At 75.3% G+C, this 86,605-nt stretch carries 80 protein-coding genes, 3 tRNA genes, 1 pseudogene and 1 riboswitch; of the genes and pseudogenes, 39 read left to right on the top strand and 45 right to left on the bottom strand.

Annotation, left to right across the window (positions count from 1 at the left end):
- Nucleotides 1–136: 136 nt before the first annotated feature.
- Nucleotides 137–505, bottom strand: coding sequence for a hypothetical protein (locus tag ACI79R_RS18630; protein ID WP_456575149.1), 369 nt, complete (start codon nt 503–505; stop codon nt 137–139).
- Between the two features lie 541 nt (nt 506–1,046).
- Here ACI79R_RS18630 and ACI79R_RS18625 point away from each other — a divergent pair.
- Genes ACI79R_RS18625 through ACI79R_RS18610 form a run of 4 tightly spaced genes read left to right on the top strand, consistent with a single transcriptional unit; the run spans nt 1,047 to nt 3,512 of the window.
- Nucleotides 1,047–1,613 carry a biotin transporter BioY gene (locus ACI79R_RS18625; RefSeq protein ID WP_456575148.1) on the top strand — a complete coding sequence of 189 codons (567 nt, stop codon included), beginning with the start codon at nt 1,047–1,049 and terminating at the stop codon, nt 1,611–1,613.
- 2 nt (nt 1,614–1,615) lie between these two features.
- Nucleotides 1,616–2,347 carry an energy-coupling factor ABC transporter ATP-binding protein gene (locus ACI79R_RS18620; protein ID WP_456575147.1) on the top strand — a complete coding sequence of 244 codons (732 nt, stop codon included), beginning with the start codon at nt 1,616–1,618 and terminating at the stop codon, nt 2,345–2,347.
- A complete protein-coding gene (locus ACI79R_RS18615) occupies nt 2,344–2,988 on the top strand; it encodes a CbiQ family ECF transporter T component (protein WP_456575146.1) in 645 nt (214 codons plus the stop codon). The genes ACI79R_RS18620 and ACI79R_RS18615 overlap by 4 nt, the downstream gene beginning before the upstream one ends.
- Entirely contained in the window at nt 2,985–3,512 is a 528-nt protein-coding gene (locus ACI79R_RS18610; protein WP_456575145.1) for an MOSC domain-containing protein, read from the top strand. The genes ACI79R_RS18615 and ACI79R_RS18610 overlap by 4 nt, the downstream gene beginning before the upstream one ends.
- Before the next feature lie 7 nt (nt 3,513–3,519).
- Here ACI79R_RS18610 and ACI79R_RS18605 read toward each other — a convergent pair whose 3' ends face one another.
- The 3 genes from ACI79R_RS18605 to ACI79R_RS18595 all read right to left on the bottom strand — a co-directional run bounded on the left by ACI79R_RS18605 (nt 3,520) and on the right by ACI79R_RS18595 (nt 6,167).
- On the bottom strand, nt 3,520–4,653 hold the full coding sequence (locus ACI79R_RS18605) for a thiolase family protein (protein ID WP_456575144.1): 1,134 nt from the start codon (nt 4,651–4,653) through the stop codon (nt 3,520–3,522).
- Nucleotides 4,650–5,648 (bottom strand): AMP-binding protein, encoded by a 999-nt coding sequence (locus ACI79R_RS18600; RefSeq protein WP_456575143.1) that lies wholly within the window; start codon nt 5,646–5,648, stop codon nt 4,650–4,652. Before ACI79R_RS18600 ends, ACI79R_RS18605 begins: the two co-directional genes overlap by 4 nt.
- A 102-nt stretch (nt 5,649–5,750) precedes the next feature.
- Nucleotides 5,751–6,167 (bottom strand): acyl-CoA thioesterase, encoded by a 417-nt coding sequence (locus tag ACI79R_RS18595; protein ID WP_456575142.1) that lies wholly within the window; start codon nt 6,165–6,167, stop codon nt 5,751–5,753.
- A gap of 71 nt (nt 6,168–6,238) precedes the next feature.
- Here ACI79R_RS18595 and ACI79R_RS18590 point away from each other — a divergent pair, with 71 nt between their 5' ends.
- Nucleotides 6,239–6,682 (top strand): protein-tyrosine phosphatase family protein, encoded by a 444-nt coding sequence (locus ACI79R_RS18590; protein WP_456575141.1) that lies wholly within the window; start codon nt 6,239–6,241, stop codon nt 6,680–6,682.
- A gap of 117 nt (nt 6,683–6,799) precedes the next feature.
- Here the strand turns inward: ACI79R_RS18590 and ettA are convergent, their stop codons facing one another.
- Entirely contained in the window at nt 6,800–8,470 is a 1,671-nt protein-coding gene (ettA, locus tag ACI79R_RS18585; RefSeq protein ID WP_456575140.1) for an energy-dependent translational throttle protein EttA, read from the bottom strand.
- Nucleotides 8,471–8,703: 233 nt separating this feature from the next.
- On the opposite strand from ettA, the gene ACI79R_RS18580 reads away from it, so the two are divergent.
- The 4 genes from ACI79R_RS18580 to ACI79R_RS18565 are packed head-to-tail and all read left to right on the top strand — an operon-like array spanning nt 8,704 to nt 13,635.
- A complete protein-coding gene (locus ACI79R_RS18580) occupies nt 8,704–10,674 on the top strand; it encodes an ATP-binding protein (protein WP_456575139.1) in 1,971 nt (656 codons plus the stop codon).
- Nucleotides 10,671–11,048 carry a response regulator gene (locus ACI79R_RS18575; RefSeq protein ID WP_456575138.1) on the top strand — a complete coding sequence of 126 codons (378 nt, stop codon included), beginning with the start codon at nt 10,671–10,673 and terminating at the stop codon, nt 11,046–11,048. Before ACI79R_RS18580 ends, ACI79R_RS18575 begins: the two co-directional genes overlap by 4 nt.
- Entirely contained in the window at nt 11,045–13,354 is a 2,310-nt protein-coding gene (locus ACI79R_RS18570; RefSeq protein ID WP_456575137.1) for a response regulator, read from the top strand. Before ACI79R_RS18575 ends, ACI79R_RS18570 begins: the two co-directional genes overlap by 4 nt.
- The gene (locus ACI79R_RS18565; RefSeq protein ID WP_456575136.1) at nt 13,351–13,635 is read left to right on the top strand and encodes an Hpt domain-containing protein; all 285 of its coding nucleotides are present in this window, start codon (nt 13,351–13,353) and stop codon (nt 13,633–13,635) included. The genes ACI79R_RS18570 and ACI79R_RS18565 overlap by 4 nt, the downstream gene beginning before the upstream one ends.
- Before the next feature lie 12 nt (nt 13,636–13,647).
- Here the strand turns inward: ACI79R_RS18565 and ACI79R_RS18560 are convergent, their stop codons facing one another.
- Nucleotides 13,648–15,102: a glycoside hydrolase family 30 protein gene (locus ACI79R_RS18560; RefSeq protein ID WP_456575135.1), complete on the bottom strand. Its 1,455-nt coding sequence runs from the start codon at nt 15,100–15,102 to the stop codon at nt 13,648–13,650.
- 172 nt (nt 15,103–15,274) lie between these two features.
- Nucleotides 15,275–15,793, bottom strand: a complete 519-nt coding sequence (gene ssb / locus ACI79R_RS18555; protein ID WP_456575134.1) for a single-stranded DNA-binding protein — start codon at nt 15,791–15,793, stop codon at nt 15,275–15,277.
- Nucleotides 15,794–15,969: 176 nt separating this feature from the next.
- On the opposite strand from ssb, the gene ACI79R_RS18550 reads away from it, so the two are divergent.
- Nucleotides 15,970–16,042, top strand: a tRNA-Arg gene (locus ACI79R_RS18550).
- A 12-nt stretch (nt 16,043–16,054) separates the two neighbouring features.
- Here the strand turns inward: ACI79R_RS18550 and ACI79R_RS18545 are convergent.
- Both ACI79R_RS18545 and ACI79R_RS18540 read right to left on the bottom strand, forming a co-directional pair.
- Nucleotides 16,055–16,786, bottom strand: coding sequence for a GntR family transcriptional regulator (locus tag ACI79R_RS18545; protein ID WP_456575133.1), 732 nt, complete (start codon nt 16,784–16,786; stop codon nt 16,055–16,057).
- The gene (locus ACI79R_RS18540; protein WP_456575132.1) at nt 16,749–17,276 is read right to left on the bottom strand and encodes a VOC family protein; all 528 of its coding nucleotides are present in this window, start codon (nt 17,274–17,276) and stop codon (nt 16,749–16,751) included. Before ACI79R_RS18540 ends, ACI79R_RS18545 begins: the two co-directional genes overlap by 38 nt.
- Nucleotides 17,277–17,477: 201 nt before the next feature.
- Between ACI79R_RS18540 and ACI79R_RS18535 the strand changes: the two genes are divergently transcribed.
- The 3 genes from ACI79R_RS18535 to ACI79R_RS18525 are packed head-to-tail and all read left to right on the top strand — an operon-like array spanning nt 17,478 to nt 21,527.
- A complete protein-coding gene (locus tag ACI79R_RS18535) occupies nt 17,478–19,664 on the top strand; it encodes an alpha-ketoacid dehydrogenase subunit alpha/beta (protein WP_456575131.1) in 2,187 nt (728 codons plus the stop codon).
- Nucleotides 19,664–20,962: a dihydrolipoamide acetyltransferase family protein gene (locus ACI79R_RS18530; RefSeq protein WP_456575130.1), complete on the top strand. Its 1,299-nt coding sequence runs from the start codon at nt 19,664–19,666 to the stop codon at nt 20,960–20,962. Before ACI79R_RS18535 ends, ACI79R_RS18530 begins: the two co-directional genes overlap by 1 nt.
- Nucleotides 20,963–21,005: 43 nt before the next feature.
- Complete coding sequence (locus ACI79R_RS18525) at nt 21,006–21,527, top strand: flavin reductase family protein (RefSeq protein WP_456575129.1); 522 nt, start codon at nt 21,006–21,008, stop codon at nt 21,525–21,527.
- 84 nt (nt 21,528–21,611) lie between these two features.
- Here ACI79R_RS18525 and ACI79R_RS18520 read toward each other — a convergent pair whose 3' ends face one another.
- From ACI79R_RS18520 to ACI79R_RS18510, 3 genes are all read right to left on the bottom strand, one after another.
- Nucleotides 21,612–21,998 carry a RidA family protein gene (locus tag ACI79R_RS18520; protein ID WP_456575128.1) on the bottom strand — a complete coding sequence of 129 codons (387 nt, stop codon included), beginning with the start codon at nt 21,996–21,998 and terminating at the stop codon, nt 21,612–21,614.
- Between the two features lie 160 nt (nt 21,999–22,158).
- Nucleotides 22,159–23,364, bottom strand: a complete 1,206-nt coding sequence (locus tag ACI79R_RS18515; protein ID WP_456575127.1) for an acyl-CoA dehydrogenase family protein — start codon at nt 23,362–23,364, stop codon at nt 22,159–22,161.
- A 104-nt stretch (nt 23,365–23,468) separates the two neighbouring features.
- Nucleotides 23,469–24,848, bottom strand: a complete 1,380-nt coding sequence (locus tag ACI79R_RS18510; RefSeq protein WP_456575126.1) for a M24 family metallopeptidase — start codon at nt 24,846–24,848, stop codon at nt 23,469–23,471.
- A 381-nt stretch (nt 24,849–25,229) separates the two neighbouring features.
- Between ACI79R_RS18510 and ACI79R_RS18505 the strand changes: the two genes are divergently transcribed.
- Nucleotides 25,230–26,132, top strand: a complete 903-nt coding sequence (locus ACI79R_RS18505) for an NAD(P)-dependent oxidoreductase (RefSeq protein WP_456575125.1) — start codon at nt 25,230–25,232, stop codon at nt 26,130–26,132.
- A gap of 58 nt (nt 26,133–26,190) precedes the next feature.
- On the opposite strand, the gene ACI79R_RS18500 is transcribed toward ACI79R_RS18505, so the two are convergent.
- Nucleotides 26,191–27,060, bottom strand: coding sequence for an MBL fold metallo-hydrolase (locus tag ACI79R_RS18500; protein ID WP_456575124.1), 870 nt, complete (start codon nt 27,058–27,060; stop codon nt 26,191–26,193).
- Between the two features lie 25 nt (nt 27,061–27,085).
- Entirely contained in the window at nt 27,086–27,943 is an 858-nt protein-coding gene (locus ACI79R_RS18495; protein ID WP_456575123.1) for an alpha/beta hydrolase, read from the bottom strand.
- A gap of 355 nt (nt 27,944–28,298) precedes the next feature.
- Here ACI79R_RS18495 and ACI79R_RS18490 point away from each other — a divergent pair, with 355 nt between their 5' ends.
- Entirely contained in the window at nt 28,299–28,946 is a 648-nt protein-coding gene (locus ACI79R_RS18490) for a DUF4333 domain-containing protein (protein ID WP_456575122.1), read from the top strand.
- A 9-nt stretch (nt 28,947–28,955) separates the two neighbouring features.
- Here ACI79R_RS18490 and ACI79R_RS18485 read toward each other — a convergent pair whose 3' ends face one another.
- Nucleotides 28,956–30,005, bottom strand: coding sequence for an LLM class flavin-dependent oxidoreductase (locus tag ACI79R_RS18485; RefSeq protein ID WP_456575121.1), 1,050 nt, complete (start codon nt 30,003–30,005; stop codon nt 28,956–28,958).
- 166 nt (nt 30,006–30,171) lie between these two features.
- Here ACI79R_RS18485 and ACI79R_RS18480 point away from each other — a divergent pair, with 166 nt between their 5' ends.
- Entirely contained in the window at nt 30,172–32,259 is a 2,088-nt protein-coding gene (locus ACI79R_RS18480; protein WP_456575120.1) for a putative bifunctional diguanylate cyclase/phosphodiesterase, read from the top strand.
- A 65-nt stretch (nt 32,260–32,324) separates the two neighbouring features.
- On the opposite strand, the gene ACI79R_RS18475 is transcribed toward ACI79R_RS18480, so the two are convergent.
- Together ACI79R_RS18475 and ACI79R_RS18470 are read right to left on the bottom strand one after the other, a co-directional pair.
- Complete coding sequence (locus ACI79R_RS18475; RefSeq protein WP_456575119.1) at nt 32,325–33,230, bottom strand: adenosine deaminase family protein; 906 nt, start codon at nt 33,228–33,230, stop codon at nt 32,325–32,327.
- A complete protein-coding gene (locus ACI79R_RS18470) occupies nt 33,227–33,991 on the bottom strand; it encodes a nucleoside phosphorylase (protein WP_456575118.1) in 765 nt (254 codons plus the stop codon). Before ACI79R_RS18470 ends, ACI79R_RS18475 begins: the two co-directional genes overlap by 4 nt.
- A gap of 153 nt (nt 33,992–34,144) precedes the next feature.
- Between ACI79R_RS18470 and ACI79R_RS18465 the strand changes: the two genes are divergently transcribed.
- The gene (locus ACI79R_RS18465; RefSeq protein ID WP_456575117.1) at nt 34,145–34,930 is read left to right on the top strand and encodes a transglutaminase-like domain-containing protein; all 786 of its coding nucleotides are present in this window, start codon (nt 34,145–34,147) and stop codon (nt 34,928–34,930) included.
- Nucleotides 34,931–34,933: 3 nt separating this feature from the next.
- On the opposite strand, the gene ACI79R_RS18460 is transcribed toward ACI79R_RS18465, so the two are convergent.
- Nucleotides 34,934–35,845, bottom strand: a complete 912-nt coding sequence (locus ACI79R_RS18460; protein ID WP_456575116.1) for an NAD(+)/NADH kinase — start codon at nt 35,843–35,845, stop codon at nt 34,934–34,936.
- A gap of 14 nt (nt 35,846–35,859) precedes the next feature.
- Nucleotides 35,860–37,287 (bottom strand): dihydrolipoyl dehydrogenase family protein, encoded by a 1,428-nt coding sequence (locus ACI79R_RS18455; protein WP_456575115.1) that lies wholly within the window; start codon nt 37,285–37,287, stop codon nt 35,860–35,862.
- Between the two features lie 35 nt (nt 37,288–37,322).
- Here ACI79R_RS18455 and ACI79R_RS18450 point away from each other — a divergent pair, with 35 nt between their 5' ends.
- The 3 genes from ACI79R_RS18450 to ACI79R_RS18440 are packed head-to-tail and all read left to right on the top strand — an operon-like array spanning nt 37,323 to nt 40,881.
- Nucleotides 37,323–37,853 carry a flavin reductase family protein gene (locus ACI79R_RS18450; protein WP_456575114.1) on the top strand — a complete coding sequence of 177 codons (531 nt, stop codon included), beginning with the start codon at nt 37,323–37,325 and terminating at the stop codon, nt 37,851–37,853.
- Between the two features lie 12 nt (nt 37,854–37,865).
- Nucleotides 37,866–40,466, top strand: a complete 2,601-nt coding sequence (locus tag ACI79R_RS18445; protein ID WP_456575113.1) for a bifunctional FO biosynthesis protein CofGH — start codon at nt 37,866–37,868, stop codon at nt 40,464–40,466.
- Nucleotide 40,467: 1 nt separating this feature from the next.
- The gene (locus ACI79R_RS18440) at nt 40,468–40,881 is read left to right on the top strand and encodes a hypothetical protein (RefSeq protein ID WP_456575112.1); all 414 of its coding nucleotides are present in this window, start codon (nt 40,468–40,470) and stop codon (nt 40,879–40,881) included.
- A 64-nt stretch (nt 40,882–40,945) separates the two neighbouring features.
- Here ACI79R_RS18440 and ACI79R_RS18435 read toward each other — a convergent pair whose 3' ends face one another.
- Nucleotides 40,946–41,437: an Rv0361 family membrane protein gene (locus ACI79R_RS18435; protein WP_456575111.1), complete on the bottom strand. Its 492-nt coding sequence runs from the start codon at nt 41,435–41,437 to the stop codon at nt 40,946–40,948.
- 109 nt (nt 41,438–41,546) lie between these two features.
- Nucleotides 41,547–43,391 carry a putative bifunctional diguanylate cyclase/phosphodiesterase gene (locus ACI79R_RS18430; RefSeq protein ID WP_456575110.1) on the bottom strand — a complete coding sequence of 615 codons (1,845 nt, stop codon included), beginning with the start codon at nt 43,389–43,391 and terminating at the stop codon, nt 41,547–41,549.
- A 127-nt stretch (nt 43,392–43,518) separates the two neighbouring features.
- Here ACI79R_RS18430 and ACI79R_RS18425 point away from each other — a divergent pair, with 127 nt between their 5' ends.
- Nucleotides 43,519–44,157 (top strand): haloacid dehalogenase-like hydrolase, encoded by a 639-nt coding sequence (locus ACI79R_RS18425; protein WP_456575109.1) that lies wholly within the window; start codon nt 43,519–43,521, stop codon nt 44,155–44,157.
- 19 nt (nt 44,158–44,176) lie between these two features.
- Complete coding sequence (locus ACI79R_RS18420) at nt 44,177–45,190, top strand: NADPH:quinone reductase (RefSeq protein ID WP_456575108.1); 1,014 nt, start codon at nt 44,177–44,179, stop codon at nt 45,188–45,190.
- 4 nt (nt 45,191–45,194) lie between these two features.
- Here ACI79R_RS18420 and ACI79R_RS18415 read toward each other — a convergent pair whose 3' ends face one another.
- The 5 genes from ACI79R_RS18415 to ACI79R_RS18395 all read right to left on the bottom strand — a co-directional run bounded on the left by ACI79R_RS18415 (nt 45,195) and on the right by ACI79R_RS18395 (nt 52,416).
- Complete coding sequence (locus ACI79R_RS18415; protein WP_456575107.1) at nt 45,195–45,839, bottom strand: hypothetical protein; 645 nt, start codon at nt 45,837–45,839, stop codon at nt 45,195–45,197.
- The gene (locus ACI79R_RS18410) at nt 45,820–47,412 is read right to left on the bottom strand and encodes a hypothetical protein (protein ID WP_456575106.1); all 1,593 of its coding nucleotides are present in this window, start codon (nt 47,410–47,412) and stop codon (nt 45,820–45,822) included. The genes ACI79R_RS18415 and ACI79R_RS18410 overlap by 20 nt, the downstream gene beginning before the upstream one ends.
- Nucleotides 47,413–47,633: 221 nt before the next feature.
- The gene (locus ACI79R_RS18405) at nt 47,634–48,797 is read right to left on the bottom strand and encodes an acyl-CoA dehydrogenase family protein (RefSeq protein ID WP_456575105.1); all 1,164 of its coding nucleotides are present in this window, start codon (nt 48,795–48,797) and stop codon (nt 47,634–47,636) included.
- Nucleotides 48,794–50,794: an acetyl/propionyl/methylcrotonyl-CoA carboxylase subunit alpha gene (locus tag ACI79R_RS18400; RefSeq protein WP_456575104.1), complete on the bottom strand. Its 2,001-nt coding sequence runs from the start codon at nt 50,792–50,794 to the stop codon at nt 48,794–48,796. The genes ACI79R_RS18405 and ACI79R_RS18400 overlap by 4 nt, the downstream gene beginning before the upstream one ends.
- Before the next feature lie 8 nt (nt 50,795–50,802).
- A complete protein-coding gene (locus ACI79R_RS18395; RefSeq protein ID WP_456575103.1) occupies nt 50,803–52,416 on the bottom strand; it encodes a carboxyl transferase domain-containing protein in 1,614 nt (537 codons plus the stop codon).
- Nucleotides 52,417–52,485: 69 nt separating this feature from the next.
- On the opposite strand from ACI79R_RS18395, the gene ACI79R_RS18390 reads away from it, so the two are divergent.
- A complete protein-coding gene (locus tag ACI79R_RS18390; RefSeq protein WP_456575102.1) occupies nt 52,486–53,085 on the top strand; it encodes an SACE_7040 family transcriptional regulator in 600 nt (199 codons plus the stop codon).
- A gap of 61 nt (nt 53,086–53,146) precedes the next feature.
- Here ACI79R_RS18390 and ACI79R_RS18385 read toward each other — a convergent pair whose 3' ends face one another.
- Entirely contained in the window at nt 53,147–55,024 is a 1,878-nt protein-coding gene (locus tag ACI79R_RS18385; protein WP_456575101.1) for a hypothetical protein, read from the bottom strand.
- A 139-nt stretch (nt 55,025–55,163) separates the two neighbouring features.
- A complete protein-coding gene (locus tag ACI79R_RS18380; RefSeq protein WP_456575100.1) occupies nt 55,164–56,393 on the bottom strand; it encodes a hypothetical protein in 1,230 nt (409 codons plus the stop codon).
- A 151-nt stretch (nt 56,394–56,544) separates the two neighbouring features.
- Between ACI79R_RS18380 and orn the strand changes: the two genes are divergently transcribed.
- Nucleotides 56,545–57,210, top strand: a complete 666-nt coding sequence (gene orn, locus ACI79R_RS18375) for an oligoribonuclease (RefSeq protein ID WP_456575099.1) — start codon at nt 56,545–56,547, stop codon at nt 57,208–57,210.
- A gap of 67 nt (nt 57,211–57,277) precedes the next feature.
- Nucleotides 57,278–57,350, top strand: a tRNA-His gene (locus ACI79R_RS18370).
- Here ACI79R_RS18370 and ACI79R_RS18365 read toward each other — a convergent pair.
- Nucleotides 57,342–60,353: an ATP-binding protein gene (locus ACI79R_RS18365; RefSeq protein ID WP_456575098.1), complete on the bottom strand. Its 3,012-nt coding sequence runs from the start codon at nt 60,351–60,353 to the stop codon at nt 57,342–57,344. The two genes, ACI79R_RS18370 and ACI79R_RS18365, sit on opposite strands and share 9 nt — an antisense overlap.
- 140 nt (nt 60,354–60,493) lie before the next feature.
- Between ACI79R_RS18365 and ACI79R_RS18360 the strand changes: the two genes are divergently transcribed.
- From ACI79R_RS18360 to ACI79R_RS18340, 5 genes are all read left to right on the top strand, one after another.
- Entirely contained in the window at nt 60,494–61,120 is a 627-nt protein-coding gene (locus ACI79R_RS18360) for an FMN-dependent NADH-azoreductase (protein ID WP_456575097.1), read from the top strand.
- Nucleotides 61,120–62,349, top strand: a complete 1,230-nt coding sequence (locus ACI79R_RS18355) for a PhzF family phenazine biosynthesis isomerase (protein WP_456575096.1) — start codon at nt 61,120–61,122, stop codon at nt 62,347–62,349. Before ACI79R_RS18360 ends, ACI79R_RS18355 begins: the two co-directional genes overlap by 1 nt.
- Nucleotides 62,346–63,230 carry a CPBP family intramembrane glutamic endopeptidase gene (locus ACI79R_RS18350; RefSeq protein WP_456575095.1) on the top strand — a complete coding sequence of 295 codons (885 nt, stop codon included), beginning with the start codon at nt 62,346–62,348 and terminating at the stop codon, nt 63,228–63,230. Before ACI79R_RS18355 ends, ACI79R_RS18350 begins: the two co-directional genes overlap by 4 nt.
- Nucleotides 63,231–63,238: 8 nt before the next feature.
- A riboswitch (guanidine-III (ykkC-III) riboswitch) is annotated at nt 63,239–63,305 on the top strand.
- Between the two features lie 11 nt (nt 63,306–63,316).
- Nucleotides 63,317–63,631, top strand: coding sequence for a DMT family transporter (locus ACI79R_RS18345; RefSeq protein ID WP_456575094.1), 315 nt, complete (start codon nt 63,317–63,319; stop codon nt 63,629–63,631).
- A 90-nt stretch (nt 63,632–63,721) separates the two neighbouring features.
- A complete protein-coding gene (locus ACI79R_RS18340; protein ID WP_456575093.1) occupies nt 63,722–63,967 on the top strand; it encodes a hypothetical protein in 246 nt (81 codons plus the stop codon).
- A 16-nt stretch (nt 63,968–63,983) separates the two neighbouring features.
- Here ACI79R_RS18340 and ACI79R_RS18335 read toward each other — a convergent pair whose 3' ends face one another.
- From ACI79R_RS18335 to ACI79R_RS18320, 4 genes are all read right to left on the bottom strand, one after another.
- Nucleotides 63,984–64,262, bottom strand: coding sequence for a ubiquitin-like small modifier protein 1 (locus ACI79R_RS18335; protein ID WP_456575092.1), 279 nt, complete (start codon nt 64,260–64,262; stop codon nt 63,984–63,986).
- Nucleotides 64,259–65,341: a WD40/YVTN/BNR-like repeat-containing protein gene (locus ACI79R_RS18330; protein WP_456575091.1), complete on the bottom strand. Its 1,083-nt coding sequence runs from the start codon at nt 65,339–65,341 to the stop codon at nt 64,259–64,261. Before ACI79R_RS18330 ends, ACI79R_RS18335 begins: the two co-directional genes overlap by 4 nt.
- 71 nt (nt 65,342–65,412) lie before the next feature.
- Nucleotides 65,413–65,808: a hypothetical protein gene (locus ACI79R_RS18325; protein WP_456575090.1), complete on the bottom strand. Its 396-nt coding sequence runs from the start codon at nt 65,806–65,808 to the stop codon at nt 65,413–65,415.
- A 77-nt stretch (nt 65,809–65,885) separates the two neighbouring features.
- Complete coding sequence (locus tag ACI79R_RS18320; RefSeq protein WP_456575089.1) at nt 65,886–67,055, bottom strand: L,D-transpeptidase; 1,170 nt, start codon at nt 67,053–67,055, stop codon at nt 65,886–65,888.
- A gap of 210 nt (nt 67,056–67,265) precedes the next feature.
- Between ACI79R_RS18320 and ACI79R_RS18315 the strand changes: the two genes are divergently transcribed.
- Nucleotides 67,266–67,338 (top strand) — tRNA-Lys (locus tag ACI79R_RS18315).
- A 507-nt stretch (nt 67,339–67,845) separates the two neighbouring features.
- On the opposite strand, the gene ACI79R_RS18310 is transcribed toward ACI79R_RS18315, so the two are convergent.
- On the bottom strand, nt 67,846–68,472 hold the full coding sequence (locus ACI79R_RS18310) for a hypothetical protein (protein ID WP_456575088.1): 627 nt from the start codon (nt 68,470–68,472) through the stop codon (nt 67,846–67,848).
- Between the two features lie 170 nt (nt 68,473–68,642).
- Here ACI79R_RS18310 and ACI79R_RS18305 point away from each other — a divergent pair.
- The 6 genes and pseudogenes from ACI79R_RS18305 to ACI79R_RS18280 form a co-directional block, all read left to right on the top strand.
- A pseudogene (locus ACI79R_RS18305) lies at nt 68,643–69,029 on the top strand (FAD-dependent oxidoreductase); the annotation flags it as partial.
- A gap of 38 nt (nt 69,030–69,067) precedes the next feature.
- Nucleotides 69,068–69,718, top strand: coding sequence for a hypothetical protein (locus ACI79R_RS18300; RefSeq protein ID WP_456575087.1), 651 nt, complete (start codon nt 69,068–69,070; stop codon nt 69,716–69,718).
- 17 nt (nt 69,719–69,735) lie between these two features.
- Nucleotides 69,736–70,269, top strand: coding sequence for a hypothetical protein (locus tag ACI79R_RS18295; RefSeq protein ID WP_456575086.1), 534 nt, complete (start codon nt 69,736–69,738; stop codon nt 70,267–70,269).
- Between the two features lie 120 nt (nt 70,270–70,389).
- On the top strand, nt 70,390–71,307 hold the full coding sequence (locus ACI79R_RS18290; protein ID WP_456575085.1) for an ABC transporter ATP-binding protein: 918 nt from the start codon (nt 70,390–70,392) through the stop codon (nt 71,305–71,307).
- Nucleotides 71,304–72,116 (top strand): ABC transporter permease, encoded by an 813-nt coding sequence (locus tag ACI79R_RS18285; RefSeq protein ID WP_456575084.1) that lies wholly within the window; start codon nt 71,304–71,306, stop codon nt 72,114–72,116. The genes ACI79R_RS18290 and ACI79R_RS18285 overlap by 4 nt, the downstream gene beginning before the upstream one ends.
- A gap of 30 nt (nt 72,117–72,146) precedes the next feature.
- Complete coding sequence (locus ACI79R_RS18280) at nt 72,147–72,497, top strand: hypothetical protein (RefSeq protein ID WP_456575083.1); 351 nt, start codon at nt 72,147–72,149, stop codon at nt 72,495–72,497.
- 14 nt (nt 72,498–72,511) lie between these two features.
- On the opposite strand, the gene ACI79R_RS18275 is transcribed toward ACI79R_RS18280, so the two are convergent.
- From ACI79R_RS18275 to ACI79R_RS18235, 9 genes are all read right to left on the bottom strand, one after another.
- A complete protein-coding gene (locus ACI79R_RS18275; protein ID WP_456575082.1) occupies nt 72,512–73,870 on the bottom strand; it encodes an 8-oxoguanine deaminase in 1,359 nt (452 codons plus the stop codon).
- Between the two features lie 104 nt (nt 73,871–73,974).
- Entirely contained in the window at nt 73,975–75,576 is a 1,602-nt protein-coding gene (locus tag ACI79R_RS18270; RefSeq protein ID WP_456575081.1) for a GMC family oxidoreductase, read from the bottom strand.
- Nucleotides 75,576–76,190, bottom strand: a complete 615-nt coding sequence (locus ACI79R_RS18265; protein WP_456575080.1) for a thiamine pyrophosphate-dependent enzyme — start codon at nt 76,188–76,190, stop codon at nt 75,576–75,578. Before ACI79R_RS18265 ends, ACI79R_RS18270 begins: the two co-directional genes overlap by 1 nt.
- On the bottom strand, nt 76,187–76,687 hold the full coding sequence (locus ACI79R_RS18260) for a thiamine pyrophosphate-binding protein (protein ID WP_456575079.1): 501 nt from the start codon (nt 76,685–76,687) through the stop codon (nt 76,187–76,189). The genes ACI79R_RS18265 and ACI79R_RS18260 overlap by 4 nt, the downstream gene beginning before the upstream one ends.
- A 37-nt stretch (nt 76,688–76,724) precedes the next feature.
- Nucleotides 76,725–78,092 carry an NtaA/DmoA family FMN-dependent monooxygenase gene (locus ACI79R_RS18255; protein ID WP_456575078.1) on the bottom strand — a complete coding sequence of 456 codons (1,368 nt, stop codon included), beginning with the start codon at nt 78,090–78,092 and terminating at the stop codon, nt 76,725–76,727.
- The gene (locus ACI79R_RS18250) at nt 78,093–79,607 is read right to left on the bottom strand and encodes an aldehyde dehydrogenase family protein (RefSeq protein WP_456575077.1); all 1,515 of its coding nucleotides are present in this window, start codon (nt 79,605–79,607) and stop codon (nt 78,093–78,095) included.
- Nucleotides 79,604–80,383 (bottom strand): ABC transporter ATP-binding protein, encoded by a 780-nt coding sequence (locus tag ACI79R_RS18245; protein ID WP_456575076.1) that lies wholly within the window; start codon nt 80,381–80,383, stop codon nt 79,604–79,606. The genes ACI79R_RS18250 and ACI79R_RS18245 overlap by 4 nt, the downstream gene beginning before the upstream one ends.
- The gene (locus tag ACI79R_RS18240; RefSeq protein WP_456575075.1) at nt 80,380–81,402 is read right to left on the bottom strand and encodes an ABC transporter substrate-binding protein; all 1,023 of its coding nucleotides are present in this window, start codon (nt 81,400–81,402) and stop codon (nt 80,380–80,382) included. The genes ACI79R_RS18245 and ACI79R_RS18240 overlap by 4 nt, the downstream gene beginning before the upstream one ends.
- A 68-nt stretch (nt 81,403–81,470) precedes the next feature.
- Nucleotides 81,471–83,102: an ABC transporter permease gene (locus tag ACI79R_RS18235; protein WP_456575074.1), complete on the bottom strand. Its 1,632-nt coding sequence runs from the start codon at nt 83,100–83,102 to the stop codon at nt 81,471–81,473.
- Between the two features lie 251 nt (nt 83,103–83,353).
- On the opposite strand from ACI79R_RS18235, the gene ACI79R_RS18230 reads away from it, so the two are divergent.
- Nucleotides 83,354–84,721: an amidohydrolase family protein gene (locus ACI79R_RS18230; protein ID WP_456575073.1), complete on the top strand. Its 1,368-nt coding sequence runs from the start codon at nt 83,354–83,356 to the stop codon at nt 84,719–84,721.
- Here ACI79R_RS18230 and ACI79R_RS18225 read toward each other — a convergent pair.
- Both ACI79R_RS18225 and ACI79R_RS18220 read right to left on the bottom strand, forming a co-directional pair.
- Nucleotides 84,702–85,250, bottom strand: coding sequence for a hypothetical protein (locus ACI79R_RS18225; RefSeq protein ID WP_456575072.1), 549 nt, complete (start codon nt 85,248–85,250; stop codon nt 84,702–84,704). The two genes, ACI79R_RS18230 and ACI79R_RS18225, sit on opposite strands and share 20 nt — an antisense overlap.
- A gap of 36 nt (nt 85,251–85,286) precedes the next feature.
- Entirely contained in the window at nt 85,287–85,877 is a 591-nt protein-coding gene (locus ACI79R_RS18220) for an MFS transporter (protein ID WP_456575071.1), read from the bottom strand.
- An 89-nt stretch (nt 85,878–85,966) separates the two neighbouring features.
- Here ACI79R_RS18220 and ACI79R_RS18215 point away from each other — a divergent pair.
- The coding region (locus tag ACI79R_RS18215) for a DUF488 domain-containing protein (protein ID WP_456575070.1) at nt 85,967–86,605 on the top strand (639 nt) is incomplete at its 3' end.

Raw genomic sequence — 86,605 nt, 5'->3', positions numbered from 1 at the left:
CCCCCCCCCCCCCCCCCCCCCCCCCCCCCCCCCCCCCCCCCCCCCCCCCCCCCCCCCCCCCCCCCCCCCCCCCCCCCCCCCCCCCCCCCCCCCCCCCCCCCCCCCCCCCCCCCCCGCTGGCTCGTCGGCGGTGCCGTCAGACGGAGACGGTGGCCGCGATCGAGCGCAACTTGTGCCGGGCCAGCGCCAGGTTGGCCGTCACGCGGTTGAGCACCAGGTAGATGAACAGGCCGGCGTTGCCCTGGCCCTTCAGCACGTTGATCAGGTGGTACTGGCCGGCGAGCGTGATGAGGATGTCCTCGACCTCGTCCTTGAGCTCGAGCTCGGAGATGGTGCGCAGCTTGGCGCGCACCACGTTGGAGTTGCCGGCCGCCGCGACGTTGAGATCGAAGCCTGGGGTGCCACCGGCCGCGAGGGCCATGCCGCTGTCGATGTCGACGATCGCGGCGCCGCTGGCGCCCTCGATCCCGAGGAGTTCGGCGATGACGTTGTCGAGCTGTGCCACGGGTGGAGCTCCGTTCCATTCCGAAGGGGGACGCAGCGGTGAGCTGCGCACCGGGCCGGGGGGCGACCCGGGTCGACCGGACGAGCCGGACGTCTGCGGGTGCACGTTCGTCCCGGGCGGCGACGGCGCCGCTCCGGCGTGCGGCACACCGGCCGGAGCGCGGTGCACGGGCGCCTCGTCGACGGCGGGAGGCGCGGGTACCCGTGGCGCTGGAGCCGCAGCGGCGGGCTGCTGCGCCCGCCCCTGCGGTGTCGCGTCCTGCGTCTCCGGGCGTTGCCGCCCCCACAGCGACGCCCACCACCCTGGTGCCATGTGCCTTGGTTCCGCCTTCGCCGAGAGGCTCAGGACCCCAGACAACAGGAGGTCTGCGGGACCCCGCAAACCGAAACCGGTATCCGCTGGTGAGCCCACCGTCACCGACGGCGACCGCGAGGACCGGCGCCCCGGCGGGGGCCGCGGGCCCGTCCGGTACCTTGCCGCGGGGGCCCGCCACGGCAGCTCGAGGGGTCGGCCCGCCACCGCAGCACCCGAGGAGCCGCACGTGAAGAGCCGGGACCTGGCCTACATCGCCCTGTTCGCCGCGATCATCGCGGTGCTGGGCCTGCTGCCGGCGGTCTATCCGCTGGGCTCCGCCGTGCCGATCACCGCGCAGACCCTCGGCGTCATGCTGGCCGGCTCGGTGCTCGGTGCCCGTCGCGGCGCCCTCGCGGTGCTGGTCTTCCTGGTCGTCGTCGCGGCCGGCCTGCCGGTGCTGTCCGGCGGGCGGGGCGGGCTGGTCTGGTTCGCCGGTGCCTCCGCCGGCTACCTGTACAGCTGGCCGGTCGCGGCCTTCGTCATCGGCTGGCTCACCCAGCTCACCTGGCGCCGGTTCAACCTGGCCTGGGCGATGGTCGCCAACCTGGTGGGCGGCGTCGCGGTGGTCTACGCGATCGGCATCCCCTTCGTCAGCGTCTACACCGACGCCTCGCTGACGGCGGCCGCCGCCTCCGCCGTCGCCTTCGTCCCCGGCGACCTCGTCAAGGCCGGGATCGCCTCGGTCGTCGCCGTCGCCGTGCGCAAGGCCTATCCCGTCATCGAGCTGCCCGCCCGGCGGCCGGCGGCCGGCTGACCGTGCGCTGGGGACGGCGCGCGGCCGACGTCGCGGCGGCCGGCGCCCTGCCGCGGACGGCGATCGAGCTGCGGGCCGTCTCCCACGACTACGGCGAGCGGCCGGTGCTGCGCGACGTGACCCTCACCCTCGCGGAGTCCCGGATCGGCGTGGTGGGGGCCAACGGTTCGGGCAAGAGCACCTTCGCGCGGCTGCTCAACGGTCTGGTGGTCCCCACCGCCGGCACGGTGCTGGTCGACGGCCTGGACACCCGCACCCGGCTGCGCGAGGTGCGCCGGCGGGTGGGCTTCGTGTTCCAGGACCCCGACGCCCAGATCGTGCACCCCACCGTCGCCGAGGACGTCGAATTCGGGCTGACCAACCTGGGGGTCCCGCCCGAGGAGCGGGCCCGCCGGGTCGAGGAGGTGCTCGACCGGTACGGGCTGGCCGGGCACCGGGACCACCCGGCGCACCTGCTCAGCGGTGGGCAGAAGCAGCTGCTGGCCATCGCGGGGGTGCTGGTCATGCGCCCCTCCCGGGTCGTCTTCGACGAGCCGACGACGCTGCTGGACCTCGGCAACACCCGCCGCGTCGCCCGGGTGATCGACGAGCTCGACCAGGACGTCGTCGTGGTCACCCACCACCTGGAGCTGCTGGCCGGCTTCGACCGGGTGCTGGTGTTCGAGGACGGCCGGGTGGCCGCCGACGGCTCCCCCGCGGACACCGTCCGCTGGTACGTGGACCGGATGTCGTGACCCTGTCGCTGTACGTGCCCGTGGCCAGCCCGGTGCACCGGGCCCCGGCGGGGCTGAAGCTCGCCCTGCTCGCGGCGCTGGCCGTCGCGCTGTTCGCCGTCGACCGGCTGGCGGTCGTCGCCGGCGCGCTGGTGGCGATCCTGCTCGTCGGGCTGCTCGCCGCCCGGCTGCCCGCACGGGCCGTGTGGACGCAGGTCCGGCCGGTCTGGCCGTGGCTGGTCGTCCTCCTGGCGTTCCACCTGCTGGTCACCGACTGGCGCACGGGGGCACTCGTGGCGCTCCGGCTGCTCACCCTGGTGGCAGCCGCCGCGGTGGTCACCACGACGACGCGGGTGACCGAGATCGTCGCCGTCGTGGAGACGCTGGCCAGGCCCCTGTCGGTGTTCGGGGTGCGGCCGGCGCGCATCGGCCTGGTGATCGCCATGACCTTGCGGTTCATCCCGCTGATCGCCGAGCGCGCCTCGCGGATCCGGGAGGCGCAGGCCGCCCGCGGCGCGTCCGGCATGCGCTGGGGCCTGCTCGTGCCGCTGCTGGTCCAGGTGCTGCGGCTGGCCAACACCCTCGGGGAGGCGCTGGACGCCCGCGGGGCGGACTCCCCCGCGCCCCCGCCGCGCCGCCGTGCCGGAGCACCGGCGTCGTGACCGGCACCGTGCTGGAGATCTGGTCGGCACCGGCCGCGGCGCACCCGATGCGCCGGTCGCCGGCCGGCCGGCTGCTCGCCGGGTCGGGGCTGGCCGGCGACCGCTACGCACTGGGCGGCGGCACGTGGGCCGAGTACCCGGACCTGGAGAAGCAGCTGACCCTGATCGACGCCGACGACGTCGCGGCGGTCGCCGCCGAGACCGGGACCGCACTGGCCCCCGGCGACACCCGCCGCAACCTGGTGACCCGGGGCATCGCCCTCCCGGACCTGGTCGGCCGGTGGTTCACCGTCGGCGATGCGCTGCTGTTCGGCATGAAGCGCTGCCCGCCGTGCACCCATCTCGAGCGCCTCACCGGCGCGCGGCTGGTCCGGGCGATGGCCCACCGCGGCGGGATCAACGCCGCGGTCCTCGCCGGTGCCGCGATCGCCGAGGGCGCCGCCGTCCGGCTGCTGGACGACGACGAGGCAGCCCGCCGCGGCGCGCCGACCGGCGCCGACCGGCCCGTGCCGCGCCGGGTCTGACCGCGGATCAGCAGGCCTGGACGACCATCGCCACGCCCTGGCCGCCGCCCGCCGCGATCGCCGCCAGGCCGTGGCGGCCGCCGTCCGCGCGGACCATCTGCGCGAACAGGCGGACCGCGAGCACGGCACCCGAGGCGCCCCAGGGATGGCCGAGGGCCAGCGCGCCACCCTGGCGGCACACCCGCTCGGGATCCAGGCCGAGCGCCGCGCAGCAGGCCAGCACCTGTCCCGCGAACGCCTCGTTGAACTCGATGACGTCCATGTCGTCGAGCGTGAGCCCGGCCCGGTCCAGGGCGGCCCGGGCCGCCGGGACGATGCCCAGCCCCGGCCGGTTGGGGTCGACGCCGGCGGTGGCGGTGGCGAGCACGCGCAGCCCCGGCACGCCCAGCCGCCGGTGCGTGGCGGCGTCGACCAGCGCGACGACCGCTGCGCCGTCGTTGACGCCGCAGGAGTTGCCGGCGGTCACCGTGCCGCCCGGGGTGAACGCCGGGCGCAGCCGCGCCAGCCGGTCGACCGTGAGCCCGTCGCGCGGGCGTTCGTCCCGGGCGACGCCGCCCACCGGCACGATCTCGGCCGCGAAGCCGCCGGACCGCTGGGTGGCCATCGCGCGGGCGTGCGACCGGGCGGCGTAGGCGTCCTGGTCGGCCCGCGTGATGCCGTGCTCGCGCGCGACGAGGTCGGCGGCCGGTCCCATGTCGGGGTCCCCCACGGCCGGCGGGGCGAACGGGGCACGCTCGTAGCGGACCGGTGGCGCCCCGTCCCGGGGTGGCCAGGAGCGCCACGGCGCGGTGGACGCGGACTCCACGCCACCGGCGAGGACCGTGCCCGTCTCGCTCCGCAGGGCCGTGGCGCCCAGGGCGATGGCGGCCAGGCCGCTCGCGCACTGCCGGTCGACGGTCAGGGCCGGGACCTGCACCGGCAGGCCCGCCTGCAGGGCGGCGACCCGGGCGACGTCCCCACCGGGGCCGGTGCAGTTGCCGAGGACCACCTCGCGCAGGTCCGCGCCCCCGTCCGGGAGACGCCCGGCGAGGTGGGCGAGGACGGCCGCGGCGAGGTCGGCGGCGGTGCAGCCCGCCAGTGACCTGCCGGCCGTGCCGATCGGAGTGCGGCCGGCGGCCACCACCACGGGCGCGTCGGTCACGGGGTGCCCGCCCGCTCGAGCGCTCCGCGGGCGGCCAGCGCGGCCACCGCCGCGCGGTCGACCTTGCCGGCCGGGGTCAGGGGGAACGCGCGCAGCGAGAACCACAGCCGGGGGCGCTGCGCGGCGGCCAGTTCGGTCCTGGCCGCGCGCCGGGCGCGGGGCACGGCAGCGGCGTCGGCCAGGACGGCCGCCACCACGGCGCCGAACCGCGGATGCGGGACGCCGACCACCAGGACGTCGGTGCCGGTGGCGGAGCGCAGCGTCCGCTCCACCTCGTCGGCCAGCACGGTGACACCACCGGTGACGACGGCGTCCGTGCCGCGACCGGCGACGGTGAGCAGCCCGCCGTCCAGCCGGCCGCGGTCGCCGACGGTGGCGAAGCCGTCCGCGGCCACGGTGAACGGCCCCTCCCCGTCGGCGTAGCCCCGGGAGAGGAAGGGCGAGCGGGCCCAGATGCGGCCGTCGCGGATGTCGACGGCGACGTCGGGGAACGGCCGGAGGTCCTCCTCGTGCGTGCCCCAGGCGACGAAGGAGAGCTCCGCCGCGCCGTAGTAGTGGGCCACCCGGGCGCCCGCCTCCTGCGCGCGCACGGCCAGGTCGCGGTGCAGCCGGTCACCGGCGACGACCACGGTGCGCCCGCGCAGGTCGGTGCCCGTCCGCAGTTCGCCGGTCAGCGCCGCGGGGGTGAGGTGCAGGTGGGTGGCCCGCTCCGGCGCATCCACCTGGGCGGCCCCCACGGACCGGGCGTGGACGGCGGCGAAGAGGTTCATCGTCGCCGCCGTCGGACCGGGCACCCAGACCCGTGCGGAGGAGTCGATGCCGGCCAGCGCCGACACGTGCGGGAAGGACTCGACCCAGGACGCCGCGGTCCGCACGACCACGCGGGGCCGCTCGGTGGTGCCGGAGGTCCGCAGGGCGATCGTCGCGCCGTCGTCCGCGGCGTCGAGGACCGCTGCCACGGGATCGGCGGCCGCCAGGACGTCCCTCGGGAGCACGGGGCGAGGGTACGGCGCGGGGCGGTAGCCCTCCCCGGAACCTCGTGCTCTGCCCACTCCGGTGGGCAGGGCACGAGGACCGGCCGGACCAGGTGTGCCGGCTCAGCCGGCGGCCGGCTCGTCGGCCCAGCGGGCGAGGAACTCCTTCTCGTCCTGGGTGAGCCGCCGCGGCCGGTTGATGGTGAAGTCGAAGGGCACGAGCAGAGTGCTGCCGGTGACCGCCAGCCGGCCGTGGTCGACCAGCTCGTAGTGGCAGGTGAACGCCGCCGCACGCACGCCGGAGACCCAGATGTGCACGTCGAGCGGGCGGGCGCTGTAGACGACCGGCTGCTTGTACTGGATGTCGTGGGCGGCGACGACCGTGCCGCGGCGCAGCCCGGTCCGCTCCTCCAGCGACGCGCGCTCGAAGAACAGGTCGACGCGGGCCATCTCGAAGTACTGCAGGAAGACGACGTTGTTGACGTGCCCGTAGGCGTCCATGTCCGACCAGCGCATGGGGACCTGCACGGTGTGCCTCACGGACCGACACCCTGCCGCACCGGCGCCGGTGCCGTCGACGCCGGGCGGGCGTGGCGTCCTACGGTTCCCCGGTGGAGTGCTGGGAGGAGCGCGCGCCGGGCGTGGTGCAACTGCCCTCGGGCCGCCGCGTGCGCGGCCGCGGGCTGCGCCGGCCGTTGCCCGCCGGCCCGCTGCCGTCCTTCGGCGTGTACCTGCTCGGCCGACCCCCGCCGGTGCTCGGCTGGGAGAGCCGCTGGGTGCGGTGGCCGGACTTCCGGCTGCCCGCCGACGCAGGCGACCTCCGCGCGGCGCTGGCCGAGGCGTGGGAGCGGTCGGCGACCGAGCGGGTCGAGGTGGCCTGCGGCGGCGGATCGGGTCGCACCGGGACGGCGCTGGCCTGCCTGGCCGTGCTCGACGGCGTGCCGCCCGGGGACGCCGTGGCCTTCGTCCGCCACGCCTACCGGCCCCGCGCGGTCGAGACCCGGCGGCAGGCGCGCTTCGTCGCGGACTTCCCTCCCCGCGGTACGGAGCCCTGAGACGCCGACGGCCGGCCGGAGCACGCGCTCCGGCCGGCCGGTCGTGAGGTGCTGGACCGGCCCCCTCGCAGGGTCCCGGCACGAGCGTGCGAGTGCCGGGGGCGAGGGGGTCCTTTCTCAGTCGCGGGTGAGCTTGCGGTAGGTCGCCCGGTGCGGGCGGGCCGCCTCGGGGCCGAGCCGCTCGACCTTGTTCTTCTCGTAGTCGCCGAAGTTGCCCTCGAACCAGAACCACCTGGACTCGCCCTCGTAGGCGAGGATGTGGGTGGCCACGCGGTCGAGGAACCACCGGTCGTGGCTGACCACGACGGCGCAGCCGGGGAACTCCTCGAGCGCGGCCTCCAGGCTGCTGAGGGTCTCGACGTCGAGGTCGTTGGTCGGCTCGTCGAGCAGCAGCAGGTTGCCGCCCTGCTTGAGGGTCAAGGCGAGGTTGAGCCGGTTGCGCTCACCGCCGGACAGCACGCCGGCCGGCTTCTGCTGGTCGGGGCCCTTGAACCCGAAGGCCGCGACGTAGGCCCGCGACGGCATCTCGACGTTGCCGACCTTGATGTGGTCCAGGCCGTCGGAGACGACCTCCCACAGGGTCTTCTTCGGGTCGATGCCGCTGCGGGTCTGCTCGACGTAGGAGATCTTGACCGTCTCGCCGACCTTGATCTCGCCGTCGTCCGGCTTCTCCTCGCCGACCAGCATCTTGAACAGCGTGGTCTTGCCGGCGCCGTTCGGGCCGACGACGCCGACGATGCCGTTGCGGGGCAGCGTGAAGGTCAGGTCGTCGATCAGCAGGCGGTCACCGAAGCCCTTGGTGAGGTCCCTGCTCTCGATGACCACGTTGCCCAGCCGCGGGCCCGGCGGGATCTGGATCTCCTCGAAGTCCAGCTTCCGGTACTTGTCGGCCTCGGCGGCCATCTCCTCGTAGCGGGCCAGCCGGGCCTTGCTCTTGGCCTGCCGGGCCTTGGCGCCCGAGCGGACCCACTCCAGCTCCTCCTTGAGGCGCTTCTGCCGCTTGGCGTCCTTGGCGCCCTCGACCTTGAGCCGGGCGGCCTTGGTCTCCAGGTAGGTGGAGTAGTTGCCCTCGTAGGGGTAGGCGCGGCCGCGGTCGAGCTCGAGGATCCACTGGGCCACGTTGTCGAGGAAGTACCGGTCGTGGGTGACGGCGACGACGGTGCCGGCGTACTTCTCCAGGTGCTGTTCCAGCCACGCCACGCTCTCGGCGTCGAGGTGGTTGGTGGGCTCGTCGAGCAGCAGCAGGTCGGGCGCCTCGAGCAGCAGCTTGCACAGCGCGACGCGGCGGCGCTCACCACCGGAGAGCACGGTGACGTCGGCGTCGCCGGGCGGGCAGCGCAGCGCGTCCATCGCCTGCTCGATGCGGGCGTCGAGCTCCCACCCGTCGGCGTTCTCGATGATCTCCATCAGCTCGCCCTGCTCGGCGAGCAGCGCGTCGAAGTCGGCGTCGGGCTCCCCCATCGCCGCGCTGACCTCCTCGAAGCGGGTCAGCGCGTCGCGCAGCGGCTTGACCGCCTCCTCAACGTTGCCGCGCACGTCGAGCTCCTCGTTCAGCGGCGGCTCCTGCAGCAGGATGCCCACCGACGCGCCCGGCGCGAGCATCACGTCGCCGTTCGACGGCTGCTGCAGGCCGGCCATGATCTGGAGGACGGTCGACTTGCCGGCGCCGTTCGGGCCGACGACGCCGATCTTGGCGCCGGGCAGGAACGACAGGGTGACGTCGTCCAGGATCACCTTGTCGCCGTGCGCCTTGCGCGCGCGGACCATGGTGTAGATGTACTGAGCCACTGGGCTTCGAAGGCCTTCCGTCGGGTTCGCGTGTGGGCGGCGGGGCCGGCCGGACCGGCCCCGCCCCCTGCGTTCTCCTCCCGATCCTCCCAGTCCGGGCCCGGTCGGTGGAGGACCGGCTCCCGGAGGGACGCGTCGGGGTGCACGAGCTGCAACGCACCGGCGGGGGCCGGTAGTCCACGGAGTCCGCTGCGGACCGGCCGGTCCGTTTCCGCGCCGGTAGCGTCGCTGGGATGTCGGGTCGTCCGGAGTCCGAGGCGGGCGCCGCGCGGGACCGGGCGCTGCGCGGGACCGGCGTGCTCGGAACCGTCCCGGAGGAGCGGTTCGACCGCATCGCCCGGCTGGCTGCGCGGCTGCTCGGCGTGCCCATGGCGATGGTCAACCTGGTCACCGGCCAGGACCAGTGGACCAAGGCCCGGCACGGCATCGAGGCCGATCGGACCCCCCTGGAGGACAGCATCTGCCGGCACTCGGTGGAGTCCGGCAGCCGGCTGGAGGTCTCCGACCTGACCGCCGACGAGCGGTTCCGCGACAACACCTTCGTCACCGCCGAACCGCGGGTGCGCTTCTACGCCGGTGAGCCCCTCGCCGCCGGAGGTGTCCCCGTCGGCACGCTGTGCGTCCTGGACACCCGGCCCCGGGAGCTCACCGAGGACCAGCGCGAGGTGCTGGCCGAGCTGGCCGCATGGGCCGAGGCGGAGCTCAACAACTCGACCCTCAACGACCTCGTCGCCCGCCTCCGCGACCGCGAGTACCGGTTCCGCCGCCTCCTCGACGCCGCCCCGGAGGGCGTCCTGATCGTCGACGGTGACGGCACCGTCCGCCCGGAGAACGCCGCCGCCTCGGCCATGTTCGGCCTCGCCGGCGACGGCGCCGCCGACCTCGGCCGGATCCTGCCCGGCAGTTCCCCGGACCGGCCCCCGTTCGCCCACCGCCGGCGTGACGACCGCACCGCCGTCACCCGCCTGCAGACGACCGGGCGTGCCACCGACGACCAGCGGTTCCCGGTGGAGATCACCGTCACCCGCCTGGAGGGCGCGGACGCCGACCAGTGGTTGCTCCTCACCCGGGACCTCCGCCCCGTGCAGGACGCCGAGAGCGGGCTCCGGCGGCAGGAACGGGTGACCGCCATGGTGCTGCGCTCGGCCGGCGACGGCATCGTGGGCAGTGACCGCGACGGCGTCGTCGTCTTCGCCAACCCCGCCGCCACCCGGATCCTGGGCTGCCGCGAGTCCGATCTGGTCGGCTCGTCGCTGCACGAGGTGGCGCACCACTCGTATCCGGACGGCAGCCCGTTCCCGGCCGCGGAGTGCCGGACCCACCGCGCCATCAGCCAGGCCGTCGCGGTGGAGGCGCGGCAGGACGTCTTCTGGCGCCGCGACGGCCGACCGGTGCCGGTCGAGATGAGCGTCGCGCCGATCCTGGACGGCGCCGAGCTGCTGGGCGCGGTCACCACGTTCCGCGACGTGTCCGACCGCCTGGAGGTCGAGCGTCTGAAGGATGAGTTCGTGGGCGTGGTGAGCCACGAGCTGCGGACCCCGCTGACCTCGATCACCGGCAGCCTGTCGCTGCTCGCGCACGGGGTCGCCGGCCCCCTGACGCCCGCGCAGGAGCCGCTGGTCGACATGGCGCGCCGCAACGCCGACCGCCTCACCACCCTGGTCAACGACATCCTCGACCTGGACCGGCTGGACGCCGGTCGCATGCCGCTGCGCCCGGTCCCCACCGACATGGCGGCGCTGGCCGGCCAGGTGGTGGCCGCGCTCCAGCCGGTCGCCCAGGTCGCGGGGGTGGACCTCACCGCCGAGGCGCCCGGGGACGGGACCACGACGGTCGAGGTCGACCCCGACCGCATGGCCCAGGTCCTGGCCAATCTCGTCGGCAACGCCGTGAAGTTCAGCCACCGCGGCGCACCGGTCACCGTGGCGGTCGAGCGCCGCGGCGGAGAGATCCGCACCGCCGTCCGCGACCGGGGCCCGGGCATCCCCGCCGACCAGCTGGAGTCCGTCTTCGAACGGTTCCGGCAGGTGGACGACCCCGCCGGGAACCGGTCGGGCTCCGGCCTCGGGCTGTCGATCGCCAAGGGCATCGCGGAGCGCAGCGGGGGGCGGATCGAGCTGACCAGCGAGGTGGGCAGGGGCAGCACCTTCACCGTCGTGCTGCCCGCGGCGCCTCCGGATCCGAGCGGAGGGGAGCAGACATGACGCGCACCGTCCTCGTGGTCGACGACGAGCCGGACATCCGCGAGCTGGCCCGGATGGCCCTGGAGCTGGTCGGCGAGCTGCACGTCGTGGTCGCGGAGTCCGGCGACGCGGCGACGCGGCTGGCCGAGGAGGTCCGCCCCGATGCCGTGCTGCTCGACGTCCAGATGCCGGGCATGGACGGCCCGGCGACCCTCGCCGCCCTGCGCTCCGGCGCAGCGGGCGCCGGCGTCCCGGTGGTCTTCCTGACCGCCAGCGTGCAGCGGAGCCAGCTCCGGGAGCTGGAGGAGCTCGACGTCGTCGCCGTGCTCGCCAAGCCGTTCGACCCGATGACCCTCCACCAGCAGCTCGGCGAGGTCCTGGGGTGGTCGTCGTGACCGCGCCCTCCGGCGGCGGCCGGACCGCCCTCGTGGTCGACGACGACGAGATGGTCACCGCGCTGGTCCGCGCCGGCCTCGAGGAGGCCGGCATGACGGTGGTCACCGCCGCGGACGGGCACGAGGCGCTGGCCCGGCTGGCCGAGGCCGTCCCCGACGTCATCGTCTCCGACGTCAACATGCCGGGGATGGACGGCTTCGCGCTGGTCAGCCGGCTGCGCGCCGAACCGGCCACCCGGCGGGTGCCGCTGCTGTTCCTCAGCTCCCGGACCGGCCGCGAGGACGTGCTGGCCGGGCTGCGGCTGGGCGCCGACGACTACGTCCGCAAGCCCTTCGACCTCGACGAGCTCGTGGGCCGGGTGCTGGCCAAGGTCGACCGGCCGCCGGTGCCGGTCGACGAGCTCGTCCGGGACGTACGCACCGGCGTGCTCAGCCCCGCCCGCACGCGGGAGGAGGTGGAGCGGGAGGCCGTGCGCGGGGGGCGGACGGCGCGCCCCGCCGCGGTGGCCGTCATCGAGATCGCCGAGCGCGACCTGCTGCGCAGCCGGTTCGGCGCCCGCGCCGACGACGAGCTGCTCCTCCAGGTCGTCGGCCGGCTGGCCCCCGACGCGGGACCGCTGGAGCAGGTGGGCCGGGACGACCGCGGCCGGCTGGTGCTCCTCCTCCCCGAGACCGACGAGGCCGCCACGGCCGCCCGCCTGGACCAGATCTCGGCCCGGCTGGCCGGCGACCGGCTGACCGTCGCCGGCGGGCGGGTGCAGGTGACCCCGGTCGTCGGATGGGCGCCCCTGGGACCGGGGACCGCCGACACGCTCCTCGGCCGGGCGACGCTGGCGGCGGAGGCGGCCTGGGCCCACCTCGACCTCCGGCCGGTGCGCTGGACCCCGGAGCTGGAGGCCACCGCGCCCCGGCCGGCCGGGTCCCGAGCCGGGGCCCTCACCCGGCTGCGGACCCGGCTGCGGACACCGGTGCAGGTGCTGGTGACCCTGCTCGTCGGCATCCTGGTGCCCTTCCTCGTGCACCTGGGGCTCTACCGGCTCGGGATCGACATCAGCGGGGTGACCTATCCCCTCGTGGTCGCGGCCCTGCTGATCACCGCGGCCTCGATCTGGGCGGAGGGCTTCCTCGCGCTGCGGCCGGAGCAGCCGCCCGACGAGCCCGCGTCGCCGTACCCGCCGGCGTCGGCCGTCATCGCCGCCTACCTCCCGAACGAGGCGGCGACCGTGGTGGAGACCGTGGAGGCGTTCCTGCGTCTGGACTACCCGGCCGACCTGCAGATCGTCCTGGCCTACAACACCCCCCGGCCACTCCCGGTGGAGGAGACGCTGGCGGAGCTGGCCCGGCGCGACCCCCGGTTCGTCCCGTTCAAGGTCGAGGGCTCGACCTCCAAGGCGCAGAACGTCAACGCCGCCCTGGCGGAGGTCACCGGGGAGTTCGTCGGCGTGTTCGATGCCGACCACCATCCCGACCCGGGCTCCTACCGGCGGGCGTGGCGGTGGCTGTCCTCGGGCTATGACGTGGTCCAGGGGCACTGCGTCATCCGGAACGGCGACGCGTCCTGGATGGCCCGCACCATCGCCGTCGAGTTCGAGTCCATCTACGCGGTGAGCCACCCCGGGCGCGCGCGGCTCCACCGCTTCGGGATCTTCGGTGGTTCCAACGGCTACTGGCGCACCGACCTGCTGCGCCGCATCCGCATGCACGGCTCGATGCTCACCGAGGACATCGACTCCAGCCTGCGCGTCGTCGAGGCCGGAGGGCGGATCGCCTCCGATCCCCACCTGGTGTCCCGGGAACTGGGACCCACCACCGTGACCGCCGTGTGGAACCAGCGGATGCGGTGGGCGCAGGGCTGGTTCCAGGTCTCGCTCAAGCATCTGCCGCTGGCCTGGCGGTCACGCGCGCTGTCGGTGCGGCAGAAGCTGGGGATGACGTTCCTCCTGGGCTGGCGGGAGGTCTATCCGTGGATCTCGCTGCAGATGTTCCCCGTGATCGGCTTCCTCGCCTGGCGGGAAGGCGGGCTGGACCGGCTGGACTGGCTGGTGCCGGTCTTCCTCCTCACGACGCTGTTCACCGCCTCGGTGGGCCCGGGGCAGACGGTCTTCGCCCGGCGGCTGGCCGCGCCGGAGATCCGCCGCCAGCGAGGCTGGTTCCTCCGGTACCTGCTGATCTCGTCGCTCTTCTACACGGAGTTCAAGAACGTGATCGCCCGCGTCGCGCAGATCAAGGAGTTCACCGGCGAGCGCGAGTGGAAGGTCACCCCGCGGGCCACACCGCAGGCGACGCCCAGCGAGCCGGCGCGGTGAGCGCCGATGCCGTGGCCCGGCTGTGGGCCCGGTTCCGTCCACTGGTCACCGAGCGCCTGTCGGTGATCCAGGACCACCTCGACGGCGACCCGGCGGTGAGCCGGGAGGCGGCGGTGCGCGCGGCGCACAACCTCGCGGGCTCGCTCGGGAGCTACGGCCGCCCCGAGGGCTCGGTGCTCGCGCGCCGGATCGAGGAGGCGCTCGGCGGAACGGGGGCGCCGGAGGACCCGGCGGGCCTCCAGGCGCTGGCGGCCCGGCTGCGGGCGGCCGTCGAGGACTGACCACCCTGCCGCTCACCAGGTGGCGGTGACCAGACCCCCGGCCGGGACCGGCAGGGACGCCGCCCGCCCGCCGGCCCGGACGACGACGTCCGCGTCGGCCGTGCCGTCGTTCAGCAGCAGGAGCACGTGGCCGCCGGCCGGGGTGAGGAAGGCGGCGGACTCGACGCCGGCGGCGGTACGTTCCGGTGTGCCCAGCCAGACCGAACCCGGGGGCAGGAACCGGCCGGCGTGCGCCAGCAGCCAGTACTCCACCGACCGTGCGACCGCACCCGTGGCCGGATCGACGGTCAGGACGCCCCGGCAGCCGGAGCAGCCGCCGTTGGCGGGCCCGCCGGAGGGATCGAGGGCCAGGTTCCACCACAGGACCGCCGACGACCGGTTGCGGAAGCCGCCGACGAGGACGTGCCGCGCCCCCCAGCGCAGGTCACCGGCCCAGGAATCGGACCAGTTCCCGCCCGAGCACTCCGTCGTCCACACCTCGGCGCCCGGTGCGGCCGCGGCGACCGACGACTGGGCGCCGACGTCGCCGGCGTAGCAGTGGAACGCCGCGCCCCGGTAGGCGTCACCCGCCGCACCGGTGAGCAGCGCGGTGGCCGCCTCGGCGCCGTCCCAGTTGTGGTCGTGGGCGAGGATCCCCACGTCGGTCAGACCGGAGTCGTCCAGCAGGCGCCGCACCTCGAGGGCCACCCGGGCCTGCTGGGCGAGGTCCACGAGCATGCTGGGATAGCCGGCCGACTCGTGCCCGGGCTCGTTGGCCAGGGTCAGGGTGGTCACCGGGACGCCTTGCTCGCGGAAGGCGGCGACGGCACGGACGAGGTAGGCGGCGTAGACGTCCTCGCGGCCGGGGGCCAGTCGGCCGCCGTGGGTGCTGCCCGAGGTCTTCATCCAGGCCGGCGCACTCCACGGGGTGAGCACCACCTGGATCGAGGGGTTGACAGCGAGTGCCTCCGTGAGCAGGGGCAGCAGGTGCTCGCGCTCCCGGTCGATGCCGAAGGCGGCGAGGGACTCGTCGACCTCCCCCGGGGGCACGTCGTCGTAGGTGTAGTCGCCGAGCGCGAAGTCGCTGGCACCGAGCGGGATCCGCAGGACGCCCAGCCCAGCGCCCCGGACGGGGTCGAAGAGGGACTCCAGCACCTCGGCCCGCTGGGCCGCCGGCAGCGCACCCAGGAGGACGGCGGAGGACTCGGTGAGCGCGGCCCCGACACCGATCACCGCCTGACCGGGGGTCTGGTCGACGGTGACCGCACCGGCCGGGCTCCGGTCGGGGCCGAAGGCCACCGGCGCCATGTTCGCGAGGAGGCGGGCGCCGTCCCCGGTGGTCAGCCACCACTGGACGGAGTCGCCAGGAGCGGGTGCAGCGGCGACGGTCGCGACACCGTGCCCGATCAGGTCACCGGTCACCAGTGTGGCGGCGAGCAGGCCGGCGGTGACGACCAGGGACCGCACGGTGCGACGGCTGTCCGACATGGGTCCTTCCCGGCGCGGCCGACCGACGCGGCGACTGCCATCGACATCGGCTCCTGAGATCTCCGACCTGATGCCCCCATGAGGTGAGACCGGACCACGGTCCCACGTCGGACGGGACGCGACGACGCCCCGGTCGTCGCCGGGTGCGGTACCCGGCGACGACCGGCCGGCGTCAGTGGTGCGCGGGAAGCGCCGAGGTGGCGGCGTCCTCGGCGTGGGCCGGGGCGAACTCCGGGGTCACGTCGTCGGCGTCGAAGCGCGTGTCGTCGAAGGGCGGGGCCGGAGCGTGGTCGTCGAACGGGCCGGCCGGCGGTTCACCGGCCGGCTGCGCGGCTCGCTGGGGACGGTGGAACGTCGCCCACCCGCGCTGGAGGTTGGGGCCCACGGCGATGGCCTTGATGCGGGTCTGGCTGCGCCGCCCGTTCTCGGTCTCCCACGAGTCGGTGGCGAGCAGGCCCTTCACGATGACCTCGTCGCCCTTGCTGATGCTGTGCGCCACGTTGCCACCCAGCGCGTTCCAGGCGGCGACGTCGATGAACAGCGTCGGACCGTCGACGAAGCCGCCGACCGACGCGTCGTAGCGGCGGGAGTTCGACGCCACCCGGAAGTTGGTGACGTTGCCCTTCTCGGTACGGCTCTGCCGGGGCGAGTCCACGACGTTGCCCACCACGGTGACCTCGGTCTCGTTCACGGTGCTCCTCGGGTGCACGGCGCCGGACGGCGCGGCCGGCTCCTTGCCGGCGTGCGGTCGACGGTCGTCGCCGAGAAGGCGTGCGGGGACGCTCCGGCAGCATCTGTGGACGCCGCCGTGCCCTGTGGAGAACAGCGGGCCCGGACGGGAGACCTGGATGGGATGATCCCCCGCGAGCGCCCGTAGCTCAGCGGATAGAGCAGGTGCCTTCTAAGCACTTGGTCGCAGGTTCGATCCCTGCCGGGCGCGCTCGCGCGCGGGTCACTCCCCCGTGGTCGTGAAGATCTCCGGGTGCCGGGCGAGCTCGCGTCGCGTGCGGCGGATGTGCCCCTCGAGCACCCGCTCGGCGCCGGTCACGTCGCCGTCGCGCAGCGCCGTCGTGATCATGTGGTGCTCGTCGTGCACGACCCGCCGCGACCGGCGGTCCATGCGCGTGGCGAACGCCCGCCGGTAGTGCTGGGTGGTGTTCCAGAGCCGGTGCACCAGGTCGCTGAGCACCGCCGTCTCCGCGGCGCGGTAGGACAGCAGGTGGAACTCGCGGTCGCGCCGGAGGAACTCCTCGACGTCGGCCGAGCCCTCCATGCGGACGGCGAGCTCCTCCAGCTCCCGGAGCTGGTCGTCGCTGTGGTGCGGGGCGGCGTAGCGGAGGAGGAGCGGCTCCACCCGCTCGCGGATCTGGTAGACCTCCTCGCACTCGGCCAGGCTGAGCCGGGCCACCCACGCCCCGGTGTTGGCCACGAGGGTCACCAGGCCGTCGGCCTCCAGGATGCGCAGCGCCTCGCGCACGGGCACGCGGCTGGCGCCCAGCCGGGCGGCCACCTCCTCCTGGCGGATGCGCGTGCCAGGGGGCAGCACGCCGCCCAGGATGTCGGTCCGCAGCGCATCCGCGACCCGCATGCTGGTGGTGCCGTGCCCGGTGAGCCCGGTGATCGGATCCGGCGACTCCCAGCCGTTGCTACTCGGCAGGTCGTGCGGGATGCCAGAGGATGACATCGCTGGCCCTCTCATACGCCTTGCCCGAAGGGTAGGAGACGAGCTCGAGCTGCATCCCCCACGGGGTGAGGAAGTAGACCCAACGCTGACCCTCGCTGGCGTTGCGACTCGCCGTCGGCTCGCCGAGCACCCGGACGCCGCGGGAGCGCAGGTACTCCACCGCGGTGTCCAGGTCGTCGACGTAGAACGCCAGGTGGTGCCCCCCGATGTCGCTGTTGCGCGGCTGCGGCGCCTGCCCGTCGGCCGGCTCGAACTCGAAGATCTCGAAGTTCGGGCCGAAGCCGCACCGGTAGAAGTTCAGCCGCCGCATGACCGTGCGCGGGTGCACGTTCATGTGCTCCTGCATCCAGTCGGAGTCGGGGTGGGCGAAGGGGCCCAGCGAGTACACCCGCGTGCAGCCGATGACGTCGACGAAGAACCGGTCGGCCTCGTCGAGGTCGGGCACGGTGAACCCGATGTGCTCCGTGCCGCGCAGCCCGGGGAGTGCCATGGATCCTCCTGGTCGAACCGCCTGCGAGACGGCCGGATTGGTCGACTCGCCAGAGCCATCATTGTATTCAATAGGCGAACAGGCCGACAAGCTGCCGGGCGAGCGCCTGTGCCGCGAGCCACTCCCGGGGCTTGTGAATGTATCCAACCGTCCCTAAGGTTGACCCCGGTACACCCGTTCGCCTGCCCCTGGAGGGTGACGATGCCGGAGAAGCAGCCACTGGACCCCGCGCGGTCCTGGGTACGGCTCTCGACGACCCCCGAGGACTGGAAGGCGGCCGACCCCCAGCTCCTCGCCACCATGCTCGGCCAGCTGCACCTCGTCCGGGCCTTCGAGGAGACCGTCCTCGAACTGGCCGGAGAGGGCCTGGTGCACGGCCCCGCCCACTCCAGCATCGGCCAGGAGGGCGGCGCGGTCGGATCCATCGTCGGCCTGCGCTCCAGCGACGCCGTGAACGGCTCGCACCGCGGCCACCACCAGTTCCTCGCCAAGGCGATCACGCACGCCAGCGGCGGCTCCCTGGACGTCGCCGCGCTCGTGAAGCCGGAGGTGCAGCAGGTCCTGCAGCGCACCCTCGCCGAGATCCTCGGGCTCTCCCAGGGCTACTGCCGCGGACGCGGCGGCTCCATGCACCTGCAGTGGTTCGAGGCCGGCGCACTCGGTACCAACGCGATCGTCGGCGGCGGCGTGCCGCTGGCCGCGGGCAACGCCTGGGCGCAGCGGCACGCCGGCACCTCCGACGTCACCATGACCTACTTCGGCGACGGCGCCATCAACATCGGCTCGGTCCTCGAGTCGTTCAACCTCGCCGCGGCCTGGAGCCTCCCGGTCGGGTTCTTCGTCGAGAACAACTTCTACGCCGTCTCCACCCACGTCGGCGAGGCCACCGCCGAGCCGCGGCTGTCCGCCCGCGGCCTGGGCTTCGCGATCCCCGCCTGGCAGGTCGACGGCATGGACCCCCTCGCGGTCCACCTCGCCACCACCGAGGCCCTCGAGGTCATGCGCTCCGGCGGCGGGCCGACCCTCATCGAAACCGAGGTCTACCGCTTCTTCCACCAGAACGGCCCGTACCCGGGCAGCGCGTTCGGGTACCGCTCCAAGGAGGAGGAGGCCGAGTGGCGGGCCCGCGACCCGCTGGCCCGCATGGCCCGCGAGATGCTCGCGCTGGGCCACCTCACCGAGCGCGAGATCGAGCAGGTGCGCGAGCAGGCCAAGGAGGCCATGCGCACCGCGGCGTCCAACCTGCTGGAGGACGACCCGGAGGGCAGCGGCAAGCGCCGGATCATCGCCTCGCTGTGGCCCGACCCGTCGTTCGTCGACGTCGGCGTCCGCGGCGACGGCAGCGAGCTCGACGGCGTCCGGATGCTGGACCCGACCGAGCACACCGGCGGCACCGAGTCGCGCCGCTTCGTGGAGGTCGTCGCCGACGTCATGGGACGGCGGATGGCCGAGGATCCGCGCATCGTCGTCCTCGGTGAGGACGTCCACCGCCTCGCCGGCGGCACCAACGGCGCCACCAAGGGCCTGGCCGGCCGGTATCCCGACCGCGTGCTCGGCACCCCGATCAGCGAGAACGCCTTCGCCGGACTCGGCGGCGGGATGGCCCTCGACGGCCGCTTCCGCCCGGTCGTGGAGTTCATGTACCCCGACTTCATGTGGGTCGCCGCCGACCAGGTGTTCAACCAGATCGGCAAGGCCCGGCACATGTTCGGCGGCCAGAACCCGGTGCCGCTCGTGCTGCGCTCGAAGGTCGCCATGGGCTCGGGCTACGGCTCCCAGCACCTCATGGACCCGGCCGGCATCTTCGCCACGGCCCCCGGCTGGCGGATCGTCGCGCCGTCGTCGGCCGCGGACTACATCGGCCTGATGAACACCGCCCTCACCCTCGAGGACCCGGTGCTGGTCATCGAGCACATCGACCTCTACGGGCGCACCGACGAGGTGCCGGCCGGCGACCTGGACTACCACCTGCCGCTGGGCAGGGCGGCCGTCCGCCGCACCGGCGCCGACGTCACCGTCATCAGCTACCTGTCGATGGTGCAGCGCTGCCTGGAGGCCGTCGAGGCCACCGGGATCGACGCCGAGGTCATCGACCTGCGCTGGCTGGACCGCGCCTCGATCGACTGGGACACCATCGGCGAGTCGGTGCGCAAGACCAACAACGTGCTGATCGTCGAGCAGGGCGCCCGCGGTACCTCCTACGGCGGGTGGCTGGCCGACGAGCTCCAGCGCCGCTTCTTCGACTGGCTGGACCAGCCGATCGAGCGGGTCACCGGCGGGGAGGCGAGCCCCAGCATCTCCAAGGTGCTGGAGCGCGCCGCCATCGCCGGCACCGAGGAGGTCATCGCGGGTCTCGAGCGCGTCAAGGCGAACTGGGGTGAGGCGTGATGCCGGTCATCATCCACATGCCGGAGGTCCTGGCCGGTACCGACGAGGCGGTGCTCGGCAGCTGGCTGGTGCAGCCCGGTGACGAGATCACCGTCGGCCAGCCGATCGCCGAGATCGAGACGGACAAGGCGGTCGTCGAGTACGCCGCCGAGGTCGCCGGGTCCCTGGCCGGCACGCTGATCGACGTCGGCGCCCGGGTGCCGGTCGGCACGCCCATCGCGGTGCTCGCGGGCGCGGGCGAGACCACGGCCGCCGCCCTGCAGGCGGCCGGCTCCGCGGACGGCGGCCAGCCCGACGCGGCCGACCGCACCCCCGGGGAGGACGCCGCGCAGCTCGACCACGTGGCCGCCGCGCCGGCCGCCGATGCCGCACCGCCGGCCGTCGACGCCGCACCGGCCCGGCTGTTCGCCAGCCCCCTGGTCCGCCGGCTCGCCGCGCAGCGCGGCATCGACCTGTCCGGGGTGCGCGGCACCGGGCCGCACGGGCGGATCGTCCGCCGCGACCTGGAGCGCCATCAGACGGCGACGCCGGCACCGCGGGCGCCCGAGCCGGCCCCCGCCGTCCCTGCTCCCCCGGCACCGCCCGCGGCCCGCCCGGCGGCCGTGGCCGCGCCCGCCGGCGCGGGCACCGACGTGCCGCACACCGGCATGCGCCGGGCGATCGCCCGGCGGCTCACCGAGAGCAAGACGACGATCCCGCACTTCTACCTGCGGGCCGACTGCCGGGTCGACGCCCTGCTCGAGCTGCGCCGCCAGGTCACCGAGGCGACCGGCGAGCGGATCTCGGTCAACGACCTGGTGGTCAAGGCCGTGGCCGCGGCGTTCCGCGAGGTGCCCGAGGCCAACGCGATCTGGACCGACGAGGCGGTCCGGCGGTTCGACGACGTCGACGTCGCCGTCGCCGTGGCCGTCGACGACGGCCTGCTCACCCCCGTGGTGCGCGCGGTCGACAAGCGCCCGCTGCGGGAGGTCTCCGCGCAGATCCGCGAGCTGGCCGGGCGCGCCCGGGCCGGGCGGATCCGGCAGGAGGAGATCGAGGGCGGGTCCTTCTCCGTCTCCAACCTGGGCATGTACGGCACCGCCGAGTTCGCCGCGATCATCAACCCGCCGCACTCGGGGATCCTCGCCGTCGGCGCGGCCGAGCAGCGGCCGGTCGTCGAGGACGGCGCGCTGGCGGTGGCCACCGTCATGACGGTGACGCTGTCGGCGGACCACCGGGTGCTCGACGGCGCCCTGGCCGCCCGCTGGCTGGCGGCCTTCACGAGGATCGTCGAGAACCCGCTGGCGATCCTGGTCTGACCCCCGCCGCCCCGGCGACCCGAACTGGCACGAGGAGAGACGCATGGCCCAGAAGCTCCGCGCCGTCGACGCCGACGCCGGGCTGATCCGCTCGACGTTCGCCCAGTTCCCCTCCGGAGTCGCGGTGCTGGCGGTCGAGCGCGACGGCGCGCGGCACGCGCTCGTGGCGTCGTCGTTCATGGTCGGGGTCTCGCTGCAGCCCTGCCTGGTCGCGGTCGCGGTGCAGCGGACCTCCGAGACGTGGGAGCACCTGGCGGGCAGCCCGGCGCTCGGCGTCTCGATCTTCGGCCGCGGCCAGGGCGCGCTCACCCGCAAGCTGGCCAGCAGCGACCGGGCGGCGCGGTTCGAGCAGGTGGCCGTCGAGGTCGACGACTCCGGTGCCGTCTACGTCGAGGACGCCGCGCTGTGGCTGCAGTGCTCGGTGCACGACGTGCTCGACGCCGGCGACCACCGCATGGTGCTGCTCCGGGTGGACAAGGCCGGCGTCTCCGGCAACGAGCCGCTCATCTGGCACGGCGCCCGGTTCCGCGAGCTGGTGGCCGACGACTCCATCGACGTCGCCTAGCGGTACACCCGGCCACCCCGGGAACGCGACAGGCCCTGCGCGGCGGGATCTCCCGCCGGGCAGGGCCTGTTCCGTCGCGCGCGGTCAGACGGCCGCGATCGCGTCGATCTCGACCGTCGCGTCGTTGAACAGCGAGTAGACGCCGATGACCGTGCTGGCCGGGATGTTGTCGGTGTCGATGATCCGGTCGCGCGTCTCGCGGAAGATCGTCAGCTTCTCCTTGTCGAGATGCGTGATGTAGACGTTGATCCGGGCGAGGTCGGAGAACGTCGCGTTGTGCTCCTTGAGCGCCCGCTCGACCTCGCGGAAGGTCAGCTCCACGGCGCGCGAGAAGTCGGTCGGCACCGAGCCGTCCTCCTCGAAGCCGACGGCGCCGGAGACGAACACCAGCTCGCCGGCGGACACCCGCACGCTGTCGGAGATGCCGGGGATGACCGGCGCCGGGACCCGGGTGATGCGACCTTCTGCCATGACGTTCCTTCCGTGACGGCTCCACCTCCGGAGGGTGGAGACCTGTGTCGATCGACGGCGCGGCCGCTCCGGCCGCGCCGTCGTCTGTCGATCCTGACCGAGCCCGCCGCCCGGCGCCGATGGTGGCGCCGGGCGGCGGGCTCGCGGACTGCGGAGCCGGTCAGACGACCGGCAGCATGCCCCTGGCCTCGTCGACCCGGTCCAGGAGGACCTTGCCGAAGGCCTCGTACCCGCTGGCCGGCAGCGAGTGCCCGTGCCGGGCGGCCGTGGCCTGGTCCCGCCAGAAGCGCTGGATGAGGCTGGCCTCGGCGAAGGCCGCCGAGCCGTGCGCGCTGACGAGGGCGTCGATGGCCTGCGTGACGCACTCGACGGCGTAGCCGGCCTCGGCCCGCATCTGGATCCGCCGCGGATAGGGGTAGTACTCGCCGCGCTCGGCGCTGGCGTACAGGTCGTCGGCGATGCGGTAGGCGAAGACCTCGGCGGTCTCGAGCAGCAGGGTCGCCTTCGCCACGGCCAGCTGGAAGGAGACGGCGTCGGACTGGCGCTCGTAGGTCGTGTAGGCGATCGCCTTCTTGTCGGCGCTGCTGATGACCTTGTCGAGGACGGCGCGGCCCATGCCCAGGTGCGGGCCGACCAGCTGCAGGAACAGCGCGGGCACGAAGACCGGCTTGTACGAGATCTCCGGGTGCAGGCCCGACGCCGGGTAGGTGCCCTCGACGGCGGCGGTGAGCGGGAGCACCCGGTGCTCCGGCACGAAGACGTCGTCGGCGACCTGGGTGTTGCTGCCGGTCGACTTCATGCCGGCGACGTACCAGGTGTCCTCGGTCTTGAGGTCGGAGGTGGGGATCAGGGCCAGGCCCTGGTCGACCACGGTGCCCTGGTCGTCGACGATGGGGAAGCCCAGCAGCGACCACTCGGCGTGGTTGGAGCCGGTGCCGTACGCCCACTTGCCGGTGATCCGGAACCCGCCGTCGACCTTGACCGCCGTCGAGGACGCGGCCAGGACGATGGAGATCGGGGTGTCGGGGGTCTCCGACCACAGCTCCTCCTGCGCCTGCAGCGGGAGGAGCGCGCTCACCCAGGACCCGGAGTTGAGGATGCCGAACACCCACGCGGCACCGCCGTCGCCGCGGCCGATGGCACGGGCCACCGCCACGGAGTCGCGGCTGTTGCCGGCGTAGCCGCCGAAGCGGGTGGGCACCGAGAGCCGGAAGACGCCGGCCTCGACCAGGGCCTGGTACGACTCGGCGGGGATGGTGCGCTCCTGCTCGCCGCGTACACCGTTCTGGAGCAGCAGGGGCCGGATCGCGTCGACGCGCTCGACGAGCGCGGCGACCTCGGGGTTGTGCGACTTCTCTTCGGTCATCACGGGCGTGGTCCTCACTCGGTGGGTCTCGGTCGGTGGAGCGGGTCGGGAGACCGCGGCGTCTCCCGGGTCGGAGCCGGGCCCGCGCGGGCCCGACGGGGGCCTCAGGCCTCGCCGCGGCCCCAGGGCGTGTTCAGGTGGCTCTGCGACGAGCGGAGAGCGGGCAGCGGACCGTCGAGGGTGTAGTAGCGCTTGCCGGTGACGATGAGCTCCTCGGCGGGGAACTTCGTGATCACCTCGCAGCCGTCGCGGGTGACCACGACCTCCTCCTCGATGCGGGCGGCACCGATGCCGTCGGCCGAGGGCCAGTAGGTCTCGAGGGCGAAGACCATGCCCTCCTCGAGCACCTCCGGGTTCTCGAAGGAGACCAGCCGGGAGAAGATCGGCTTCTCCCAGATCGACAGGCCGACGCCGTGGCCGTACTGGAGGGCGAAGGCCGCCTCCTCGTCCGGGAACCCGAACTCCTGGGCGGCCGGCCAGACGGCGCAGATGTCGGCGGTCGTGGCGCCGGGGCGCACGAGCGCGATGGCCCGGTCCATGTACTCGCGGGCGCGCCGGTAGGCGTCGTGCTGCGCGCGGCTGGCCGAGCCGACGGCGAAGGTGCGGTAGTAGCAGGTCCGGTAGCCGTTGAAGCTGTGCAGGATGTCGAAGAACGCCGGGTCGCCGGGCCGGATGATCCGGTCGGAGAAGATGTGCGGGTGCGGCGCGCAGCGCTCGCCGGAGATGGCGTTGACGCCCTCCACGAACTCCGAGCCCAGGTCGTAGAGCCGCTTGGACACCAGGCCCACGCACTCGTTCTCGCGGACGCCGGGGCGCAGGAACTCGTGCAGGTCCTCGTAGGCGGCGTCCACCATCGAGCAGGCCGTGGTCAGCAGGGTGATCTCGTCCCGCGTCTTGATCCGGCGGGCCTCGAGGAACACCTGCTGGCCGTCGACGACGTCGATGCCCTCGCGCTGCAGGGCGAAGAGGACCGGCAGCTCGACCACGTCGACGCCGACCGGCTCGTCCGCCAGCCCGAACTTCTCCAGCTCCCGCTTGACCTTGCGGGCGAGCTCCTCGGCGATGCCGGCGCCGGGCGGGAAGGCACCGCGCAGCGTCGAGATGCCGGCGCGGGCGCCGGTCTCGGCCCGCGGGCGGGTGGCGCCGTGGTGCGGCGCGTGCGGATCGGCGTCGGCGTGCGAGTGCGTCTCGTGCAGCCACGGGTTGAACAGGTCGTGGTGGCGCGCGGCCGAGCCGAAGTCCCAGACGATCGGGTCGCTGTTGCGGGTGATCAGGCAGAAGCGGATCAGCTTGTCGATCGCCCAGGTGCCGATGAGCGCGGAGCTCGCGTAGCGGATGTTGGAGAAGTCGAAGGCCAGCAGCGCCCCGAGGTCGGACTCCTCGAGCTTCGCGCGCAGCCGCGCGAGCCGCTCGTCGCGCAGCCGGTCGTAGTCCACCCGGGCTTCCCAGTCGACGGCCATCGTGCCTCGGGTTGCCGTGCTCATCCCTGCGCGCTCCTCGGTTGTCGTGGTCGCCGGTCGGGGTCGTCTCCGTCGGTGCGCCGGGGCCGCTGCACCGGGACGGCGGGACCGGCGGGGACCTCCCGGGCGAGCACGCTGTCGCGTTCCCGTCACCCACCGTCCGCGGGCGCCGCGCTCGTCCGTTGGATCCAATCCAGTCCCGAGCCCTGCGGCTCGGACGATTCCTGGAGTCTCAACCATGCGCGAGGGGGTGTCAAGCGTCACTGAGAGCGCTCGGCAGCCGGAGTCCGCGCCGGACGATTGGATACGATCACCGCTCGCTCGATATCCTCCGAAGGCCTCCGGCGTCCGGGTCCACCGGACGGCTCCGGAGCACCCCGGACCGCGCGGAAGCAGAGGCCTGACATGACCGACATCGGATTCCTCGGACTCGGCGCCATGGGGACGGCGATGGCCCGGCGCCTCGTCGACGCCGGGCACCGGGTGACCGCGTGGAACCGCTCCCCCGCCCCCGCCGAGGCACTGGCCGAGGCCGGTGCCGACCGCGCGGCCGAACCCGGGGAGGCCATCGCCCGGCCCGTGGTGATCTCGATGCTGGCCGACGACGCGGCCGTGGAGTCGGTGTTCGGCACCGGGGCGCTGGCCGCGGCACCCGAGGGCGCGGTGCACGTGAACATGGCCTCGATCAGCGTCGCCGCCGCCGGCCGCCTGCAGGAGCGGCACGCCGCAGCGGGCGTCGGCTACCTGGCCGCCCCGGTCATGGGCCGGCCGCCGGTCGCCGCGGCCGGGCAGCTCACGATCGTCGCCGGCGGCGCCGGCGCCGACCTCGAGCGGGTCCGGCCGCTGCTCGAGGAGCTCGGCAAGAAGGTCTGGCACGTCTCGGAGACCCCGGCCGCGGCCAACCTGGTGAAGATCGGCGTGAACTACACGATCATCCACGCGCTGCAGGCCCTGGGTGAGAGCGTGGGCCTGGTCGAGCGCGGTGGCGTCGATCCCACCGTGTTCGTCGACATCCTGAACGGCTCGCTGTTCCCCGGGCCGGTGTACGACGGGTACGGCCACATGATCGCCGAGCGCCGGTACGCACCCCCGGGCTTTCCCGTCCCCCTCGGCCGCAAGGACCTCCGCCTCGCCCAGGAGGCCGCCGCCGCGCACGGCGTCGAGCTGGCCACCGCACCGGTGCTCGTCGACGCGTTCGAGTCCGCGCTGGCCGACCAGACCCTCGCCGGGCTGGACTGGGCCGCGGTCGCGGAGATCACCCGCGCCCGGTCCGGCGCCCCGGCGCTGCCCCCGCAGCAGCAGGACTGATCCCGGAGACGACACCGCCCCGGACCCGCACGAGGGTCCGGGGCGGTGTCGCACGCGGTCAGTCCTGCGGGCGGCGGCTCTTGTCCCAGTCGGCGACGTGCACCTCGGCGAGCTCGTTCGGGCCGTCCTTCCAGCTCGGGTGCCGCTCGAACAGCAGGATGTCGTGGCCGGGGACGATCCTGTCGACCTCGCCCCGCAGCTCCTCGTAGATGTCCCCGTAGGTCATCAGCATGTTGTAGGTGCTGCCGTTGGTGTAGCCCGAGGGCCACATCTCCTCGACGTTCGAGTACCACATGACCGAGTCCCCGGCGATGACGTAGCGGCCGCCGGTGGTCTCCACCGAGAACCACTGCGAGCCGAAGGTGTGCCCGTCCTTGGCCAGCCGGGCGGTCACGCCGGGGAGCACCTCGTCGCCGTCCCGGATGAAGTGCAGACGGTGGTCGCGCAGCAGTGCGCCGTACATCTCCATGTCGTCCCGGTCGAAGGAGCTGGTGATCCAGGACTCGTCGCCCATGGGCGTGAAGTGCATCGGCAGGCCCAGTGCCCTCGTCCACCCCTCGAACTCGTCCCACTGCACGTAGACGTGCGCGTTCGGGAAGGCCACGAGGTTGTTGGCGTGGTCGAAGTGCATGTGGGTCAGGAGGACGCTCTCGATCTCCTCCGGCGTCACCCCGAGCTTGCCCAGCGTCTGCGCCGGGGTCTCGTAGTCGAAGAAGCCGAACCGGTTGATCCACTTCTCCGCCCGGAAGCCGGCGTCGACGAGGTGGTGGTGCACCGTGCCGTCGTCGTCCTGCAGGGAGAGCAGGACGTAGATCATCGGCGAGGTGCTGGTGCCCTCGAGCGAGTGGATCGGGACGCCGCCGAAGAAATCCCGCGGCAGGTCGACGTGTGCGTAGCAGAGCGGTCGGATCGAGATGTCGCGGGACATGGCTCTCCTCAGGGTGGGTGGGGGGTCAGCGACCCAGGTAGCCGAGCGCGATCCTGGTGAGGACGCCCTCGGGGTCGGACAGCTCGTCGAGGATCGTGAAGTGGTTGTGGTCGAGCAGGGTCACCTCGACCGGCAGGCCGGCCGCCGTGCCCGCCGCCGCCCAGTCGGTGGACTGCCGCTCGAACTCCGGGGTCTCGCGGGTGCCGACGACGACGTGGGTGGGCACCGGGGAGACCGGCGCGAGGTGGCTGAGCGCGAGCGCGTCGGCCGGGGTCAGCTGCAGGTAGGGCGCCAGCCACGAGTGCGGCAGCGGCCGCAGGTCGAAGACCGGGCTCACCGGGACGGCGCCGGTGAACGGCTGCGCCGGCAGGCCGTACTCCCCCGCCCAGTCGGTGGCCAGCAGCGCGGCCACCGCGTGACCGCCCGCCGAGTGGCCGGCGATCACGATGTTGTCGCGGTCGATGCCCAGCTCGTCGGCCCGCTGCCAGGCGGTGGCGAAGGCGGCCCGGTGCTGCCGGACGATCTCGGCGACGGTGACCTGCGGGGCCAGCGCGTAGTTCGAGACCACGGTGGTGACGCCGTGCGGGACCAGGCCGTCGGCGACGTAGCTCCAGACCTTGGAGTCGGTGGCCTTCCAGTAGCCGCCGTGCACGAAGAAGACGGTGGGCCGGGGGCCGTCGCCGCCGGGGAAGACGTCCATCGTCTCGGCCAGCGTCGGGCCGAAGCGGACGTCGATGATGCCGCCCAGCCGCTCGCGGGTCGCGGCGCTGCGGGCGACGAAGTCCGCGGCGTAGGCGCCGAAGTCGGGCACCGTCGCCTCGATGTCGTAGAGGGCGGTGATCTCCTCGACGGTGGTGAGGTCGCGGTACAGGGGGGCGGGCATGTCGGGCCTCCGCGGGAACGGGATCGGGGGACGCGCCGACGGGCCGGGCAGCGGAGAACCGGCCGGCCCACGCGGACGGCCTCGCCCGCCCGGCGACCCATCACCGGGGGGACCGAGGTCAGCCCTCGTTGGATCCAATCCAGTCCGGAGCCGCACGGTCCGGACGACGAGCCGAGTCTCTTCCATGCGACTTGAGGGTGTCAAGCGTCACCTGAAGGCCGCTCGTCCGGCGGACCGCCCGGAGCGATTGGATACAGTCGGAGTCGTCTCGGTCGCTGCTAGTGACGTGCAAGTCCGGCTGGAGTGCCCGGGTCCACGGTGTCCCCGCATCCCCGCACCGGACCCGGAGGACCCCGTGACCCAGCAGCTGTCCCACCCGCAGTACGCAGCGCAGCAGTACCCGCCCCAGCCGTACGGCGGCCCGCCCCTCGGGAGCCCCGGCTACGGGCCGCCGCCCCCGCCCCGCCGGAGGACCGGGGTCGTCGTCGGGTCGGTGGCCGGCGCGGTCGTCGTCCTGGGCGGCCTGGGCGTCGGCGCCTTCCTCGTGCTCGGCACCTCGACGCTGGACACCGCCGCCGCGGAGGAGCGCATCGTCACGCTGACCCAGGAGGAGACCGGCGTCGCCGCCACGGACGTCAGCTGCCCCGCCGACGTGGAGGCCGAGGCCGGCGCCACGTTCACCTGCACCGCCGTCCTCGACGGGCAGGGCACCTCGTTCACCGTCCGGCAGACCGACGACGAGGGCAACGTCGAGATCACCAGCGACGACGACTGGGTGGTGGTCGCCGAGGTCGAGGCCTTCCTGCTGCAGGAGGCCGAGGGGCAGAACGACCCCGGCGCCGACGTCGCGATCACCTGCGACACCGACGGCCGCGCCGTGCTGGTCGGGGACGCCGCTCAGGAGCCCATCGTCTGCACGGCGACCTTCCCCGACTCCGGCGACTCGATCGACGTGCTCGTCACCGTCGCGGAGGACGGCTCGATCACCTACGAGGCGGTCTGACCGGCCGCGTCAGCGCCGGTCGGCCGGCACCCAGCCGATGGCCGGCGCCACGTACCGGGCGACGGTCTCCAGCAGGTGGGCGTTGTACTCGACGCCCAGCATGTTGGGCACGGTGAGCAGCAGGGTGTCGGCCTCGCGGACGGCGGCGTCCTTGGCCAGCTCCTCGGCCAGCTGGTCGGGCTCGCCGACGTAGCTCTTGCCGAACCGGGCGCGGACCCCCTCCAGGAGGCCCACCTGGTCGCCGCTGTCGCGGTCGGTGCCGAAGTACTGCCGGTCCAGGTCGGTCACGATCGGCATGACGCTGCGGCTGACCGACACCCGCGGCGCCCGCTCCCAGCCGGCGTCGGCCCAGGCCGCGCGGAACCGCTCGATCTGCTCGGCCTGCAGCTGGTCGAACGGCACGCCGGTCTCCTCCGACAGCAGCGTCGAGCTCATCAGGTTCATGCCCTGCTCGGCGGTCCAGGCGGCGGTGGCGAAGGTGCCCGACCCCCACCAGATGCGGTCGGCCAGCCCCGGCGACTGCGGCTGCACCGCCAGCCGCGCGCGCTGGCCGCCGGTCATCCGCGGATCGGCGTCGACCACCGAGGCGCCGGAGAGCGCGGCGCGGAAGAGCGCGGTCTTGTCCCGTGCGAGGTCGGCGTCGGTGGCACCCTCCGGCGGCACGTAGCCGAAGGCCTCCGAACCGCGCAGCGCGGTCTCCGGTGATCCCCGGCTCACGCCGAGCTGCAGCCGGCCACCGGCGATGAGGTCGGTCGCCGCGGCCTCCTCGGCCATGTACAGCGGGTTCTCGTAGCGCATGTCGATGACGCCGGTGCCGATCTCGATCCGCGACGTCCGCGCGGCGATCGCCGCCAGCAGCGGGAACGGCGAGGCCAGCTGCCGGGCGAAGTGGTGCACGCGCACGTAGGCGCCGTCCAGGCCCAGCTCCTCGGCGGCCACGGCCAGCTCGACGGTCTGCAGGAGGGCGTCGCGCGCCGTCCGCACCTGGGAGCCGGGGATCGGCTGCCAGTGCCCGAAGGACAGGAACCCGATCCGCTTCGACCCATCCGCTGCGCTCATGCCCCGTCCAGCGACCGCTGGGGGCCGGGGATTCCCGGTCCCGCCCGTCGCACCCGTCACGGGGGTGCACTCCGGCCCCGGCCTGTCACGCGGTGTGATCGATCGACCACGACATTCCGTGGACGGGTTCCGTCACTCCGGGCCGCCGGTCGAGCACCCTGTCGGGGTGACTCTCAGCGCCCACGACGTACCGCGACCCCGGGCCGACCGGCCCGGCGACGCCGCCGGCACGCGGCTGCGGGCCATCGACGCGCTGCTGGCCGACCGCGGTCAGCTCTTCCGCGCCCTCTTCCTCGCCGCACCGATCCCCAAGGCCCTCGTCGACCTCGACGGCCACCTCCTCGTGGTCAACGAGGCGCTGTGCACGCTGACCGGCCGGTCGGCCGAGGACCTCGTCGGCCGGCACGTCGACCTGCTCGCCCACCCCGACGAGGCGCCGGTCCCCGACCTGCCGCCGGGCCCCGAGGGCCCGCTGGACCCGTGGCTGCGGCTGGACGGCGAGCGCCGGCTGCGGCACGCCGACGGCAGCGAGCTGTACGTGCAGCAGGCGCACGAGGTGGTGCACCTCAGCGACGGCCGGCCCCAGTTCGTCGTCCTGTCGCTGGTCGACGCCACCGACCGCCGGCGGGCCGAGGAGGACCTCGTCCGCCGCGCCTTCACCGACCCGCTGACCGGCCTGCCCAACCGCCGCGCGCTGGGCGACCGGCTGGCCCACGCCCTGGCCCTCTCCCGCCGTCGCGGGCTGCAGGTGGGCCTGGTGCACCTGGACCTCGACCGGTTCCAGGCGGTCAACGACGCCATGGGCCACGACGCCGGCGACCAGCTGCTCACCCAGGTCGCCGACCGGCTGCGCTGGAGCACCCGGGTGGAGGACACCGCCGTCCGGCTGGGCGCCGACGAGTTCCTCATCCTGGCCGAGGACGTCGAGGACCTCGACGGGCTGCGCGCCCTGGCCGACCGGCTGCTCTCGGTCCTCGACGACCCGTTCCTCATCGGCGAGCGGGAGATCGTGCTGTCGGCCAGCGTCGGCCTCACCCTCGGCTCCGAGGTGGCCCCCGACGACCTGCTCCGCCAGGCGCACAACGCCCTCGCCCGCGCCAAGGCCGACGGCAGCCGGGCGCGGATCGTCGTGCACGACGGCGTCCTCAGCGACAGCGAGATCGACGACCTGCAGCTCGAGGCCGACCTGCGGCACGCTCTCGAGGGCGACGAGCTGCGGCTGTTCTACCAGCCGATCGTCTCCCTCGCCGACGAGACGCTGCTGGGGTACGAGGCGCTGATCCGCTGGCAGCACCCCACCCGCGGGCTGCTGCCGCCGGGCGCCTTCCTCTCCGTGGCCGAGGACAGCCGGCTGACCTCCCGCCTGGGTGCCTGGGTGCTGCGCCAGGCCTGCCTGGACGCCGCCGCCTGGCCGGCCGGGCTGCGGGTGCACGTGAACATCTCCGCCCGGCACCTGGCCGAGCCCGGCTTCACCGACCTGGTGGTCGCCGCGCTGGAGGAGTCCGGCCTGGCGCCGGACCGGCTGGAGCTGGAGATCACCGAGTCGACGGCGCTGTTCGCCGCCGAGGCCACCCTGCACGCGGTCTCGCAGGTGACCGAGCGGGGCGTCACCCTCGCCCTCGACGACTTCGGCACCGGCTACTCGGCCATCACCGCGCTGCACCGGCTGCCGATCCACACCGTCAAGATCGACCGCTCGTTCGTCGCCGACGTGGTCACCCAGCCCTCGACCGCCGCGCTCGTGCAGGGCCTGGTGCAGCTGGGCCTGGGCATGGGGCTGCAGGTCATCGCCGAGGGCATCGAGGACCTCGACCAGGCCGACTGGCTGCGCGCGCACGGCTGCGCGATGGCGCAGGGCTACGCCTTCGGCCGCCCGGCGCCGCTGCCCAGCCACAGCGCCGCGGTCGAGGACGCCGTGGTCGACACCCTGGTGCCGGCCGAGGTCCGCGGTGACGGACCGCTGACCGCGGAGAACGTCATCGTCGCCGCCGACGCCCCGGTGGAGGCCCTGGACGTCGAGGCCGCCGAGGCCGTCGTCCCCGAGCTGGACGGGATGGCCGAGGTGCCCGGCGTCGACGTCGTCGGCATGCCGCAGCCCGCGCCGGCCCAGGTCTACTCCTTCCCGCCGACCGCGGCCTTCGACGCCGTGGCCGCGTGGGCCGACGAGGACGGCCAGGAGGACGGGGACGACGCGCCGCCCCCTCCGCCGCTGCGCCTGGTCGAGGACACCGGCGAGACGCCGCTCCCCGACTGACGGTCACCCCCCTGACCGGCCTCGTGCTCTGCCCACCCCTGGGGGCAGAGCACGAGGACCGGCGCTCACCCCAGCAGCCGCCGGAGCCGGTCGCGCACCGGCTCGTCGCACAGCGCGACGGCCACCGAGTCCCCGGCGACCTGCCGCAGCCGTGGCCCGTCGAGCAGCCCCTCGGCCAGCAGCCCGCGCACCTCGGCGTCCAGCCGCACGCCCGTGGTGGTGGGGTCGTCGTCGCCGAGCACCACCCGGCAGCCGGCGGCGAGGAACCGGCCCAGCGGGTGCTCCCGCACCGACGCCGCCGCGCCGGTGAGCACGTTCGAGGTCGGGCAGACCTCGAAGACGATCCCCTCCCCCGTTGCCCAGGCCAGCACCTCCGGGTCGTCGGCGGCGCGGGAGCCGTGGCCGATCCGCCGCACCCCGAGCAGCTCGGCCGCGGCCCGCGCCGCGGGGGCCGGCGCGGCCTCCGCCGCGTGCGCGGTGACGCCCAGGCCGGCCGCGCGGGCCTGCGCGAAGAACGGCGCGTAGGGCTCCAGCGCGGGGAACAGCAGCTCGTCGCCGGCGACGTCGAGGCCGGTGACGCCGTGACCGGCCAGGGCGCACGCCGCGTCGGTGACCGCCGCGTGCGCGTCGGCGTCCTGGTGGCGCAGGAGGGCGGGGACCACGCCCACCTCGACGCCGGTGGCCCGCGCCCCGTCGGCGGCGCCGGCGCACGCGGCCGCCAGCACCGCCCGGACGTCGAAGCCCGGCCGGGCGTGGGTGGTCGGCCCCAGCCGCAGCTCGAGGAAGGCGAGCCCCGCGGCCGCCGCGTCCTCGACCGCCTCGCGGGCGATGCGCTCCACCGCTCCGGGGCTGCCGAACACCGGGTACCCCGCGGCCACGTGGGCCAGGAACACGGTGAGGTCCGCCGGGGCCGGCATCTGCAGGGCGGCGTGGCAGTGCAGGTCCAGCAGCGGTGCGGCCCCGGCGCTCACAGGCCCAGGGCGACCACGGTCTCGAGCGCGGCGGTGATGCTGTGCTCCCAGCCCACCGCCAGCCGCTCGTTGGGCCGGCCGTAGACCACGTCGCCGGTGACCAGGTTGCCCGACACCGCGCACACCATCCCCGCGCGCAGGCCCCGCTGCCGGGCCACCACGTACATCGCCGAGCTCTCCATCTCGACGTTGAGCAGGCCGAGCGAGGACAGCTGCGCGATCCACTCCGGCGTCTCGGCGTAGAAGGCGTCGTCGGTGGCGTTGAGCCCGGCGTGCACCGCGAACCCGTGCTCGGCGCCCAGCCGGCGGGCCTGGCGGGTGAGCTCGACGGTCAGCTCCAGGTCGGGGACGGCCGGGTAGCCGGCGGGCACGTACGCCGCCGTCGTCCCGTCGTTGCGCAGCGACCCCTCGCTCACGACCAGGTCGCCCACCTCGATCCCGGGCTGCAGCGCGGCGGTGCTGCCCACCCGGATGAACGTGGTGGCGCCGGCGCGGGCCAGCTCCTCCACGCCGATGGCCGTCGACGGGCAGCCCATGCCGCTGGAGCAGGCGGTGATCCGCCGTCCCTTGTAGCTCCCGACGACGGTCCGGTACTCGCGCTTGTGCGCCACCTCGACGACGTCCTCGAGGTGGTCGGCGATGAGCTGCACCCGGAACGGGTCTCCGGGCATCAGCACGACCTCGCTGATCTCGCCCCGCTCCACGCCGACGTGGTACTGCCGGCCGGTGGTGCCGGTCGACGACTTGTCCACGGTGTCCATGCCGCTGCTCCTCCTGGTGGTCGTGGACCGCGGTACGGCGAGCGCCCGTCGATGCCCGTGTGCGGAGCCGACGCTGCCGGGCCGGTGTGACCGGCGTGTGACGAGCGCGTTCCGTCCGGGACGGCCGGCGGCCGGTCGGTCAGGATGCCCGTCATGCGCACCGACGTGGCCGCCACCCTGACCGTCTCCTCGACCGGGCCCGCGACGGCGTTGCTGCAGGTGGCGGTGGCCGCGCCGCTGACCGAGCAGCTGACCGTGCTGTGCGAGGGCCGCCCGCTGGAGGTGACCGAGTTCGCCGTCGGGGAGGCGCGGGTGCACCGCGTCGAGCTCGCCGAGGGGACGACGACGATCGCCTACACCGCCGCGGTCGACGGCTCGGGTCCGCCGCGGCGGGTGACGCCGGCCGCCTGGGCGGAGGCCCTGCGGCCCAGCCGCTACTGCCCCTCCGACCAGCTGGAGGGCTTCGCCACCGGCGAGTTCGACCGCACCCTGCCGCGGGCGGAGCTGGTGCAGGCCGTCGCCGGCTGGGTGCACGACCGGCTCATCTACACCGCCGGCGCCAGCCGCCCGGTGGACACCGCCGTCGACACGCTGCTCACCGGCCGCGGCGTGTGCCGCGACTACGCGCACCTGACCACCACGCTGCTGCGGGCGCTGGAGGTGCCCGCGCGGCTGGTCGCCGTCTACGCGCCGGGGCTGGACCCCATGGACTTCCACGCGGTGGTCGAGGCCGACGTCGACGGCACCTGGTGCGTGGTGGACGCCACCCGCCTGGCGCCGACGGCGTCGCTGGTGCGCATCTGCTCCGGCCGCGACGCCGCCGACACCGCCTTCCTCACCACGCTGGACGGCGTCTCGCGGTTCGAGTCGATGACGGTCACCGCGACGGTGGCCGGTGACCTGCCGGCCCCGGCGCAGGCGCCGTTCCCGCTGCCCTGAGGCTCAGGGCCCGCGCTCGTCGGGCTCCTCGACCATCTTCTGCCGCAGCTCGCCCGGCAGGAGCTCGACCAGCTCGCCGGGGAGGAACGGCAGGTCCAGCAGCGACAGCTTGACCCGGCTGCGCGCCGCGGCCCGCGAGCCCTCGATGCGCACCAGCTGCCCGGCGTCGGGTCGGTAGGAGACCTCGATGTGCTGGCCGGGATCGATCCGGCCGGCGAGCACGCCGTCGAACTCCAGGGCCGGGCGCCCGCCGCTCAGGGTGAGCTGCAGCGGCTCGGTCGGGCCGAGCAGGACGGTCCGGCTGATGCCCGACATCGGCGCCGCCGGGGTGACCAGGATGCCCTCGATGCCGGGGCTGACCACCGGCCCGCCGGCGGCGTAGTTGTAGGCCGTCGACCCCATGGCGGTGGCCAGGATGACCGCGTCGCAGCGGAAGTGGCCGTACTGCCGGCCGGAGACCGACAGCGTCGCGGTCACCATGCCCTCCCCCGGCACCCGGGCGAGGACGGCGTCGTTGAACGCCAGCCACTGCCAGTCCCGCTGGCGCACCACCAGGCATCCGCGGGACTCGGTGGTCGAGCGCCCCTCAGCCATCGCGGTCAGCGCCTCGTCGAGCTCGCGGCCCTCGACCTCGGCGAGGAAGCCCAAGTGGCCGAGGTTGACGCCGAGCACCGGCACCGGCCGGGCGCTCACCATCCGCATCGCGCCCAGGATCGTGCCGTCGCCGCCCATCGCGATCACGCCGTCGCAGGTGGCGGCCAGCTCCTCCGGCGGCACCGCCCGCACACCGGTCAGCCCGAGCCGCTCGACGTCCTCCCGGCCGGCGACCAGCTCGACCCCGGAGGCACTGGTCCACGCCGACACCTGCCCCACCGCCGCCGAGGAGTCCCGGTAGGGGTGCAGGACCAGGCCCATCCGCACCACCGGCGTCAGCCCCGCCAGGTCTCGAGCAGGCGCAGCCAGACCTCGCTGATCGTGGGATACGCCGGGACGGCGTGCCACAAGCGCGAGATCGGCACCTCCCCGACGACGGCGATGACGGCCGAGTGCAGCAGCTCGGCGACGTCCGGGCCCACGAAGGTGACGCCGAGCAGCACCTCGCGCTCGGTGTCCACCACGGCGACGGCGGTGCCGGTGTAGCCGTCGCGGTGCACCGCGGCGCCGGCCACGTTGCCGATCGGGTACTCGACCACCCGGTGCGGCAGGCCGGCGTCGGCCGCCTGATGCGACGTGAGCCCGACGGCGGCGACCTGCGGATCGGTGAAGACGACCGACGGCGTCGCGCGGGTGTCGGCGGTGGCGACGTAGGGCGACCAGTCGTCGAGGGAGACCTGCTCGCCGCGGGCGCGGGCGACGATCGCCGCGCCGGCCTGGCGGGCCTGGTACTTGCCCATGTGGGTGAGCAGCTTGCGGCCGTTGACGTCGCCGACGCCGTAGAGCCACGGCACCCCGCGCACCTGCAGCGAGTCGTCGACGTCGAGGTAGCCGCCGGGCTCGAGGCCCACGGTGTCCAGGCCGAGCTCCCCGGTGCGCGCCCGCCGGCCGGCGGCCACCAGCACCTGGTCGCCGCGGATCTCGCCGCCGTCGGTGACGACGACGACCCCGCCGTCCTCGCGCCGGGCCGACCGCACGCCGGTCGACAGGCGCACGTCGACGCCGCGCTCGCCCAGCGACGCCGCGACCGCCTCCCCGGCCTGCGGCTCGGCGCCGGCCAGCAGCCGCGGGCCGCGCTCGACCACGGTGACCGTGGCGCCCAGCGCCTGCCAGGCGGTCGCCATCTCGCAGCCCACGTAGCCGCCGCCGATCACGACCAGCCGGCCGGGCACCTCCTTGGCGCTGGTGGCCTCGCGGGCGGTCCACGGGTCGACGTCGGCCAGCCCGTCGACCGGCGGCACCATCGCCTCCGACCCGGTGCAGACGGCGACCGCGTGCCGGGCGGTCAGCCGCACCTCCGTGCCGTCGGCGCCGGTGACCACGACGGTGCGCTCGCCGTCGAGCCGGCCGGCGCCGCGGACCAGGTCGATGCCGGCGCCCTGCACCCACTGCACCTGGCCGGAGTCGTCCCAGTTCGAGGTGAACGAGTCGCGGCGGGCGAGCGTGGCGGCGACGTCCTGCTCGCCGGTGACGGCCGCGGCGGCGCCGGAGACCGCGCGGGCCGCGGCCAGCGCCTCGGTGCCGCGCAGCAGCGCCTTGCTCGGCATGCAGGCCCAGTACGAGCACTCCCCGCCGACCAGCTCGCTCTCCACGAGGACGGCCGACAGGCCGCCGCGGACGACGATGTCGGCGACGTTCTCCCCGGTCGAGCCCGCGCCGAGCACGATGACGTCGTAGGTCTTCTCCCCTTGGCTGCTGCTCACCCGGCCCATCCTGGCCGTGTGGTCGACTGGCCGCCATGCCCGTCGACCCGGCCGACTTCGCCGCCGCGCTGCGCAACCACGCCGCGGGCGTCGCGCTGCTGACCGTGCAGGACGACATGGACGACGTCGGCACCACGGTGTCGTCGGTGACCAGCGTCTCCGCCGTGCCGCCGCTGGTCGCCGTCGGCCTGGCCGCCGACGGCTATCCCCGCGAGGTGCTCGAGGACGTCGGCCGCTGCGGGCTCACCGTGCTCGCCGCCGACCAGGCGATCCTCGCCAGCCGGTTCTCCTCCGCCGGCCGGCCCAGCGCCCGGCACCTGCTGGAGGGCGTGCCCTGGACGCGCGCGCCGGGCAGCGGGGCCATCGTGCTGACCGGCGGCCTGGTCGCCCTGGACTGCCGCCTGGAGCGGGTGGTGAAGGCCGGCGACCACGTGCTCGCGCTGCTCGAGGTCGACGCCGTCCCGGTGCTGCGCGGCGACGGCATCCCCCTCCTGCGCTTCCGCGGTCGCTACCTGCCGGGTGCGACCGGCGGCGATGCAGCACCCGGAGCTGGTGCCGGGGGTTAGCGTGCAGGGGCCATGAACGCACCTGCCGCTCCCGCCCACGCCCTCCGTCGTGCCCTCGCCCGGGTGGAGCGGGGCGCTCCGCTCGATGCCGGCGAGGCGGAGGCGCTGCTGTCCGCCCGTGGTCTGGCCGAGGGTGAGCCCCTGGACCGGTTGCTGGTCGCGGCCTCGCGGGTGCGCGATGCCGGGCTGGCGTCGGCGGGCCGGCCGGGGGTGGTGACCTACAGCCGCAAGGTCTTCATCCCGCTCACCCACCTGTGCCGCGACCGCTGCCACTACTGCACGTTCGTGACCACCCCGGGGCAGCTGCGCAAGGAGGGCAGGGCACCGTTCCTGTCGCCGGACGAGGTGCTGGAGATCGCGCGGGCCGGTGCGGCGATGGGCTGCAAGGAGGCGCTGTTCACCCTCGGCGACCGCCCGGAGGACCGCTGGCCGGTCGCGGCGGAGTGGCTGGAGGCGCACGGCTTCGACTCCACGCTGGGCTATCTGCGGGCGATGGCGATCCGGGTGCTGGAGGAGACCGGGCTGCTGCCGCACCTGAACCCCGGCGTCCTGTCGTGGGAGGAGATCCAGCGGCTCAAGCCGGTGTCGGCGTCGATGGGCATGATGCTGGAGACCACCGCGACCCGGCTGTGGGCCGAGCCCGGCGGGCCGCACTACGGCTCCCCGGACAAGGAGCCGGCGGTGCGGCTGCGCGTGCTGGAGGACGCCGGCCGCTCGGCGGTGCCGTTCACCACCGGCGTGCTGCTGGGCATCGGCGAGGACGACGCCGAGCGCGTCGACGCGGTGCTGGCGATCCGCGCCGCGGCCCAGCGGCACGGGCACGTGCAGGAGGTCATCGTCCAGAACTTCCGCGCCAAGCCGCGCACGGCGATGGCCGCCCACGACGACCTGGCCCTGCAGGAGTACGTGGCCGCGGTCGCCGTCACCCGGGTGCTGCTCGGCCCCAAGGCCCGGGTGCAGGCCCCGCCGAACCTGAGCGACTCCACCGAGCTGGAGCTGCTGCTGCGCGCCGGCGTCGACGACTGGGGCGGGGTCTCCCCGCTGACGCCCGACCACGTCAACCCCGAGCGCCCGTGGCCCAACATCGACAAGCTGGCCGCGCTCACCGCCGAGGCCGGGTTCACCCTGCGCGAGCGGCTGGCCGCCCAGCCCCCCTACGTGCTGGCTCCCGAACCCTGGCTGGACCCCCGCGTCCGCCCGCACGTCGAGGCCCTGGCCGGCCCCGACGGCCTGGCGGTGGAGGGCCGGGCGCCGGTCGGGCTGCCCTGGCAGGAGCCGGACGAGGCCTGGACGTCGTCCGGGCGCACCGATCTGCACGTGGAGGTCGACACCGTCGGGCGCACCGGTGACCGGCGCAGCGACTTCGACGCCGTCTACGGCGACTGGGCCGAGCTGCGCGACCGCACCGTCGCCGCCCGCGACGGGTCCTCCACCGCGCTGGCCGCCGGCGACCCCGCGGTGGCCGCCGCGCTGCGCCGCGCCGAGGCCGACCCGGCCGGGCTCACCGACGCGCAGTACCTCACGCTGCTCGGCGCCGACGGGCCCGATCTGGAGGCGCTGTGCGCGCTGGCCGACGCCGTCCGCCGCGACGTCAACGGCGACGACGTCACCTACGTGGTGAACCGGAACATCAACTTCACCAACGTCTGCTACACCGGCTGCCGGTTCTGCGCCTTCGCCCAGCGCCGCACCGACGCCGACGCCTACACCCTCTCCCTCGCCGAGGTCGGCGACCGGGTCGACCAGGCCTGGGCCGCCGGGGCCACCGAGATCTGCATGCAGGGCGGCATCCACCCCGACCTGCCCGGCACCGCCTACCTCGACCTCGCCCGCGAGGTGAAGCGCCGGCAGCCCGGCATCCACCTGCACGCGTTCTCCCCCATGGAGATCGTCAACGGCGCCGCGCGCACCGGCCTGTCGTTCCGCGAGTTCCTCACCGCGGCCAAGGAGGCCGGGCTCGACAGCATCCCCGGCACCGCCGCGGAGATCCTCGACGACGACGTCCGCTGGGTGCTGACCAAGGGCAAGCTGCCCACCGCCACCTGGCTGGAGATCATCACCACCGCGCACGAGGTCGGCATCCCCACGACCTCCACGATGATGTACGGCCACGTCGACACCCCGGCCCACTGGGTGGCCCACCTGCGCACCCTGGCCGGCGTGCAGGACCGCACCGGCGGGTTCACCGAGTTCGTGCTGCTGCCCTTCGTGCACCACAGCTCGCCGATCTACCTCGCCGGCGTCGCCCGCCCCGGCCCGACCGTGCGGGAGAACCGGGCCGTGCACGCCGTCGCCCGGCTGCTGCTGCACGGGCGCATCCCCAACATCCAGACCAGCTGGGTCAAGCTCGGCGACACCGGCACCCAGGCGGTGCTGCAGGGCGGGGCCAACGACCTCGGCGGCACGCTGATGGAGGAGACCATCAGCCGCATGGCCGGCAGCGAGAACGGCTCGCTCAAGACCATCGCCGAGCTGGAGGCCATGGCCGCCGCCATCGGCCGGCCCGCCCGCCAGCGCACCACCGAGTACGGCACGCCGTCGGCCGAGCGGCTGGCCACCGCCCGCTCCGACGAGGGCCGCCGCCGGCTCACCCTGTCGATCACTCCGCGCTGACGTGGGCTACTCGGGCCGGCACACCTACAGCGACGGCCGCTGGGCCACGGGGCGGCCGACGGCGGTGCCGTTCCTGCTGCTCGACGTGCACGACAGCCGGATCGCCACGGTCGACTACCGGCTGTCCGACGCCTCCGGCGGGCGGTTCTTCCTCGGCTACGAGCCGCGGGTGTACTTCGAGGAGCCCGATGCCTCGGACCCGGTGGACACCGCGGCCGAGGCCGCGGGCTTCGCGCGGTGGGTCGTCGACGCGGGTGGGGAGCCGGTCGACGCGGAGGAGGTGCGGCGGCTGATGGCCGCACCCGCGGGCACTCCCCCGCCGGACGAGACCGTCGAGGCCACCGTCGAGCGGCTGTGCGCGCTGGCTGGCCTGCCGGTGCCGGCCTGGCCGGCCGACCCCGACGCCCCCGCCTGAGAACGCGAACGGAGTGCCAGGGCGCGGTTTCCGCGTCCCTGGCACTCCGCTGGGGTCGTGCGGGTCAGAGCTCCTCGCAGACCAGCAGGTCGCCGTCCTCCTCGACCACCTCGAGGGTCTCGTCGCCCTGGCCGAACACGGTGTAGAGCATGATCTCGACGTCCCACCGCTCGAAGTCGGGCTCGACGCCGGTCACGCGGGCCGGCCGGGTCAGCGCGCCGCCCAGGTGCTGCTCCATCTCCTGCGCGTACTCCGCGAGGTCCTCGTAGTCCTCGCGCTCCTCGGCGCACAGCGACTCGTAGGCGGTCTCGTAGTCGCCCTCCTGCAGCGCGTTCACGTACTGCAGCGCGGCGTCCTCCGGGCTCGACGGCCCGCCGGAGGCCACCAGGGTGACGACGACGACGGCGACGACGACGGCCGCGGCGAGACCGCCCAGCACCCACAGCCGCTGCCGGCCGGCGGCGCTGCCCACCGCCGGGACTGCGGGGACGGCGGCGGGGCCCTGGTCGCCGTAGGGCGGCGGCGGCACGGGCGGGGTCGACGGGGTGGTGGTCACGGTGCTCCTGTTCTCGGTCTGCTGCATCGGTACCGGTACGGCCCGGTTCTCCAGCCCCATCGACCGGCGAAGGCCGGAACTGGAGTGGCTTCCCCCCGAAGGGGTGGGCTCAGGCGAGCGCGACGTCCCGCCCGGGGGTGACGACGGCGTGCGCGGCGGCCCCCGCGGCCGGCTGCGGCCGGCCGAACAGGTAGCCCTGGGCGTGGGAGCACGCCAGCCCGCCGAGGACGGCGCTCTGCTCGGGGGTCTCCACGCCCTCGGCGACGACCTCGAGGCGCAGGCTGCGCGCCAGCTCGATGATCGAGGCGACCAGGGTGGTCGAACGGCCCCCGCCGTCGAGGTCCTGCACGAAGCTCCGGTCGATCTTGATGATGTCGGCGGGCAGCCGGCGCAGGTAGGACAGGCTGGAGTAGCCGGTGCCGAAGTCGTCGATGGCGATGCGCACGCCGAGGGTCCGCAGCGCCCGCAGCTGGTCGACCACCTGGTCGACGTCGCGCAGCAGCACGCCCTCGGTCACCTCGAGGGTCAGCTGGCCGGCCGGCAGGCCGGTCTCCAGCAGCACCTCGTGCACGGTGGCGACGACGTCGTCGTCGGCCAGCTGGCGCGGCGAGAGGTTGACCGCCATGCCGATGGGCCGGCCGGCCTCCGCCGTCCACGCCGCGGCCTGGCGGGTCGCCTCGCGCAGCACCCAGCGGCCGATGTCGACGATGTGCCCGCCCTCCTCGGCCAGCGGGATGAACTCGGCCGGCGGCACGGTCCCGCGCACGGGGTGGTGCCAGCGGAGCAGCGCCTCGTAGCCGGTGGTGCGGCCGTCGGCGAGCGAGATCGTCGGCTGGTAGTGCACCTCGAGCTGGCCGGCGTCGATCGCGCCGGCGAGGTCCTCGAGGAGCTGCACCTTCGTCTGCGCCGCCTGGGCCATGCCGTCGGCGTAGTGCACCAGCCGGTTCTTGCCGAGCGCCTTGGCCATGTACATGGCCAGGTCGGCGTTGCGCAGCAGGGTGCCGGCGTCGCGCTCGCCGGCCGTGGCGGTGCCGGCGACGCCGATGCTCACGTGCACGGCCACCGGCCGGCCCTCGACCGGCACCGGGTCGGCGAGGGCGAGCAGGACGCGCCGGCCCACGATCGTGGCGACGTCGGCCCCACCGGGGACGACGACGGCGAACTCGTCGCCGCCGATGCGGGCGACCTGGTCGCCGGGGCGCACGCAGCCGGTCAGGCGCGCGGCGATGCCCACCAGCAGGGCGTCGCCGGCCGCGTGGCCGCGGGAGTCGTTGACGTCCTTGAAGTCGTCCAGGTCGAGGAAGAGCACGCTCACCTCACTCCCGCCGGCCAGCAGCCGGTCGGTGCTCTCCACCAGCAGCGTGCGGTTGGCCAGCCCGGTGAGCGGGTCGCGCAGGCCCTGCTGCTCCGACAGCCGCCACGCCGCGAGGTGGGCGAGGCTGGCGGCCAGTACGAAGCCGGCGTGCAGGAGCGCCCAGCCCCACGGGTGCGCGGCGGCGCTGGCGTGGCCGAAGACCTCGTGCGGGAAGAGCGTGCCGGCCACGCCGTGGTGGGCCACGACGACCAGCAGCGCGATGCCGAAGGGCACCCAGTCCTGGTACAGCGAGACCAGGCCGATGACCACGAAGAAGTGGAAGTGCGCCTCGGTCTGCCCACCCATCAGGTAGACCAGCAGCATCGAGGCGGTGAGCAGGCTGACCGTCGCGGCGGCCGCGCGGCCGGCCCGGCCGAGGCCGGGCAGCAGCGCGAAGGCCAGCGGATAGGCCACCAGCGCCGTCTCCACGAGCGCGGCGACCGGCGACTCCCCCACGGCCAGCGCGAACAGGCCGAGGGCCAGCGCCTGGAGCACGGCGACCCACAGGATGATGCGATGACGGCGCGCCCAGACCGCGTCGGGCAGCACGCGGCCCTCGGGCAGGACGGCGGCCAGGCGGCCGGGGACTCGGATGCTCACGCTCCTGTGATCGGCGCGCCGCACCCGCTCCTCAGGGCCCGACCCGCGGATCTCCCCCCTCCGGGTGACCCGGTGGAGGCCGGGCGTGCAGGTTTCCCCACCCCGGGCACTCCGGTACTGCCCCGGCATGGGACGGAGCGTCGTCGTCGACCTGGACCGGGTGCTGCTGGCCGGCGACGCCTCGCTGCTGTTCCTCCGGGGGGCGCTGACCCGGGCGCCGCGCCGGCTGCTGCGGGTGCTCGCGGCCGTGCCCCTGCTGCTGGCCGGCTCGGCGCTGCCCGCGACCCGTCCGCTGGGTGCGCGGGCGCTGCTCCGGCTGGCGGCTCCCCCCGGCGGTGCGGACGACGCCGCGGCCGCCTTCCGCCGGGCGGTGGCCGGCCGGCCGGGCTCGGTCGTCGCCGAGGCGGTGGCCTGCGTGCGCGCCCACCTGGCCGCCGGCGACCAGGTGGTGGTGGCCACCGGCTGCGAGGAGACCATGGCCCGCGGCTACCTGGCCGCCATCGGGCTGGGGGACGTCGAGGTGGTCGGCTCGACCGGCCGGCTGTGGCCGCCGCGGGTGCGCCGCGCGATGGGCCCGGCGAAGGTGCGGCTGCTCGAGGAGCGGGGACATCCCCCACCGTGGGCCGTGGTCTACAGCGACAGCCCCTCCGACGTCCCGCTGTTCTCGCACACCCCCCGTCCGGTGCTGGTCAACGCCGGGTCGCGGGCTGCTCGCCGGGTGGCCGCGGCCCTGGGCCGGGAACCGGAGACGCGTCGCTGGTCGTGAGCCGGGTAGGGCGGGGTGCGTGCGAGCCATCACCTATGCGCGTGCCGGCGGTCCCGACGTCCTCGAGCTGGTCGACCGCCCCGTTCCCGAGCCCGGCCCCGGTGAGGTGCTGGTGCGCCTGGCGCTGTCCGGCGTGAACCCCACCGACTGGAAGTCCCGCAGCGGCACCGAGCCCGGTCCCGCCGGGCAGGTGCCCGGCCAGGACGGCGCGGGCACCGTCGAGGCGGTCGGCCAGGGCGTGGACCCCGTGCTGGTCGGCGAGCGGGTGTGGATCTGGGAGGCGGCCTGGAAGCGGCCGCACGGCACGGCCGCCGAGTACACCGTCGTCCCGGCCCGGCAGGCGGTGCTGCTGGGCGCGCAGCCGGCCTTCGAGCTGGGGGCGGCGCTGGGCATCCCGTTCCTCACCGCGCACCGCTGCCTGAGCCTCGGCGAGGCGCTGCCCGACCGGCTGGGCGCGGGCGCGCTGACCGGGCGCACGGTGCTCGTGCAGGGCGGGGCCGGCGCCGTCGGCAACGCCGCCGTCCAGCTCGCCCGGTGGGCCGACGCGACCGTGATCGCCACGGTGAGCGGTCCGGCCAAGGCCCGGCTGGCCGCCGCGGCAGGTGCCGACGCCGTCGTCGACTACCGGCAGCAGGACGTCGTCGCCGAGGTGCGCAGGATCGCCCCGCGCGGCGTCGACGTCGTCGCCGAGGTGTCGCCGGCGGCCAACGCCGCGGTCGACGCCCAGGTGCTGGGCCGGCACGGCGCCGTGGCGATGTACGCCGACAACGGCGGACCGGAGATCACCGTGCCGATCCGCCCGCAGATGGCGCCCAACGCCCAGTGGCACTTCGTGCTGGTCTACACCGAGCCGGCGCGGGCCAAGGAGATCGGGGTGGAGGACGTCGCCACGGCGGTGGCCGACGGGGCGGTGCGGGTCGGGCAGGACGCCGGGCTGCCGCTGCACGTCCTCCCGCTGGAGCAGACGGCCGAGGCGCACCGCGCGGTCGAGGGAGGCGCGGTGGGCAAGGTGCTGGTCGACGTGACCGCCTGACCCGCTAGGCGCCCGGGGTCATCGACGGCAGTGCCTGGGTGCGCGGGGCGATCCGCGGGGCGGTGTACTCCGGCAGGGCGCGCACCCACGCCTCGCCGTCGTCGGTGCGCCGGCCGTCGCCGTGCAGGGGCGGCAGCCCGCGCACCGACTGCAACGCGTAGCCGACGCTGGCCAGCTTGAACCCGACGCCGCGGCGGCGGAACCGCGGGCCGACGTAGACCTGGTGCACCAGCCCGCTGCCGGTCCACCAGCGCAGCGCGGCCACCTGCTGGTCGCCGGCCACCCCGGCGGCGCGGGCGCGGTCGGCGGTCAGCACCGTGCCCTCGGGGAAGCGGGCGTCGGAGAAGGCCAGGAGCGTGGTGGCCGGCGGCGCGGCCGCGGGTTCGGGCAGCTCCACGTACCAGAGCAGCGGGGCGTCGGGCAGGGCCACCTGCACCCGGGACACCGCCGCGCCCGCGGCGTCGGTGCGGACGACGACCTGACCCTCCGGTGGCCGGCTGCCGGCCGGCAGGTCGACGACGCTGCCCGGCGGGAAGGCCGCGCCGAGGACGCCGATCCAGGTCAGCTGCGCCGGTGCGCCCGGCTCCCCCTCGTCGGGGAGCCGGGCCCACCAGCCCAGGCGCGGGGCGTCAGGACTGCCGGCGGGCACGGCGCCGCAGCACCCCGATGGCGACGACCACCGCGGCGACGAAGAGGACCCCGAAGCCGATCAGGCCCACCTCGAGCAGCTCGGTGCTGCTCTCGGTCTCCAGGGCGACGACGGGCACGTCGTCGGCGGGGGACACGGCGGTCGGCGCCGAGGGCCGGGCCGGGGTCGGCTTGGCCGGGCTCGGCGAAGAGGCGGCCGTGGCCGGCGCCGTGGGTGCGGCCGGAGCCGAGCCGGTCGCGGCCGGGGCGCTGGGCGACGAGGCGGTGCCCGCGCTGCCGGGGCGGGCACCGGTGCCGGCGCCCGTGCCGGTGCCGGTGCCGGTCGAGGGCCGCGCGCCGGTGCCGCCCGTGCTCCCCGTGCCGCCGGTCGCGGTGGGGGCGGCCGGCGGCGTGCTCGGGACGCTGGGCGTGCTCGGGGTGCTCGGCGGAGCCGGGACGGCGCCCACGGGCAGCAGACCGACGGTCACCCGGACCACCCGGTCGGGCTCGCCGCTCCGCTCGTCCATCGGCGGGACGCCGACCGGCACCGTGAAGGACTGGCCGGCCTGGTAGCCGGCCGGGACGCCCACGGCGCGAAGGGTCCGGTCGCCGGGCAGGTGGCAGCCGGGGAACGTCAGGTCGCCGGCCGCGTCGGTGACCGGGAGCCCGGAGTCGGTGGCCTGCGCGGTCGGCAGGTCGCCGTCGGGGGTCTCGCCGATGTCCATGGGCTGGCAGTCGCCGGGCTCGGCGCCGGGGACGCGCGGGTAGTCGGGGCCGCCGGTGAGCTCGTAGGCGACGCCGGGCACCGGCGCCCCGGTGACCGCGTCCAGGGTCGTCGTCCAGACGGCGGTGGAGAACAGCGAGGCGTTCGGCGCCGACAGCGCCGGGAAGGACTCGCACGGGACGGCGCCGTCGATCCCCTCGGCGACCGCGATGAAGTCGCCGAAGCCGCAGACCCGGACCGTGCCGAGGATGCCCGGCTCGTGGGCGAACCCGGTCGAGGAGCTCAGCTGCTCCACCAGGTACAGGCCCGGCTCGAGCACCACGAGGGAGGGGTCGGCCTCGCTGTCGGCGGTGCCGGTGTCGCCGCCCTCCTCGGCCAGGCCCAGCGGGCCCCAGCCCATGAGGTTCCCGGCGTGGCAGGCGCCGTCGGCGTCGGTGGTGCAGATCGTCGGCTCGCCCTCCAGGTACGCCGTTCCGTCCGCGTCCTGCACGCCCTCCACGCCGGTGGGGTCGGCCACGACCTCGACGGGCCGGAAGGCGATCTCGGCCCCGGACATGTCGAGGTCCTGCGGGAAGACGCCGTCGGGCTCGACGAACACGCCGAGGTTCTTGCCCAGGCCGAAGTCGGCGGTCAGGTCGGCCGCCGTCGGCGCGGTGGGCACCGGCGCCTGGTTGAGCGGCGCGCCGGCCGCCTCGGTGGTCGGCGCCGGCGCCGGCGTGGTGGTGGGCGCGGCGGTCTCGTCGTCGGCCGCGGCTGCGGGCATCCCGGCGCCCGCAGCGACCAGCAGCCCCATGCCCAGGACAGCGCCGCGGGCGGCCCCGCGACGCCGGGCGGACGGGAAGCGGGGTGCGTCGGTGGTCGGCGCCGTCATGTCCGGTCTCCAGCGGTCTCGCCCGCGACCGTCGCGAGGAGCCGGGGGCAGCCTGGTGCGCCGCCCGGTGACCGGAACAGCGGCCGCGGCCGACACGCCGCCGCGACGTGGGGCGACGCCCCGACGTCCCCAGCCGTCACACCCGTCGGACGTGACCGTCCGGTACCGGCGGAGTGCCAGGGCGCGGAAAATGCGCCCGTGACACTCCGGTCAGGCGACGGTCAGGCGACGCCCAGGTCGCGGGCGATCAGCATCCGCTGCACCTCGCTGGTGCCCTCCCCGATCTCCAGGATCTTCGCGTCGCGGTAGAACCGGCCCACCGGGAACTCGTTCATGAACCCGTACCCGCCGTGCACCTGGGCGGCGTAGCGGGCGTTGTCCACCGCCGCCTCGGAGCTGTAGAGCTTGGCGATCGAGGCCTCGCGCTTGAACGGCTCACCGCGCAGCATCCGCTCGGCGGCCCGGTAGTACGCCAGCCGCGCGGTGGCGGCCCGCACCTCCATGTCGGCGATCATGAACTGGATCGCCTGGTTCCGGCCGATCGGCTGGCCGAACGCCTCCCGCTGGCGGGCGTACTTCACCGACTCGTCGACGCACCCCTGCGCCAGGCCCACCGACAGCGCGGAGATCGCCACCCGGCCCTCGTCGAGGATGGAGAGGAACTGCGCGTAGCCGCGCCCCCGCTCCCCCACCAGGTTCTCCGCCGGCACCCGGACGTCGTCGAAGGCGAGCTCCCGCGTGTCCGAGGCGTTCCAGCCGACCTTGGAGTACCGCTGCCCCACCGTGAACCCGGGCGTGCCCGACGGGATGGCGATCGCGGAGATCTCCTTGCCGCCGTCGGGGCGGGTGCCGGTGACGGCGGTGACGGTCACCAGCTCGGTGAGCTCGGTGCCGGCGTTGGTGATGAACGCCTTGGAGCCGTTGACGACCCACTCGCCGTCCTCCAGCCGGGCGGTGGTCCGGGTGGCGCCGGCGTCGGAGCCACCGCCGGGCTCGGTCAGCCCGAACGCCCCCAGCGCCTCCCCCGCGCACAGCCGGGGCAGCCAGCGCTGCTTCTGCTCCTCGGTGCCGAACCGGTAGATCGGCATCGCGCCGAGCGAGACGCCGGCCTCCAGGGTGATCGCCACGGAGCTGTCCACGCGGCCGAGCTCCTCCAGCGCCACGCAGAGGGTGAAGTAGGTGCCCCCCGAGCCGCCGTACTCCTCGGGGAAGGGCAGCCCGAACAGGCCGAGCTCGCCCATCTGCCGCACGATCCCGGTCGGGAACTCGTCCCGCTCGTAGAACTCCCCGATCTGCGGCGCCACCACCTCCTGCGCGAACTCGCGGACGGTGCGCCGCAGCGCCTCGGTCTCCTCGTCGAGCCGGTAGTCCAGCACCCGCGTCACTCCCCCTCGGTGGGCGCCGGTGGGGTCACCACGGCCACCCGTTCGTCGAGCCGGACCGGTCGGCCGGCCGTCACCGGGAGCTCGGTGACCGTCCCCGCGACAGGGGCGGTCAGCACGTGCTCCATCTTCATCGCCTCGACGACCAGCAGCGGGGTTCCCGCCGCCACCTCGTCGCCGACCGCGGCGCGCACCACGGTCACCGTGCCCGGCATGGGCGCGGTGACGACGCCGTCGGCCGCCCCGGCCGACGACGCCGCGGCCAGCCGCTCCTGCTCGCGCAGCGCCACGACCCGCCCGCCGGCGGCCAGCCACACGGTGCCCGCGGCGTGCGCCACGGCGAACCGCGTGGTGACGCCGCCGAGGGTCACCAGCAGGCCGTCGCCGTCCGGCACCGCGCGGGCCGGCCGCGGCTCGCCGTCCCCGATGCGCACCCGGGCGTCAGCGGCCCGGCCGCGGATCCGCACCGTGGCCGGCTCCCCGCCGGGGGCCTGCAGCCGCCGCACCGTCTCGGCCGGCTCGCCGAGCCGCCAGCCGTCGGGCACGTCCCAGCGATCGACCACCGGCCCGGCGGGCTCCGCCTCGGCCAGCAGGGCCAGCGCCGCGGCGGCGAGGAACACCTCCGGCACCGGGCCGGCCGCGGTCAGCGACTCCCCCCGGCGCTCGATCAGCCCGGTGTCCAGCCGGCCGGCGACGACGTCGGGATCGGCCAGCAGCGCCCGGAGGAACGCGGTGTTGGTCGGCACGCCGAGGACGGCGGTGCGTTCCAGCGCGGCGACCAGCCGGGCGCGGGCGGTCTCCCGGTCGGGACCGTGCGCGACCACCTTGGCCAGCATCGGGTCGTAGTCGGTGCCGACGACGGAGCCCACCGCCAGCGAGCCGTCGACGCGGACGCCCGGCCCCACGGGCTCGGCCAGCCCCAGCACGGTGCCGGCCTGCGGGAGGAAGCCGCGGGCGGGGTCCTCGGCGTACACCCGCGCCTCGATCGCGTGCCCCTCGAGGACGACGTCGTCCTGGGCGAACGGCAGCGGCTCCCCGGCAGCGATCCGCACCTGCAGCTCCACCAGGTCCAGGCCGGTGACGCACTCGGTGACCGGGTGCTCGACCTGCAGCCGGGTGTTCATCTCGAGGAAGAAGAACTCCAGCCCCTCGGGCCGGCCGGCGTCGACGATGAACTCCACGGTGCCCGCGCCGGTGTAGCCGACCGCGCGGGCCGCCTCGACGGCGGCGGTGCCCATCGCCGCACGGGTGGCGGCGTCCAGCAGCGGGGACGGCGCCTCCTCGATCACCTTCTGGTGCCGGCGCTGCAGGCTGCACTCCCGCTCGCCGAGGTGGACGACGGTGCCGACGGTGTCACCGAGCACCTGCACCTCGATGTGCCGGGCCGCGCCGACGTACCGCTCGACGAGCAGCGTGTCGTCGCCGAACGAGCCGCGGGCCTCGCGGCGGGCGGCGGCGATCGCCTCGGGCAGCTCGGCCTCCGTGCGCACCACGCGCATGCCCTTGCCGCCGCCGCCGGCGCTGGGCTTGAGCAGCACCGGGAAGCCGGTCTCGACCGCGGCCGCGGCCACCGTGTCGTCGTCCATGCCGGGCTCGGTGCGACCCGGCACGACCGGGACACCGGCCGCGGCGACGGTCTGCTTCGCCCGGATCTTGTCGGCCATCGCCTCGATGGCGGCCACCGGCGGGCCGATGAAGACCAGCCCGGCGTCCGCGCAGGCCCGGGCCAGCTCGACGTTCTCGGAGAGGAAGCCGTAGCCGGGGTGCACCGCCTGCGCGCCGGTGCGCAGGGCGGCGTCGACGACCCGCTCGACGGACAGGTAGCTGTCGGCGGCCGGCGCCGGGCCGAGCCGGACGGCGACGTCGGCGACGCGGGGATGCAGCGCGCCGGCGTCGGCGTCGCTGTACACGGCGACCGAGCGGATGCCCATCGCGCGCAGCGTGCGCACGACCCGGACGGCGATCTCGCCGCGGTTGGCGACCAGGACGGTGTCGAACATCGAGCCCCTCACATCCGGAAGACGCCGTAGCCGACGTCCTCGAGCGGCGCGTTGGCGCAGGCGGAGAGGGCCAGGCCCAGCACGGTGCGGGTCTGGGCGGGGTCGATCACGCCGTCGTCCCACAGCCGGGCGGTGGCGTGGTACGGGTGGCCCTGGGTCTCGTACTGCTCGCGGATCGGGGCCTTGAAGGCCTCCTCCTCCTCGGGCGGCCACTGCTCACCGCGGGCTTCGATGCCGTCGCGGCGCACCTGGGCGAGCACGCTGGCGGCCTGCTCTCCCCCCATCACCGAGATGCGGGCGTTGGGCCAGGTGAACAGGAAGCGAGGCGAGTAGGCCCGGCCGCACATCGAGTAGTTGCCGGCGCCGAAGGAGCCGCCGATGACCACGGTCAGCTTGGGCACCCGGGCGCAGGCGACGGCGGTGACCATCTTGGCGCCGTGCTTGGCGATGCCGCCGGCCTCGTAGTCGCGGCCGACCATGAACCCGGAGATGTTCTGCAGGAACAGCAGCGGGATGCTGCGGCGGTCGCACAGCTCGATGAAGTGGGCGCCCTTGAGCGCGGACTCGGCGAACAGCACGCCGTTGTTGGCGACGATGCCGACCGGGTGGCCGTGCAGCCGGGCGAAGCCGGTGACCAGCGTGGCGCCGTAGAGCGGCTTGAACTCGGCGAACCGCGAGCCGTCGACCAGCCGGGCGATCACGTCCCGCACGTCGTAGGGGGTGCGCGGATCCGGCGGCACCACCTCGTAGACCGACGCGGGGTCGTGCAGCGGTTCCTCGACCGGCTCGACGTCCCACGGGCGGGGGTTGCGCGGGCCCAGCGTGCCGACGATCTGGCGGACGATCGACAGGGCGTGCGCGTCGTCGTCGGCCAGGTGGTCGGTCACCCCCGACACCCGGGAGTGCAGGTCGCCGCCGCCGAGCTCCTCGGCGGTCACCACCTCGCCGGTCGCGGCCTTCACCAGCGGCGGGCCGCCCAGGAAGATCGTGCCCTGCTCGCGGACGATCACCGCCTCGTCGCTCATCGCCGGCACGTACGCCCCGCCGGCGGTGCACGAGCCCAGGACCGCGGCGATCTGCGGGATGCCGGCCTTCGACATCGTGGCCTGGTTGTAGAAGATCCGGCCGAAGTGCTCCCGGTCGGGGAACACCTCGTCCTGCAGCGGCAGGAACGCACCTCCCGAGTCGACCAGGTACAGGCACGGCAACCGGTTGTGCAGCGCCACCTCCTGGGCGCGCAGGTGCTTCTTCACCGTCATCGGGTAGTAGGTGCCGCCCTTGACGGTGGCGTCGTTGGCGACGACGACGCACTCGCGCCCGGCCACCCGGCCGATGCCGGTGATGATCCCGGCCGCGGGCGCCTCGTCGCCGTACATCCCGTGCGCGGCCATCGGCGACAGCTCGAGGAACGGGCTGCCCGGGTCCAGCAGCGCGTCCACCCGCTCCCGCGGCAGCAGCTTCCCCCGCTCCACGTGCCGCGCCCGCGCGCGCTCGCCGCCACCCTCGGCGACCCGGCGCAGCTGCGCGGCGAGGTCGGCGGCGAGCGCGGTGTGCGCCGCGGCGTTGCGCGCGGCGGCATCGGGATCGGGCGGTGTGGCGCGGCTGAGCACGGGGGCATCCACGCCCCGGATGTTAACGGCGGTTCACTTCGACGTCCACGCATTCCGTACACGGCGGTTAACATCCCCGGCGTGACCGGCACCGCCAGCGACAGCGCGCTGTCGGCCGACGCCGCCCGGCCCTCCCGGCGGGAGCAGATCCTGCGCGCGGCGGCCCAGCTGTTCGCCGAGCGCGGCTCGCGGGCGGTCGGGGTGGACGACGTCGGCGCGGCCGTGGGCGTGACCGGCCCGGCGATCTACCGGCACTTCGCCAGCAAGGACGCGATGCTCGCCGAGATGCTGCTGCGCATCAGCGAGCGGCTGCTGGCCGGCGGCACCGGATGCGTGGCCGCGGCGGGGGACGACCCCCGCGCCCAGCTGCGGGCGCTGATCGCCTTCCAGGTCGACTTCGCGCTGGACAACCCGGCGCTGATCACCGTGCAGGACCGCGACCTGGGGTCACTGGCCCCGGCGGACGCCGCGCAGGTGCGCCGGCTGCAGCGGCGCTACGTCGAGGTGTGGGTGGGCGTGCTGACCGCCCTGCACCACGGAGCCGGGGTGGCCGCCTGCCGGGCCCGGGCGCACGCGGTGTTCGGGCTGGTCAACTCCACGCCGCACAGCGGCGGGCGGCTGCCGCGGGAGGCGATGGCGGAGCTGCTGACCGCGATGGCCGAGGCCGCCGCGACGGCATAGGAGGCTATGCGCCCGTTTCGGGCGCAGAAACGTGCGGAAAGCCTCCTATGCCCGAGATTCTTCAGCCGTCCGTCGGGTCGGGCATCGGCAGCGCCAGCCCGGTGCCGGCGACCAGGTCGAGGTCGGCCGTCGTGCCACCGCCGGCGGGGTCGACCCACGCGGCCTCGACGATCGTCACGGTGCTCCCGGCGACCGCGCTGGCGTACTCCGCGCCGGAGAGCTCGGCCGGCCCGCCGGAGTAACGCACGCCCTCGCGCAGCAGGTCGCTGACGTTGCCGCTGCCGTTGCGGTCGGTCAGCGCGCGCAGCGCCCGGGCGCCGGCGGTGTCGCCCATGTCGACCACCGACACCGACACGACGACGGGCGCCCCGTCGACCTCGGCGGAGTACAGCGCCCGGGCCAGGCCCGCGCAGTCGCTGTCCTCGAAGAAGTCGGCGACCGCACCGTAGGCGTGGCCGACGCAGGTGTCGTCGGTGTCGACCTCCTGCAGCATGAACGGGATGCCGTCGAGCTCGGTGGTGTCGCCCGGCTGCGGGCCGGTGTCGGCGGGCTCGGCGGGGGCCGACGACTGCGCGGACCCGCCGGCGGCCGGGATGTCCGAGGGGTCGTCGTCGGATCCGCCGAAGAGCAGCACCGCGCCGATCACGACGACGGCGAGCACGGCCACCACGGCGGCGGCGAGCAGCGCCATCCGCCGGTTGCGGCCGGGACGGCGGCGCGGCCCCACCAGCGGGACGCCGGGCGGCAGCTCGGTGCGCGGCGACACGAGCGTGGGCGGCAGCGCGGGCCCCGGCGGCGGCGTCTCGGGCTCCGGCCGGCCGAACAGGCCGCCGATGCCGTCGGTCTCGTCCGGCGCCGGCGCCGGGGCGGGCGGCGGATCGGCCGGCGCGGCCCCCCAGGACGGCACCGTCGCCCGGGAGGGCGGCGCCCCCCAGGAATGCGCCGGAGCAGGGGCGGGAGCCGGGGCCGGGGCGGGAGCCGGGGCCGGGGCCGGGACCGGGGCCGACGGGACGTAGACCGGAGCCGGGGCCGGAGCCGGGGCCGGGGCGTGGGCCGGAGCCGGAGCGGCGGCCCGGGCGGCGGCCTCGTCGGCCCGGATGGCGGCGGCCGCGACCGCCGCGGCGGCCGCCGGGTCGACCAGCGGACCGTTCGGCCCCTGCGCGACGAACCCGCCGGTCACCGGCGCGATCGGGCGGGCCGGCGGCGCCGCGGGTGCGGGCGCGGGGGGCGGCGGCGCCGCGGAGGCGGCATTCATGGCGGCCGGGGCCAGCAGCTCGGGCTTGCGCAGCACGTAGGGCGAGTACGGGAACCCCTCGCCGTTGAGCTCCTCGACCGACGGGCCGCGCCCGGGGAAGCCGAGGGCCTCCAGGGCTGCGCGGACGTCGGCGGTGGTCCACAGCCGCGGGTTGCCGACGCCGGCGTAGCGCGCGGCGCGGGCGATGCCCAGCAGCAGCGACCGCGACTCCAGCAGCGCCACCTGGTCGCCCTCGCCGAGATCACCGTCGGCGGGCACCAGCCCGGTCAGCGCGCCGACGAGCACGGTGAGCCGGGCGATCCGGCCCGGCTCGAGCCCCGCGCGGCGCAGCCGCACGGCGGCGTCCATGCCCGACCGCATGAGGCCGTCCAGCGGGGTGGACCCGCCGCCGGCCAGCTGCAGGACGTCGCCCGGGCCCGCGCCGGGGCCGATGGTCCAGGCGCCCTCGGGGGTGGCCGTGACGACGCCGGACTGCCGGTCCACCTCGGCGATGCGGACGACGGCCAGGCCCTCGGGCACGAACAGCACGGCGTCGGAGATGCGGCGGCCCATCGGGCCGTCGCCCATGGGCAGCGACGCGAGGACGGCGCCGCGCACCGCGCCGCCGGTGTCCCAGCGCGCCAGCTCCGCGAAGAGCGCACGCTCCCCCGCCGTCTGCAGCGGCGCGGGGGTGAGGGCCAGCACGTCGTCGTCCTCCGGGGTGGGGGTGGCGGGGCTGCGGCCCGGACCGCAGCCGGGAACCGCACGGCGGGCGCGCCGAGGAGCGGCCGGCGCACCGGCCTCCCCTCCGACGCTACGTCATGTGACGGGTCGGTCCCGCTCCCTAACGGGTCGACGCGCCGCCGGTCGTGGCGGGCGTGCGGGCCGGCTCGCCGTCCGGGGCACCCGGCGCCACCGGCTGCCGCCAGCGGGCCAGCCATGCGCTGCGCTCGAGCACGTCGACCGCCGTCCAGAGGACGGTGAAGGAGGCGAGCACGATCGCCATGGACCACCAGCCGAAGTTCCACGGCGGCAGCAGGTCCACCGCGTCCAGGCCGTAGCCGGAGAGGTAGACCAGCGCGGCGGTGGCCGGTGCCGCGCTCCAGCCCGGCAGCCGGTAGGTGATCGCCAGGTCGACGGCGACGGCGCCGACGAGCATGACCAGCGGCAGCACCGAGGGTGGGAAGTTCATCGCGACCAGGCCGAGCCACATGACCGCGCGGTAGGCGAGGTAGGCGCCGACGACGATCGTCGCCGTCCACCGCGCGCCGACCATCTTGCGGGCGACGACCAGGGAGAGCAGGCCGGCGCACAGGATCCAGGCAGGGTGCACCCACGAGGGCACCGGCAGCATGAACATCGTCGGCGTCTGCCCCTGCGAGGCGGCGAAGTCCAGCAGCTGCTGCTCGGCGGTGGTGTCGCCCGCGTCGTAGGCGCGCAGCGACAGGACGCCGTACTCCTGGTGCTGGTTGGGGAAGACGGCGTTCTCGACGAAGAACAGCCACAGGCCCAGCGAGACCAACGTGCGGATCCGCCCCGGGGCGGCGTACAGCCACCAGCCGCGGATGGCGCCGGCCAGCATGATCGCGGTGCCGATGTAGAGCAGCGCGTGGCTGGGGCTCCAGCTGGTGATGTCCAGCCCGTTGATCCGGTGGTTGAGGATGTCGATCGGGATGGCGATCAGGAAGGTGCCGATCCCCCACTGCATGAGCCGCAGCGCCCGGCGGTCGACGCCGTAGCCGGTGTAGCTGTGGAACACCACGAGGGCGATGACCACCGCGGTGCCGGCGGAGTTGAGCAGGTGCGGCGGCGCCAGGTCGTCGCGCAGCCACTTGAAGTGCCACGAGACGTCCCACGACGAGCCCAGCATCTTCAGCAGGAACGCGCCGAGCCAGGCGGTGTAGATCCACCGCAGCTCCTGCTCGCTGGTGGACCGCCCGGGCCGGCCGGGCGTCATGTACGCCACCCACAGCCAGCGCAGGGTGGTGAACGGGGACCGGATGGCCGCCGCCAGGGAGCCCGGCGCCGGGGGGACCGCGGCAGCGGTCGCGGCGGGGCGGGATCGAACGGGCACGTGGGGTCTCCCTGGGTCATGGGTGCGGCCGTCGCGAGCCTAACGGCGCGGAGGCGTGATTCCGACCCCTTCGACTGGCAGCGGAGTGCCGCATGCGGTAATGCGCGGGCCGCGGGGCAGACGTGACGGGCGGTGCGTAGGGTCGTCGCTCGTGGCGGAGAGCGCAGGGCACCTGGTCTGGATCGACTGCGAGATGACCGGGCTGGACCTCACCAAGGACAAGCTGATCGAGGTCGCGGTGCTCGTGACCGACTCCGAGCTCAACGTCCTGGACCCCGGCCTGGATCTGGTGATCTCCGCCGACGACGCCGACCTCGCCGGCATGGCGCCCGTGGTCACCGAGATGCACGCGAAGTCCGGGCTGACCGAGGCGGTGCGCGCCGCCACCCTCACCGTCGCCGAGGCCGAGCAGCAGCTGCTGGCCTACATCAAGCGGTGGGTGCCCGAGCGGCGCACCGCCCCGCTGTGCGGCAACTCGATCGGCACCGACCGCGGCTTCCTGGCCCGCGACATGCCCGAGCTCGACGACCACCTGCACTACCGGATGGTCGACGTCTCCTCGCTCAAGGAGCTGGCCCGCCGCTGGTTCCCGCGGGTCTACTTCGCCCAGCCGCCCAAGGGCCTGGCGCACCGCGCGCTGGCCGACATCATCGAGTCGGTCCGGGAGCTCGCCTACTACCGGCGGACGCTGTTCGTGGCCGGCGCCGGCCCCAGCAGCGCCGAGGCGCAGGCGGCGGCGGGCGCCGTCGTGGAGACCTTCGCCCCGCTGCTGGCCGACGGCGACGCCTCGGCACCCCCGGCCGCGTCGGGCGCCTGACCCTCTCGGGTATCGTTGCGCCGGTTCCCCGGCACGTCGCGGCTCCGCGGCTCGGCGGGGACCCACGGTGGGTGTAGCTCAGCTGGTAGAGCACCAGGTTGTGGTCCTGGGAGTCGCGGGTTCAAGTCCCGTCACTCACCCCGAGACGAGGCCCCGGTCAGGCGACTGACCGGGGCCTCGGTCGTTCCCGGCACGTCGAGCAGCTCGGTCAGCTCCGCGAACCGGCCCTCGGCCGCGACGGCCGCGTAGCGCCCGCCGAGCTGCCGGCGCAGCGGCGGCTGCCACTGCGCCAGGCGGCCGCGCTGGGCGGGGGTGGTCGGCAGCCCGCCGTCGGCGCGCAGCTGCTCGGCGTGCCCGGCCAGCCGGGCGGCCGCCTCCGGGTCCGCGACCGCCACGGTCTCGGCGAGCAGGTCGAGGCTCTCGGCGACGGCGGCCGGCTGGCCGATGCCGGCGGCGTTCCGGGCCGCCCGCGCGAACAGGCCGGCCGCCGCGGATCGGTCCCCGAGGGCCAGCACCGCCTGCCCCAGGGTCTGCAGCCCCGAGGTGACACCCTCCGGGTAGCCCACCGCCTCGAACACCGCGAGCCCCTCCCGGGCCAGCGCGGCGGCCTCGGCCGGCTCCCCGTCGGCGAGGCAGGTGCGGGCCAGCTGGTCCAGGCGGAGCGCCTCCAGGTGCCGGTCCCCCGCCCGGCGCAGCACGTGCCGGGCGTCGGCCAGCAGCTGCCGGGCCATCGCCGCGTCCCCCTCGTCGAGCGCGGTCCGCGCCCGCAGCACCAGGCCCAGCCCCGTGCCGCTGTCGGAGTGCACGGACCGGTACAGCTCCACCGACCGGTCCTGGGCCGCGGCCGCCTCGGCGAGCCGGTCCTGCGCCCAGCAGGCGGTGCCCAGGTGCAGGAGACTGCGGGCCTCCCCGCCCACGTCGTGGACGGCGGCGAAGCCCGCGGCCGCCTGCCGGCACTCGTCCTCGGCGGCGCGCAGGTCACCCACCGATTCGGCGTGCATGCCCGCGGCCAGGTGCAGCCAGGCGTCCAGGCGCGGCTCGTACGGCCCGGCCGCCCGCGCCGCGGCGATCCACGCCCGCGCCTCGGCGAAGGAGCCCTCGTAGGACCACGCCCACGACAGGGAGCACACCAGCCGGGCGCCCAGCTCCGGGCGAGGCCGGAAGCCGGTGAGGCAGTGGCGCAGCGCCGCGCGCAGGTCGGCCCGGGCGGTGCGCAGGTCGGCGAACCAGCCGGCCTGGTCGGCGCCGCGGATGTTCCGGTCGGCGTCCTCGGCGAAGGCGGCGTACCAGCGGGCGTGCCGGTCGGCGGCGGCCGGCGGCTCCTCCGGGTCGGCCGACAGCCGGTCGGCGGCGTACGCGCGGATGGTGTCGAGCAACCGGAAGTGGTCGTCGTCCCCGGCCGCCACGAGCGACTGGCGCACCAGGCTCAGCAGCACCTGCAGGCCGTCGGTGGCCAGACCGGCGCCGGCCACCTCGACCGCCGCCTCCAGGGGGAAGGCCCCGGCGAAGACCGACAGCCGGTCGAGGAAGCGCGCCTCGTCGGCGGACAGCAGGTCGTAGCTCCGGTCGACCGCGGCCCGCAGCCCCGCGGTCCGGCCGGGGCCGCCGCCCTCCCCCAGCAGCCGCATGCGATCGGCGAGCAACGCGGCGATCTTGCCCGGGCTCAGCGCCGCGGCGTGCCCGGCGGCCAGCTCGATGGCCAGGGGCAGGCCGTCGAGCAGCCGGCACACCGTGCCGACGTCCCCCGCGTTGGCCGCGTCGAGGGCGAAGCCCGGGCGGACGGCGGCGGCGCGGTCGCAGAACAGCTGCACCGCCGGCGACGCGGCGACGGCGGCGAGCGTCGCGTCGGCCGGCCCGGGCACCGGCAGGGGCGGCACCGGCCGGACCAGCTCACCGGCAACGCCGAGCGGCCGGCGGCTGGTGGCCAGCACGCGCAGCTGCGGGCACCCGGCGACGAGGACGGCGACCAGCCGGGCGACCGCGTCGGCGACGTGCTCGCAGGTGTCGAGCACGAGCACCGCGCGACGCGGGCCGATCGCCCGGCGCAGCTCGCCCGCGGCGTCGTCGGCCGAGGCCAGGCCGGTGCCCGTGGCGGCGGCGACCGCGGCCTCCACCGCGGATCCGGCCGGCACGGCTCCGAGGTCCGCCCACCACACCGGGTCGCCGTCGAGGGCCCGCACGACCTCCGCTGCCAGCCGGGTCTTGCCGGCGCCACCCGGGCCGGTCAGCGTGACCAGCCGGTGCCCGGCGAGCAGTCCGCGCACCGCGGCCACCTGGTCCTCGCGGCCGACCAGCGAGGTGAGCGGCTCCGGCACGTGGGAGGCGCCGGGCCCGGGCGGCGGCTCTGCCACGAGCGCGGGCGCGGACCGGTCGGCCGCCGGCACGTCCGCGGAACCGGCCGGGGCGTCGAGGGCCGGGTCCTGGCGCAGGATCCGCCGGGCGAGGTCCTGCAGGTGCGGGCCGGGATCGAGGCCGAGCTCCTCGGCCAGCGCCGACCGGGCCCGGTCGAGGGCCGCCAGCGCGTCGGCCTGGCGCCCGGCCCGGTACAGGGCGAGGGCGTGCTGGCCGTGCAGCCGCTCCCGGAAAGGGTGCTCGCGCACCAGCTGGCCGAGGTCCGGCAGCGCCTCGTCGTGGCGGCCGAGGTCCAGCAGCGCCGCCGCCCGGGCCTCCTGCGCCTGCACCCGCAGCTCCCCGAGCCGGGCGATGTCGGCCTGGGCGAACGCGTCGTCGGCCGCCTCGGCCAGCGCCGGGCCGCGCCACAGGGCCAGGGCCCCGGTCGCGTCGGCCAGCCGGCCGGCCGGGTCGCCGTCCTCCGCCGCCGCGCGGCGCACCAGCTGCTCGAAGCGGTGCGCGTCCACCCGGTCGGGGTCGACCACGAGGCGGTAGCCGGTGGCGGCGCGCTCGATGGCCAGCTCGGGGCCGACCACGGTGCGGCGCAGGTAGGAGACGAGCACGTGCAGCGCGTTGCCGGCGTTCACCGGTGGCTCGGCGCCCCACAGCTGGTCGACGAGCGCGTCCTGCGGCACGGGGTCGCCCCGGCGGATCAGCAGCGCCAGCAGCAGCCGGCGGGGCCGGCCGCGGCGCACCGGCACCGGCCGGCCGGCACGGAGCACCTCCAGCGGGCCCAGCACCAGGAGTTCCACCGGCCGGCTCCTCGACGCACGGGCGATCGCGACGCGGGGACGCTACCCGTGACAGCCGCGCGACAGGGGCGTGACAGGCGCCGGGACGACGGTCGGTGCAGCCGCGGCACAGGGCCGCGGACCACACCGAGGAGTTCCCCGTGTCCCGTCTGCTGCACGTCTCCGCGTCCCCGCGTGGCGCCCGCTCCGAGTCCCTCGCGCTGGCCGCGACGTTCCTCGACACCTACCGGCAGCTCAACCCGCTGGACGACGTCGACACCCTCGACCTCTGGGACGGCACCCTGCCGGAGTTCGGGCCGGCCGCCGCCGCGGCGAAGATGGCGGTCTTCGCCGGCAGCGAGCCCGAGGGCGCGGCCGCCGAGGCGTGGTCCCGGGCGGTCGCGACGTTCCGCCGGCTCGACGCCGCCGACAAGTACCTGTTCAGCGTTCCGATGTGGAACGCCGGCATCCCCTACGTGCTCAAGCAGTTCATCGACGTGGTCAGCCAGCCGGGCATGGTGTTCGGCTTCGACCCGGAGGCCGGCTACACCGGGCTGCTGCAGGGCAGGAAGGCCGCGCTGCTGCTGACCAGCGCCGTCTACGGCCCGGGCCGGCCGCCGTCCTTCGGCTCGGACTTCCAGGGCCCCTACCTGCACGACTGGCTGGCCTGGGCCGGCGTCACCGACGTCGAGGAGGTCTCCTTCCGCCCGAACCTGGCCACCGCCGACGCCGACGCCGCGCGGGTCCGCGCGCACGAGGCGGCCCGCGACCTGGCGGCGAAGTTCTGATGACCGCCGAGACCGTCGTCCGCGGCTTCCTCCGGGACGTGCGCTCGGGGCGGCACCCCGACCGCGCCCGCTGGTACCTCGCGCCGCACGTCCTGGCCCACCAGGGCCGGCCCGGCGCCGAGCGGGAGGTGCTCCGGCGGACCCCCGACGGCTACGCCGACCACGTGCGCGACCTCCAGCGCGACCAGGGCCCGTGGACGTTCGAGGTGCTCGACGTCTCCGCCACCGGCGGGGGGACCGTCGACGTGACGTGGCGGCAGACCGGCGCGGACCTCGAGCACGGCCGCGCCCGCTACCTCGTCGAGGACGGGCGGATCACCGAGTACTGGATCGACGTCGACCGACAGGCCCGCCGGCCTGCCGAGGTCCTCCGCTACACGGCCTTCAGCGCCGACCTGTCCGGCGGCAACCCGGCGGGCGTGGTGCTGGACGCCCGCGGCATGACCGACGAGCTGATGCAGGCGACCGCCGCGGCGGTCGGCTTCTCCGAGACCGCCTTCCTGGTCCCCCGGGGCGACACCGTCGACGTGCGGTACTTCAGCCCGCGCGCCGAGGTGAGCTTCTGCGGGCACGCGACCATCGCCGCGGCGGTCGCCATGGCCGAGCGCACCGGTCCAGGACCGGTGCTGTTCGCCACCGCGGCCGGCCCGGTGCCGGTGGCCACGGAGCGGGCCGCGGACGGCACCTGGATGGCAACGCTGACCAGCGTCCCGCCACGGACCGTCGCCATGCCCGACGGCGACCGCCGGGGCCTGCTGCGCGCGCTGCGCTGGTCGGAGGCCGACCTCGACCCGGCGCTGCCGGTGCGGGTGGCCTACGCCGGCGCCTGGCACCCGGTGGTCGCGGCGGGCAGCCGGGAGCGACTGGCCGCCCTGCACCACGATCACGACGCCCTCGGCGCGCTGATGGAGCGGCGCGGCTGGACGACGGTCGCCCTCGTCTGGCGCGAGGACGCCACCACCTTCCACGCCCGCAACCCCTTCCCGCCCGGCGGGGTCGTGGAGGACCCGGCCACCGGTGCCGCCGCCGCGGCACTCGGCGGCTACCTCCGCGAGCAGGGCCTGGGCCCCCTCCCCGCCACCGTCACCGTCCTGCAGGGCGCCGACATGGGCCGGCCCAGCCGGCTGACCGTCACCGTCCCGCCCGGACCGGACAGCGGCATCCGCGTCAGCGGCACCGCCGTCGCCCTGCCCTCCCCCGCACCGTCTCACCCCGAGGAGCTGTCATGACCGCCACCGCGACCCCGTCGCCCGCGCTCTCCCCCGCCCGTCGCTGGATCACCCACCGCCCGCTGACCGCGTTCGCCGTGCTCGTCACCGCGGGCGGCTGGCCGCTGATGGCCGTGCCGGCGCTGACCGCGCACGGGGTGCTGCCCGGCGGGCCGCTGCCGGCCGAGCCGTTCGTGCTGGCGACGCTCCTGCTGGTGATGCTGCCGGCCGCGCTGGGGGTGACGGCGGTGGTCGACGGCCGCGCCGGCGTGCGGGCACTGCTGGCCCGGGCGTTCCGCTGGCGGTTCCCCGCCGGCTGGTGGGTCGCCGTCCTCGCCGGCCTGCCGGTGGCCACCGTCGCGGTCGGGCTGGCGTCGGGCCGCAGGCTGGAGACCGGCGACCTGGGCGGGGTGCTGCTCGGCGCGCTGGTCTCCACCGTCGGCGCCCTGGTGGTGGTCAACCTGTGGGAGGAGACCGTCTGGGCGGGCTTCCTGCAGGTCCGCGTGCAGGAGCGGCACGGCTTCTGGCCGGCGGCGCTGCTGACGGCGGTCGCCTTCGCCGGCCTCCACGTGCCGCTGCAGCTGACCGGCACGGTGACCGTGGCCTCGGTGGCCACCAGCGTCGGCCTGCTGCTGGTCCTCGGACTGCTGACCCGGGTGCTGGCCGGGGTGGTCCTGGCCGGCACCGGCGGCAGCGTGCTGGCCGTCGGCGTGGTCCACGCGCTGTTCAACGCCGTCACCGACGAGGACGACCTCGCCGCCGGCCTGCTCTCCGGCGGCAGCCCGCTGCTGCCGGCGGTGGCGGCCACGGCGCTGGTCACCGCGCTCGGCGGCCTGGCGCTGCGGGCCCGCGCCCGGCGGCGGGCGTCCGTTCCGGAGCGCTGCGGGCCGCTGCCCCTGTGAGATCCTGGGAGCAGGCCCTCTCCCGGGTCCCCGGACGAGCGGCGCCGTACCCGGACAGCGACAAGACGGCGTTCCAGGAGTGCATCGTGTACTGGCTCGTCCTCGTCCTGTCCGGCGTCCTCGAGGCGGTGTGGGCCACCGCCCTCGGCCGCTCGGAGGGCTTCACCCGCCTCGCGCCGAGCGTGGTCTTCGGCGTCGCGATCATCGGCAGCATGGCCGGCCTGGCCTACGCGATGCGCGGCCTGCCGATCGGCACCGCCTACGCGGTGTGGGTCGGCATCGGCGCGGCGCTGACCGCCGGCTACGCGATGGTCTCCGGGGACGAGCCGTTCTCGGCGCTGCGGGTGTTCCTCCTGCTGGGCATCGTCGGCTGCGTCATCGGGCTGAAGCTGACGCACTGACCCGTGCCGGGTGGGACCGGTGGGGCGCCTGCGCCGAACACGCAGGCTCGGGTGCTTCCGCCACCCGGGCCGGGCTCGGACCCTGGCGACATGACGACTGCCTACGCCTACGGGACCGCGCACTCGGTCGTGATGGTCGGCGCAGTGGGGACCGCCGACGGGCTGCAGCCGCGCCAGATCGGCCCGGCGCACGCCACCATCGGCCGGGTCAACGGCCGCAGTCGCAAGTCGCTGTGCGGCGCCTACGTGGCCGTCGACGAGCACACCCCGTGGCCCCCGGAGGGCTACGAGCCCGACCAGCTGTGCCCGGAGTGCGCGCAGCTGGCGGCCCTGTAGCCCTCCGGGCCGCGGGTCAGCCGCCGGCCACCGAGGGCAGCACCTGCACCTCGGCGCCGTCCCGCACGGTCGTGTCGAGACCGGCGCCGAAGCGGACGTCGTCCCCGTCGACGTAGACGTTGACGAACCGGCGCAGCGCGCCGGTCTCGTCCCGGATCCGCCGGGCCAGCAGCGGGTGCTGGCGGCCCAGGGCGTCCAGCACGCCGGCCAGCGTGCCGCCGGCGGGCACCTCCAGCCGCCGGGCACCTCCGGCCAGGTCGGCCAGGGCGCCGGGCAGCAGCAGCGCGGCGCTCACGGCAGCCGGGCCGCGCGCAGCGACAGGACGTCGGGCAGGTGCTGCGCGACGAGGGTGAACCGGTCGCCCTCGTCGGTGCCGGCGTAGACGCAGCCGTCGCGGGTGCCGACGTAGATCCCGGTCGGGTCGCCCTCGTCGGCGCAGGCGGCGTCGCGCATGACCGCCGACCAGTTGCCGTCGGGCAGCCCCTCGCCCAGCTCGGTCCACGTCTGCCCGCCGTCCCGGGTGCGGTGCACCCTCAGCCGGCCGCCCGGCGGCACGCGCTCCATGTCGGCGACCAGCGGCACCACCCACGCCGTCCCCGGGGTGCTCGGGGAGGACACGATCGGGAAGCCGAAGTCGGCCGGCAGCCCGCCGGCGATCGAGCTCCAGGAGCCGCCGGCGTCGTCGGTGCGGAAGACGCCGAAGTGGTTCTGGGCGTACATCCGGTCGGGGTCGCCGGCGTCGACGGCGACCTTGTGCACGCACTGGCCGTACTCGGGCTCGGGGTCGGGCAGGAAGACCGCGGAGATGCCCCGGTTGCGCGGGGCGAAGCTGCCGCCGCCGTCCTCGCTGACGTAGACGCCGCCGGTGCTCATGGCGACGACGACGCGGTCGCCGGCCGGGTCGGGCAGGACCGTGTGCACCGCTCCCCCGCCGCCGCCGGGCTCCCAGGTGGGCCGGTGCGGGTGGTCCCACAGCCCGCGGACCAGCGAGAAGGTGCAGCCGCCGTCCTCGCTGCGCCACAGCGACTGCGGCTCGCAGCCGGCCCACACCACCCCGGGCCGGTCGGCGGAGTCCGGGCGCAGCTGCCAGACCCGGGCCAGCGCGGCGCCGGTGTCCTCGGGGAAGCGGATGGCGCCGGACTCGGTCTCCTGCCAGCTGCGGCCGAGGTCGTCCGAGCGCATGACCGTCGGCCCCCAGTGGCCGTACTGGATGCCGGCCAGCACCCGCGGCACCGGCCCGCGGGTGTCGACCGACACCGCCGCCACCTCCTGGGCGAGCAGGTGCGGACCGTCGAGGGTCCAGGTGCGGCGGTCGTCGTCACTGCGCGCGAGCCACAGCCCCTTGCGCGTGCCGATGGCGAGCAGGTCGGTCATGGCGCCCTCCCGGTGGGTCCGGGCGCGGACCGGCCGCGCCCTGACCTACAGACCGGCCGGGACGGCCGAACTCATCGCCGGGAGGCGCCGCCCTCCGGGTGCTGCTGCCGGGTGGCGTGCTCGTCGGCGAGGCCGGGGGCCAGCTTCTCGGCCCTGGCCCGCAGCTGCTCGGCGGCCGTGGCGTGCTCGTGCGCGGCGGCCGCGCGCTGCTGGGCCTGCTGCTCCTCCAGCGCGGTCCGCTCGAGGGCCTCGGCGCGCTCGCGGCGGGCCCGGGCGGCCTGCTCCTCGGCCGCCGCGCGCTCCTTGTCGGCCTGCACGCCGCGCAGCTGCGCCTCCTGCAGGTGCTCGCGCGCCTGCTCCCGCTTGCGGGCGGCGCCGATGCGGTTGCGCTTGGCGAGCGCCAGCGCCAGCAGCGCCAGGAGCACCACCACGGCGACGACGATCAGCACGATGACCCAGGTGTCCACGGCGTCCTCCATGGTGTGCGACAGGGACCCGGGAGGTTCCCGCGCGCGCACCGGGGGAAACGCCGCCGGTCAGGCGCTCACTTCAGCGCGCTGCCGGCCTGCCACTGCTCCCAGGGGATGGTCCAGTCGTAGATGTCGCCGTCGGCCGGGCCGAGGTCGGGGCCGACGGAGTTGCGGATCTCGACGATGTCGCCGGGGAGGCTGAAGTCGAAGAACCAGGCCGCCCGGTCGGTCGACATGTTGATGCAGCCGTGGGAGACGTTGCTGTTGCCCTGCTGCGCGACCGACCACGGGGCGGCGTGCACGAACTCGCCGTTGTTGGAGATGCGGACGGCGTACTCGACCGGCGTCCGGTAGCCGCCGGGGGCGTCCACGGGCACGCCGTAGGTGCTGGAGTCCATGACCCGGTTCCGGTTGAGCTCGGTCACCACGTGGACGCCGTTGTGGCTCGGGTTGTCGGGGCTGCCCGCGCTGATCGGGTAGTCCTGCACCAGCTGGTCGTTCTCGTAGACCTGCATCCGGTGGGTGCCGGCGTCGGCGATCGAGACGTGCTTGTCGCCGACGTGGAAGGAGACCGTGCGGTCCTTCTCGCCCCAGATCCCGTCGCCGAAGGAGACGCCGTAGAGGTCGGCCTCCAGGGTGACGTCGATGTTGGCCGGCCAGTAGGTCGACGGGCGGAAGTGCACCTCGGTGTCGCTGAGCCAGCTCCAGACGCCGTCGGTAGGGGTGGAGCTGGTGACCAGCAGGTGGCTCTCGACGGCGGCCTGGTCGGCGACCGGCTCGTCGAAGTACACGCGGATCGGCATGCCCACGCCGACGGTCTGGCCGTCGAGCGGGCCGATGGACGGCGTGGAGACGGTGCCCGGGGTGACCGTGGTGAAGGTGCTCGAGGCCTCGGTCTGCTCGTCGTCGGCGTTCACCGCGGTCGCGGTCAGCGTGTAGGTGGTGCCCCAGGCCAGGTCGGCCTCCGGCGTCCAGACGTCGACCGCGGGGTCCTCCGGCGAGTCGGCCACCGAGCCGGGCACCGGGGCGCCGGCCGCGTCGACCAGGGTGACCTCGCCGAGCTCGCCGCCGTCGACGGTGATCTCCAGCGGGACGACGGGCGAGACGTCGGCCGAGCCGTCGGCCGGGGAGACCGTGACGCTGGCGGGCGCGGCGTCGGCCTCGGTCGGTGCCCCGCCGGACGGGCTGCCGCCCGATCCCCCGTCGTCCTGGCACCCCGCCAGCAGCAGGAGCGCTCCTGCCATGGCCACCGCGGCTGTCCGTCGCATCCGGTCCGACTCCCCTCGCATCCCCCGCTGCACCCGCGCGCGCCCCGGGGCTCTCGTCGGGCCCCAGTGTCCACGCCGGAACCGGAACCGGGACGGCCGCCGCTCCCGCGGTCGCGGGGGGCCCGTCGGCGGTCGCCGCGGCGCTGGTATCGTTCTCCCCCGTCGCCGGGTCGCACCGGGCGACACGCGCCATTAGCTCAATTGGCAGAGCAGCTGACTCTTAATCAGCGGGTTCGGGGTTCGAGTCCCTGATGGCGCACCCACTCCCACTCGACGGCTCCGCCCCCAGGGCGGGGCCGTCCGGCGTTTCCGGGGCCCGCGCCGCGGCCGGGCGGCGAGACGTTCGCCACACCGCACGCGCGGAGGGGCCGGTGCGCTGCTGCGCACCGGCCCCTCGCGTTCCCCCCGTGCGCCGGCGTCCCCGTCCCCCCGGACGTCCGCGGGTCCACCGGCTGTCGTGCGGAACCCGTCGCCGGGTCCCTCCCCCGTGTGCACCGGTGCCCGCGTCCCCCCGTGGCCGCGGGGCACCGGTCGTTCCCCCGTGGACCGGCGTGCCCCGTCCCCCCGGACGACCGCAGGGCACACCAGCCCCTCGTGCACGGACCCGTCGCCGGGTCCGCTCCCCCTCGCCCGGCCGCCGCGTCCCCCCGTGGCCGCGACGGCCGGTCGTGTTCCGCTCCCCGCGGGCCCGGTCCCCCGGCCAGCCACTCCGTCCCCCCGTGCATCGGAGGTGCTGGTCGTCCGGGCCCGCGAGGGGCGCGTCAGGTCACCTCGCCTGGCCGTCCCGCTGGACCGCCGTGAAGGTGAAGTCGAGTGCGCTGCGTGCGCCGGCCACCGCCTCGTCGCTGGCGCCCGCCGGGAGCGTCGCGGTGAGCAGCAGGTGGTCGACCCCGCCGGGCTGGAGGCTGTCGGTCACCGGCAGCGCCTGGTCCAGCAGGACCCGGCCGGAGTAGACGGTCGTCACCGTGCCGCCGCAGCTCCACGCGCCGGCCGAGCCGCTCCACGCGACCGAGCAGTCGCGGACGGTGAGCTGCAGGCCGTTGACCGGGTCGGCGTCCAGCGCGCTGGACGTGGTCGCCGTCGAGGCCAGCGAGACCCGGGCGAGCGCCGCGGACCCGTCGTTGACCAGGTCGATCGGCGAGCTCTCCGAGTCGCCGGCCAGGAAGCTGCCGTTGCTGAACAGCGACAGCGACGCCGCGCCGGCGGCCTTGGTGAGGTCGATGGAGACCACCCCCGTGCCGGTCGTGGTCACCACCGGCGCCGTGCTGTCGGTGAACGTGCCGTAGGTGGCGAGACCGGCGACGGCCCCGGCGACACCCAGGACGGCCACGGAGGCCGCGATCCGGCCGCGGGTGCGGGTCCGGTCGGCGCGCCGGGCGATCTGGTTGCTCACTGCGGTCCTCCTCGTCTCGCGCCGGCGTTCCCGGCGACACAGAGGACTCTGGCGGCCCAACCGCAGGCGCCCCGCCAGGCAACCGCAAGAACGGCGCAAGATGCGCCGACCTGCGTCGACGCCCGGAGCGGGGCCGGGAAGCCGGGTCGCACCGGCGGTGTTCAGCCGGTGTGAGCGGTGCCCGCGAGGTCGACGTCGTCGTGATCGGTGCCGGCCAGGCCGGCCTCGCCACCGCCGCCTCCCTCGCCCGGCAGGGCTTCGCGCCCGAGCAGGAGTTCGTCGTCCTCGACGGGGACGACGGCCCCGGCGGGGCCTGGCGGCACCGGTGGCCCTCGCTGACCGTCGGCACGACCCACCGCGTGCACGACCTGCCCGGCCTGCCGTTCCGGCCCGCGGCCGAGGGGCTGCCCGCCGCCGAGGCGGTGCCGGCCTACTTCGCCGAGTACGAGCGGCGCCTGGCGCTGCCGGTGCACCGGCCGGTGCGCGTGCGGGCCGTGCGCCGTACCGGGGACGGCCGGTTCGCCGTCGACTCCGACGACGGCGGCTGGACCGCGCGCGCGGTCGTCAACGCCACCGGCACCTGGACCGCCCGTTCGTGCCCCGCTATCCCGGCCAGGAGACCTTCGCCGGCCGCCAGCTGCACACCGTCGACTACCGCAGCGCCGCGGAGTTCACGGGACAGTCCGTGGTCGTGGTCGGCGGCGGCGCCTCGGCGGTGCAGCTGCTCGGCGAGATCGCCGAGGTCGCCGCGACCACCTGGGTCACCCGCCGGCCGCCGGTCTGGCGGGAGGGCCCGTTCGGAGAGGCCGAGGGCCGGGCGGCCGTGGCCCGCGTCGAGGCGGCGGTGCGGGAGGGCCGGTCACCGGGCAGCGTGGTGAGCAACACCGGGCTGGTGGTCACCCCGTGGGTGCGCGCCGCCCGCGAGCGCGGCGTCCTCGACCGGTTGCCGGTGTTCGACCGGATCACCCCGGACGGCGTCGCCTGGGACGACGGCCGGTTCGTCCGCGCCGACGCCATCCTGTGGGCCACCGGCTTCCGCGCCGCCGTCGCCCACCTCGCCCCGCTGCACCTGCGTGCCCCCGGGGGTGGCATCCGGCTGGAGGGCACGCACGTCGCCGGGGAGCCGCGGCTGCACCTGGTCGGCTACGGCCCCTCGGCCAGCACGATCGGCGCCAACCGGGCCGGGCAGGCCGCCGCGCGGGAGCTGCGGCGGCTGCTGCGCCCGGTCACCCGCCGCGCCGCCTGATCGGGCAGGCTGCCGGCGTGCCCGCGCAGCTGGTCTTCCTGTCCGGCCCGATCGCCTCGGGCAAGCTCACCACCGGCCGCGCCCTCGCCGCGCTGACCGGCCTGCCGCTGTTCCACAACCACCTGGTCGTCGACGCGCTCCTGGCCGTCTTCCCGTTCGGCAGCCCGGAGTTCGTGGCGCTGCGCGAGGAGTTCTGGCTGCGCACCTTCGCCACCGCCGCCGGCGCCGGGCGGTCGCTGGTGTTCACCTTCGCGCCCGAGCCCACGGTGCCGGCCGGCTTCCCCGACCGCGTACGGCGCACCGTGGAGCAGGCCGGGGGGCGGGTTCGCTTCGTCGAGCTGGCCGTCTCGCCGGCCGTCCAGGAGGCCCGGCTGGCCGCCCCGGACCGGACGGCGTTCGGCAAGCTCACCGACGTCGGCGTCCTCCGCTCCCTGGTCCCCGCCGCGGGCCTCGCCGTGCCGGCCGAGCTGGTGGTCGACACCGACGCGAGCCCGCCGGAGCGCTCGGCCGCCACGATCGCCGCCGCGCTGGGCCTGCCGCGGGGCGGCTGACCGGAGGTCCTCGGGGTCGGATCAGGGTGCGTTCCGGGCGCTCCCCGATGTGGGGGGCGGGTGCCCGCCGACAGCATCGACGGCCATGAGCATCCCGCCGGCGCACGAGGCGGTCACCCCGTGATCGTCGCCTCCGCCCTCACCAAGTCCTACGGCTCCCGGCTCGCCGTCGACGGCGTCTCGTTCACCGTCGAGCCCGGCCGGGTCACCGGCTTCCTCGGCCCGAACGGCGCCGGGAAGTCCACCACCATGCGCATGGTCCTCGGCCTGGACCGGCCCACCTCGGGCACCGTCACCGTCGGCGGCCGCCGCTACCAGGACTCCCCCGCACCACTGCGGGAGGTCGGCGCGCTGCTGGAGGCGCGCGCGGTGCACCCCGGGCGCTCGGCGCGCGGCCACCTGCGCTGGCTGGCCGCGAGCAACGCCATCCCGGCCGCCCGGGTCGAGGAGGTCCTCGGCCTCGTCGGGCTGGAGGCGGTGGCCGGGCAGCGGGTCGGCCGGTTCTCCCTCGGCATGGGCCAGCGGCTGGGCATCGCCGTCGCGCTGCTCGGCGACCCGCCGGTCGTCGTCCTCGACGAGCCGGTCAACGGCCTGGACCCCGAGGGCATCCGGTGGGTGCGCACCCTGGCCCGCGACCTGGCCGCCGAGGGCCGCACCGTCTTCCTGTCCAGCCACCTGATGTCGGAGATGGCGCTGACCGCCGACCACCTGGTCGTCATCGGCCGCGGCCGGGTGCTCGCCGACTGCCCGATGACCGACTTCATCGCCCGGCACGCCACCTCCTCCGTGCGGGTGCGCAGCCCGCACGCGACCGCCGTGGTCGACGTGCTGCGCCGCGCCGGCGCCGAGGTGACCGTCGCCGGCGACGAGCTGCGGGTGCAGGGCATGGACACCGCCGCGGTCGGCGACCTGGTCGGCGCGCACGGGCTGCACCTGCACGAGCTCACCCTCGTCCGGTCCTCGCTCGAGGACGCCTTCATGTCCCTGACCGCCGACAGCGTCGAGTACGGCGCCACCCCCGCCGGAGCTGCCCGATGACCGCCGCCACCGCCGTCCGCACCTCGCCCGTCGCCGCGCGGCGGCCGGGCTTCCCCGACGTGCTGCGCGCCGAGTGGGTCAAGTTCTGGTCGGTGCGCTCCACCACCTGGTCGGTGGTCGCCCTGTTCGCCCTCGGTGCCGGGCTGACCGTGCTGGTCTGCGCCACCAGCGCCGGATGGCTGGCCAGCAGCGAGGCCGACGAGTCGCCGGCGGCGTTCGTGACCTGGGGGCTGATGTTCGCGCAGGTGACCGCCATCGTGCTGGGCACGCTCGTGGTCACCGCCGAGTACGGCACCGGGATGATCCGCGCGACCCTGGCCGCGGTGCCGCGGCGCGGGGCGGTGCTGGCCGCCAAGGCGATCGTGCTGACCGGCACGCTCTTCGTGGCCGGCACCGTCACCGCCGTCGCCGGCTTCCTGGGCGGCAACGCGTTCCTGTCGGCCGAGGGCATCGGCCTGTCGCTGTCGGACGACGGCGTGCTGCGGTCGCTGCTGGGCAGCGGGCTGTACATGGCCGGACTGGGCCTGCTCGCCATGGCCGCCGGGCTGCTGGTGCGGCACACCGCCGCGGCGCTGTCGATCGTGCTCGCCGTCGTCTTCGTCGTGGGCAGCACCGCCTTCCTGCTGCCCGGCGAGTGGGGCGAGTGGGTGGCCAAGCTGCTGCCGGGCAACGCCGGGTCGGCGGTGGCCACGCCGGTGTCGTTCAACCCGCAGCTGCTGGACCCGTGGCCCGGGTTCGCCGTGTTCGCCGCCGAGGTGGCGGTGCTGCTCGGGGTCGCGTGGGTGGCCTTCTCCCGGCGGGACGCCTGAGCCCGCGGCCGGCGGTGCGACAGTGGAGGGGTGACCACCCCCGACGACGCCACCGCCGGCCGCCAGCGCGCCGAGGAGTTCCTGCGCCTCCTGGACACCGACGAGCCGGCCGCCGCCGCCCTGCTCGAGGAGCTCACCGAGGTGCGGGAGCTGGTGTTCCTCGGCGCCGGCATCACCGCCGTCGCCCGCGCCGCGGCCCGCGGCCTGCCGCCCGCGCAGCGCGCCCAGGCCAACACCCGCCAGGTGCGGCTGGGCACGCTGCGCGACGCCAACCGCAACGACCCCGCCGGGCTGCGGACCTGGCTGCGCCGGGCCGGCGAGGAGGTGCAGCTGCTGCGGCAGCTGCAGGCCGCCGCCGACGCCGTCGCGGGCCAGGCATAGGGCGGGCGAGGAGGTCAGAGCGGGCGCTGCATCGCCCGCGACACCCGGTCGTGCACCCGCAGCTGCTCCTCCAGCGCCGGCAGCGTGAGCCGGCCCTGGTCGACCAGCACCCGCCCGGCGACCGTGGTCGTCCACGCCCGCGCCGGGCCGCAGCGCAGCAGCGCCTCCACCGGGTCGCTGTGCGCGCCGGCGAGGGAGACCGGGTCGAGGTCCCAGACCACGAGGTCGGCGGCCGCGCCGACGCGCAGGTGGCCGATCTCGTCGTCCCAGCCCAGGCAGCGGGCCGAGCCGCGGGTGCCGACGTCGAGCGCATCGCGGGCGGTCATCGACGGCGGGCCGCCCAGCAGCCGGCCGACCAGCAGCGCGGCGCGCGCCTCCATCCACAGGGAGGCCGCGTCGGTCGACGCCGAGCCGTCGCAGCCCAGGCCCACCGGCCCGCCCCAGCCGCGGTACTGCTGCACCTTCGCCGTCGCGCCGCAGTGCAGCATGTTCGAGCTCGGGCAGTGCGCCACCCCCACCCCGGCGCGGGCCAGCCGCTGGGCCTCGGCGTCGCTCGGGTAGGCGAAGTGCGCCACCCACGACCGGCCGGTGGCCCAGCCGACGTCCTCGAAGTGCTCGACCGGCGTGCGCCCGTAGACCTCCCGGCAGAAGTCGATCTCCGACTCGGCCTCGGCCAGGTGCGTGTGCAGCCGGACGTCGAGCCGCTCGGCCATCTCCGCGGTGGCCCGCATGAGGCCGTCGTCCACGCTGAACGGCGAGCACGGCGCCAGCCCGATCCGCACCATCGCCCCCGGGCTCGGGTCGTGGTACTTCGCGACCACCCGCTCGCAGTCCTCGAGGATCTGGTCGGCGGTCTGCACCACCGAGCGCGGCGGCAGGTAGCCGTCGTCCTCCGAGCGGCTCATCGAGCCGCGGGTCGGCGCGAACCGGAAGCCGATCTCCTGCGCCGCGGCGATCTCGGCGTCGACCAGGTTCGGCCGGGGGTGCACGTAGAGGTGGTCGGTGGAGGTCGTGCAGCCGCCGAGCAGCAGCTCGGCCAGGCCGACGTAGGTGGAGGTGTACACCGCCTCCTCGTCCAGCCGTGCCCAGATCGGGTACAGCGTGGTGAGCCAGGTGAACAGGTCGCCGTTCACCGCGGGCCCGTACGAGCGGGTGAGGTTCTGGTAGACGTGGTGGTGGGTGTTGACCAGCCCCGGCGTCACCAGCCGGCCGCCGGCGTCGAGCACCCGCGCCGCCTCCGGCGCCGGGTCGGCCGAGCCGCCGTAGCCGCTCACCCGGCCGCCGGTGACGGCGAGCCAGCCGCCGCCGGCCACCTCCAGCCCGGCGTCGAGGTAGAGGTGGGACGCGTTGCGGATCAGCAGGTCCGCGGACATGGGATCTCCGTTCTCCCGGCGCACCGGGGGCGGAAGGGGGTCCCTGTCCCCGGCTCGTCGGGAGGCCGGGATCGTCATCGCGGGAGCGAGCGGGAGCGGGCAGGTCAGGAGTGCGCGGCCCCCACGAGGGACGCGCCGGTGGCGGCGGCGACCAGTTCGGCGGCGCGCTCGGCGACGGCGATGACCGGCCACTGGGTGTTGCAGGTCGGGATGACCGGGATCACCGAGGCATCGGCCACCCACAGCCCGTCGACCCCGCGGACGGCGAGGTCCGGGGTGACGACGGCGTCCTCCCCCGTCCCCATCGCGGCGGTGCCGCAGGAGTGGAAGAACGTGGCGACGCTGCGCCGCACGAAGCGCACCTTGCCGGCCCGGTCCAGCCGCCCGGCCGGCGACACCGGCCCGGTGGTCAGCGCCCGGTAGGGCCCGGTCGCGGCGAGGTCGAGCACCGTGTCGATCGACTCGACCAGCGCCTCGAGGTCCCCGGGCTCGGCGAGGAAGTTCGGCTGGATCTCCAGCGCGGCAGCGGGGTCGGCCGAGCGCAGCCGCACGTGCCCGACGCTGCGGGAGCGCATCAGCCCGGGCGAGACGGCGAAGACCTCGCCGGAGAGGTCGTGCTCGGCGCGGACCTCGGCGCCGGCGTGCGGCCCCTGGACGACGAAGGCGTGCAGGTCGGGGCCGGCGCCGGCCAGCGCGCTGCGCCAGTTGAGCATGCTGCCGCCGCCGTTGTCCCGGACCGGGCCCAGCGGCTGCCGCGCGCGGAAGTTCATGCCCATGAGCAGCGGGTGGTCCTGGTAGTTGCGGCCCACTCCGGGCAGCGGCACCCGGGGCGTCACGCCGACGGCACCGAGCTCGCCGGGGTCGCCGATCCCGGAGAGCAGCAGCAGCCGGGCGGAGTCGATGGCACCGGCGGTCATCACCACCCCGGCGTGGGCTCCGGTGACCGTCGGGACGCCGTCCACCAGGTGCTCGACGCCGGTGGCCCGCCCGCCGGAGAGGACCACGCGGACGACCGGGCTGCCGGTCAGCACCGTGAGGTTGGGCCGGTGCAGCACCGGCTCGAGGTAGCCGCGCACGGTGCTCCACCGCTCGAGCACCCCGTCGGGCCGGGTGGTGGCGTTGAAGGCGGCCAGTGCGGCGCCCTCGTTGCTCGCCCCGTTCGGGTCGTCGACCACCGGCAGGCCGAGCTCCGCGGCGGCCTCCAGCAGCGCGGCGGCCACCGGGTGCGGGGCCCTCGACGTCTCGATCCGCATCGGGCCGCCGGCGCCGCGGTACTCCGAGGCCCCGCCCTCCCAGTCCTCGCTGCGCCGGAAGTACGGCAGCAGCGTCGCCCAGTTCCAGCCGGTCGCCCCGGCCGCCTCCCAGGCGTCGTAGTCGGCCGGGTGCCCCCGGTACCAGAGCATCGCGTTGATGCTGCTGGACCCGCCGAGCACCCGGCCGCGCGGGATGTCGATGACCCGGGAGTCGACCAGCTCCGTGGGCGTGTAGTCGTGGCCCCAGTCGTACGGGCCGCCGAGCAGGGTGGCCCAGCGGGCGGCGTCGACCAGCTCGGGCAGGCCCTCCGAGCCGGGGCCGGCCTCGACCAGCAGCACGCGGCACGCGGGGTCGGCCGACAGCCGGGCGGCCAGCACGCAGCCGGCCGCGCCGCCGCCCACGACCACCAGGTCGTAGGAGGCGGCGAGCGGCCGGGTCGGGGACGTCGTCATCAGTTGTGCTCGCTCGGCCCCATGATCGAGATGCCCTCCGTCGCCTCGACGTGCCGGACGAAGACGTACTTGTCCTCCCGGCCGTCGGAGTGCTTCCGCCGGATCCCCGGCTGGAGCACCCCGTCGGTCTTGGCGACGACGACGTAGGGCTCGGCCGCCGCCAGGCCCTTGGCGCAGTGCTCGTCGAACGCCTCGAGCGTGTCGACGGTGTACGCCTGCTCGATGCCGCTGGCGCGGGCGATGCCGGCGAGGTCCACCCGCCCGGACGCCGTGTGGGTGCGCGGGCCGCCGATCGACTGGTACTGCTCGTTGTCCCAGACGACGATGAACAGGTTCTCCGGCTGCTCGTTGCCGACCGTGGCGAGGATGCCCAGGTTGAACAGCAGCCCGCCGTCGGTGTCCAGCGAGACCACCTGCCGGTGCGGCAGCCCGACGGCGAGGCCGAGCGCCTCCCCGGTCACGCAACCCAGCTGCTGCTGGAACAGGCTCCCCTCCCGCATGTGCGGTGCGGCGTCGTACCACTCGTCCACGGCCCCGCCGAGGGACAGGATGACCAGCGCGTCGGACAGCCGGGCGCCGAGCAGCTCCATGCAGGCGTAGCGGCTCATGCTCATCGGACGAGCTCCCCGGCCAGCACGACCGCCGAGTGGTGGTAGGCGTTGTAGGACCAGTCGTAGGCGTCGGTGACCGCCCGCTCGATCTCGTCGACCCGGCGCACCACCCGGTAGGGGATGCGCAGCGTCTGGAGCAGCGGCTCCATCGTGATGCCGTGCGGGATGGCCCACCAGTTGTTCTCACCGAGGTCGCCGCGGTAGCTCATGATCATGACGACCGGGATGCCGGCGCCCAGGCCCATGCGGGCCAGGTGCTCGGTGGCCGCGCGCAGCCCGGAGTTCTCCATGACCAGCACGGCGCGCTTGCCGGAGAGGAAGACGCCGCCGGCGATCGCCGCGCCCTCTCCCTCGTTGGTGACCGGGATGGTGCGGATGTCCGGAGCGGCGTCCAGCGCCGGGTACAGCTCCTTGAGCAGCGAGTCGGGCAGGTAGGTCGCGATGCTCACGCCCGCCTTCCGCAACCCGCTGAGGACGGCGTCGACCGCCTGGGCCTGCATGGTTCTCCTTCTCTGGCGGGGGTTCGGGACGGGGAGGTCAGGGCCGGAAGCGGGCGCCGGGGTGGCTGTCGGCCAGCCGGCCGCCGCCGGTGCCCATGAGCCGCTGGCGCAGCGGGGTGCCGGCCGGGTGCTCGGCGCACAGGCCGCGCTCGCGCAGGATCGGCAGCACGAGCTCGGCGAACTCCGCGTAGACCTCGGGGCCGCCGAAGGTCGGCTCGAGCATCAGCCCGTCGACGTCGCTGCCGGCGACGATCGCCTCGATCTCGTCGGCCACCTCGACCGGGGAGCCGGTCACCTGGAAGCCGCGGTTGGCCTTGACCCGGAAGCTGTCGAGGACGTCGCGCACCGTGGGCACCGGGGCGCCGGGGCGGACGAAGCGATCGATGAGCGTCTGCCCCTGGTCGCTGCGGATGTCCGTGAGCTGGGTGGCGGGGTCCAGCGCGGTGAGGTCGACGCCGGTGAACCCGGCGAAGATGACCGCGGCGTCCTCGAGCGTGTAGAGCGCCTCGAGCTCGGCCCGCTTGGCCAGCGCCTCCTCCCGCGTCGGGGCGACGGTGACCGTCATCCCGGTGAGCACCTTGATCTCGTCCTTGGCCCGGCCGTGCGCGACGGCCTGGGCGCGGATGTCGGCGACGGTCTCCCCGGCCTTGGCGATCGACTGGCCCTGGATGAGCACCGCCTCGGCGTTGCGGGCGGCGAAGGCCCGGCCGCGGCCGGAGGTGCCGGCCTGGAACAGCACCGGGCTGCGCTGCACCGACGGCGGGACGGCGAAGACCCCGGAGCCGGAGAAGTACCGCCCCTGGCGCTCGATGCGGTGCAGCTTCGCCGGGTCGGCGAAGACGTCGCGCGCCCGGTCGCGGACCAGCGCGTCGTCCTCCCAGCTGCCCTCCCAGAAGGCCAGGCACAGGTCGACGAACTCGTCGGCGGCGTCGTAGCGGCCGTCGTGGGTGCTGGCGTCGGCCAGGCCGAACAGCGAGTCGGTCGTCGACTGGGAGCTGCCGGTGACGATGTTCCAGCCGATCCTGCCGCGGGTGTAGTGGTCGAGGCTGGCGAACCGGCGGGAGGTGGCGTAGGGCCGTTCCACCGTGGTCGGCGAGGTGAGCACGAACCCCAGGGACCCGGTGGCCTGGGCCAGCGCCGAGATGATCAGCATCGGGTCGAAGCCGGGGAACTGGATGCCGTGCGCGGCGACGGCGTCGGGGAACTGCCCGTCGACGGTCGGATAGCCGTAGGTGTCGGCGAAGAACAGGAAGTCGAAGCCGGCGCCGTCCAGCAGCCGGGCGACCTCCACCCAGTAGTCGACCGAGTCGTAGCGGTCGCCCTTGCCGAGCGGATGGGTCCAGGTCGGCATCCCGACGCTGGGGTTCATCATCTCGAACGCGCCGAGCGCGATCGCCTTGGGCACTCAGATCACCGCCACCACGGTCTTGGTCTCCAGGTAGTTCTCCAGGCCCTGCGGGCCGTTCTCGTAGCCCCAGCCGGACTCCTTGTGGCCGCCCTTGGGCAGCTCGGGGCCCAGGAAGGAGTGGCAGTTGATCCACACCGTCCCGGCCTCCAGCCGGCGCGCCACGCGGTGCGCGCTGCTCAGCCCCTCGGTCCAGACGCTGGCCGCCAACCCGTAGCGGGAGTCGTTGGCCCAGTCGAGCACCTCGTCGAGGTCGTCGAAGGGCATGACCGCCGCGACCGGGCCGAAGATCTCCTCCCGCATCAGCCGCATCTCCGAGCGGACGCCGGTGAGCACGGTCGGCTCGACGAAGGTCCCCAGGGCGCCGTCCCGGCCGCCCCCGGTGACCACCTCGACGCCCTCGGCGACGCCCTCGGTGACGAACGCGCTCACCCGCTCGGCCTGCGCGGCGCTCACCAGCGGGCCGAGGTCGGTCTCGGGGTCCAGGCCGTGGCCCAGCCGCAGCCCGCGGCCGTAGGCGGCCAGGCCCTCGACCAGCCGGTCGTGGACGTCGCGGTGGGCGTACACCCGCGCGCTGGCCACGCAGACCTGCCCGCCGTTGTCGAAGATGCCGCGGGCGATGCCCTCCACGGCGGCGTCGACGTCGGCGTCGGGCAGCACGATCGCCGGCGACTTGCCGCCGAGCTCGAGGGTGAGCCGCTTGAGGTCGCCGCCGGCCGCGCGGACCAGCTGCTTGCCGACGGCGGTCGACCCGGTGAAGGCCACCTTGGCCACGCCGGGCGAGTCGACCAGCGCCTGGCCGACCTCCGCGCCGTAGCCGGGGAGCACGTTGACCACCCCGGGCGGCAGGCCCGCCTCGAGGAGGAGCTCGCCCAGCCGCAGCGCGGTGAGCGGGGTGTCCTCGGCCGGCTTCAGGACGACGGTGCAGCCGGCCGCCAGGGCGGGCGCGACCTTCATCGCGGCCATGAGCAGCGGCGAGTTCCACGGCACGATCGCCGCGACCACGCCCACCGGCTCGCGGCGGGTGTAGGCGAACACCTCCCGGCCGGGAGGCGTGCGGGCCAGCGAGGTCGGGATGGTCTGGCCGAGGATCTTGGTCGGCCAGCCCGAGTAGTAGCGGAACTGGCCGGCCGCCGCCGGCACCTCGGCGAACCGGGCGGTGCGCCAGGCCTTGCCCTGGTCGAGGGTCTCCAGCTGGGCCAGCTGGTCGGCGTTGGCCTCGATCAGGTCGGCCACCCGCCACAGCAGGGCCGCCCGGGCGGCCGGCGTCATCCCGGCCCACTCCGGGGAGTGCAGCGCCCGCCGCGCGCCGGCCACGGCGGCCGCCGCGTCCGCCGCGCCGGCCCGTGCCACCTGCGCCAGCACCTCCCCCGTGGCCGGGTCGACGGTGGCGAACACCTCCCCCGAGGCGGCCGGCACCTCGGCCCCGTCGATGAGCAGGCCCTTGGCCGGCCCCTCGAGGAAGGCGTCGGCCCGGCCGTCCCGCAGGCCGAGCGGCCCGATGCCGACGCTCATCGCACCCCGGCGGGGACCGGAGCCGAGAACAGCAGCGAGGAGAGGTGGTCGGTGAGCTCGTGGAACCGCGGCGAGCGCAGCGTCTCCGCCGTGCGCGGCCGGGGCAGGTCGATCTCGACCACCTCGACCACGCGGCCCGGCCGGGGGCTCATGACCGCGACGACGTCGGACAGGAGGACCGCCTCGGCGATGCCGTGGGTGACCATCAGCGTCGTCGGCCGGGACTCCATCCAGATCCGCTGCAGCTCGAAGTTCAGCCGCTGGCGGGTCATGTCGTCCAGCGCGCCGAACGGCTCGTCGAGCAGCAGCACCGAGGGGTCGTTGACCAGCGCGCGGGCGATCGCCGCGCGCTGGCGCATGCCGCCGGACAGCTGCGAGGGCCGCGCGTCCTCGAAGCCGCGCAGGCCGACCAGCTCGATGAGCTCGTCGATCCGCCGGCGGGGGGTCTTCTCCCCCGCCACGTCCCGCGGGAAGCGGATGTTCTTGGCGATGGTCCGCCACGGCAGCAGCGCCGCCTCCTGGAAGGCGATGCCGATCGAGTGCGCCGCCTGCAGCTGGTGCGGGGTGCGCCCGCCGATGGTCACCTGCCCGGCGGTGGGCTCCTCCAGCCCGGCGAGGATCCGCAGCACCGTGGACTTGCCGCACCCGGAGGGGCCCAGCAGCGAGATGAACGAGCCCTGCGGGGTGGCGAGGTCGACCGAGCCGATCGCCTCGACCGTGCCGCGGCCGGTGCGGAAGCTCTTGGTCAGCCCGGAGATCGCGATGCCGGCGCTCACAGCGCGTCCTGGATGGAGGTGTCGAAGAGGTCCTCGACGCCGATGTCGATGCCGAGCTGGGCGATCGTGTCGACCGTCGCCTGCATCTCCTCGTCGGTCATGGTGACCGCCTCGTCGGCGCCCTCGGGCAGCACCAGCTCCTGCATCGCGGCCACCTCGAGCAGCTGCTGCTCGGGGTTGAGCCCCTGGTCGCTGCCGTACTCGTCGACGGTCAGGTCGACGCCCTTCTGCGGGTCCTCGAACAGCGCCTCCCAGCCGCGCTGGGTGCCCCGGAGGAAGGCGGTGAGCAGCTCCGGGTTGCTCTCGATCGTCTCCTCGGTGGCGAAGTAGACGTCGGTGAGCACGTCGAAGCCGAAGTCGGCGAAGAGCATCGTGTGGGTCTCGACGCCCTGCACGTTGAGCTGGCCGGGCTCGTTGATCGAGTAGACGACCTGGCCGTCGACCTCGCCGTTGGCGACCGGCGACGGGTCGAACTGGGTCGGCACGATCGTGAGCTCGTCGGGGTCGATGTCGTTGATGGCCAGGAACAGGTCGAACTGCGTCTGGTTGGCCGCCGCGACGCCGATCCGCTTGCCGATCATGTCCTCGGGCGTCTCGATCGGGGTGCCGGCGAGGCTGACGATGCTGAACGGGCTGCGCTTGAAGCCGGCGCCGATGATCTTGAGCGGGGCGCCCTCGGAGATGGCCGCGGCGACCACCTCGGCGCTGGCGTTGCCGACGGTCGCCGTCCCGGCCGCGACGACGGTGTCGGGGCTGACGTTCGGCCCGCCGGGCAGCCAGTCGAACGCGACGCCCTCCTCCTCGTAGATGCCCTCGCTGTCGGCGATCCAGTGCGCGCCCCACTCGACGGTGGGCAGCCAGCCGAGCTGGTAGGTCAGCTCCTGCGGGGAGTCGGCCGAGGGCTCGCCGGCCTCGGACTCGCCGCCGCACGCGCTGACCGCCAGGCCCGCCGCGAGGAGCATCGCGGCGAAGCCCCGGATGCGGTGCCGGCGACGCTGCGTCCCGGGGAGGGAGGTCATGGGCGTTCCCTTTCACTGGTGCGGGACGCGCCGGCGGTCGCCGGCGCGAGGAGTTCGGGAGGGGCGGCTCAGCCGCCGAGCCGGCGCAGTGCCGCGGACTCCGCCGCGGTGGCCAGCGCGTAGAGCAGGAAGGCGACACCGGTGATGGCGGCGACGCCGGACCAGACGAAGTCGAACTGGGCCCCGGCGGCGGCGCGGAGCATGTCCGAGCCCAGCCCCTCGCCGGTGGCCAGCCACTCGGCCAGCAGCGCGCCGAGCATCGCGGTGGGCGCGGCCACCCGGGCGGAGGCGAGGACCGCCGGCAGCGCGGTGGGCAGCAGCACCCGCAGCGCCGCCTGCCAGCGGCCACCGCCGTTGACCGTGACCAGGTCGCGCCCGGCCGGCGGCGTCCGGTCCATCGCGGTGACCACGGTGACCAGGGTCGGGAAGCAGGTGACCAGGCCGCCGATGAAGAGGACGACGCCCAGGCCGCGGCCGAAGAGCAGCACGAACAGCGGGGTCAGCGCCACGAGCGGCACCGCCCGCATGGCGATGGTGAACGGCAGCACGATCCGGCGGACCGCCGGGCTGACCGCCATCCCGGTGGCCAGCACGAGGGCGGCGACGGTGCCGGACAGGTAGCCGAGCAGGGTGTCGCGGACGGTGGTCCCGAGGGAGGCGAGCAGCTCGGCGCGGTGCGCGGCGGCGTCCGGGTCGGTGAACAGGTGCCCGAAGACGTCGACCGGCGTCTTCATGAAGTACGACGACAGGCCCGACAGCAGCACGCCGACGTGCCAGACGACGAGGATCAGCAGCACGCTCAGCAGCGCCGAGCCCGAGGCGAGGACGCCGCGGCGCAGCGGCCCGCCCGGGCGCTGGGCCGGCGCCGGCAGCGGCTGGATGCCCGTCTGGTGGTTCATCCACGGCACGAGCAGCCGCTCGGCCAGCACGGTGACCAGGTAGAAGGCGGCGGCCAGCAGCGTCGTGTAGAGCGCCAGCGCCCAGGTGCGGGTCACGTCGAGGGACTGCTGGCTGTAGACCATCGCCACGCCGAGGCCCGACCGGGCGCCCAGGTACTCCCCCACCACCGCGCCGAGCACCGAGGCCGGCGCGGCGATCCGCAGGCCGCTGAACAGCGACGGCAGCGCGGCCTGCGCGCGGACCAGCAGCAGCTGGCGCAGCCGCCCGCCGCCGGAGACCCGGACCAGGTCGAGGCTGGTGGTCGAGGCGCTGCGCAGGCCCAGCAGCACCGCGATCATCGTGGTGAAGAAGACGCCCTGCGCGGAGATCACGATCTGCGCCCGCGGCGCGGAGAGGACCGCGCCGATGATCGGCGCCAGCGCCACGATCGGCAGGCAGTACAGCGCCACGAACAGCCGGAACAGCAGCGCCTCGGCCGGGCGGACCAGCACGAACAGCGCCGCCGCGGCGACCGCGACCAGGTTGCCCCACAGCCACCCCTGCGCCGCCTCGGACGCCGTCGTCATGACGTTGGGGAGCGCGAAGGAGGCGTCCTCGACGAAGCGGGCCAGGATCTGCGTCGGCGCGGGCAGCGCGTAGCTGCCGGCCAGCACCGTGCGCCCGGCGACCTCCCAGACCGCGAGGACGGCCAGCGGACCGGTCAGCGGCGTGAGCCGCCCGGCGGCGGTCCGCAGCCGGGACCCGGCCGGGGAGGCGGGCGGGGCCGGGCGCTCGTCGACCGCGGGGGCGGTGTCCGTCACGGGCAGCAGCGGAGGCAGGGCGGTCTCCTCTCGGTGGGCCGGCCGCCCGCCGGAGGACGTCCGGGAGGGGCGCGGCAGGAGCACTCTCTGCCGCGGACGTGACCGCCCCGTGAGGTGCGCGTTTCCGGTGCGTTCCAGCTCGTCCCGCGCTCGGTGACCTGGGCCACGGCCCCCGCTCGGGGGTTTCCCGAGGGGGTCGAGAGCGCGCTCGGGCGGCCCTACATTCACAGCCCCCGACCGAGGAGAGACCCATGCCCCGCCTTGTCACCGCCGATCACGTCGTCCCGATGGACGACGCGCTCTCGGTCCTCCCCGACGGCGCGGTGCTCGTCGACGGCACCACGATCACGGCGGTCGGCCCGGCCGCCGAGCTGGCCGCGCAGCACCCCGGCGCCGAGCGGATCGACCTGCCCGGGCACGTGCTGCTGCCGGGGCTGGTCAACGCCCACCACCACTCCGGGCTGCTGCGCGGCACCGCCGAGCACCTGCCGGTGTGGGAGTGGCTGCGGCTGCACATCGACCCGATGCACCGGGTGCTGCGCGCCGAGGAGGCCGAGGCCGCGGCCTGGCTCTGCTACGCCGAGGGCCTGCTGGCCGGCACCACCACCGTCGTGGACATGTGGCGGTACATGGACGGCGCGGCGCGCGCCGCCGCCGCCCTGGGCAACCGGCTGGTGACGGTGAACTACGTCGGCGCGCACCCCGACCACGACTACTTCGACACCCTCGCCGACAACGAGCGGATGCTGCGCGAGTGGTCCGGCGCCGCGGGCGGCCGGATCGTGCCGTGGGTCGGCCTGGAGCACCCCTTCTACGCCGACCGCGCCGGCCAGCAGCGGGCGATCGACCTGGCCCGCGAGTACGACACCGGCTTCTACACCCACTGCAGCGAGGCCGAGGTCGAGGTCGGCGACTTCCTGCAGCGGACCGGCGCCCGCCCGATGCACGCCCTCGAGCAGCTGGGCTTCTTCGAGGCGCCCCGGGTGGTGCTCGCGCACGCGGTCTGGCTCGACCAGGGCGAGGTCGACCTGATCGCCGCCCGCGGCACGGTGGGGGTCTCGCACAACCCGGTCAGCAACATGAAGCTGGCCAGCGGGATGGCGCCGGTGCGCGAGCTGCTCGCCGCCGGGGTGCCGGTCGGGCTGGGCACCGACGGCGAGAAGGAGAACAACAACCTCGACATGTTCGAGGAGATGAAGGTCGCCTCGCTGCTGGGCAAGCTGCGCGACATGGACGCCGCGGCCATGGACTCCTGGCAGGTGCTGCAGATGGCCACCCGCGGCGGCGCGGCGGCGATGGGGCTGGCCGACCGGATCGGGTCGCTGGAGCCGGGCAAGCAGGCCGACCTGGTCGCCGTCCGCTCCGACACCCCGCGGATGACCCCGCTGCTGGCCGACGGGCCCTACGCCAACGTGCACCACAACCTGGTGCACGCCGTCCGCGGCAGCGACGTCTCCCTGACGATGGTCGCCGGGGAGGTGGTCGTCCGCGACGGCCGGCTGCTCACCGCCGACCTCGGCGAGCTGGTCGACCGGGTGCGGGCGCTGGTGCCGGGGCTGTTCGCCCGCCGCAGCGAGTACCTCGAGGCGGCCGGTGAGCTCAGGGGGATGTTCGCCTGACGCGGCCGGCGGTCAGCGCCAGGGGCAGGCACAGCACGAGGACGGCGGCGACGGCCACGAACGTCCACGGCAGGCCGATGCCGGCGGCGACGAAGCCGAGCGCGAGGGCGCCGATCGCCGTCCCGGCGTCGAAGGAGGCGTTCCACGCGGCGCTGGCGGTGGTGGCGCCGGCGGTCCCGGCGCGGGCGAAGGCGGCGAGCAGGGTCAGGTTCTGCACGCCGCCGTAGCCCGCGCCGAAGACCGCGGCGCCGACGAGCACCCACGCCGCCGCACCGTCCAGGCCGGCGGCCACCAGCGCCATGCCGACCGCGGAGAGGAGCAGCGAGGCCGGGATGAGCACGCGGGTGCCCACCCGGTCGGCGACCACGCCCACCCGCCACCGCACGATCGCGGTGGTGACGCCGAAGACCAGCAGCGCCACGGTGGCCAGCGAGCCGTCGGGGCGCTCGATCGGCACGAACGTGACGATCCCGCCGCCGGCGAGGGTGACCACCAGCAGCACCGCCGACGGGGCGAGCACCGCACCCATCGCGGCGGGGCTGGATCCCCGGGGGGCCGGCGCGCCCTACGGCCGCCGGGTGGTGCGCACCATCGCGCGCACGAACGGCAGCCCGAGCAGCGGCGCGGCGGCCAGCCACGCCAGCCAGCCGGGGTGGCCGGCCAGCACCAGCGCCACCCCGGCCGGGACGGCGGCGAGGTTGGGGATCGCGATGGCCAGGCCGTAGAGGCCGATCGCCTCGCCGCGCCGCTCCGGCGGGGCGACCGCGGCCGCCAGCAGCGCGCCGAGCACGGTGATCACCCCGAAGCCGATGCCGCGCACGGCGGAGATGACCGACAGGGCGACCAGGTCGTCGGTCAGCACGTAGAGCGGGGAGGGCGCGCCGATGCACAGCAGCCCGGCGACCAGCACCGGGCCGGTGCCGAAGCGCGCGGTGGCCGCGGGCACCGAGGACTGGGAGACGATGGTGAGCACCAGGAAGACGGCGGTCACCGCGCCGGCGGTGCTGGCGTCGGCGCCGCCCTGCACGGCGTAGGTGGGCAGCGAGCCCAGGGTGAGGCAGTAGCTGGCGAAGCCGAGGGCGGTGACCCCCAGCAGGGCCCGCATCGCCGGGAGCGCCAGCAGCGACGTCCTGGTCCCCGTCGTCCCGCCGTCCACGCGCACCGCCTCCCCCGGGCCCGAGCGGCCCGGGCACCGAGCATGACCGGCCTGCGGTCGGCGCCCGACGCCGGGGTAGGGACGGCGGCGTGCCCCTGCTGACCGTCGGCCACGGCCCCGAGCGCCGGGCGGAGCTGGGCGCCCGGCTGGCCGCGGCGTCGGTCGACCTGGTCGTCGACGTGCGGCGGTTCCCGGGCAGCCGGAGCAACCCCGACGTCCGCCGGGAGGAGCTGGCCGGGTGGCTGCCCGCCGCCGGCATCGGCTACCGCTGGGAGGAGCGGCTCGGCGGCCGGCGCCGGCTGCCGGCCGGGGAGCCGGTCGCCGACGGCTGGTGGACCGTGGCGCAGTTCGCCGCCTACGCCGCGCACACCCGGACGCCGGAGTTCACCGCCGCCCTGGACGAGGTGCTGGCCGAGGCCGCCGGCGCGACCGTCGCGGTCATGTGCAGCGAGAGCGTGTGGTGGCGCTGCCACCGCCGGGTGCTGGCCGACGTCGTCGTCCTGGCGCGGGGAACGCCGGTCGGCCACCTGATGCCCGCAGGCCGGCTGGCCCCGCACCGGCCCTCGGACGGTGCGGTGGTCGAGGCCGGCGTCGTCCGCTGGCCCTGGGGGGGGGGGGGGGGGGGGGGGGGGGGGGGGGGGGGGGGGGGGGGGGGGGGGGGGGGGGGGGGGGGGGGGGGGGGGGGGGGGGGGGGGGGGGGGGGGGGGGGGGGGGGGGGGGGGGGGGGG

This window comes from Blastococcus sp. SYSU D00820 (assembly GCF_054050695.1).
Note: the sequence above shows the minus strand (reverse complement) of the source record. Positions and strands in the feature narration are given on the sequence as shown.

Bases quoted from the DNA above. Each gene is read 5' to 3' on its own strand.
- ACI79R_RS18580 (WP_456575139.1), top strand. From the start codon at position 8,704: ATGTCGGGTCGTCCGGAGTCCGAGGCGGGCGCCGCGCGGGACCGGGCG.
- ACI79R_RS18575 (WP_456575138.1), top strand. From the start codon at position 10,671: ATGACGCGCACCGTCCTCGTGGTCGACGACGAGCCGGACATCCGCGAG.
- ACI79R_RS18560 (WP_456575135.1), bottom strand. From the start codon at position 15,102: ATGTCGGACAGCCGTCGCACCGTGCGGTCCCTGGTCGTCACCGCCGGC.
- ACI79R_RS18545 (WP_456575133.1), bottom strand. From the start codon at position 16,786: ATGTCATCCTCTGGCATCCCGCACGACCTGCCGAGTAGCAACGGCTGG.
- ACI79R_RS18540 (WP_456575132.1), bottom strand. From the start codon at position 17,276: ATGGCACTCCCCGGGCTGCGCGGCACGGAGCACATCGGGTTCACCGTG.
- ACI79R_RS18535 (WP_456575131.1), top strand. From the start codon at position 17,478: ATGCCGGAGAAGCAGCCACTGGACCCCGCGCGGTCCTGGGTACGGCTC.
- ACI79R_RS18530 (WP_456575130.1), top strand. From the start codon at position 19,664: ATGCCGGTCATCATCCACATGCCGGAGGTCCTGGCCGGTACCGACGAG.
- ACI79R_RS18525 (WP_456575129.1), top strand. From the start codon at position 21,006: ATGGCCCAGAAGCTCCGCGCCGTCGACGCCGACGCCGGGCTGATCCGC.
- ACI79R_RS18520 (WP_456575128.1), bottom strand. From the start codon at position 21,998: ATGGCAGAAGGTCGCATCACCCGGGTCCCGGCGCCGGTCATCCCCGGC.
- ACI79R_RS18515 (WP_456575127.1), bottom strand. From the start codon at position 23,364: ATGACCGAAGAGAAGTCGCACAACCCCGAGGTCGCCGCGCTCGTCGAG.
- ACI79R_RS18510 (WP_456575126.1), bottom strand. From the start codon at position 24,848: ATGAGCACGGCAACCCGAGGCACGATGGCCGTCGACTGGGAAGCCCGG.
- ACI79R_RS18505 (WP_456575125.1), top strand. From the start codon at position 25,230: ATGACCGACATCGGATTCCTCGGACTCGGCGCCATGGGGACGGCGATG.
- ACI79R_RS18500 (WP_456575124.1), bottom strand. From the start codon at position 27,060: ATGTCCCGCGACATCTCGATCCGACCGCTCTGCTACGCACACGTCGAC.
- ACI79R_RS18495 (WP_456575123.1), bottom strand. From the start codon at position 27,943: ATGCCCGCCCCCCTGTACCGCGACCTCACCACCGTCGAGGAGATCACC.
- ACI79R_RS18485 (WP_456575121.1), bottom strand. From the start codon at position 30,005: ATGAGCGCAGCGGATGGGTCGAAGCGGATCGGGTTCCTGTCCTTCGGG.
- ACI79R_RS18470 (WP_456575118.1), bottom strand. From the start codon at position 33,991: ATGGACACCGTGGACAAGTCGTCGACCGGCACCACCGGCCGGCAGTAC.
- ACI79R_RS18465 (WP_456575117.1), top strand. From the start codon at position 34,145: ATGCGCACCGACGTGGCCGCCACCCTGACCGTCTCCTCGACCGGGCCC.
- ACI79R_RS18460 (WP_456575116.1), bottom strand. From the start codon at position 35,845: ATGGGCCTGGTCCTGCACCCCTACCGGGACTCCTCGGCGGCGGTGGGG.
- ACI79R_RS18450 (WP_456575114.1), top strand. From the start codon at position 37,323: ATGCCCGTCGACCCGGCCGACTTCGCCGCCGCGCTGCGCAACCACGCC.
- ACI79R_RS18445 (WP_456575113.1), top strand. From the start codon at position 37,866: ATGAACGCACCTGCCGCTCCCGCCCACGCCCTCCGTCGTGCCCTCGCC.
- ACI79R_RS18425 (WP_456575109.1), top strand. From the start codon at position 43,519: ATGGGACGGAGCGTCGTCGTCGACCTGGACCGGGTGCTGCTGGCCGGC.
- ACI79R_RS18410 (WP_456575106.1), bottom strand. From the start codon at position 47,412: ATGACGGCGCCGACCACCGACGCACCCCGCTTCCCGTCCGCCCGGCGT.
- ACI79R_RS18400 (WP_456575104.1), bottom strand. From the start codon at position 50,794: ATGTTCGACACCGTCCTGGTCGCCAACCGCGGCGAGATCGCCGTCCGG.
- ACI79R_RS18355 (WP_456575096.1), top strand. From the start codon at position 61,120: ATGACCGCCGAGACCGTCGTCCGCGGCTTCCTCCGGGACGTGCGCTCG.
- ACI79R_RS18350 (WP_456575095.1), top strand. From the start codon at position 62,346: ATGACCGCCACCGCGACCCCGTCGCCCGCGCTCTCCCCCGCCCGTCGC.
- ACI79R_RS18340 (WP_456575093.1), top strand. From the start codon at position 63,722: ATGACGACTGCCTACGCCTACGGGACCGCGCACTCGGTCGTGATGGTC.
- ACI79R_RS18330 (WP_456575091.1), bottom strand. From the start codon at position 65,341: ATGACCGACCTGCTCGCCATCGGCACGCGCAAGGGGCTGTGGCTCGCG.
- ACI79R_RS18320 (WP_456575089.1), bottom strand. From the start codon at position 67,055: ATGGCAGGAGCGCTCCTGCTGCTGGCGGGGTGCCAGGACGACGGGGGA.
- ACI79R_RS18285 (WP_456575084.1), top strand. From the start codon at position 71,304: ATGACCGCCGCCACCGCCGTCCGCACCTCGCCCGTCGCCGCGCGGCGG.
- ACI79R_RS18275 (WP_456575082.1), bottom strand. From the start codon at position 73,870: ATGTCCGCGGACCTGCTGATCCGCAACGCGTCCCACCTCTACCTCGAC.
- ACI79R_RS18270 (WP_456575081.1), bottom strand. From the start codon at position 75,576: ATGACGACGTCCCCGACCCGGCCGCTCGCCGCCTCCTACGACCTGGTG.
- ACI79R_RS18265 (WP_456575080.1), bottom strand. From the start codon at position 76,190: ATGAGCATGAGCCGCTACGCCTGCATGGAGCTGCTCGGCGCCCGGCTG.
- ACI79R_RS18260 (WP_456575079.1), bottom strand. From the start codon at position 76,687: ATGCAGGCCCAGGCGGTCGACGCCGTCCTCAGCGGGTTGCGGAAGGCG.
- ACI79R_RS18250 (WP_456575077.1), bottom strand. From the start codon at position 79,607: ATGAGCGTCGGCATCGGGCCGCTCGGCCTGCGGGACGGCCGGGCCGAC.
- ACI79R_RS18240 (WP_456575075.1), bottom strand. From the start codon at position 81,402: ATGACCTCCCTCCCCGGGACGCAGCGTCGCCGGCACCGCATCCGGGGC.
- ACI79R_RS18230 (WP_456575073.1), top strand. From the start codon at position 83,354: ATGCCCCGCCTTGTCACCGCCGATCACGTCGTCCCGATGGACGACGCG.
- ACI79R_RS18225 (WP_456575072.1), bottom strand. From the start codon at position 85,250: ATGGGTGCGGTGCTCGCCCCGTCGGCGGTGCTGCTGGTGGTCACCCTC.